Below are 115343 nucleotides of genomic sequence, written 5' to 3'. Positions count from 1 at the left end.
ATCGGCCATGAGCGGAGGCGTCGGCCCCGACTGGCCCGTGAGTGTTTCGACCCGCGCTGTGATCGACCATCCGTCTCCCTTGGCGACGACGGTGTTGCCCGGCCGAAAGCGTTCCTCGCTGAACGTGCCGATCACCTTCGGTGTTCCGGCCATTTCGCGTGCGGACACCATGCTCTCGGCAGTGGACACCGGCAGGAACGGGATGTTGAGGCGGTAGCCACCGGAATTGCGGTACTGCAGAAGCGCGCCGAACTCCTTGTAGGGCCCCACGGTGGATCGGTCGTAGCCGGCGAACCAGGCGGTCTTTCGTGTCGGAGTGGCTCCCGGGCGCAGAGACGGCGACAGCGCGCCGATGTCGTCGGGGCCTGCCGGCATGTCCCAGACGAGCATCCCGTCGGTATGGATGTCCCACACCGCGGGGACCGAAGTGACCTTCCGGCCGGCTTCGATCTCTTGCGGTGACAGGTTGGACTCGGGGATGGTCGCCTGCGCGTTCATCCACTCGCTGGGAACCGCGTCGGCGGTGGGCACGCTGAGGGCCGCGGTGGTGCCGAGGATGCCGGCGGACGCGACGACGGCGGCGATACGGATCAGGGTTCTCTGACGGCGCGGATTCATCGCGGCGCTCCTGACGTGGTCTCGAGTGACATCCCCGCCGGGTCGGCGATGAACCCGGGGAAGGTGCCCGTGGGCATGAGCGAGGTCAATTGGCTGCTGCCTGTTGTCTTGACGTCCACGATCACCGGCATGAGCTTGGAGACATCGATATGACGTCGACCGAAGAAGGTCGAGGTGATCGTTCGGCCGTTCGCGTCGACCTGCTCCAAGGTGAGAAGCCGGGGGAGGAAGCCCGGGATGGCGAGCTGCGCGCCCTTCGGTGCGGGGCGGGTTGTCACCGACACCGACCAGTTGGGACCGGAGGCGGTGAACGTGTGTCCTGATTCCGGGATGCCGGTGAAGTTGCCCTTGATCTTCGGGAACGCCCAGTTCTCCCTGCCGTTGCGGTTCGTCCAGTCGCTGTCGGTGGTGAGGAAAGGGGTGTTCGCGGCGACGGTCGCGCCGCGGTTGTAGGCGATCATTCCGCCCAGTTCGTTGTAGCCTCCGACCGGCGTGCTCTGATAGCGAAGCGCGACACCGAGTTTCGCCAACGGGAGGTTGTTCTGCAGCCCCGGCTGCAAGAGCTTGTTGTCCTCCGGCGTGGGCGGCATGACCCACGCGACGAATCCCTTGGCTATCTCGAGATCCCAGGGTGACGGGATGACCTTCTGCTTCTCGAGAACCTCGGTGTAGGTGCTCGAGAGCTGGGACTCGGGAATGCTGTGCGGGATCTTTGCCCACTGCGGCGTGGAGTGGGTCGAACTCGTTGCCGAGGGACGGTCCGGAGACGGCACGGCCAGTGCCTGTGAAGAGACGGCGGAGGCGGTGAGCGCGATCGATGCTGCGGCGGTCAGGCCGGCGATGGCTCGTCTGCGGAGAACAGATGATCGAGACATGAGATCTTCCTTTCGTGAAAGTTGCGGCGATCGATTCGACGACGCGAGTAGTCGCGTCGAGCCGCGAGGTGAAGTGCTGGCCGACGGCCGATATGGCGCCTCAGGCGCAATCCGAATTCGCTGAATGTCCTTGTGGGACAGCAGACGATTGACTGCGAAGCAAGTATTACCGGGGCTGACAGGCCTACGCCAACCTGAATGAGGGATTGGTGATCGACATCACTGACACGTGTCAATAGGTGGGGAAGCCGACGGAAAGGCCGATGGTCGGCAGTCTGAGCCCATCTGACCTGCGCTTATAGCCCACAGTCGTTGCTGGTCCGCTCGGCGCGACTGGCGATCAAGGTGAACGTGCGGTTACGTGTCACTGAATGTTGGGCTGTGGGGGTGGTGGGAGACTGTTATGGTCTGCATCATCAAACCTGGTGGGAGACGGTCATCTTGGTGATCTCTTGCGGAGAGGTCCGGGCCGCTTGCGCTCAGGGAGTGGGGGGCTTCCCAATGGAGAGTTGTCACGTGTCAGCGAACGCGCTCGTGAAGGTGTGGGCGAAAAGTGCTCGCGCGCTCGTTCGGCTGATCCGCCGTCGGGTATGGGAGGGCTCGTGTGCGGGCTTCGGCCGAATCTTCTTGAGGCACAAGGGAATTGGTCTGTTGATCGATCACGCGGTTGGTTGTGGCGACCGGGGGCGTCGGCCGACCCGCGATCGGGCGGTCCCGTCTGGGCCGTCTCGCATCCATCCGGCTCGGCGTGGGCCACCGCGATCGGTCGTCGGTCTCCCGCTGTGCGAATGTTCTTACGGCGGTCTTGCCCGGAGCGGGCGTCAGGGTTTCGCCGGGAGCGATCGGTTGCCGTCTGATCGGCGCCGAGTGCATGACGAGGTGACGACCTGGAGCCGGTCGTCTCCGGGGCCGCCGGCCCCGCTCACCGGGTGGCGGGCGGCTCGACTCGCCGTGGTTGGACCGGCGGCGGTACCTCGGACATCACGGCTGGTCGGTTCGGGGGTTGGGACCTCGGAAAGTGGGTTCACTGATGCGTGGGAAGTCCGAGGACTCCTCGATGTTGATGCGCGCCTGGACGCTGGGGTTGATCGACACGACCTCGTCGCTGTCCGCGGCGTGGAGCCTGGCGACCTCGGAGGCGAGTGTCTCGGCGTAGGTGTCCAGGTCCGGGCTGATGGTCGTGATGCTCGGCGTGATCAGCCGACCGAGGTTGGTGTACTGCGTGGCGACGAGAGTGACATGCTCGGGAACCGAGATCGACTGGTTCTCGAGCGCATTCAGGAGAGCTATCGCGTAGACGTCGTCGTGGGCGTAGACCGCGGTCGGTAGCGACCCCTCGATTCGCCACTGTCGTACCAGGCTGATGAAGTCGTCGCGGTTGAGCGGGAGGTGATATGTGCGTACCTTGGCTCCCTTCTCGGTCGCGTAGTGCTCGAGCTCGTCGTACTGCTGGAGGATCGGCTCGAGCGGGGTGTCGTGGGCGGGTCTGATCAGTGCGATGTCCCGGTGATTGAGGTCTGTGACGATGTGCTTGGCGGCCAGCAACCCGACATCGGAGCGCACCCGCATCGTCGACGCCCAGCCGACTTCGGCATCCGAGGCGATCATGACCTGGCGGACCCCCTGGGCTCGCAGCGCATCGGCCATGCGCTCGTTGACCCGGGACAGAATCGAGAGCAGCATCCACGGGCGGTGTTCCGTCCAGCGGCGAACGATCTCATCGGTATCGGCCTCGAGTTCGCGAACACGTTCGAATCTCAGTCCTCGCGCTTCCAACGCCCGTTGGAGCCGCACCGCGAACCGGTCGATGGGGTTGCTCTGGTCGAGCCCCGGATCGGTCATGACGATCAGGTGCGACTGCTTTCCCCGAAGGTTGGCCGCGTATCGATTCGGGACATAGGAAAGTGCGCGGGCGCTTGCGAGCACCCGAGCGCGGGTCGCCTCGCTGATGGCCGTGTCGTTGTTGTTGAGCACCATCGAGACGGTCGTCCGTGATACTCCTGCGTGCCGCGCGACGTCTGCGCTCGTCACACCTTTGCCCGTTCGTGACACGTTTACTTTCCTATCGCAATGTTCAGTGATGAGGTGGCGACGACGGAGGTCGAGAACGAGTGACCTCGCGCGCTCAGCGCTCTGCGGCTTGAACCGGTCGAACCTGGTCAGTTGGTCCAACTGTAGCGGTGAGCCGGAACGAGCAGGGGGAGGCCGAGCGGTGTCGGTCTCGGGATCGGGGGCTGGTGACTCGAGTCACCAGCATGTGAAGAAGCGTAGCCGGAGGCCACGGACTTACGCATCCAGCTCAGGAGTTGCCGTCGAGTGAGCGCTTGACGTCGTTGAGCACCAGCCACGCGGCCGCCAGGCCGGACGAGTCGTACCAGATCTGGTCGTTGACGGCGAGGACGCGCTTCCACATCGAGGCGCCCAGGTTCAGCCACTCGTCGCTGAGGAGAACCTTCTCGGCGTGTCTCTGGCCTTCCTCGCCTTCCCAGCTCACATAGATGAGGTCGCCCTCTGCGTCGCGGAAGTCCTCCGAGTCGACGGGGAAGGAGTCGGGCACCCGCTGCGCGGCCGGCCGCTGGACGCCGATCTCGGCAAGGATCTGCCCGGCGAAGGTGTCGGTGCCGGCGATGGTCTCCGAGTCCGGGCCGAACCGGACCAGCGACACCTGCGTGTGGGAGGCGTCCATCCGCCTGCCGGTCTTGTGGGCCTCGGTCGAGAACTCGGCGAGTCGTGCGCGTCCCGCCTCGCTGCGACCGACCGCGTCGGCCACCGCCTGGAACTGCTCCTGCCATGTCCCGTCCGGGATCGTGACCGCGCGCACCGCCCCGAACGGCCTCGCCGACGACGTGGTCTGCGGGGTGGTCAGGACGAGATCGGCATCGGCCTCCGAGACCGCGGCGGCGTCGGGCGTGGTCCCGATCGTCGGCACCGCGTTCAACTGGGGGCCGAGATAAGCGGGAACGGAGCCCGGCGCGGCCGTCACCGCGACCGCCTTGTCGCCGATGCCGAGGGCGCAGAGCGCATCGAGCAGCGTCGGATCGGTCACCACGATGCGGGTGACGTCGGAGGCGCCGGGGTCGGCGGCGGTGGGGGCCAGGCAGGTCTTCGCGTAGTCGCGGTCGGCCGAGACGATGTTGACCTCGGCCACCCGTGTGACGGTGGTGGAGATGGGGGAGCCGTCGGGCGTGGTCAACGGCTCGTCGCCGGAACATCCCGCCGACGCCGCGATGACCACACCGAGAAGAGCTGCCGCACAGATCGCGCGCTTCCGCATACTCCTACCCCTGCTCTGCACCCGCCCAACCTAGCACCGGCCACATCGCGCCGGGCGTAGGCTTTCCCCGGTGGCCGCGCGACCGTCGGCCACCCATCCCGGAGGGGTGCCGGAGCCCATTGGCGCGTCGCGGGGAAATGGCTTTGAGCACGGTCGATGTGGTCGCCCGGGTCGGAAATACGACAGATCGTAGGACCCGGTCGGCCCGGGCGTCGGGAAGGGTTTAGGATCAGTACCCAGCGCTCGGTTTGTTCATGTGCCGACCGGCGTCCGAAGGGGTTCGGCGTCGAGCTCGGGCAAGAGGAGGATCTGTGACCGCGGTAGACCAACCCACCACGCAAGTGGCTCCAGTGCGTCCATTCCCGGAGCGCTATCAGCCCAAGGGTTCGTTCATCTACAAGCTGCTGACCACGACCGATCACAAGCTGATCGGCATGATGTACATCTCTGCGTGCTTTGCGTTCTTCCTGATCGGCGGCCTCATGGCGCTGCTGATGCGTGGCGAGCTCGCACACCCGGGCATGCAGTTCCTGTCCACGGAGCAGTTCAACCAGCTCTTCACGATGCACGGCACCGTGATGCTGCTGATGTACGCCACCCCGATCGTCATCGGCTTCGCCAACTTCGTGCTGCCGCTGCAGATCGGCTCGCCTGACGTCGCCTTCCCGCGCCTCAACGCGCTGGGCTTCTGGCTCTTCGTCTTCGGCTCCACCGTTGCCCTCGCCGGCTTCATCACCCCGGGTGGTGCCGCCGACTTCGGTTGGACCGCCTACACGCCGCTGACCGACGCGGTCCACAGCCCCGGCCTCGGCGCCGACCTGTGGATCATGGGCCTGGGTGTGTCCGGTCTGGGCACCATCCTCGGTGCGGTCAACATGATCACCACCGTGATCTGCCTGCGTGCCCCCGGCATGACGATGTTCCGCATGCCGATCTTCACCTGGAACATCCTGGTGACCAGCGTCCTGATCCTGCTGATCTTCCCGCTGCTGACCGCCGCCCTGCTGGGCCTCGAGGTCGACCGCCAGTTCGGCGCCCACCTGTACGACCCCGCCAACGGCGGCGTCATCCTGTGGCAGCACCTGTTCTGGTTCTTCGGACACCCCGAGGTGTATGTCATCGCGCTGCCGTTCTTCGGCATCGTCTCGGAGGTCTTCCCGGTCTTCTCGCGTAAGCCGATCTTCGGTTACTCGGGTCTGATCTACGCCACCCTCGCCATCGCCGCCCTGTCGGCCGCGGTGTGGGCGCACCACATGTACGTCACCGGCGCCGTCCTGCTGCCGTTCTTCTCCTTCATGACGTTCCTGATCGCGGTGCCCACCGGCGTGAAGTTCTTCAACTGGATCGGCACGATGTGGCGAGGACACATCACGTTCGAGTCGCCGATGCTGTTCGCCGTCGGCTTCATCGTGACCTTCCTCTTCGGTGGTCTGACCGGCGTCCTGCTCGCGAGCCCGCCGCTGGACTTCCACCTGTCCGACAGCTACTTCGTGGTCGCCCACTTCCACTACGTGCTCTTCGGCACCATCGTGTTCGCCACCTACTCGGGCATCTACTTCTGGTTCCCGAAGATGACCGGACGCATGCTCGACGAGCGCCTGGGCAAGATCCACTTCTGGCTGACCTTCATCGGCTTCCACATGACCTTCCTGGTCCAGCACTGGCTGGGCAACGAGGGCATGCCGCGCCGCTACGCCGACTACCTGCCGTCGGATGGCTTCACCACCCTGAACACCATCTCAACCGTCGGTGCGTTCATCCTCGGCCTGTCGACCCTGCCGTTCCTGTGGAACGTCTTCCGCAGCTACCGCTACGGCGAGGTCGTGACCGTCGACGATCCGTGGGGCTTCGGCAACTCGCTGGAGTGGGCCACCTCGTGCCCGCCGCCGCGTCACAACTTCACCGAGCTGCCCCGCATCCGTTCGGAGCGTCCGGCCTTCGAGCTGCACTACCCGCACATGATCGAGCGGATGCGTGCCGAGGCCCACGTCGGTCTGGGCCACAGCGCGGGCCACGACCGTCAGCTCGAGGAAGCTCGTCGCGAGCCGTTCACCGTCGGGTCGCACGAGGGGTCGCCGGATGCCGATCCGCGCTGACCGGTGAGCAACGACTCAACAGGCACTACCGGCACGACTGTTCTCTTCACGGTCACCGGACCCGACCGGCCAGGGGTCACCTCCGTTCTCATGGGGGCCCTGGCCGGTCAGGCCGTTGCACTGCTGGACGTCGAACAGGTCGTGATCCGGGGCCAGCTGACACTCGGCGTGCTGGTGTCCGCCACCGGTGATCCCGAAGCACTTCAGGACGTCGTCGAGCAGGCGATGGCCTCGATCGGCTTCGACGTCCGCGTCGAGATCGGCGCCGATCCGGAGAGCCGGCCGCCGTCGTCGCACGCGGTCGTGATGCTCGGCAGCCCGGTCACCGCGACCGCGTTCAGCGCGGTCGCCGGCGAACTGGCGTCGCAGGGCGGCAACATCGACTCCATCCGCGGCATCGCCGACTACCCGTTGACGGGTCTCGAGCTGATGGTGAGCGTGGCGGGCCGGGGCGGGGTCGCCGCCGATGCCGCGCTCCGCAAGGGTCTCGCCGAGGTCGCCGCCAAGCACTCGGTCGACATCGCCGTCGAGCGGGGCGGTCTGGCCCGCCGGGCCAAGCGCCTCATCGTCTTCGACGTCGACTCCACGCTCATCCAGGGCGAGGTCATCGAGATGCTGGCCGCCAAGGCCGGTCGCGAGGCCGAGGTCGCCGCGGTCACCGAACGCGCCATGCGCGGAGAACTCGACTTCGAGCAGTCGCTGCACGAGCGAGTCGCGGCCCTGGCCGGGCTCGACGCGAGCGTCATCGACGAGGTCGCGGAGTCGCTGCAGCTCACCCCCGGTGCTCGCACGACGATCCGCACGCTGCATCGTCTCGGATTCCACTGCGGTCTCGTGTCCGGCGGATTCCGCCAGGTGATCGACGGCCTCGCGCACGAACTCGAACTCGACTTCGTGCGGGCCAACACCCTCGAGATCGTCGACGGAAAGCTCACCGGCCGCGTGATCGGGGAGGTCGTCGACCGGATGGGCAAGGCGCGTGCGCTGCGCACGTTCGCCGACCAGGTCGGCGTGCCGATGGAACAGACCATCGCGGTCGGTGACGGTGCCAACGACATCGACATGCTCAGCGTCGCCGGGCTCGGCATCGCGTTCAACGCCAAACCCGCGCTGCGGGAGGTCGCCGACGCGACCCTCAACCATCCGTTCCTCGACGCCGTGCTGTTCATCCTCGGGGTGTCGCGCGACGAGATCGAGGCAGCGGACGCTGCCGACGGCGTCCTCCGTCGCGTCCCGCTGGGCTGAGACGAGCAACCATGTACCGGCAGTCGCAGGGCGGCTGCCGGTATGTCTTTGTGGTGACCGATGCCGAGAAGCAGGGGTGACGTATGAGCGACGATCTGACACCACCGACCGTCGAATCGCAGTTGGCAGGATCCGACGACACCGCGCGGGAGAGTGGTGCGGCGGTGCCGGCCTCTCCGGAGGCGATCGTCGCCAACCACCGGCGCCTCGTCGGGTACGTCGGCGGCGGTGAGGATCCGGAGGATCCCGCGGCCGTCCTCGCGATGCCGATGGTGCTGCGTATCGAGAAGAACGATCCGCCCGACCGCACCGACCTGCTGACCGCCGCCGCGCGAGCCGTCGCCCTGCTGTGCCTCGACGACCGGGCGGCCGGCGACGGACCCTGGGCAACTGCGATGGACGACTGGTGCAACGCGCGCATCCGCAAGATCGCCCGGCGGGCTCGAGGGGCGCAATGGGCTGCCGCACAAGAGGTGTGGGGCGTGACCGCGTCGGAGGGCAGCGCCCAGGCGCGCGCCTTCGTGCCCGGTCGGGTCGGCGATCTCGACCGCCGGATCAAGAAGCTGCAGATCGGCGGCACCGAGGTCGAGGGTGAGCTGCCGACCGATCCGCCGGCGGGTGGCGTCGTGCTGTGGACCAATCCCGAACTCGACATGACGGTCGGCAAGCTCGCCGCGCAGGTCGGGCACGCCGCGATGCTCGCGGTGAAGCTGCTCACTCCGGAGGAGACGGTGCGGTGGCGGATCGCCGGGTGTCCACTGGCCGTTCGCGAGGCGACCCCGGACCGGTGGCGAGGACTGCTCGCCGCCGACGCCGCGGGACATGCGGTCGCGGTGCGCGACGCCGGGTTCACCGAGATCGCGCCGGGTTCGGTGACTGTCATCGCACAGGTGGCCCGGACCTGAGATCATCGGCGGAAACGGTCGGACCGCGCGACAGGGGACAGATGAGCGACGAAACGCTGCCGGACTGGGTGAGAAACCTCGATCTGCAACCCCATCCCGAGGGCGGGTGGTTCCGGGAGACCTGGCGGAGCACGACGACGATCCCGCAGTCGGCCCTGCCCGCGGGATACCCCGGCGATCGCGCCGCCGGCACCGCGATCTACTTCGTGCTGATGCCAGGACAGCAGTCCGCATGGCACACCGTCCGCAGCTCGGAGATCTGGTTGTACCACCGCGGCGCGCCCGTCCGGTTGGACCTGGGCGGGGACGGAGACGTCCCCGGCGAGCCGGAGCCGATCCTCGTCGGCCCCGACACCGACGCCGGGCAGCAACCGCAGGCCCTGGTCCCGCCCGGGGTGTGGCAGCGCGCCACGGCTCTCGGCGACGAGCCTTCGCTCGTCAGCTGCGTCGTGGTGCCCGGATTCGACTTCGAGGACTTCCGACTCGAGCCCTAGACGCTCAATTGCCCACGGCCACCGGTGACTTCGCCGGTGCGAGGTGCTCGAAGGTGCCCAGCCACACGTCGCGGCTCGGCGCCACCGAGGCGACGATCAGCTCGTCGGCGTCGGCGTGGTCGGCGAACCAGCCGAGGTAGTCGCGAACCTCCTGCGGGGTGCCGATCCCGGCGTAGCGCAGCATCTCGTCGACCTGCCGGCCCTGCGGCGTGGAGAGGATGGCGTCGGCCTCCTCGTCGGTGAACTTTCGTCCGCCACGCCCGAACAGCAACGAGACGCGCTGCCGTTTCGCGATGAGCAGTTGCTCCCTCGCGACCTCGGCGTCCTCGTGGGCGATCGCGCCGACCCCGGCGATCACGTACGGCTCCGACAGGTGTTCCGATGGTCGGAACTCGCGGCGGTACAGCCGGACCGCGTCGAGCAGCGCCTGCGGTGCGAAGTGCGAGGCGAAAGCGTAGGGGAGACCGAGGGCTGCGGCGAGCTGTGCGCCGAACAGCGACGACCCGAGGATGTAGATCGGCACGTGCGTCCCGGCGCCGGGCGTGGCCCGCACGCCCTCGATGCGGGACTCGTCGCCGAGGAACGCCTGGAGCTCGAGGACGTCGTGCGGGAAACGGTCGGCCGACGCGACGGTCCGCCGGAGTGCGGCGAACGTCTGCTGGTCGGTGCCCGGCGCCCGGCCGAGGCCGAGGTCGATGCGCCCGGGGTGCAGCTCGGCAAGGGTGCCGTACTGCTCGGCGATGGTCAGCGGGGAATGGTTCGGCAGCATCACGCCGCCCGCACCGAGACGGATGGTCGAGGTGTGTGCGGCGATGTGCGCGATCAGCACCGCGGGCGCCGACGAGGCGATCGTCGACATGTTGTGGTGCTCGGCGTACCAGATCCGCTTGTACCCCCACTTCTCCGCGTGCTGTGCGAGATCGACACTGGCGGCGAAGCTTTGCGCGACGGTTTCGTCGCGGCCGACGTAGGCGAGGTCGAGGATCGAGAGAGGTACTTGTCGAGACGTCACGTCTCCGGTCAACCGTCGGGGAGTGGCCGACTATTCCCGGAACGCTGCAGAGGAGGCGTGGCCCACATGTCCCGACACGGGAGGCGTAGACAAACGAAGCCCGGTCGGTGAGGCAGGATAGGGGGCGTGATCGAATCCGACCCCGACCTCTTGATCGACTTCCGCGACGTCGCGATCGTCCGTGGTGGAAAAACCCTCGTGGGCCCCCTGTCCTGGCAGGTCGAGCTGGACGAACGCTGGGTCATCATCGGACCCAACGGCGCCGGCAAGACGACGCTTCTGCGTCTCGCGGGTGCGGAGATCCACCCCACGTCGGGAACCGCCTACGTCCTGAACGAGAAGCTCGGCCGGATCGAGATCCGCGAGCTCGCCACCCGCATCGGCGTCGCGAGCCCCGCCCTCGTGGACCGCGTGCCCGACGACGAGATCGTCAGCGACGTCGTCATCTCGGCCGGCTACGCCGTGCTGGGCCGCTGGCGCGAGAAGTACGACGAGATGGACCGGGCACAGGCGGTCGAGTCGCTGGAGTCGATGGGCGCCGAGCATCTCGCCGACCGCACCTTCGGCACGTTGTCGGAGGGCGAGCGCAAGCGTGTCGTCATCGCCCGCGCCCTGATGACCGACCCCGAACTGCTGCTGCTCGACGAGCCGGCCGCGGGCCTCGACCTCGGCGGCCGCGAGGAACTCGTCGACCGTCTCTCCACCCTTGCCGCCGACCCCGACGCCCCTGCGATCGTGCTGATCACCCATCATGTGGAGGAGATCCCGGAGGGATTCACGCACGCGCTGATCCTGTCCGAGGGCGGGGTGGTCGCGCAGGGCCTCCTCGAGGAGGTGCTCACGAGCGAGAACCTCACCGAGGCCTTCCGGCAGCAGATCGTCCTCGACAAGGTCGACGGCCGGTACTTCGCTCGACGCCGTCGCCGCGCGGGCGGTCATCGTCGAGCAGGAGGTAACTGATGACTTCGACCGATCCGGCCACCGAGGCGGTGTCCGCGCCCGCGCCGCTGCGTGACGCCGCGACCGTCGTGCTGGTCCGGGACTCCGCCGACGGCATCGAGGTGTTCCTGCAGCGTCGCGTGAAGCAGATGGCCTTCGCCGGCGGCATGACCGTCTTCCCGGGTGGCGGCGTCGACAAGCGCGATGTCGGAGCCCACGTGGCCTGGACCGGTCCCGACGCGCAGTGGTGGGCTGAGCGGTTCAACGCGGAGGCCGAACTCGCCCAGGCGCTCGTGTGCGCGGCGGTGCGCGAGACCTTCGAGGAGTGCGGCGTCCTGCTCGCGACCACCGCCGACGGCGCGTTCGCCGACCCCGGCACCCTGGCCGACGAGCGGAAGCGGCTCGTGGAGAAGTCGCTGTCGTTCGCCGAGTTCCTCACCTCGAGGGGTCTCACGCTGCGCGCCGACCTGCTCAGCCCGCTCGCGCACTGGATCACCCCGGTCAACGAGAAGCGCCGCTACGACACGCGCTTCTTCCTCGCCGCGATGCCCGAGGGGCAGCACGCCGACGCCGAGACCAGCGAGGCGGAGGTCGCCGACTGGATCGCCGCGTCGAAGGCACTCGAGTTGTGGTCGTCGGGAAAGCACTTCCTGCTCCCGCCCACCTGGGCGCAGCTGAGTTACGTGAGCGGCTTCGACACGGTCGAGCAGTTGCTCGCCGCCGAGCGGTCGATCTCTCCGATCCTGCCCGACATCACGCCGGGCGCGGGACTGCAGGGGCTGAGCTTCCCGGGCTCTGACGACTACTTCCGCACCCTCGGCGACCAGAAGCCGCCGGAGATCACCCTCTGAGCCGGTAGCCGGTCACCGATCGAGGTCGGCGACCTCGTCCTCGGCCTCCTCGGCGATGTCGTCCCGGTCGGCCCATTCGAGCAGCGTGTCGATCCGGTGCTCGATGTCGTCGATCTCCTCGTGCAGGTCGCCGAGTTCGGCGAAGCGCGCGGGCACGGTGGCGATGGTGAAGTCGTCGGGTTCGATGTCGTCGATCTCCTCCCAGCGCACCGGGGTGGACACCGTCGCGCGCTGGTTGCCGCGCACCGAGTAGGCCGCCGCCATCGTGTGGTCGCGGGTGTTCTGGTTGTAGTCGACGAACACCGCCGCGGGGTCGCGGTCCTTGCGCCACCACGTCGTCGTCACGTCCTTCGGGGCGCGGCGTTCCACCTCGTGCGCGAACGCGAGCGCGGCGCGTCGGACCTGCGGGAACCCCCACTCGGGCGCGATGCGGACGTAGACGTGCATGCCGCGTCCGCCGGATGTCTTCGGGAAGCCGCGCATGCCCAGCTCGTCGAGCACCTCATGGACCACGTGCGCGACCCGGCGGATGCGCGCGAAGTCGCAGTCGGGCATCGGGTCGAGGTCGATGCGCCATTCGTCGGGTGACTCGGGATCTGAGCGCCGCGAGTTCCAGGGGTGGAACTCGACGGTCGACATCTGCACGGCCCAGATCACCGACGCGAGCTCGGTGACGCACAGTTCGTCGGCGGTGCGCCCGTACCGCGGGAAATAGATCTCGGTGGTCTCCAGCCAGTCGGGTGCGCCCGCGGGGACTCGTTTCTGGTGCACCTTGTTGCCGCTGACGCCCTTGGGGAAGCGATGCAGCATGCAGGGGCGGTCCCGCAGGGCGCGGACGATGCCGTCACCCACCGACAGGTAGTACTCCGCGAGGTCGAGTTTGGTCTCGCCGCGCTCGGTGAAATAGACGCGATCGGGACTCGTCAACCGGATGGTGCGCCCGCCGACCTCGAGTTCGACGGGTTCACCTGCGGAAGCCTCGTCCTTCGCCATGAGGCCACTGTAGGTCGGACCGGCGCCCGGCGGGGCTTGTCCGGGCTGGCCGCACCACCCCGACTTACCAGACGGTAGCCTTCGAGAATGCCTGAGTTCGTGACCCTCGAGACGTCCGACGCCCATCCCGGCGTGGGGACCATCCTCATCTCGCGGCCGCCGATGAACGCGCTGAGCCGTCAGGTGCAGGCCGAACTGCGTGCCGCTGCCGAGGAGGCCTCGGTGCGCGACGACATCAAGGCCGTCGTCGTCTACGGCGGCCCGAAGGTGCTGGCCGCCGGCGCCGACATCAAGGAGATGAACGACCTCTCCTACGCGGAGATGAGCAAGGTCGCCGGTCGCCTGCAGCGCGACCTCGGCGTCATCTCCGAGATCCCGAAGCCGACGGTCGCGGCGATCACCGGCTATGCACTCGGCGGCGGCCTCGAGGTCGCGCTCGGCGCCGACCGGCGCATCGCCGGCGACAACGCCAAGCTCGGCGTGCCCGAGGTGCTGCTCGGCGTGATCCCCGGCGGAGGCGGCACGCAGCGCCTGGCGCGACTCATCGGTCCGTCGAAGGCCAAGGACCTCATCTTCACCGGCCGGTTCGTCGACGCGGAGGAAGCCCTGCAGATCGGGCTCGTCGACGAGGTCGTCGCGCCCGACGAGGTGTACAACGCCGCACTCGCCTGGGCCGGACAGTTCGCAAACGCCGCCACGGTGGCCATCGCCGCCGCCAAGAAGGCCGTCGACCAGGGGCTCGGCGTCGATCTCGACACCGGTCTCAAGATCGAGGAACAGCTTTTCGCCGCGTTGTTCTCCACCGAGGACCGGGCCATCGGCATGAGGTCGTTCGTGGAGAACGGCCCCGGCAAGGCGGAGTTCATCGGGCGCTGAGCCCCGATCCGAGTGCCGCCGGTCACCAGACCTTCACCCCAGAAATCACACACGCGACAGGAAAACGATCATGACCACCGACTCCAATCCGGGTATCGATCCGGCGCCGAACCCGCACGCCACCGAGGAGCAGGTCCAGGCCGCGCTCAAGGACACCAAGCTCGCCCAGGTGCTCTACCACGACTGGGAGGCGGAGACCTATGACGAGAAGTGGTCCATCAGCTTCGACGAACGCTGCATCGAGTACGCGCGCGGACGGTTCGACGCCGTCGCCGCCGACGATGAGCTGCCGTACGAGCGTGCGATGGAACTCGGTTGCGGCACCGGCTTCTTCCTGCTGAACCTCATGCAGTCCGGCGTGGCCGAGAAGGGCTCGGTCACCGACCTGTCGCCGGGCATGGTGAAGGTCGCGCTGCGCAACGCCGAGAACCTGGGCCTCGACGTCGACGGCCGCGTCGCCGACGCCGAGAAGATCCCTTACGACGACAACACCTTCGATCTCGTCGTCGGACATGCCGTGCTGCACCACATCCCGGACGTCGAACTGGCGCTGCGTGAGGTGCTTCGCGTGCTGAAGCCGGGTGGCCGGTTCATCTTCGCCGGCGAGCCGTCGACCATCGGCGACTTCTACGCCCGCTGGATGAGCCGTGCGACGTGGGCGATCACCACCAACGTCACCAGGTTCGGCCCGCTGCAGAGCTGGCGGCGCCCGCAGGAGGAGCTCGACGAGTCCTCGCGTGCGGCCGCGCTCGAGGCCGTCGTCGACATCCACACCTTCGATCCGGACGAGCTCGCCGGCATCGCCCGCTCCGCCGGAGCCGCCAAGGTCTCCACCGCCACCGAGGAACTCGCCGCCGCGATGCTCGGCTGGCCGGTCCGCACCTTCGAGGCCGCGGTCCCGCCGGAGAAGCTGGGCTGGGGCTGGGCGCGTTTCGCCTTCGGCGGTTGGAAGCGCCTGACCTGGCTCGACGAGAACGTGCTGCGCAAGATCGTGCCGCCGAAGTTCTTCTACAACGTCGTGGTGAGCGGCTACAAGCCCGAGTGATCGCGATCGGTAGAAGTCAGCGGGTCATAGCGCCGACGACTTCTACAGAATCGCGCGCCGGTAGCCTGCTGGATCATGAGCTACTCCTTCACCCTCGACGACGTCGCGTTCCTACGGTCGCGGCACGGCGAGAAGGCGTTGGAGATGGTCTCGGCCCTCGCGCTGACCCCGGCGTCGATGCTCGCCGACATCACAGAGGCGCGTAGCCGTTACGCACCGCACGACGCCGCGCTCATCGAGACGGTCCGATGCCGGCGTCGTGCCGCCGGCAAGCTTCGCGAGTCCGGCGACATGCTGTTCACCGATGACGCCCTCCAGCAGGCGACGGCGTCGGCGGTCTCGGCTCACCGGGCAGCCGAGATCGCCGCGCGCTTCGACGGCGCGGTGGTCCACGACGTGACCTGCTCGATCGGTGCGGAGTTGCGAGAACTCGTGCGGGTCAGCGGCATTCGAGGAGTGATCGGCAGCGACATCGACCGGGTCAGGTTGGCGATGGCCCGTCACAACGTTCCTGGCGCCACGCTCCTGGTGGCCGACGCGCTCACCCCGACCTCGACGGCCGACGTCCTGCTCGCCGATCCTGCACGACGCTCCGACGCCGGACGCGTCTTCCGTCTCGACCAGCTGACCCCGCCGCTGCTCGAGCTCCTCACCACGTACGCGGGTCGCGTGCTGATCGTGAAGTGCGCACCGGGTCTCGATCACCAGTTGCTGCGCAACAGACACGGATTCGACGGCGAGGTTCAGCTCACCTCGCTCGACGGCGGGGTTCGAGAGGCGTGCCTGTGGTCGGGTCCCGGGATCGAGCCGGGCCGGCGCGCGACGGTGCTGCGGACTCGACCGGACGGATCGGTGTCGACCTTCGAGATCACCGACCGCGAGGACGACGATGTGCCGGCGGGCGAACCTGGGGAGTGGATCGTCGATCCCGACGGCGCGGTCGTCCGCGCGGGACTGGTGCGTCACTACGCCCACCGCTTCGGCTTGTGGCAACTCGATCCTCAGATCGCCTACCTGACGGGTGATTCGGTGCCTGAAGGGGCCCGCGGCTTCCGCGTCATCGAGCAGACCGGCACCTCCGAGAAGGTGCTCCGCAAGACACTCGCCGCCCACGACGCGGGATCGCTCGAGATTCTGGTGCGGGGGCTCGACGTCGATCCTGATTATCTGCGAAAGAAGTTGAAGACCAAGGGATCTCGTCCCCTGTCGCTGGTGTTGACCCGCCTCGGACGCAAGGGCGTGGCATTCATCTGCGAGCCGGGGGTGCGCTTCTGATCCGGCCGGGATTGTAAACGTGAACTTGACACTCGGACACTTGTAAACCTAGTCTTTACAAGTGTCCGAGGTAGAAGAGACAGCCCGCGAGATAGAGCGATACGCGCACAGTGTGGCCGGTGGCCCCGGTGTCCAGCCGGGCGAGCCGGGAGCACGACAAGCTGCGCTGGCGAGGGTGTACGACGCGCTCGAACTGAGTCGTCGTGCCGAGGAGTTGCTCAGTGCGACGGCCCGCGCCGCCCGCGACTACGGGTGCACCTGGCAGGAGATCGGCGACGTCGTCGGCGTGACCAGGCAGGCCGCGTTCCAACGCTTCGGCAAACCCATCGATCCCAGAACAGGAGCACCCATGCAGAAGACGACGATCGCACACGCCGACGTGATGGCCCTCGACCTGCTCGAGAAGATCACCACGGGGGAGTGGGCTCAAGCGTGCGCCCGGTTCGACGAGACGATGTCGGCGGCCCTGTCGGAGTCGGCACTCGCCGACGCGTGGGCGTCGGTGGTGGCGCTGCACGGTGAACTCGAAAGCACCGGAACGCCGTTCGTGCGCGGCCACGGCCTGCACACGGTCGTCGACGTCCCGTTCGAGCAGGAGGCCGGCGAGATGGTCTTCCGCGTCGCCTTCGACGCCGACGGGCGCATCGCCGGTCTGTTCTTCCTCAACCCCGACGCGGCCGGCAGGGAACTCTGAGCGACCGACGAAAAATGCGGGCTGGGTGCCGATTTCCGGCACTCCGCCCGCATTCTGTGTTCGGTGCCCTATTCCAGGTTCTTCTTGCTGTCGAAGAAGTAGACCTCGCCGGCATTGGTCGCAGTGGCGATCTGACCCCAGTACGAGACCGCGACACCGGTGGCGAATCCGGACGAATTGGGCAGCGGCAGGGTCCGTTTCGTCGAACCGTCCTCGGTGGACACCTCCACCAGCGACAGCGTCTCCTCGTCCTGGTCGCGCACGACGGTCCAGGCGGTGTTTTGCTGGGTCAGCGTCGACAGGCTCGCGGTCGCGAGGTCGTCGCGCTGCCACAGCTGCTCGGCGCGGTCGCCGGCGTCACGGAGCAGACGCAGTGGCGCACCGACCCGGCCGGCGGGGATGATCAAACCGCTCGGTGAGACGGTCATGGTCGCGAAACCGGGGTCGCCGAGGTCGTGGGTCCACTTGGTCGAACCGTTCTCGGCGTCGAGAGCCACGAGCTTGCCGTTGCGGGAGAACGCGTACAGCGTCGTGCCGTCGATCGACAGTGTGGGCGTACCGATCACGCCCGACGGGATCTCGGCCTTCCAGGCCGGTCGGACCTCGCGTTGACCACCGACCGCGCTGTACTTCATGGCGCGGATCTGCGACGTCTGGGCGTCCTGCGGGAAGAAGTTGAGGTAGAAGCGTTCCCGAGCGGTGTCGACCGCTGCGGGGGCGGGGATCGCGCACTTCGGTCCGCCGCGGACGCAGTCGTCGAAGCCGAGCAGCGGCTGCTCGGGATCGGCGTCCTCGCGCAACTTGACCTCGGGGGCGACGAGCTCATTGCGCTGGGTGTCGATCAGCAGGATCTGGCCCTGCGTCGACACCACCAGCACGACGTTCGGGGCGGCGAACTTCGCCGACAGCGGCACGCCGATCACCCCGGCACGCCACCGGATGGCGCCGCCGGCGTTGAAGGCGAGGAAGGTGGTCTCCTCACCGAGGTACGGCTGGTCGTACTGGTCGACGAGCATCGCGTTCATCTCGACGCCGGCCCGCATGTCCTTGCAGAAGTTCTTGCGTCCCGACCGGCCGTCGAGCACCAGGACGTTACAGCCCTCGGGAGCGTTGGACGTCACGCCGACGTTGCCCTTGCCGGAGATGGTCAGGGGCGCGGTCACCGGGCCCCCTGTGGGGCGGGTCCAGCTGAGGGTGAGGTCGTCGGGGACGTCGGCATAGGCGAAGTTGCCGTTGCCGGGGACGCCGCCGTAGCTGGGCCACCCGATGCTCGGGATGGATCGCACGTCGATGTGCCCGTCGGAGCAGGCGGCCAGCCCCAGTGAGCACACGGCCGTGACGGCCACGAACAGGCGGGTCAGCGCGGATCGGCGGTGTCGCGACACCTGCCGTCGTGCCAAGGCCATCGGCGCTCCTCATCGATCGTTCGTCACCGGCACGAGACGTGCCAGCAGTGAGCCTATCGTGTGCGAAAAACCGGTCGTTTAGGGTTTGTCCCATGACCACGATGTGGAACGCCTCGTACCGGTCCCGCCGACGCGCGGGCCGTCGCCGCGACCCCGAGCAGGCACGATTCCTGACCCTGGACTCGCTGCGCTGGGTGAAACGCAACAAGGCGTACACGCCCTGGTACCTGGTGCGTTACTACCGGCTCGCGAAGTTCCGGCTGGCCAACCCGCACATCGTTCTCAAGGGGATGGTGTTCCTCGGGCGCAACGTGGAGATCCACTGCACCCCGGAACTCGCGCGCATGGAGATCGGTCGCTGGGTCCACATCGGCGACGGCAACTCCATCCGCTGCCACGAGGGCAGCCTCAGGATCGGCGACAAGACCGTCTTCGGCTGCAACAACGTGGTCAACGCCTACCTCGACATCGAGATCGGCGGGTCGACGCTCGTCGCCGACTGGTGCTACATCTGCGACTTCGACCACAAGATGGACGACGTCAACCTGCCCATCAAGGACCAGGGCATCGTGAAGGGCCCGGTCCGCATCGGCCCCGACACCTGGGTCGCCGCCAAGGTGTCGGTGCTGCGCAACACCATCGTGGGCCGCGGATGCGTCCTCGGCTCGCACGCGGTGGTCAAGGGCGAGATCCCGGACTACTCGATCGCCGTCGGCGCCCCGGCGCGCGCGGTCAAGAACCGCATGGAGGAGTGGAACAAGAACGCCGCCGAGCGTGCCGAGCTCGAGCGTGCGCTCGCCGACATCGAGCGCAAGAAGGCCGCGGCTGGGAAGGCCGCGAACAAGGCGGCGGGAGGCCACGCCGAGTAGAGCGGTCGGACTGAAGTCGCCCGCGACCTCGGTCGGGATCTGCGACCTCGATCGATGTCGCGCGATCGGATCGAGGTTGCGTGCGAGTCTGCTTCGGCCCGTGGGGATCGGTCGCGGACGACGGAAGCCGGCCGAGACGGACCCGCTGATCGAGCCGCGCCGGGTCGTGTGCGGTCAGGACTCGCCGGGCTCTTCGGCGGTCGGTACCTCTTCGGTGTCCTTCGCCTCCTCGGTGGCCTCGGGCGTCGATTCCGACGTCTCCATGTTCTTGGCGGAGCGCTGTTTCTCGGTGGTCTCCGCGACCTGCACGGTCTCGGTCCAGCGCGAGCCGACCTTCTTCACCAGCGTCACCGTGCCGTCGGGCTCGGTGATCTCCAGCGTCGACGTCTCGGGTAGCCAGCGGATGTCGCTGCTGGACGAGAACCGGCCCTCGTACTCGGGCTTGCCGGTCTCGGCACTACGGATCGTCACCTCGCCGCCCGACTTGTAATAGGCGTAATCGCCGGAGTCGGACAGCTTTCCGCCGGATGGGAGGTCCACCTTCGTCGAGGCGGGGGTCGACGAGTCGTCTGTGGACTTGTCCTCCTGTGCGGACTTGCTCGCTGGAGTCGACTCGTCGGGTTCGGCGGACTTGCTGATGGAGGACTCGTCGGGTTCGGCGGACTCTGACGGTTTGGCTTCGGTGGATTCCGAGGATTCGGTAGTCGCTGACTCCGGCGTGGCGAGACGTGCTCCGATCGGAGGAGTTCCGCATCTGATGCCCAGCGGCAATTCGAGGCCGGCAGTCTTGCGGATCCACACGTCTCTGTACGTCGTGGATTCGAAGTTCCCGATCATGTTGGTCATCCGGAGCCTGATCGAGGTGCCGCTGCCGAAGAGATCCAACAAGGACAGAAGAGCGGAGAGCAGGCCCTCGGCGACCACGTAGGTCTCGGTGCCGCTGGTCTTGGTGGCAGGCACGTACTGTTCGTCGATGTCGGGTTCATCGGGGGCTCTGAACATGTATCCCGTGTAGACGGGTGAGGCCGGCCAACTCAGCTGGACGGAAGAAAACAAGATCAGGAGCGAAGTGTTACTGCAGTTGAGAACAGTCGGACCGTTCGGAACCCCGGCACTCACCGTGCCGGTGGCGGTGGCTGTCGTGGCTGCGTGTGCCTCGCCGGCGCCGTGAACACTGCCGACGCCCATCACGACGACGGTGGCCGCGGCCGTGCCGGCCAGAATGCGTTGCCCTCCCGGTGAGTTGCGCCAGCCACGCTTGGGGGCGAAGGCAACCCCGAGTAGGAGCACGAGTGTCAGGGCCTGAAGTGCGAGCGTGTAGGGATTCTTGAGCCACGCAGCCACGTAACCGAGCAGAGGGATCGAGCCCACGATGCGCTGCACCTCGGTCACGGTGTAAGGCTGTCGATCCGTGGTGTCGTTCGCGTCGCCGCGGAGACGAAGGGTCACCGAGTTACCGGTGGGTTCAGAGACTGATTCGACGCGGTGGGTGACGCGGACGCCGTCTTGGCGGACGACGCTGACCACATCGCCCTCGTGGACAGACGCGGCCGGAACAGTGCGACTCAAGCCCAGCGAACCGGTGGGAATGGTGGGCGCCATCGATCCGGTCTCGAAGATCATCGGACGGAGGCCGAGACTCAGGGCGAGCACTGCCGCGACCACGCAGAGCGTGCCCAGCCCGGCACCGATGGTGAGGAGGCGGTCGCCGCGAGTGCGTGTGACCGGAGCGGAATGCTCGACGGTAGGGAACTCGTTCTGCGCGGAGTAGACCATCAGGCCGCCGTCGCGTCGAAGGTGAACTTGACCGTCTTACCGGTGTTGCCGGCCAGTGTTCCGGGCGCGGACATGGGCAGGGTCAGCTGCAGGCACAACGCCTCCACACCGCTCGTTGCGGCCAAGGGACCCCGACTCGTGGCGAAAGCCGCGTCGGCACCTGTGATCGAAACACCATCGGCGACCAGTCCAGTACCTGCCGTGCATGTCGAACCGCTGACTGACCCCCCGGCAGTGACTTTCAGCTGCATTGCCTGCCCCAACGCGTCGCTGCTGGAGACCCTTGCGTTGTATCGGATTGCCACTGAACCGACGTTCTGAACGTTGACCACAGCGGCGGTGGTGCTGCCTGGCAGGAGCGAACCGGGAAATGTAAACGTGTAGGCGTCGGTGCCGTTCACCCTGAGTTCGATGTTGGCGGTGGTGAAGGTGCCGGAGGTGGTTGCGGCGGTGGTGGACCATAGGGCCGTCGTGCCGAGCGTCCCTGTGGTCAGCAGGATTCCGCAGCTGAGCAGCGCACGCACCCGGCGTGACACGTTGGGGGACCAGTGAATCCGTCTCATGCGGTCGCCTCGGGCTCGGGCTCGGGTTCGGGCTGGGGCTCGGGTTCCGGATCGTCGGAATCGTCGTCGTTCTTGCCGTCGCGATAGTCGGCGACGAACTGCCATGCGCCGTAGACGAACAACGCGCCGGCGAGGCCGAAGATGATCTTGGTGCGGCGCTCGCTGGTCAGCCAGTTGTTGACCCAGCCGATGTAGGGCACGGAGTACCACAGCGTGCCGCGCACTTGAACGGGGCGGACGGGTTCGTCGTCGGGGGCGCCATTGTTGTCACCTTGGGTGATGAGCCGCGTCTCGCCCTCGTCGTCCTCGGTCACCTCGATGACTCGGTGGGTGACGACATCCGGTGAGCCTGAGCGAATCTGATAGGTGATGACATCGTTCACCCGGATCTCTTCTGTCGGCTCCGGTTTCACGACGATGAGTGTTCCCGGCGGATAGTTCGGCTTCATCGACCCGGTCAGCACCGTATAGGTCTGTGCGCCGGCGATCTTGGGGATGAGGATGGTCACGCACAGGAGCGCGAACGCGCCGATCAGGAGCGCCCAGGAGACAATCTGCCAGACATAGTGCAGGGGGCCGCGTCTCTCGTCGGCGTCGCCTGCGCTCTCGTTGTCAGGTGACCCGATGCCTGCCGGCCTGGTGCCTGGCGACTCGGTAGCCGTCGACTGCGTGCCGGCAGACTGGGAGTAGGCAGTTCCGGCGACTGCCGGCTCGACTCTTTCCAACTCGATGGTGGGTTGATCGTCGACAGTCGCTTCTGGCACCTGCGAGTCCTCGCTCATGGTCGGTCCTGCTGAGCGTCGAAGTTGAAGGTGATGGAGAAGGTTGCCGGCTGTGTTCCGGTCACAGAAACGAACTCGGCTCGGATGCACCACGCGGTCGAGGCGCCCGCTGCAAGCGGAATCTCCACGCCGTCGATGTCGGAAACGCCAGTGAGGGTCCCGGTCGCGGTGAAGGCGCCGCTCAGCGGGACATTACTGGCGGGGCATGTTGTTGATTGGCTCCCCGACAGTTTGATCGACACCGACGCACCGGGCGTCGACACCACCGGTCCGGCGGAAGCCAGCCGGAACTTGAGGGGGGTGTCAGATGGTCTGTGTAAGTCCGGTGCTCATCAGTGAGAGGAAGATCTATGAGCATGGCGTTAGACGACAAGCAGCAGGGCCACGACGACGAGCAGTTGCCTGAACTGGCCGAGCCGCGCTCGACCGCGGAAGTCGCCGAGGCATTACAGGCCTCGGGCATGGTCGATGAGCTGCTCGCCCAGATCGATACCGGCCAGGTCCAGATCACCGGCGAAGGCGGGTTGATCCCAGGTCTGATCAAACTGGCCCTCGAACGCGGTCTGAAGGCCGAGCTGACCGATCACCTCGGCTATGCCAAGGGCGATCCGGCCGGGCGGGAGTTGCCCAACGCCCGTAACGGGTCGAGTCCGAAAACGGTGGCCTCGGAGGCCGGGCCGGTCGAGCTGAACATTCCTCGTGACCGTGACGGCACGTTCACCCCGCGGCTGGTCCCGAAGGGCTCGCGCCGCCTCGGCGGCCTCGACGACATCATCATCTCGCTGTATGCCGGCGGCATGACGTTGCGCGACATTCAACACCATTTGGCCTCCACGATCGGCACCGATCTCTCGCACGAGACGATCTCGAAGATCTGCGACGAGGTCCTCGACGCGGTCGATGAATGGCAGAACCGGCCGCTGGAGCCGTTGTATCCCGTCATCTACCTTGACGCCCTGGTAGTGAAGGTCAAAGACGGCGCCCATGTCCGAAATAAGCACGCCCACATTGCTATTGGCGTCGATATGGCCGGCGTCAAGCATGTGCTGGGAATCTGGATACAGGCCGAGGAAGGCGCCAAGTTCTGGGCCGGGGTGTGTGCGAATCTGGCCAACCGCGGCGTCAAGGACGTGCTGATCGTGTGCTGTGACGGGCTCACCGGATTCCCCGAAGCGATCGAGGCGACTTGGCCGCTGGCCACGGTGCAAACCTGTGTGGTGCATCTGATCCGCAACTCGATGCGGTTCGTGAACTACAAAGACCGCAAAGACGTCGCTCGGGCGATTAAACCGATCTACACCGCCCTCGATGCCGAGACCGCCCGCCGCGAGTGGGAAGCCTTCCGCGACTCGGAACTAGGCGCCAAATATCCGAGTGCGGCAATGGCTTTCGACCGAGCCTGGGATCGGTTCATCCCCTTCCTGGCATTCCCGCCCGAGCTGCGCAAAGTCATCTACACCACCAACTCGATCGAGTCGCTGAACTACCAGCTCCGCAAGGTCATCAAGAACCGCGGACATTTCCCCAACGACATCGCGGTCCGCAAACTGCTGTGGCTGGCCATCTGCGACATCGAAGACAAACGAGCCGCTCAACGCCTCAAAGAACGCGGGACCAGGCGGTCACAGCCCCGTAAGGCCCTCGGACGACTGGTCGAGGGACAGGTCGTCACCAACTGGAAGCAGGCCCTCGGACAGCTCGCTCTGGCCTACCCCGACCGGATCGAACCGCACCTCGGCTAAACCCACCGACCACAAGAAAATCAGGAGTCACGTTCTTACACAAACATCTTGACAAGCTCAACTTGAGCGGTGTCGAACCGGTGTTGGCGATGTTCAGGACAGCCTGGGACGACTGGCCGGGAACCATGTTGGTTCCGTTCAGCGCTGGAAAAGTGAACGACGAACCACCACCGGAACCCGGTGCGAGACCGATGGTTCCGGTGGTGATATTGCTGCCGGAGGTGTCCGCCTGCTTGGTCCACAGCGCCAGGGTGGTTTGTACAGATCCGAAGAGCAGCACCACCACCCCGATCGCGAGAGCTGCAAAGAGGACGCCCCGTCGCTTGAGGGCTGCGGGCATGAATTCTTCGCGGTTACGGACGGACTTGGTTCAGTTCGATCTTCATGCCGCTGACATTGATCGTCCCGTTCGTGAAGTCCGTATTCGGAGTTGCCGACGAGAAAGCGACAGTCACGGTGACGGGGAGGACCTGGCCGTTCGAGACCGTCACGGGCGTATTGGGCGTGCCACCGCCCACCACCGTCGTAGTGGTGACATATGTCGTTGTCGGCGTGGTGGATCCGGTGCCGATCCCGATGACCGACAACTCGGCCTTCATGTTCTTTCCCGTGGCCGTCACGGTGCAGTTCGCGTTGTACTCCCAGGTGTCGCCCGGCACCATCAGGTCGGTGGCGGGGTTGATCGCCACCTCTGGGACGTCGCCGGATACGTCGGTCCAGGCGCCCGCAGGGCAGTCGAGAAAGAAGTTTCCCGCGGTGATCGAACCCCCGGCAACGTCCTCCTGGTCACTCCACAACGCATACGACCCCAACCCACCCAGCAGCAGAATTGCACCAGCGCCGACAGCAACTGCGCCTTTGGCCTTCCGATTCATGTCACGCACCCTTCCAGGAACAACCACTCCCCAGCAGTACGCGATGGGGAACCTACGTGACGTTAGCGAATTTGTTCAAGAATGGTTAGTGAAAGCAAAGACAAAATTGGGACAAGTGGCATGGGTGTTACGGAAGTGAATCTGGAATGTCACGATTCGACCGGATTGCCCGGATCGCGTTCCGGAAGGGGGCGTAAAGGGATATCAGGGCGTCCGACGGGGTGCCGCACACGACGCTTTGCGGCCAGATAAACCGCAGCCGTTCTTTCTGCGACCTCGGCCCAAGAGAATTCCTCGGTCAATCGTGCCCGAGCGCGAATCGCGCGCTGGGCTGCCGCATCGGGGTCCGAAAGCGTTGCGCGGACGGCCGCGGTGAGACCCGCGACGTCGGCGGGCTCGAACGTGAGCCCGGTGTCCGGCTCCTGCACGGCCTCGCCGAGACCGCCTGCGGTGGACACCACCAGCGGGATGCCGGTGGCGGCGGCCTCGAGTGCGACGATGCCGAACGGCTCGTAACGGCTGGGCAGCACGATCGCATCACAGCGGTGCATCAGCGCCACCAGGTCCTCGTGGCCCACGGCGCCGAGGAAATTCACCGCCTTCGCGACGCGATGTTTGCGAGCCAGATCCAGCAGCCAGTCCCGCTGGGTGCCGTCGCCGGCGATCGTCAGCGTGGTGCCCGGGTGGCTGCGCCGGATGCGGGGGAGCGCGGCCAACAGGTCCTGCACGCCCTTCTCGTATTCCAGCCGACCGGCGAACAACAGTTCCGCCGGGCCGCTCGTCCGCGGGCGCGGCGCGAACGGCCATGTGCGGACGTCGATTCCGTTGTGGATCACGGTGATGTCGCCGGCGTCGTAGCCGAACAGGCGGTTCACCTCGTCGCGCATCGACGCCGAACATGTGATGAGAGAGTCGGATTCGGTGGCCAGCCACCACTCGACCGAGTGCACCTGGCGGTTCGTCGGGCCGCTGACCCAGCCGCTGTGCCGGCCTGCCTCGGTGGCGTGGATGGTGGAAACCAATGGCACGTCGAAGAATTCGGCGAGCGCGATCGACGGGTGCGCAACCAGCCAGTCGTGGGCGTGCACCACGTCGGGGGTCCAGCTCCGCTCACCGGCCAGGAGTCGCAGCCCCGCGCGGATGAACGAGTGGCCCATCGCGAGCGTCCACGCCATCATGTCCTGCCCGAAGTCGAACTCCGGCGGGTCCTCGGCGACCGCGATCACGCGCACACCCTCGACCATCGCATCGACGGTGGGGTGGGTGAGGGCGTCGGTGCCGGAGGGACGACGCGTCAGGACCACCACCTCGTGTCCGGCGGCGGCCAGTTCCGTGGCGAGGTGATGGACGTGCCGGCCGAGGCCGCCGACGACCACGGGTGGGTACTCCCACGACACGAGCAGAATCTTCATCACATGCCCCCCTCGGCGCCGTGCCCCTTCGCGCGAGGTTCCGCCGTCATGATCGCGTAAAGGCGACGTGCGTCGAGCGCGGGGAAGAGATTGTCGGCGCGCGCCCAGTTCCGCGCCAGTTCCTCGGCGACCGCGTCCCGACCCCGCAGCGCGGCGTCGCAGATCTCCCGGGTGGCGTGTGCATGCGTGTGCGCACGCGAGACCGCATACTCCGCAGCGGTGTCCTTCGACACCATGAACGGCCAGTCCGACGAGACCGTCAACAGCGTCTCCCGCACGATCTGGTCGGCGACCCGATTCCGCTGACCGCGATCGCTGAGCAACTTCGCGACGGCGTCGAGCGCCGTCTCGGTGACCTCGGCGTTCAGGGTCACCAGGTGCTCCACCTGGGGGCCGTTCCACACCCGCCAGTCCTTGCCGGAACCCCACGACGACGCGGGCAGGTCGACCGGTTCGCCGACGAGTCCGGCTCGCGTCGCCCCGGCCAGGGTCCCGACCTTCACCCCGACCTCGCGCAGCCGTCGCAGCACCCGTTCCAGCCACACCGGACCCTCGTGCCACCAGTGGCCGAAGAGCTCGGTGTCGAAAGCGGCCACCACCAACGCATCTCGGCCGATGCGCGCCGATTCGTCGATGAGCCGCTGCCGGACGTGACCGATGAAGTCCTCGACGTGCCGGTCGATCACCGCGTCGACGCGCGACGGGTCGTACGGCTTCTTCTGGTCGCCGGGCACCGACCGCCCGGTCACCCGGAAACGCTTCAGGCCGGTTTCGTGGTCGTAGGTATGGAAGTCGCGGTACGCGGCGTGGCCCGGGTAGCCCGACTTCGGCGACCAGACGCGATAGCTGACGGTCAGGTCGCGCCCATAGGCGATGACGCCGCTGTCGCCGACGGGCCGGCCGAGCGCGGTGTCGCCGTGCAGCGTCGGGCCGTCGACCATGAAATGGCCGACTCCGGCGCGTGCATACTCGGCCTCCATGCCCGGGTCGAAGGCGCACTCGGGTGCCCAGATGCCGGCCGGGTCGAATCCCCACCGCGCCCGCGCGTCGGCGAGTCCCTCGGTGAGCGAGAACATCCGCAGCCGGGGATCGAGGAGCGGGGCGAACGGATGCGCGAGCGGCCCGCCGAGGATCTCGACGACCCCGCTCGACGCCACCCGCCGGATCAGCGGGGAGGCCCCGTGACGCCACTTGGTCTCGAAGGTCTCCAGCGCGCGCTGGGCGGCGAGGTATTCGCGACTCCCGGCCTCGGCGCGGTCGGGGTCGGACGAGACGGCGGCCTCGGTCGCCCGTAGCTGCCAGTCGGCGAGCCATTCGTACATCGACGCCGCGCAGTGCGGGTCGTCGAGCTGTGCGGCCAGCACCGGGGTGATGCCGAGGGACAACTGATCGGTGAACCCGTCGTCGGCCAGTCGCTCGAGCATGTCGAACAGCGGCAGGTACGACGCCGCCCACGACTGATACAGCCATTCCTCGCCGACCGGCCAGCGACCGTGATTGGCAAGCCACGGCAGATGGGAATGAAGGACAAAGGTGAACTGTCCCGGAACCGAAGAGCTGGTGTTCGTCACGACATCAATCCCGGGTGGCGACGGCGAACAGATCGAGCGACGCGTCGATGTCGCGTTCGCGCGCGTCGACGACGTCGAAATCCTCGGCGACGACGCCGGCCACGTCGTCGACCAGACCGTCCGGCCACGGTTCGCCGGCAAGGGCCCGCGCGATCTGGGCGTCGATCAGCGATCCGCCCCACTTCTCGTCGAGCGCCTGCAGTCGCGGGCCGTGGTGGACGCCGAGCATCGCGTCCAGCGTGAACCCGCCCTCGACGATCAGCTCGGTCAGCTCGGCCGCGTTGAGCTCACGCGTGTGGAACGGGTTGAGCGGGGTGTCGCGCCCGGGGGAGAAGGTGATCCGGTTGGGCGTGGAGATCAGCAGGCGGCCGCCCGGCCGCAGCACCCGACGGCACTCGTCGATGAACTTCGCCTGATCCCACAGGTGCTCGATGACCTGAAAATTGACCACCATGTCGACCGACCCGTCGGCGAGCGGCAGGTCGACGAGATTGCCCTGATGAACGATCAGCCCCGGGTAGCGGCGCCGGGTGTGCTCGACCGCGGCCGCGTCGTAGTCGACGCAGACCACCGACGACGCCCCGGCGTCGGCGATCATCACCGCCCCGTATCCCTCGCCGGACCCGGCCTCCAGCACATCGCGGCCGGCGCAGCGGTCCAGGATGTGGAGGTAGGCGATCTCATGGCGGCGGAACCAGTAGTTCTCCGCGGGAATGCCCGGAACGGTGCGTTCACCGGTCAGCGCGAGCTGCTGGTCGGTGTCGAGTGCCTCGAGGCCGGCGGCGCCGGCAGGGGCCGGTGTGCCGGGGGCCGGAGAGCCGAGGTCTGCGTCAGTCATCTGCACGAGCGTAGGGCATCGCCAACCGCCCCTCGCCCGGTCCCGTCGCACGTGACCGACCAAGCGAACGGTCGGGAGCGGTGCCGGGACGGGTGCGACGCCCGCGTGAGCCCCATTGTGTGAGGTAGTCGATCTTTGGGGAGCGGATGCGACCCGCTAAAGTGGTGGAGACCCATGGCCTTACCCGCCGGTAAGTTGCCGAACCCGACGCAGGAGGTCGACGTAGACCCATGACAAATATTGTCGTACTGATCAAGCAGGTTCCCGACACCTGGTCCGAGCGCAAGCTCCGGGATGATGACTACACGCTCGATCGTGAGGCCGCCGACGCCGTCCTGGACGAGATCAACGAGCGTGCCGTCGAGGAGGCGCTGAAGATCAAGGAGGCCGACGGCGGTGAGGTCACCATCCTGACGGCCGGTCCGGAGCGGGCCACCGACGCCATCCGCAAGGCCCTGTCGATGGGCGCGGACAAGGCCATCCACATCAAGGACGACCTCCTGCACGGCTCGGACGCGGTCCAGACCGCCTACGTCCTGGCCCGCGCACTCGGCACCGTCGAGGGCGTCGAGCTCGTCATCGCCGGCAACGAGGCCACCGACGGTCGCGTCGGCGCGATCCCGGCCATGATCGCCGAGTACCTCGAGCTGCCGCACCTGACCCACCTGCGCAAGCTGACCCTCGAGGGCGACACCCTCAAGGGTGAGCGCGAGACCGACGAGGGCATCTTCCACGTCGAGGCGTCGCTGCCGGCGATCGTCAGCGTGAACGAGAAGATCAACGAGCCGCGCTTCCCGTCCTTCAAGGGCATCATGGCCGCCAAGAAGAAGGAAGTTCAGGTCGTCTCGCTGGCCGAGATCGACGTCGAGCCGAGCGATGTGGGCCTGGAGAACGCGGGCAGCGTCGTCAACTCCTCGACCCCGAAGCCGCCGAAGACCGCGGGCGAGCGCGTCACCGACGAAGGCGACGGCGGCACCAAGGTCGCCGAGTTCCTGGTCGGCCAGAAGATCATCTGATTCTTCTCGACAGACCAACCGGCGAACCCAAGACCCTCAGGAGAAAACCAAAATGGCAGAAGTACTCGTGCTCGTGGAGCAGGACGCCGAAGGCGCCCTGAAGAAGGTCACCAGCGAGCTCATCACCGCCGCCCGCGCTCTCGGTACCCCGTCGGCTGTCGTCGTCGGCAAGCCCGGCTCGGCTGACGGCATCATCGACGGTCTCAAGGAGGCCGGCGCCGAGAAGATCTACGTCGCCGAGTCCGACGACGTGCCCAACTACCTGATCGACCCGCAGGTCAACGTCCTGTCGTCGATCGCCGAAGACGTCTCGCCGGCCGGCATCCTGGTCGCCGCGACCGCCGACGGCAAGGAGATCGCCGGTCGCCTGGCCGTGCGTCTGGGCTCGGGTGTCCTCGCCGACGTCGTCGACGTCAAGGAAGGCGGCGTGGGCATCCACTCGATCTTCGGTGGCGCGTTCACCGTCGAGGCCCAGGCCAAGGGCGACACCCCGATCTTCTCGGTCCGCCCCGGTGGCGTCGAGGCCGCTCCGCAGGCCGGTGCCGGCGAGCGCGTCGACGTCGAGGTCCCGGCGGTGTCGGAGAGCGCCGTCAAGATCACCAAGGTCGAGCCGAACGTCGGCGGTGACCGTCCGGAACTCACCGAGGCGTCGATCGTCGTCTCCGGTGGTCGCGGTGTGGGCAGCGCCGAGAAGTTCTCGGTCGTCGAGGAGCTCGCCGACGCGCTCGGCGCAGCCGTCGGCGCCTCGCGTGCCGCGGTCGACTCGGGCTACTACCCGGGCCAGTTCCAGGTCGGCCAGACCGGCAAGACCGTGTCGCCGCAGCTGTACATCGCCCTCGGCATCTCGGGCGCGATCCAGCACCGCGCCGGCATGCAGACCTCGAAGACCATCGTCGCCGTCAACAAGGACGAAGAGGCGCCGATCTTCGAGATCGCCGACTACGGCGTCGTGGGCGACCTGTTCAACGTCGCCCCGCAGCTGACCGAGGAGATCAAGAAGCGCAAGTGATCTCACCGATCGCCTGACCTTCTGGTCGACTGACTCCACGACGGCCCCCGACGTTCGCGTCGGGGGCCGTCGCGCATCTCGGGACGCGCACGCCCGGCAAGTGACATCGACTGTTCTCTGATATAGGTTCTCAGTCGTGAGCGGTCGCGCGGGCGGCCGTCGCCGATCACCGGTTCAGCCGTATGCCGAAGGAGCCCGACGATGACGTCCACCTTGTCCCGAGAAGCGGCGCGCGCCAAATTCTTCGAACTCAAGGAGGTCGACGGCCTCGTCGACGACGCGGTGCTCGACACGGTGTGGGCGGGCCTGGCCACCCTGCGCCCCGAAGAGATGCTCGGCCGGTGGAAGGGCGGCGAGTTCAACACGGGCCACGCGATCAACGGGGCACTGGCCAAGGCGAAGTGGTTCGGCAAGACCTTCACCTCGCGCAGCGACGTGCAGCCCCTGGTCTGCCGTGACGAGGACGGCAACCTGTTCTCCAACGTCAAGCTCGGCAAGGGCGAGGCCAGTCTGTGGGCGATCGAGTTCCGCGGCGAGGTGACGGCATCGATGGTCTACGACGGCCAACCGGTCATCGACCACTTCAAGCGCGTCGACGACACCACCGTCATGGGCATCATGAACGGCAAGGGTGGCGTCATCGACGGTCGTCACCTGTACTTCTACCTCGAACGCGTCTGATCTCACCCGCACCGCGCGGAATTTGTCGGCGCCGTCGGCGCGTCTATCCTTGCTAGCGATGCCCTTGTCAACCCGAGCGCCGCGCGCGTCCGTCTACCTCGACCACGCCGCTTCGACGCAGATGCTGCCCGAAGCCGTCGAGGCGATGACCGCTGTCTTCGCCGACCCGGGTAACGCCTCGTCGCTGCACGGGTCCGGGCGCGCGGCACGACGCCGGCTCGAGGAGGCGCGCGAGGCCATCGCGGCCGCGGTCGGCGCGCGCCCGTCGGAGGTCATCTTCACCGGCGGCGGCACCGAGTCGGACAACCTCGCCATCAAGGGCATCTATTGGGCGCGCCGTCGCGCCGATGCCAGGCGACGCCGCATCATCGTCTCCGCGGTCGAGCACCACGCCGTCCTCGACCCGGCGCAGTGGCTCGCGTCCGACGACGACGCCGAGCTCGTGGTGCTGCCGGTCGACGCCGAGGGCGTCGTGTCGCCGGCGGATCTGCGCGCCGAGCTCGAGGCACACGCCGACGAGACCGCGCTCATCTCGGTGATGTGGGCCAACAACGAGGTCGGCTCGATGCAGCCGATCCACGAGATCGCCGCACTGGGAGCTGAATTCGGTGTCCCGGTGCACTCCGACGCGATCCAGGCCGTCGGACACGTGCCCGTCGACTTCGCGGCGAGTGGCTTGTCCGCCTTGAGCATCGCCGCCCACAAGTTCGGCGGGCCGCAGGGAGTGGGGGCGCTCTTGCTGGGCCGCGACGTGCCGTGCGTGCCGCTGCAGCACGGCGGGGGACACGAGCGCGACGTGCGTTCGGGTACCCAGTTCGTGGCCGGGGCCGTCGGCATGGCCACCGCGCTCACCTGGTGCGTCGAGAACATGGACGCCAACACCGCCCGCGTGCGTGAGCTGGCGTCGAGGCTGACCGACGTCCTGCTGGGCGTCGAGGGCACGGTGCGCAACGGCGCCGCCGCCGACGCGCGACTGCCGGGCAACGTGCACGTGTCCTTCGCCGGATGCGAGGGCGACTCGTTGCTGATGCTCCTCGACGCCAAGGGCATCGAGTGTTCCACCGGGTCCGCGTGCACCGCGGGTGTCGCCCAGGCCAGCCACGTGCTGATCGCCATGGGCCTCGGCATGGCCGACGCCCGCTCGTCGCTGCGGTTCTCGCTCTCCCACACCACCACCGACGCCGACATCGACGCGGTGGCCCAGGTCATCGACGAGGTCGTCGATCGCGCACGCGCAGCGGGCCTCGTCTCCGCACCCGGCGGGAAGGTTTCGTGATGCGCGTACTGGCAGCGATGAGCGGCGGCGTCGACTCGGCGGTTGCGGCCGCCCGTGCGGTCGACGCCGGCCACGAGGTCGTGGGCGTCCACCTCGCCCTGTCCACCGCGCCCGGGGCGCTACGGACGGGTTCGCGCGGCTGCTGCTCGCGAGAAGACGCCGACGACGCCCGCCGCGCCGCCGACGTGCTCGGAATCCCGTTCTACGTCTGGGATTTCGCGGACCGTTTCAAAGACGACGTCATCGACGAGTTCGTCGAGGCCTATGCCGCCGGGCAAACGCCGAACCCGTGCCTGACCTGCAACGAGAAGATCAAGTTCGCCGCGCTCGCCGACAAGGCGATCGCCCTCGGCTTCGATGCGCTGGCGACCGGACACTATGCGCGACTGGAGAACGGCGAACTACGCCGTGCCGTCGACTCCGACAAGGACCAGTCGTACGTCCTCGCCGTGCTGACGAAGGATCAGTTGGCGCGGGCGATGTTCCCGGTCGGGGACACCCCCAAGAGCGAGATCAGGGCGGAGGCCGCCCGCCGCGGCCTCGCCGTCGCCGACAAGCCCGACTCGCACGACATCTGTTTCATCCCCAGCGGCGACACGCGCGCCTTCCTCGGCGCCCGGATCGGCGTCCGGCCCGGTGCGGTCGTCGACGCCTCCTCCGGTGAGCGTCTCGCCGAACACGACGGCGTCCACGGCTTCACCATCGGCCAGCGCAAGGGCCTCGGCATCGAGGCGCCGGCCGCGGACGGCAAGCCGCGCTATGTCACCGACATCGACCCGGAGAGCGGCACTGTGACCGTCGGCACCGCAGCCGACCTGCAGGTGTGGGGCATCACGGCCACCCGCGCGGTCTGGACGTCGGGGGAGGCCCCCGATGCGCCGTTCGAGGCCGTCGTCCAGGTCCGGGCGCACGGCGGACTCGCGCCGGTGACCGCCACCCCGACCACCGTCGACGGCGAGCCCGCGATCGACATCGTCCTGCACGAACCGCTGACCGGTGTGGCCAAGGGCCAGGCAGCGGTCCTCTATCTGCTGGACGCCGAGCGCGGCGACCAGGTCGTAGGGTGCGGACGCATCGCGGCCACCTCGTCGCAGCCGACCGTCGCAGCGGCTCGGTGACCACACCGGCACTGCCCACCGGGCTCGGCACCGGTGTCGGGTCGATGCCCGGCACCGACCCGCGTGCGGCCTCGTCGATCGTCAACGGCGAGCTCGATCTCGCCCATCTCGTCGAGCTGCCCGGCAGGGGCGTCGGCGCCGATCTCATCGGTCGGATGGCGGCGCTGCTCGTCGACCTGCCGATGGACACCGCGACCTGGGGATACCGCCTCGCGCAACGTGACTCACTGCTCACCCGACGCGCCGCCGACTACCTCAAAGAGGATCTCGACGTCGTCGAAGAGCTATGGGAGAACGCCGGATTCGTGGGAACAGGGCGTGCGTTCAAGGTCCAGGTGGCCGGCCCCTTCACGACGTCGGCGATGGTCGAATTGCCCAACGGTCACCGCGTGCTGCGCGATCCCGGTGCGGTCCGGGACATCGTCGCGTCCGCGGCCGAGGGAATCGCCCACCACGTCGGCGAGATCCGCCGACGCCTCGGCGCCGAGGTCGTCGTCCAGATCGACGAGCCGATGATCGGCCAGGTGATCGACGGCACGGTCCGCCCGCTCACCAGGTTCGACCCGATCCGCGCGATCCCGGCGATCGAGGTGGCGCGTGCCCTCGGTGAACTCGTCGAGCACGTGGGCGCACCGGTGATCCTGCACGACTGCAACAAGCCCCGCTGGGACCTCCTCGAACACCTGAAGACGGTGGCGTACTCGATCGACGTCACCGCGCCGACCGCCGCGGACCTCGACGGCATCGGCATGCTCATAGACCGCGGTGGAGTCCTGGTGGCGGGATGCATTCCGTCGACCGAGCCGGCACGTCCGGTGCGCGCCGAGACCATCGCCACCGACCTCGCAGCGATCACCGATCGCATCGGCCTGAACCGAAAGGTGCTGGCGGACAACATCATCGTCACACCCACGTGCGGTCTCGCCGGTGCCTCACAGCGGTGGGCCAAGACCGCGTTGTCCATCTCTGCCGAGGCCGGGCAGTTGCTGTCGGGAGATCCCACCGCGCTGTGAGTCGCGGTGATCTCGTCGGACGATTCTCTGACCGACGAACGTCTCCATGGCGCGTGCGACGTCATCCTGCATCGGCGACATCCATGAACGTCGTTGATCCCCAGCGATGTCGCGGGCGACTGCGTTTCCGTCGAAGCCGGTCGACATCCCCGACGGCGCCTCAGTTCGGGTAGGCGTGGTCGAGTAGTGCGGCGTAGAGCGCGAGTTCGGCCGGTGTGGCGTGTTGCAGGTCGGTGTAGTGGAACCGTGGTGGGTGTGGCGGATCGTCGGGCGGCCCGGGTTCGGGTTGTCCGTGTTGGTCGGGTGCCCTGCGCTGGTCGGGCTTGTCAGGTGTGGGGTGGATGTTGTTGCGGGTCTCGGTGAGGATGTGTCGGAATCGGTGGCCGATGTCGGGTTTTCGGTTGATCCGTGGGCGTCGGGGTGGTGTGCCGGGTGCGGTGTTGAGTTGCCAGGTGCAGCGCCCGGCGTCGGGTCCGCTGCCGATCATGCGGGTGGTGTAGTCGCCGGGGCGGTTGCCGATCATGTGGTGATGGCGGGTGCAGGCTGGGGCGAGGTTGTCGATGTCGGTGCCACCACCGTCACCCCAGTCGGTATGGGCGTGGTGCATCTCCGCACGCGTTGCGGGCACATCGCAACCGGGCGCGGAGCAGCTGTCGCCGCCGGGACGGGCGAAGGACGCCAGGCGTTGTTCCATCGACGCCAGGCGTGTGCCGCGTCCGAGATACAGCGGTGCGGCGGTGGCATCGACGAAGATCGCCAGCCACGGTTGCACTGTGGCGCCTGTCCTGATCAGGTCTTCGATGTCGATGAGGGTGCCATCGGCGGTGGCCGCCAGCCCGGCCGCACGCTGCAGATCTGCCAGGTCGGCTTTGACGATCAGCTGGATGGGCAACCCGCGATGAGTCTTGCCGAGCAACCCGTCGTCGAACACCGCTTGCAGCAGTGCGTTGAGGGCGTCGTGGTTGAGTTGTGCCGGGGTACGCAGATCCCGTTCGGCAGCGGCTTCCAGCCGCTCGGGGTCGGCGTCCTGGATCGCCCCGGTCGGTGAGTCGGGGTCGTCGGGGTTGTTCATCCCGGGGCGCGCCCACACATCCAAGAACGTCGCCAGGCGTGCGCGGAGTTCTGGGGTGAGGGTGGCGGTGAGTTTCGATGTGCCATCAGCGCGTTGCCGGTTGATCCAGAGCTTGCGGCGTCGTCTGCGGTCCTCGAGGTCGGTCAAGACCCCGTCGGGGTCGAGGTGTGCCAGCAGGCGGGCGCCGGCACGCTCGATCTCCGGTGGTGTCATCCAGGTGGCGTACTCGGCCATCGTGCGTTCGGCAGCAGCCGTCACGTCATGGGCTATTGCGGCGGGGATCTGATCGAGCACGTCCATCACCGCGTGCACGTGATCGGGACCGACGCGTCCGTCGGCGAATGCTGCAGCCAGGGTAGGCAGTTCGGGTTGGAGGGGTTGGCCGGTGAGGTCGGTGAACGTCGCGATGGCCTGCACGCGGGTCCGACGCCGGCCCGGCCGGGTCATCCGCAGCACATCGTGCATGTAGGCCAGGATGTTGCGCCGGCCGGTCTTGCGCGGAAGGTTGCGGGTTTCGACCTCCACCAGCTGTTGGTCGCCGGCGGCTGTCACTCGCGCTACGACGCGCTCGGTTTCGGCGGCCACATACTCGACCTGCGCATCCGACAACGCCGACAGATCCGCCTGCAGCAGTTGTGTGGCAAGTCGATGCATCTCGTCGACGATCGCCACTGCGTCAAGGGATGTGGCGACTGCCGGCTCGGTCACGATGAGCACCCCCCAGAAACCCGGATCGAATGTATGTTCGACCATACCTGCAGATCCTGTTTCGCGGCGTGTTTCTCCACAGGACGTGTCCGGGGATGAAAGCTTTTGTGGCTCAAGTTGATGTGGTGCCGGTGCACCATGTCTTCCATGGCGGGCGGCTCTTGTCCGATCCTGCGAGGCCTGTGCCGAACGGCTGCGCATCCGTGCTGCACCGAACTATTCTGCGGGTGTGCCGCATCCGATCATGTTCGACGACGCCGACCCGAAGCTGGTCCGCGTGCGCGAGATCGCGCTCGCGCTGCCCGACACCACCGAGGTCGTCGCGCACGGGCGTCCGACGTTCCGGTGCGGCAAGATGTTCGCCGAGTACGGCGGCGGACTCAAGGGCGGCAAGGTCCGGTACGACCAGTCGGTCCTGTTCATCCCCGACGAGTCCGAGCGGCCCGCGCTGGTCCAGGACCCGCGGTTCTACGTGCCGGCCTACTACGGGCCATACGGCTGGCTCGGTCTGATCCTCGACGACGACACCGACTGGGGAGAGGTGGCCGAACTCATCGACGCCAGCTACCGGCACGTCGCGCCGAAGCGGTCGGTGGCCAAACTCGACGGCTGACTGTCCGACGATCACCGTCGGACCACTCCGATACCCTCGGAACGTGGCAGAAACAACGGAGTCGGGGGCGGCGGAGTCGGCGTCGGGGGCCACCGAGCAGTCGGGGGCCGAGGCCGAGCTGCGCGAGGAATGGGCCGCCCTCGCCGACGAGATCCGCGAGCATCAGTTCCGCTACTACGTCAAGGACGCGCCGATCATCAGCGACGGCGAGTTCGACGCGCTCCTGCGTCGACTACAGGACCTCGAGGAGAAGCATCCCGAGCTCGCGACGCCCGACTCGCCGACAAAACTCGTCGGCGGCGGGTTCTCGACCGCGTTCTCGCCCGTCGATCACCTCGAACGGATGATGTCGCTCGACAACGTCTTCGACTACGACGAGATGACCGCATGGGTCGAGCGCGTCCAGGCCGACGCCGGGACCAACCCGGAATTCCTCTGCGAACTCAAGATCGACGGCGTCGCGTTGTCGCTCGTGTACCGCAACGGCGTGCTCGAACGCGGTGTCACCCGCGGCGACGGCCGCACGGGCGAGGACGTGACCCTCAACGCGCGCACCATTGAGGACATCCCGCACCGACTCGCAGCATCCGACGAGTACCCGATCCCGGACGTGCTGGAGGTGCGGGGTGAGGTCTTCTTCCGGGTGGAGGACTTCGAGGCGTTGAACGCATCGCTGGTCGCGGACGGCAAGCCGCCCTTCGCCAACCCGCGCAACTCGGCCGCGGGCTCGCTCCGGCAGAAGAACCCTCAGGTCACGGCCCGCCGCAAGCTGCGGATGATCTGCCACGGCATCGGCCACACCGAGGGCTGGCGACCGGCCTCGCTGCACGATGCCTACCTGGCGCTCGGGGCCTGGGGGCTGCCGGTCTCCACGCACACCAGCAAGGCGTCGGGCGTAGAGGAGATCCTCGACAAGATCACCTACTGGGGCGAACACCGCCACGACGTCGAACACGAGATCGACGGCATCGTGGTCAAGGTCGACGACTTCACCATTCAGCGCCGCCTCGGCGCGACGTCGCGGGCGCCGCGCTGGGCGATCGCCTACAAGTACCCGCCGGAGGAGGCCACGACCAAGCTGCGCGACATCCAGGTCGGCGTCGGCCGCACCGGTCGCGTCACCCCGTTCGCGGTCCTCGAGCCCGTGCTGGTCGCCGGTTCCACCGTGTCGCGCGCGACGCTCCACAACGCCTCGGAGGTCAAGCGCAAGGGCGTGCTCATCGGTGACACCGTGACCATCCGCAAGGCCGGCGACGTGATCCCCGAGGTGCTCGGACCCGTCGTCGACCTGCGTGACGGCAGCGAGGTCGAGTTCCAGATGCCCGAGCGCTGTCCGGAATGCGGCACCCCTCTGCGGCCGGAGAAGGAATCCGACGTCGACCTGCGGTGCCCCAACCAGGAGAGCTGCCCGGCTCAGCTGCGGGAGCGGCTGTTCCACCTGGCCGGGCGTGGCTCCTTCGACATCGAGGCCCTCGGGTACGAGGCCGCCACCGCGTTGCTGGGCGCCGGCGTGATCCGCAACGAGGGCGACCTCTTCTCGATCACCGCCGACGACCTCGCCAAGACGGAACTGTTCACCACCAATTCCGGCAACCTGTCGGCCAACGGCAAGCGACTGCTCGCGAATCTGGACAAGGCCAAGAAGATGCCGCTGTGGCGGGTGCTGGTGGGCCTGTCGATCCGGCACGTCGGTCCCACGGCTGCTCGTGCGCTGGCCACCGAATTCGGTTCGTTGGAGGCCATCGAGAACGCCGACGTCGAGCGGCTGGCCGCGGTCGAGGGCATCGGCATGACGCTCGCCCAGTCGATCCACGACTGGTTCACCGTCGACTGGCACCGCGAGATCATCGAGAAGTGGCGCGCCGCAGGCGTTTCCATGGAAGACGAACGCGACGAGTCGATCGAGCGGACCCTGGAGGGCAAGACGATCGTCGTGACGGGCTCGCTGGTCGACTTCTCCCGCGACGGCGCCAAGGAGGCCATCCTGCAGCGGGGCGGGAAGGCGTCGGGTTCGGTGTCGAAGAAGACCGACTACGTCGTCGTCGGCGACTCTCCCGGCAGCAAAGCCGCCAAGGCCGAGCAGTTGGGTGTGCCGATCCTCGACGAGGACGGGTTCAAACGCCTACTGGAGACCGGCAGCCCCGAGTAGACAGCCGGTCAGACGGGTCGCGACCCGGACGGCCCGGGATTGTCCAGGCCGGGTCGCCGGGCGCTCAACTGTTGAGCGCCTTGTCGAACGCGCGATACGCCCGCGGGTCGAACAGGACGAAGCGGATCTCGGTGAGCGAGGTCTCCGCAGAGCGGACCGCGTCCAGCGCCTTGCGCGCGCCGTCATCCATCGGCCAGCCGTACACACCGGTCGAGATCGCCGGGAACGCGATGGTGCGCGCGCCCAACTCCTCTGCCACGCGCAGGGATTCGCGATAACAGGAGATGAGGTACTCGGAGCGGTCCTCGTCGTAGGAGTGGACCGGTCCGACGGTGTGGATCACCCACCGTGCGTCGAGATCCCCGGCGGTCGTGGCCACCGCCTCACCGACGGGTAGGCCGCGCCGGTAACGACCGGCCCGCAGTTGCTTGCACTCGGCGAGGATCGCCGGTCCGCCGCGACGATGTATCGCGCCGTCGACGCCACCGCCGCCGAGCAGCGTCGAGTTCGCGGCGTTGACGATCGCGTCGACGGACTGGAGGGTGATGTCTCCCTGCACGAGCGTGATGGAGGTCATGTCTCCATCATGACCCCGGGTGTCTGGGGATAGGGTGCGCTACGGCTCAGAGGGTGACGCGTCGGCTCAGAATGTGACGCTACGCGTCGGCTCAGAACGTGACGCTACGCGTCGGCTCAGAACGTGACGCTACGCGTCGGCGCGCAGCACGGTGCTGACGATGCCCGCGAGATAGCCGAGCCGGGCGACCTCCGACGGACGGAAGTCCGGGCCGCCGATACGACCGAGCAGGACCGCCTTCTCGTTGGAGCCGACGGGTGCGGCCGCGAGGCGGGTGTCCATCTCCTTCCACGCGTCGGGCACCCAGTCGCCCTCGGCGTCGAGCTGCGCTGCGCGCTCCAGCGGCAGCCAATCCGCGCGCGTCAGCGGGGTCTCGGGCGCTCCCGACGACCCGAACAGCTGCAGCACGCCGCCGCTGGCACGGGTGATGACCATCGCCCACGACACCCGCAGCACCCGGGGTGCGTTGTCGACCAGCACCTGCAGGCGCTCGTTGCGCGGTGCGGTGGCGACCTGGTCGACCAGTTCGAGCTCGCGGTGCGTGTCGAGCACGCCGGAGTAGGGGCGGATCGAGTCGACGCGGACCCCGTTGACCTTCTCCGCCGCGGTGATCAGGCTGTCGGGAAGAGCGCCGGGGGCCATTTCCACGACCAGATCGTCGACGGCGTAACCATCGCCCCGCTCGACCACTTCGAGCGACAGGATGTCGGCGCCGACCGAACCGAGCTGGACGGCGAGGACGCCGAGACTGCCGGGACGGTCCTCGAGGTAGACGCGCAGGAGGTAAGACACGTCAGCCATTCTCGCACCCGCGGCGGTCGACCGCGCAGCGCCCGTGGATGCGGCCGGTGTGCCCGGCGTCGACGGCGCGTCGTCGCGGGTCGGCATCCGCAACCGGTGGCTGGGGTGAGCCTGATCGGCGCGTTCCCATAGGCTGGAGTGGCACATCTGCGCGCTCCGGCGTCGCGATGGGCGTTCATGGCCGAGCAAGTGAAGGTGAGAAAGGACGCTGACGGTGGCTGGCGAACCGAAGTCCATATCGCGTGAAGAGGTCGCGCACCTGGCGCGACTGTCGCGACTGGCGCTGAGCGAGGACGAACTCGATGTCTACGCCAAGCAGCTGGACTCCATCCTGACTCACGTGGCGTCGGTCTCGGAGGTGGCGGCCGACGACGTCCCCGGAACCGCGCACCCCGCCGAACTCGCCAACGTGCTGCGTCCCGACGTCGTCACGCCCGGTCTGACCACCGAGGCCGCGCTGTCCGGTGCGCCGGCCGTCGAGCAGGACCGTTTCGCCGTTCCGCAGATCCTGGGAGAAGAGCAGTGAGTGTCGATTCGAGTGCCGCCGCGCCGCGTCCGGACGGTGACCTGATCGGTCTGTCCGCCGCCGAGCTCGCCGCCAAGATCGCCGCCCGCGAGGTCAGCTCGGTGGAGGTCACCCAGGCCCATCTCGACCGCATCTCCGAGGTCGACGACGAGATCGGCGCGTTCCTGCACGTCAGCGGTGCCGAGGCGCTCGTCGCGGCCAAGGCCGCCGACGACGCGATCGCAGCAGGCGAGGCGCCTTCGGCGCTCGCCGGCGTCCCGATCGCGCTCAAGGACGTCTTCACCACCACCGACGCGCCCACCACGTGTGGCTCCAAGATCCTCGAGGGCTGGGTGCCGCCGTACGACGCGACGGTCACCGAGAAGCTCCGCGCGGCGGGCATCCCGATCCTGGGCAAGACCAACATGGACGAGTTCGCCATGGGCAGCTCGACCGAGAACTCCGCCTACCAGCTGACCCGGAACCCGTGGGACCCCACCCGGATCCCGGGTGGTTCGGGCGGCGGTAGCGCCGCGGCGCTGGCGTCGTTCGAGGCGCCGCTCGCGATCGGCACCGACACCGGCGGCTCGATCCGGCAGCCCGCCGCGGTCACCGCGACCGTCGGCGTGAAGCCCACCTACGGCACCGTCTCCCGGTACGGCCTCGTCGCCTGCGCGTCGTCGCTGGACCAGGGCGGCCCGTGTGCCCGCACGGTCCTCGACACCGCGTTGCTGCACGAGGTCATCGCCGGACACGACCCGCGCGATTCGACCTCGATCGACGCCCCGGTGCCCGACGTGGTCGCCGCCGCTCGCGAGGGCGCGCAGCAGGACCTCAAGGGCGTCCGTATCGGCGTCGTCAAGGAACTGCAGGGCGAGGGCTACCAGGCCGGTGTCCTCGAGTCGTTCCACGACGCCGTCGAACTCCTGAAGGAGCGTGGCGCGGAGGTCGTCGAGGTCAGCTGCAAGCACTTCACCTATGCGCTCGGCGCCTACTACCTGATCCTGCCGTCGGAGGTGTCGAGCAACCTCGCCCGCTTCGACGCGATGCGGTACGGCCTGCGCGTCGGCGACGACGGCACGCACTCGGCCGACGAGGTCATGGCACTGTCCCGCGAGGCCGGATTCGGCCCGGAGGTCAAGCGCCGCATCATGATCGGCACGTACGCCCTGTCGTCGGGCTACTACGACGCGTACTACGGCCAGGCGCAGAAGGTGCGCACGCTGATCGCGCGCGACTTCGCCGCGGCCTTCGAGAGCGTCGACGTCCTGATCTCTCCGACCACGCCGACCACCGCGTTCAAGATCGGCGAGAAGGTCGACGACCCGCTGGCCATGTACCTGTTCGACCTGTGCACCCTGCCGGTGAACCTGGCGGGCATCGGCTCGATGTCGGTGCCGTCGGGGCTGTCGAAGGACGACGGCATGCCGGTCGGCCTGCAGATCATGGCCCCGGCGTTGGCCGACGACCGCCTGTACCGCGTCGGTGCGGCGTACGAGGCGGCGCGCGGCCCGATCGTCTAGGCCACAGGCTCACCCCTTCTGGACAGATCCACCACCCGACGAGGTGGTGGATCTGTCCATTTCTGCTGGGTTTGCGGCTACCCGACCTGCTCCACCCCGTACCGGTGTCCGACGCCGGGCGGTCCGTCGAGCGCGGACAGCAGGTCGACGCTGGTCTGCAGAAAACTCACCACCGGCAGCCACGGCGCCTCCGGCACCCGCGGTCCGTCGAGCACGGTGTCGCGGGGTCGACCTGCCGGGTGCCAGAGCGCGCTTGCCGACCAGCGGACCACCGGGTCGCTGCGATTGGCCAGAACCTTTCGCGGGGATCGTGATACGGCCTCGACCGTCCCGGCCGGCGGTGCGGTGAGCACGGTCTCCGACAGCAGCGTCGGATGGTGGTCCTCGAGCCAGACACGTGCGGCGTCGGCTCCGACCGCGCCCAGGCTCTGGCCGTAGAGCACGAGCCGTGGATGGTGCCCGGGGTGCGCGGAGACGGCCTGGGCGAGATGCCTGACGACGGCGATCGCAGACTCCGCGGCCGCCGTCCGGTCGGAGACGAAGGCCTGCCACGACGGCACGTCGGAATAGGGGAGGGACAGCACCCGGATGTCGTGACCGAAACGGCGGGTGAATCCCTCGACGGCAGTCGAGTCGACCCATCCGGAGCCGGTGGGGACCGCGACGACCACCGTGTCCGCAGACACGCCGCCCGCGTCGACCCATCGGTGGACCAGATCGGCTGCCGCATCGTCGAACCCGCCGGATGCCAGGTCGCCTCGCAGCACGCCATCCGAGGTGGTGACGGACCCGACGGCGGCTCCGCCGTCATGCGCCTCGGCCTGTGCGGGGGCGAGGAGTCCGGCGGTCAATGCGGCCGCCGAGGCGGCGACCACCGCTGTGGTGCGTGGGGTCAGCGCGATCGCCGCGACCGCGGCCGCCGGGGCCACGGTGATTCCGGCCCACCACCATACGTCGACCGGCGGCGCCCCGACCGCTGCGCGGACCACCGTCTGCCACCAGACCGCGACCCCGGCACCGAACGCGGCGGTCAGGGTGCCGGCACCCACGGCGATCCGTCGGGCCTGGGCGTCGGGTTCACGAGTGGACCTCCGTGACAACAGCGTTCCGACGATCGCGCCGGTCGCGGCGAGCGCCGTCGTCAACAGGGTCATGGTCACGGCGCCGCGCGGCAGGGTGCCCGGGTAGAGCGCGATCAGATAGCCGGCGAGTGCGCACACGACGAATGCGGGCGTGGGTAGGCGGGTCATGAGTTCTCCTGTGTGAGGGACGAATCGGTGAACAGGCGCTCGACGGTGGTGCTCACCAGCCGGGGAATCGTCTCCCCGGCGACCGGAGGGCCTCCGAACTGGCGCCAGGTGTTCCAGGCGAGTCCGATCCGGGCCGCCTGCGCCGCCGCGTGGCAGGCGGGGTCGGTGCACGACCGGTGCATCCGGTCGATCAGCATGCGGTCGAGAGAGAGGCGCGCCCAGGCGTCGAGCGGATGTCCCGTCCGGGCGGCCGCGCGCAGCACGTCGTACCCGAGATCGTGTGTCCGGCAGAGCGGCGTGAACCGATCGGGCAGCGGGACGGGGGACGAGCAGTCGCCGTCGGGGTTGATCGGGAACCCGTCCTCGACCAGCGGCGTGTACCCCATCGAGGGCTCGAACGAGGCGGGCAGGACCTCGAGCGCGTGTGCCGGGTTCGGGCCGATCATCGTGAGGACGACCTGCGCATACGGATTCCCGGCATCACGCGGGGACGGACCGGCCGTGCCGTCCGGGCCGAGGTCGCCGGCGACGGCCTGTGCCGTCGACATCCACTGTCCGACGACGATCACGAACAGGGTGGCGGCGGCGATCGCTGCGCGCATCGGGAAGCCGATCCGATGGGAGCGGCGGCGGAACCCCAGGCGAGAAGGATTGTCCGAAGCCGGTTTCCGTGGTGGATGCGAATCGGGGTGTGGCGTGGTCATGGACCATGACGCTAGGAATGCGAAGCGCTCTGCCACATCGCTCCGCGGAGCCGAACGCGGTCACCGCCGGGGTGGATGTTCGTGCCGGGCGACCACTACCTCAGGACGAGCGCATTCCCTCCTGAGTATGAGGACTCGGGGCGCCCACCCGCCTAGGGTGAGGGCATGATCGGTCTTCGCAAGCATCTGCGGGCGGCGGGCGGCGAGTTCGTCGATTGGGTGTCGAGTGCGCCGGTCGCCCAGGACCCCGCGGTGCGCGCCTACTTCTCGCGCCGGATCAACTGGTTCTTCTTGTTCGTCGCCCTGGTCATGTACGCGATCTCCTGGCCGACACTGCAGTTGACGCACCCCATGCCCGCGTTCCTGTTGCCGCTCGTCTCGGCGTTCGCGGCCCTGCCGATCGCTCTCGCGTGGTCGGCGCCGCTGGCGGGGTGGGCGATCTCGGTGGTGTCGGCACAGGTCATCGGCCTCATCGTGCCGACGAGCGACGGCTGGGAGCTGACGATCCAGGTCACGCACTTCATCGAGCTGCTCGTCCTCACCTTCATGATGATGCTGCGCAGTCCGCTGCGATGGATACCCGTGGTGTGGCTCGCCACCTCACTCGTGGTCGCCTATGCGGTGCACCCGGCGTGGATCATCGGCATATCGGTGATGGCCGTCGTCGTGCCACTGCTGCGGGGGCTCATGGCGTCGCGGCGCCAGCTCGCCGAGCGCACCAAGGAGACCGAGGCGGCGGAGGCGGAATCCGCGGTCCTCCAGGAACGCGCGCGGATCGCTCGAGATCTACACGACGTGGTGGCCCACCGGATGTCCATGGTCGTCGTCATGTCGCAGACCGCGCGTTACCGTATTCCCGACGTCTCTGCCGCCGCGGCAGAGGAATTCGACGCCATCGCCGATGCAGCGCGCACCTCTCTCGACGAGGTGCGGCAGTTGCTGGGGGTGCTGCGGGTCGAGGGTGCCGAACCGAATGCGTCCCCGAATCCGCGCCTGGCCGATATCGACTCGCTCGTCGCCGAGACCCGCAGGGCCGGTTCCGATGTCAGGCTCACGCGGGAGGTCGACGACGAGGCGGTCGGCGAATCCGCGGCCCTCGTGGTCTATCGGATCGTGCAGGAATCCCTGGCCAACGCCACTCGGCATGCGCCGGGGAGCAGCACCGAGGTGACCGTCGTTCCGGGGCCGGAGGGGATTGTCGAGGTGTCGGTGGTGAATTCGGCGCCGACGGCCGCCCCGTTGGGCATCGGCGGCAACGGCGTCGGCATACCCGGCATGCTCGAGCGTGCCCAGGCTGTCGGCGGTTCATTGGTGGCCTCGCCGACCGTCGACGGCGGTTTCGCGGTACGTGCCCGCATCCCGACGACCCCGCCGCGGGAGGCCGCGGTCGTTGCGCAGGCACCGGTTCCGGATCGTCACGACTCCGCCGCCGATGACGAACGGTAACCTGACGTACGTGCCGACCAACCCGGATCCGCAGCGCCGCCACGGCGAGAGCGGGCCGATCACCGTTGTCGTCGCCGACGATCAGGCGATGGTCCGCCAGGGGTTCTCGGCGCTGCTCGCCGCGCAACCCGAACTGTCCGTCCTCGGCGACGCCGCCGACGGCGTGGAAGCCGTGGAAGTGTGCCGGCGCGCACGCCCGGACGTCGTGCTCATGGACGTCCGCATGCCGCGCAAGGACGGTCTCTGGGCGGCAGAGCAGATCCTCTCCGCCGGGTGGGAGCCCCCGACGAAGGTGCTGATGCTCACCACCTTCGACATCGACGACTACGTCTTCGAGGCGCTGCGCATCGGCGCGTCGGGATTCCTGCTCAAGGATGCGCCCGCCGACGAACTCATCCGCGCGGTGAAGGTGGTCGCGGCCGGCGAGGCCCTGCTCGCGCCGTCGATCACCCGCCGCCTCATCGACGAGGTGACATCCCGGCGGCGCCGGCCCAAGAAGAGCCCCGCACTCGAGCACCTCACCCCGCGCGAACGCGAGGTGCTCGAGCTCGTCGCCGACGGCAAGTCCAACGCCGAGATCGGCGCGGATCTCTACGTCACCGAGCAGACGGTGAAGACCCACGTCAGCAGTCTTCTCGGCAAACTGCGTCTCCGAGACCGCGCCCAGGCCGTGGTCTTCGCCTATGAGAACGGCCTCAAGTGAGATCGTGACGAGTTGCCGAGCCGTGCCCGTTTCGGTCCTCGAGCGATTGACCAGGGAATATAGTCGACTGCACGGTGCGAACCGGACATACCTCCCGGCACCGTGACCGCCGACGGCCCAAGGGAGAGGAGTGCGCTGATGACCGTTCGCCCGCCGGAAAAGGACTTCACCGACGCGAACCTGAAGGTCGGCCCACCGAAGACATGGGCGGTCGGACTGCCGGCCATCGAACACGCGATGCTGCCGGCGCTCGGCGAGCTCGATCCCGAACGCACCGCGAAGGTCGCCTTCTCCATCAACCACAAGGCCGGATTCGACTGTCCGAGTTGCGCGTGGGCCAACCCGGACCGGTCCAAGCCGCTCGAGTTCTGTGAGAACGGCATGAAGTCGGTGGTGTGGGAATCCGCCCCGGCGACGATCCCCACCGAGTTCTGGCAGCGGCATTCGCTGGCCGACCTGGCCGAGAAGTCCGAGTACTGGCTCGGTCTGCAGGGGCGCGTCGTCGAGCCGGTGTACAAGGCGCCGGACTCCGACCATTACGTTCCGATCGGCTGGGACGAGGCCCTCGACCTCGTGGCCGACAAGCTCAGGTCGCTCGACGACCCCGATCAGGCCGTCTTCTACACCTCCGGCCGGATCACCAACGAGCCCGCGTTCCTGTACCAGCTGTTCGCCCGGGCCTACGGCACCAACAACCTGCCGGACTGCTCCAACATGTGCCATGAGGCCACCGGCGCCGGCATGACCGCAGCGATCGGGGTGGGGAAGTCGACCGTGCACTACGACGACTTCGCCAAGGCGGATCTGGTGATGGTGATGGGGCAGAACCCCGGCACCAACCATCCGCGCATGCTCAACGCGCTTCAGGACTGCAAGGTCAACGGCGGCAAGATGATCGGCGTCAACGTGCTACCCGAGGCATCGCTGCTGCGATACAAGAACCCGCAGAAGCCGATCGGCCTCATCGGCGACGGCATCGCGATGTCGGACCAGTTCCTGCACATCAGGATCGGCGGGGACATGCACCTGATCCAGGCGATCGCCAAGCGGGTGCTGCTGGCCGAACAGCTCGATCCCGGAAACGTTCTCGACTGGGACTTCATCAACACCTACTGCGAGGGTTTCGAGGAGTACCGGGATCACATCCTCGCGCTCGACGACGACGAAGTGCTCGATGCGACCGGCCTGACCGCCGAGGAGATCGACACCGCCGCACGGCATTACCTCGACTCCGACGCGACGATCATCACCTGGGCCCTGGGCCCTGGGCATCACGCAGCACCGCAAGGCGGTGGGCACCATCGCGGAGATCATGAATCTCCTCATGCTGAAGGGCAACATCGGCAAGCCCGGTGCGGGAGCGTCCCCGATCCGCGGGCACTCCAACGTCCAGGGCGACCGCACGATGGGCGTCTGGGAGCAGATGCCGCAGCCGTTCCTGGACCGGCTGGGCGAGGAGTTCTCCTTCACGCCTCCGACAGAGCACGGGCTCGACTCGGTCGACGCGATGAACGCCATGGAGCGCGGCGACATCAGGTTCTTCATGTCGATGGCCGGCAACCTGCAGGCGGCGATCAGCGACTCCAACCGCGCCGACTCCGGGATCGGGAACGTCGACCTCACCGTCTCGGTGACGACGAAGCTCAACCGCTCCCACGCCGTGACCGGCAAGGCGTCGTTGCTGCTCCCGGCGCTCGGTCGCACCGAGTACGACGTCCAGAAGTCCGGTCGCCAGTTCACCACCGTCGAGGACACCGTGTGCTTCATCAACGAGTCCCGCGGCGAGCTCCCACCGATCTCGGACGGAGTGCGGTCGGATGTGTGGATCCTCTGCGAACTCGACAAGCGACTCCTGGGTGACACGCAGATCCCGTGGCAGGAGTTCCAGGACGACTACGACACCATCCGCGACCGGATCGCCCGGGTGATCCCCGGCTTCGAGAACTTCAACGGGCGGCTGCGCACGGGCCGTCGGGGCTTCCTGCTCGCCCACCCGCCGCGGGATTCGCGGACCTTCCCGACACCGACGGGCAAGGCGCGGTTCACCGTGCACACCCCCGAGCACATCACGTGCCCGCCGGGGCGACTCATCCTGCAGACGTTGCGCTCGCACGATCAGCACAACACGACCATGTACGGCCTCGACGACCGCTACCGCGGCATCAGCCAGGGACGGTTCGTCGTCTTCGTCAACCCGGACGACCTGGCCGAGCTCGGTCTCGCCGACGGCGACACGGTGGACGTGTTCAGCGAGTGGCCGGACTCCCCGGACCGGGTGCTCCGCGGCTACCGGGCGGTCTCGTACCCGACGAAGAAGGGTTGCGCGGCGTTGTACTTCCCGGAGGGCAACGCCCTGATCCCGCGAGAGTCGGTGGCCGAGGGGTGCAACACGCCCACCTCCAAGCAGGTGATCGTCCGCCTGGAGCGTTCGGACGAGCGGGCGGCGACCGGACGTCCGGTCACCGTCTGATTCCCGCGTCTCCCGCACCGCCGACGCGCGATGTTCCTCCGCGCTCGGCGTCGCGCGCAGCCGGGCACTAGATTGGGTGAGATCGTCGACAAGGGAGGGTCACACCACATGGCCAAGAGGTTCGGCATTCTCACATCCGGCGGTGACTGCCCCGGCCTGAACGCGGTGATCCGCGGTGCGGTGCTCAAGGGCGAAACCGTCTACGGTCACGAGTTCGTCGGCTTCAAGGACGGTTGGGCGGGTCTCGTCTACGGGGACATCATGGAGCTCAACCGTTCCACGGTGCGCGGCCTGTCACATCAGGGCGGAACCATCCTCGGCACGAGTCGCTTCGGGCCGTATACCGAGCCCGACGGGGGAGCGGACAACATCAAGAAGGTCCTCGAGAACCTCGGCATCGACGGGGTCATCGCGATCGGCGGTGAGGGCACCGCGTCGGCGTCGAAGCGTCTGTTCGAGGACGGCATCGACATCGTCGGCGTCCCCAAGACCATCGACAACGACATCGACGCCACCGACTACACCTTCGGCTTCAACACCGCGGTAGAGATCGCCACCGAGGCCATCGACCGATTGCGCACGACCGGCAACTCGCATAAGCGGTGCATGGTGCTCGAGGTGATGGGACGCCACGCCGGCTGGATCGCCCTGCACTCGGGTATCGCCGGCGGTGCCCACGTCATCCTGATCCCCGAGCAACCGGAGAGCCTGGACCAGATCTGCGCCTGGGTGACCAGCGTCAAGAACCGCGGCCGTTCGCCGATGGTCGTGGTGGCCGAGGGCTTCAAGCTCCCCGACATGAGCGAGGCCTACTCGACCAAGGGGCTCGACGGCTTCAATCGTCCGCGACTGGGCGGCATCGGCGAGGTCCTCGCCCCGCTGATCGAGGAGCGGACCGGCATCGAGACGCGGGCCACCGTCCTCGGCCACATCCAGCGCGGCGGCGTGCCGTCGGCCTACGACCGCGTGCTGGCCACCCGCATGGGCATGGCCACCGCCGACCTCGTCGCAGAGAAGGGCTGGGGCCAGATGGTCGCCCTGCACGGCACCGAGATCCGCCGCATCACCTTCGACGAGGCGCTCGGCAGGCTCAAGACCGTCCCGCCGGAGCAGTACAAGGAGATCCGGGTCATCTTCGGCTGACCGTCGAGTTCCCCGGACCCGAGACGCCGGGGGACCCGGCGGGGTGGGCGTCCTCCACCCCTGCCGGGTCCGGTCGGTTGGTCTGGTGTTCTCGCGTCAGCCGGCCTGGTAGGGCTGCACCGGGGCGGCGGGCTCCGGCTCGCGCGGGATGACGATCCACAGCGCCAGGTACAGCAGCACCTGGGGGCCGGGGAGCAGCAGCGACAGCACGAACAGCACGCGGACCAGCGTGGCGTCCCAGCCGAAGCGTGCGGCGATGCCGCCGCAGACCCCGCCGAGCCAGGCGTCGGTGCGCGAACGCATCAGACGGGGGCCGGTGTAGGAGGGTTGTGCTGTGGTCATCGATGGTCTCCTCGGTCGGTGGGATTCTCGTCTTCGACGGTAGGCCGCAGACCTGCCGGGGGACATCCGTGATCACCCTGATCGTTCCCCTGGGATTTCGGCGCATAAACTGACAGCCATGACTTCCGCCGCAGCCGATCTGTTGGAGTACGACGAGGTCATCGCCGCTTTCGATCCGGTGATGGGCCTCGAGGTGCACGTCGAGCTGGGTACCGCGACCAAGATGTTCTGCGGATGCCCGACCGATTTCGGTGCCGATCCCAACACCCAGGTGTGCCCGGTGTGCATCGGCCTGCCCGGATCGCTGCCGGTCGCCAACGCCAAGGCCGTGGAATCGGCCATCCGCATCGGACTGGCGCTGAACTGCTCGATCCGTCCGTCGAGCGTGTTCGCCCGGAAGAACTACTTCTACCCGGACCAGCCGAAGAACTACCAGATCTCGCAGTACGACGAGCCGATCGCCTACGACGGCTACCTCGACGTCCCGCTGTCCGACGGCACCACGTGGCGCGTCGAGATCGAACGCGCGCACATGGAGGAGGACACCGGCAAGTCGCTGCACATCGGCGGCGCCACCGGTCGCATCCACGGCGCGAGCCACTCGCTGCTCGACTACAACCGCGCCGGCGTGCCGCTGGTCGAGATCGTCACCAAACCGATCGTCGGCGCCGGCGAACGCGCCCCCGAGGTCGCCCGTGCCTATGTGACGGCCCTGCGCGACCTGCTCAAGGCGCTCGGCGTGTCCGACGTCCGCATGGACCAGGGTTCGCTGCGCTGCGACGCGAACGTGTCGCTGATGCCCAAGGGCACGAGCGAGTTCGGCACCCGCACCGAGACCAAGAACGTCAACTCGCTGAAGAGCGTCGAGGTGGCCGTCCGCTACGAGATGTGCCGGCAGGCCGCGATCCTGCAGGCCGGTGGCGAGATCGTCCAGGAGACCCGGCACTTCCACGAGACCGACGGCACCACCTCGGCCGGTCGTCGCAAGGAGACCGCCGAGGACTACCGCTACTTCCCGGAGCCCGACCTGCCTCCGGTGCAGCCCGATCCCGCCTGGATCGAAGAGCTGCGGGCCACCATGCCGGAACTCCCGTGGGTGCGTCGTGCGCGCATCCAGGAGGAGTGGGGCGTGTCCGACGAGGTCATGCGCGACCTGGTCAACGTCGGCGCTGTCGAGCTGATCATCGCCACCGTCGACGCCGGCGCCTCGGCCGAGGCCGCCCGCGGCTGGTGGGTCTCGTTCCTTGCGCAGCAGGCCAATTCGCGCGGAGTCGAGCTCGCCGACCTGCCCATCACGCCGGCTCAGGTCGCCGAGATCATCGGCTTCGTCGACGAGGGCAAGCTGACCACCAAGCTGGCCCAGCAGGTCGCGACCGCCGTCCTCGACGGCGAGGGCGAGCCCGCGCAGATCGTCGCCGATCGTGGACTCGAGGTCGTGCGCGACGACTCGGCCCTGCAGAAGGCCGTCGACGAGGCGCTCGCCGCCAACCCCGACATCGCCGAGAAGATCCGCGGCGGCAAGGTGCAGGCCGCCGGCAAGATCGTCGGCGACGTCATGAAGGCGACCCGCGGCCAGGCCGACCCGGCGCGCGTGAAGGAGCTCGTGCTCCAGGCCTGCTCCTGATTCCACGGGATCGCCCAGCGCCCACACACCGACAAGGCCCGATCCCCGTACGCGGGGATCGGGCCTTGTTCCGTTGTTCGCAGTCGTCGTTCTCAGTCGTCGGACGAGGCGCTGCCGCCGGAAGTGCCACCGCCAGAGGCGCTGCCGCCGGTGCTGGTGTCGCCGCCGGTTGCGGCGGTGCTGCCGCTCGAGGCGCCGTCACCGCCGCCGGTCGTGGAACCGGTGGAGCCGCTTGCGCTTTCGCCGCTGCCGCTCGAGGCGCCGTCACCGCCGCCGGTCGTGGAACCGGTGGAGCCGCTTGCGCTTTCGCCGCTGCCGGTCACACCACTGCTGGTCGGGCCGCCGCCCGTCGAGCCGCCTGCTCCCTCGCCGTGGGTGTACGTCGACCCGCTCTGGGCCGGTGCCAGGGTCGGCACGGGTGGCGCCGGATCGTCGTTGCGGTGCTTCCCGACGTAGGAGGTCTCGTCCAGCGCGTGCCGGCCGGTGGCATGCGATGTCGTGGACGCCGAGCCGGAGTTGCCGACCGCACCCGCGATCTCGCCCGTGGCCTCGGCGAGGGACGTGGAGGCGGACCGCACAGCGTTCGAGCCCGAGTTGACGAGGTTCGTCGCCGCGTCGGCCAGGGCTTTCGAGATCTGCGAGGCCGTCGGGGTGACGTGCTCGGTGTACAGCGGGCTGAGGAACGCCTCGATCCGGCGCACCACCTCGATCGGGGCGGGCAGGTCGAGGTCGGAGAGGAACCCGGGCAGTTCCGCCTCGGAGAGGAACTCCGGCACCTCGATGCCCAGCGCGGCGAACACGAGCGCCGGATCGAGGGAGACCAGCGAGTTGGCGCCGCCGAACAGGCTGCCCAGCTGACCCAGGTCGAGGAGCGCCGGGTCCAGCTCGCCGAGGTCGACTCCGGCCAGCGAGAGGTCGGCGTCCGGGGGAGTGGTGCCGAGCTGGAATCCGGGGAGTCCGATGCCGAAGAACGACGGACCGCTGTAGCCGATCCCGTACGGACCGACGTTGAGCGAGCCCAGCGAGTACACCACCGGCAGGGTGACCCCGTCGGCCACCTTCAGCAGCCTGACGGTCACGCCGGAGTTGATCAGCATCCCGTCCGGTCCGATGTAGTACGACTGCAGCAGCGAGGTCTTGTCGAGTCCGACACCCAACTCGGGGATCGCGAAGCCCGACGAGCGCGAACCCAGGACCGACTGCACCGACTGCGCGCCGTTGGTGACGATGCCGGGGGAGAACTTGCCGCCGGCCGTGAACAACTGTCCCGGCGAGGTGATCCCGCCGGCCATGATCGGCACGGTCAGGACTTGGTCCGGCCGGCCCTCGCCGCCGGGGATGATCACCTGTGTCAGGCCGACGAGCGAGCCCGCCGAGCCGTCCAGCGGGAGCGAGTAGGCGCTGCCGATCTCGCGCGTGATGATCGACAGTCCCTGGAAGTCGAAGTCGTCGAAGTGCGAAAGCGCTTTGGCTAGGTCTGAATTCGGGTCGTAGGCGATCTCGTAGACCGTGGCACCCGATGCGTCCTTCTCCGCGTCCCACGTTCGGCTGTAGCAAATGCCTGAAGCCTTGCGGGTGCACCGCTCGCTGCCTTTCGCGACCTCCAGCGGTTGGAGCGGACCGTACGCTTGTAGGACGGTGTCCTTGAGGCCGGCCGCGGTGAGCGGGTCCATCGTGAGTCGGTTCTGGGTGATCCAGTTGCTGCCACTGACGCCGAGCGCCGGCCAATCCACCGTTCCGGTCCACGAATCGGTTGTCTTGCTGCCGCTGCCGACGCCGGCCAGCGAGCTGAGGAACTTGGTGGGATCGATGAGGTCTGCTTGTTGCTTGATCGGCCGTCCGTTCCAGGCCTTCTCGGCCAGGGCTTTCGCGTTGGCCGCGATGATGGGGCCGTTGGCCACCGTGAGGTCGGCCCCCGCCGACGCCGCCGGACCGGTGATGTTCGCCAGGCCGAAGAGCGGGTCGACGAGTTGCAGTCCGAGATAGGCCTGCTGGATCAGCGCGTTGCCCTGGTCGAGCGCTCCCAGGATCGAGTTGCCTCCGACGCCGGGCACGTGACTCGTGTCGGGCACCGCCACCAGCATGCCGGTCGCTTCGGAGACGACCTCGAGGATGGTCAGGGGCTCACTGGTCGAGTTCTTCGAGCTCGTGACCGCGGGCACCCATCCCTCGGGCAGCACCGACTTCAGCGGGGCGAGCAGGGCGATCTGCGTGCGCCCGAGGTTGTCGGTGATGGTGATGATGTTGTCGGTCGCCGCATAGCCGTTCTCGGCGATCTGGCCGGCGTTGAGCTCGGCACCCATGGCCGGCGCGGCGACGCCGGTGCCGATCGCGAGCACTGCACCGAGTGCGGCGGCCGCCTTCGTCAGTTTCTTGGACGAGCGTGCCTGTGCGCGCGCCGCCGCCCGGCGACTCGCCCGGTTTCCTTGCGGGGATGTCAAGTTGATCTCCTGGTAATCGCTTGGGGTGCAAGCGATCGTAAGGGGAGATCGTCGTCAGGGCCTCATCAGAAGGCCCCGGTTTCGCGAAGTTCGTCCGTTTGGACGAATGTCTGATTTCGTCTCTTTGACCTCAGGGTGAACGGAGCGTCACGGCTGAGCTTGCCCCACTCAGGTCCGGTCGTTCCCGCCACCCTGCGGCAGGAAACGGAAGATGCGGTCGTCGGTGGGCTTGGGATCGCCGACCTGCCGGTTTACGGTCGCGACCTGAAGAACTCCGTTGGGCAGTGCGGTCATTCGGCCCAGGGCCCCGTATCGCCGGTCGAGGACCACGGCAGGGGCGGTGACGGTGGGGTCCTCACGGGTCGGTTCCCGGATCCCCTCGATGCGCTGGGTGCGCGTGGTCGACACGAAGATGCTCCCGTTGGCGACGCCGCACCCGGCGATCTGCGGCTTGTCCGGCCACGTCCACAGGACCTTGGGCCCGCCTTCCTCGAGAACCTGGACGCGGTCCTCGGTGGCCTTCTGATCGGCCACGTAGATGGTTCCGTTCTCGTTGGGGCACAACGCCACCGACGATCCGAAGCCGTCGGCCAGGATGCGCGGGCGGGGGTTGGCGCCCGAGGTGAACGAGGTGATTGCCAGCACCTTGCCGGCCAGAGACGAGGGGTTGTCGGCCGCGGCAGGATCGCCCGCATCGCCGGTGGCCACGATGAGTTCGGTGGGCGTCCGGAAGAACATCGACCCCATGTTCCCGGTGGCGCCCTTGGGGATTCCGGTCAGGATGGGTTTCGGGACGTCGTCGGGTGCGAGTCGGACGACGCGGTTGTCCGACGGAGTGGTGATCAATGCGTAGATCAGCCGATCCTGAGAATAGGTGGGGGAAAAGGCGAAATCGATGAGTCCGCCGTCGCCGGAGGCGTCCACCGGGGCCTGCGCCAGGACCCGCTCGGGTCCGTAACGCTTCGTGGTGATGATCTTTCCGGTGGTCCGCTCGGCGACCACGGTCACCTCGCCCTGATCGTCGCCGGGCATCAACCCGCCGGTCGATGCGAGACAGGTGGCGATCACCGCCGGGTCCGGGTCGACACAGGGGCCGGACGGTGGCGGCTGGGTCTCGCGCGGCGTGGCCGGCGGGGGAGTGGGCTCCGCCTGACCGCTCGGCCGGCTGTTGGGGGTGAAGGCGCCGGCCTCCCGCTGACGGTCCTGCTCGGTGAAGTTCGCGCATCCTCCCACCGCGAGCGTGATCACCGCCAGGATCGTCACCAGCATTCGGCCGCTCGGCCGCCCCTTCCACATGAGGTCCACAGTAATGGTGTGCCGACTCACCCCGCCGGGGTGCGGTGAGCGCGCACCTCGAGCGCCTAGAGTCGGGCTTGTGAGCGAACGCGACACGCCGAACGACGGGGAGCCCGACTCGGCCGCCCCCGCATTCAGCCCGTACGACGAACCGACCGGCCAGATCCCGGTCCAGGGGCGGACGCCGTCACAGGACCCGGCGGACCGGGACTCCTTCTTCGACCGGCACGCACGACGCCCGGCGTCGTACTCGAGGGTCGACGAACTCGACGACATCGATCCCGACGACGTCGAGACGCGCCGCATCGACCCGCCCACCCCGGCGCCCGCGGACCCGGAGTCCTCGGACCCCGCTCTTTCCGGGTCCGGCCACGCGAGGCCTGATCGTCCCGGGGCGGATGCTCCGGTGTCCGGATCGTCCCGGCGGGAACCGGGCTCGCCCGCCGTACCTGCACCGGAACCCGCGCACGAACCCGGTGTCGAGCCGACCGTCGCGTTCGCGAAGAGCCCTTCCGAGCCCGCAGGGGTCCCGGCCGACGACGCGCTGACCACCCCGGAACCGGAGCTGCCGCCGGTCGGGACCGCTCGTTATCCGTTCCTCGACGACGAGGACGACAACCTCACGGGCACCGACACCGCCGTGCTCGACGACGATGAGCCCGGTTCACGCAGGGGCCTTTTCGGACGGCGCCGCCGGGATGCGGCCGTCGACGAGCACGAGACCCCGATGGGTGTCGCCGACGAGGAACTCGAGGATGCGGTCGCCAAGGCCCGACGCGGCACCCTCGACCTCGGCCTGCTGGTCCTGCGTGTCGGCCTCGGTGTCGTCGTCGGAGCCCATGGCCTGCAGAAACTCTTCGGTCTGTGGAACGGGCCGCGGTTGTCCGGATTCGAGCAGATGCTCGTCGACGGCGGATTCAACGCCGACTACGCGCAGGCCCTCGCCATCGTGGGCGCGCTGTCGGAGACGGTGGGCGGCCTGATGGTCATCCTCGGTCTCCTCACGCCGATCGGTGCCTCGGCCATCCTGGGCACGATGCTCGTCGCCGCGGCCTACCGTGTCTCGGCCGCGGGCGGTTTCGAGTTCTTCGCGTCGGCGCAGGGCGTCGAGTACGAGTTGTTCCTCGCGGTTGCCGCGGCGGCGGTGATCCTGACCGGCCCCGGCCTGTACTCCCTGGACTATCCGCGCGGGTGGGCCCGCCGACCGTTCATCGGGTCCTTCGTGTGGCTGATCGTCGGCGTCGCCGCGGCGGCCGCGGTCTGGATCCTCGCGAACGGGACCAACCCCCTCGGCTGATCGCGCCCCTGCGCAAGAAATGCGGGCCGGGCGTCGCCCAAGGCGACACCCGGCCCGCATTCTGCGTTCTGCTGTTCCCTGCTCGGGCCTCAGTCGACCTTGCGCACCGCGCCCTTGTCGGCCGAGGTGGCCATCTTGGCGTAGGCCCGCAGCGCCTGGGTGACCGGACGCTGGCGGTCCTTGGGCTGCCACGGACGCTCGGAGGCCTCCATCTTCGCGCGGCGGTCGGCGAGCACCTCGTCGTCGACGAGGACCTCGAGGCGACGGGTCTTGACGTCGATCAGGATGGGGTCGCCGTCCTCGACGAGCCCGATCGCTCCGCCCGATGCCGCCTCCGGCGACATGTGGCCGACCGACAGGCCCGACGAGCCGCCCGAGAATCGGCCGTCGGTGATGAGCGCGCACTTCTTGCCCATGCCGGTGCCCTTCATGAAGGCGGTCGGGTGCAGCATCTCCTGCATGCCCGGGCCACCGGCGGGGCCCTCGTAGCGGACGACGAGCACCTCGCCGGCCTGGATGGTCTTCGACAGGATGACCTGGACGGCCTCCTCCTGGCTCTCCACCACACGGGCCGGGCCCTCGAAGTGCCACAGGTCCTCGTCGATGCCGGCGGTCTTCAGCACGGCGCCGTCGGGCGCGAGGTTGCCGCGCAGCACGCACAGGCCGCCCTCGGTGGTGTAGGCGTGCTCGATGTCGCGGATGCAGCCCCCGGCCGCGTCGGTGTCGAGCGAGCTCCACCGGTTGTTCGTCGAGAACGGCTCGGTGGTGCGGACTCCGCCCGGCGCCGCGTGGAACAGCTCGAAGGCCTCGTCGACGGCCTTGCCGCCGCGGATGTCCCAGTCGTCGAGGAACTTCGCCAGGGACGGGGAGTGCACGGTCGTGGTGGTCTCGTCGAGCAGGCCTGCGCGGCGCAGCTCGCCGAGGATGGCCGGGATGCCGCCGGCGCGGTGCACGTCCTCCATGTGGTAGTCGGAGTTCGGCGAGACCTTCGACAGGCACGGGACCTTGCGGCTGATCTCGTCGATGGTCGACAGGTCGAATCCCTCGACCTCGCCCTCCTGGGCGGCGGCGAGGATGTGCAGCACGGTGTTGGTCGATCCGCCCATCGCGACGTCGAGCGCCATCGCGTTGCGGAAGGCGGACGCGGAGGCGATGCTGCGCGGCAGGACCGACGCGTCGTCGTCCTGGTACCAGCGCTTGGCGGCCTCGACCACGACCTTGCCGGCGCGCTGGAACAGCGCACGACGGGCCTCGTGGGTGGCCAGCGTCGAGCCGTTGCCCGGCAGGGCCAGGCCCAGCGCCTCGGTGAGGCAGTTCATCGAATTCGCGGTGAACATGCCCGAGCACGAGCCACAGGTCGGGCAGGCGGACCGCTCGACCTCGCTCAGGCCCTCCTCGTCGACGTCGGAGTTCGCCGAGGCCGAGATCGCGGTGATCAGGTCGGTCGGGGCATGGGCGACGCCGTCGACGACGACGGCCTTGCCGGCCTCCATCGGCCCGCCCGACACGAAGACCGTCGGGATGTTCAGGCGCAACGCGGCATTGAGCATGCCGGGGGTGATCTTGTCGCAGTTGGAGATGCACACCAGCGCGTCGGCGGTGTGCGCGTTCACCATGTACTCGACCGAGTCGGCGATGATCTCGCGCGACGGCAGCGAGTAGAGCATGCCGCCGTGACCCATCGCGATGCCGTCGTCGACGGCGATGGTGTGGAACTCACGCGGCACGCCGCCGGCGGCGCGGACCGCGTCGGCGACGATCTCGCCGACGTCCTTGAGGTGCACATGCCCCGGCACGAACTGGGTGTAGGAGTTCGCGATCGCGACGATCGGCTTGCCGAAATCGTCGTCGGTCATACCGGTGGCGCGCCACAGCGAACGGGCTCCGGCGGCTTCGCGGCCGACGGTGGTGGTGCGTGACCTCAGGGCTGGCATCGTGTCCTCATATCGATCGTCGGGTCTGGCTGAGTCGCCTCGGCCGCAAGGCCGTTCGGGACGGCCGGCCGGGGCTCGACGGGCGGGACCATCCAGGGTGCGGTCTGCCGTCGGGACTCCTGGCGCAACGCCGCCGACCCAGGGGTTGGTCCCACACGGGCTGTGAGCCTGGGAAGGGGGATGCAACGGCTGCGCACGCTGAGGGTGGGCGTGACGCGTCGCTGAGAGTCCAGGCTACTCCGCTGTGACATGCGGAAACAAAACCAATTGCCGATCACTGGACCGGTGACGGCGCCGGTCAGATCCCCAGGACGGCCTTGGCGATCGAGAAGTAGATGATCAGGCCGGTGGCGTCGCAGAACGTGGAGATGAACGGGGTGGAGAAGACCGCGGGGTCGACGTGGAGCGCCTTCGCGACGAGCGGCATGACACCGCCGACGGTCGCGGCCATGGTGCAGATCGACACGATGGTCAGTCCGATCACCGCGCCGATGGACATCTCGTAGACCAGTGCGGCCACGCCGAATCCGACGACGCCGAGCAGCGATCCCATCGTCAGGCCGACGCGCATCTCCTTGACCGCCACCCGCAGCACGTCGCGGGTCGCCACGTCGTCGGTGGCGAGTGCGCGCGTCACGGTCGTGGCCGCCTGCGAGCCGGTGTTGCCGCCGATGCCGGTGAGCAGCGGGATGAACAGCGCCAGGGCCACCTTCTGTTCCAGGGTCCCCTCGAAGATCTCGAGCACGTTGACGGTCAGGATCGCCGACACGGCCAGGATGAACAGCCACACGATCCGGGCCCGTGTGATCGACAGGATCGAGGCGTACAGGTACGGCTCGCGCAGCGGCTCCCGCGCACCCGCGCGCGCCTCGTCGGTGTCACGCGCCTGCTCCACGACGGCCACCGCGTCGTCGATCGTCAGCACGCCCACGAGGCGATGGTCGCGGTCGACGACGGGCATGGCGAGGATGCCGCGGTCGAGGCAGCGCTGGGCCGTGGCCTCGGCGTGGTCGTCGACGACGGCGTACATCGGTTTGCTCATCATGGCCGCGATCGGCTCGTCGGGGTCCGCGAGCAGCAGGTCGCGCAGGCTGACCACGCCGCAGAGCACCCGCGAGTCGTCGATGACCGGGACCGTGTAGATGGTCTCGGCGGCGTGGCCGCGTTCCTTGACGCGCGCCAGTGCGGCCGAGGCGCTCTCGTCGCGGCGGGCGTGGACGACCTCGGGGCTCATCCGGCGGCCGACGGAGCCTCGCGGATACCCGAGCACGACGGCGGTGGCGTCGCGCTCCTCGGGCGTCAGTTGCTGCACCAGCGCGCGGGCCACGCCGGCGGGGAGTTCGTCGAGCAGCTCCGCACGGTCGTCGGGGTCCAGGTTGTCGAAGGCGGCTGCCACCTCGACCGTGCCCAGGTCCTCGATCAGTCGGTGCTGCGAGTTCGGCGACAGGTCGTCGAAGACCTCGACCGCGAGATCCTTCGGCAGCAGCCGGAACGCGACACCTCGCGGCTTGTGGGGAAGCCGGTCCAGGAGAGCCGCGATCTCACCGGGCGGGAGTGCCGACAGCGCCGACGCGGCGACACCGAGGTCGCCGTCGGAGATCAGTTCGTCCAGCTCGTTCGGTTCGATCGTCGCGTAGGTCACGGTATCGACAGTAGCGGCTGGCGTGACGGTCAAACCCTTTCCGGCAGTGTCGTTTCTGTGCCATCAGGGCTGGGTCCTCGGCCGGCCGCGGCCGTGGGCCGGTCGTGGGCGTGTCCGCCGCGCGATCAGCTGTCGCGCTCGGCGGCGGCCTCGAACGGGTCGGGGATGCGTCCCTTGCTGACCACGTTCAGGGCGGGGAGATCGCGAAAGCCGATGGCGGGCAATCGGACCCGCTTGCCGTTGGTCAGCACGGCGCGGACCGGACTCCAGCGCGGGAACTGCAGGCCCGCGATGTCGGACCAGGGGATCTCGGTGGTCGACAGTCCGCCGACCGCGGTCAGGCCGTCCTCGTTCACGACGGTGCGCAGCCGGCGGATCCAGAGGTAGAGCGCGACCGGGACCACGAACCCGAAGGCGAACCACAGCGAGGCGCCCATCAGCAGGATCACCATCAGCGCGACCATCGGCACGGTGAAGTAGGCGACCCGGTTGATGCGGAAGACCACCGGGTAGGTGAACTCGGCGGAGTCGTCGTCGGGTGTCGAGGTGGGGTCACTGGAGTCGGTCGGCACGCGGCCCATTGTGCCAACAGGCGTCGGTCGGGGCGGGTCTCGGGTCGGCCCGGGAGGCCGGGACGGTCCGGCGATGCCGTCTCGTGAGACGTGGGTCACCACCAGTGGGTTCCCACGATGTGGGACTGCACTGTCCGGAGTTTGACTCTGTGCTACGCGCAGTCCTACCGTGATCTCGTGATGACGAACGGGATTCTCGTAGTACTCGGCTGGCGCGTCGCCTGACCGGTCACTTCGCAGACCCCGAAACGGCAACGACGCGCCACCCTCGAACAGCTGTAGCTGTCGGGGGTTTTTTCATGTCAGGCCACATCACACACAGATGAACACACAAACTAGATGAGGATCGTGCAGTGAGCGCACCAACAGCACGCAACGACGCCGGCCGTACCGAGCCGTCGCGTAACGCCGGACTGCGTACGCAGTCTCCCGCGGCGGGCAACCTCCGTGCGGTAGGCCAGCACACCGTGGCGCCCGAACGCGTCAGCGGCGCACAGTCGGTGGTCCGGTCGCTCGAGGAGCTCGGTGTCGAGGTCGTCTTCGGTATTCCGGGCGGTGCGGTGCTGCCGGTGTACGACCCGCTGCTCGATTCCAAGAAGGTCCGCCACGTCCTGGTCCGTCACGAGCAGGGCGCCGGCCACGCCGCGACCGGCTACGCGCAGGTCGCCGGCCGCGCGGGCGTCATGATGGCGACCTCCGGCCCGGGCGCCACCAACCTGGTCACCCCGCTGGCCGACGCCCAGATGGACTCGGTCCCGGTCGTCGCGATCACCGGCCAGGTCGGTCGGCAGCTGATCGGCACCGACGCCTTCCAGGAAGCCGACATCGCCGGCATCACCATGCCGATCACCAAGCACAACTTCCTGGTGACCCGCGCGATCGACATCCCCAAGGTCATCGCCGAGGCGTTCCACATCGCCGAGAGCGGCCGTCCCGGCGCTGTCCTGGTCGACATCCCCAAGGACATCCTGCAGAGCCAGACCACCTTCTCCTGGCCGCCGCAGATCGACCTGCCCGGCTACCGGCCGGTGACCAAGCCGCACGGCAAGCAGGTGCGCGAGGCCGCGCGCCTCATCAACGCCTCGAAGCGTCCGGTGCTCTACGTCGGCGGCGGCGTCATCAAGGCCAACGCCGCCGAGGAGCTGCGTGAGCTCGCCGAACTGACCGGCATCCCCGTCGTCACCACCCTGATGGCGCGCGGTGCGTTCCCCGACAGCCACCAGCAGCACATGGGCATGCCGGGCATGCACGGCACCGTCGGCGCCGTCGCGGCCCTGCAGCGCAGCGACCTGCTGGTCACCCTGGGCGCCCGGTTCGACGACCGCGTGACCGGCGACCTCTCGTCGTTCGCGCCCGAGGCGAAGGTCATCCACGCCGACATCGACCCGGCCGAGATCGGCAAGAACCGCCCGGTCGACGTCCCGATCGTGGGCGACTGCAAGGCGGTCATCGCCGAGCTGATCGAGACCCTGCGCGACGAGCGCGCCACCACCGGCGCCACCCCCGACCTGTCGGAGTGGTGGGAGTACCTCGACGGCATCCGCAAGACCTACCCGCTGAGCTACGACCGCCAGAGCGACGGCTCGATGTCGCCGCAGTTCGTGATCCAGGCACTCGGCAAGGCCGCCGGGCCGGACGCGATCTACTGTGCGGGCGTCGGCCAGCACCAGATGTGGGCTGCGCAGTTCATCAGCTACGAGAAGCCGCGCACCTGGCTCAACTCGGGTGGCCTGGGCACGATGGGTTATGCCGTGCCCGCCGCGATGGGCGCGAAGGCCGCCGCACCGGAGGCCGAGGTCTGGGCCATCGACGGCGACGGCTGCTTCCAGATGACCAACCAGGAGCTGGCCACCTGCGCCATCGAGGGCATCCCGATCAAGGTCGCCCTGATCAACAACGGCAACCTCGGCATGGTCCGCCAGTGGCAGACGCTGTTCTACGACCAGCGGTACTCCAACACCGACCTCGCCACCCACTCGCGGATGATCCCGGACTTCGTGAAGCTGGCCGAGGCGCTGGGCTGCGTCGCCTTCCGCGTGGAGCGTGAGGAGGACGTCGACGACGTCATCGCGCAGGCGCGGGCCATCAACGACCGCCCGGTCGTCATCGATTTCATCGTCGGCAAGGACGCCCAGGTGTGGCCGATGGTCGCCGCGGGCACCGGTAACGACCAGATCATGGCGGCCCGCGACATCCGGCCGCTGTTCGACGACGACGAGGCCGCCTCCGATCCCGTCGACATCCACGAGACCATGACCAAGCCCGATGCAGCGGCGCCGAATTCGGCTGCGGCGGAGAAGGACCAGAAGTGAGCACCACCCACACCCTCAGCGTCCTGGTGGAGGACCGGCCGGGCGTCCTGGCCCGTGTCTCCGGGCTGTTCTCGCGGCGCGGCTTCAACATCGAGTCGCTGGCCGTCGGACCGACCGAGCTCAAGGGCATCTCGCGGATGACGATCATGGTCTCCGTCGAGGACTTCCCGCTCGAGCAGGTCACCAAGCAGCTGAACAAGCTGATCAACGTGATCAAGATCGTCGAGCAGGATCCGGCCAACTCGGTGTCCCGCGAGCTGATGCTGGTCAAGGTGCGCGCGGACTCGTCGGTGCGCACCGAGGTCATCGAGGTGGTGAACCTCTTCCGCGCCAAGGTCATCGACGTGTCGCCGGAGTCGCTCACCATCGAGGCGACCGGTACGTCGGAGAAGCTCGAGGCCCTGCTGCGGATGCTCGATCCGTACGGCATCCGCGAGATCGCCCAATCCGGTGCCGTGGCACTGGGTCGCGGACCGAAGAGCATGTCGGCCAATCGCTGACCGTTAGACTCCGCTGGAAACAGCGACAAGAGAATTAGAAGTCTCTCGGCGGCAGATCGCACGGCGAGGGGCGCCACAAATCGAAGGGAAACAAAGTGGCCATCGAACTGTTCTACGACGACGACGCAGACCTGTCGATCATCCAGGGTCGCAAGGTCGCGGTGATCGGTTACGGCAGCCAGGGCCATGCGCATTCGCTGTCGCTGCGTGACTCCGGCGTCGACGTCGTCATCGGTCTTCGCGAGGGCTCGAAGTCGCGTGCCAAGGCAGAGGAGCAGGGCCTGAAGGTCCTCACCGCAGCAGAGGCGGCCGCCTGGGCCGACGTCATCATGGTGCTCGCCCCCGACACCTCGCAGGCCCAGATCTTCACCGAGGACATCGAGCCGAACCTGAAGGACGGCGACGCGCTGTTCTTTGGCCACGGCCTCAACATCCACTTCGGCCTGATCAAGCCGCCGGCCAATGTCACCGTCGGCATGGTCGCCCCGAAGGGCCCGGGCCACCTGGTCCGTCGCCAGTTCGTCGACGGCAAGGGCGTCCCGGCGCTCATCGCCATCGACCAGGACCCGAAGGGCGAGGGCCAGGCCCTGGCGCTGAGCTATGCCAGCGCGATCGGCGCCGGCCGCGCCGGGATCATCAAGACCACCTTCAAGGAGGAGACCGAGACCGACCTGTTCGGTGAGCAGGCCGTTCTCTGCGGTGGCACCGAGGAGCTGGTGAAGGCCGGCTTCGAGGTCATGGTCGAGGCCGGTTACGCACCGGAGATGGCCTACTTCGAGGTGCTGCACGAGCTCAAGCTGATCGTCGACCTCATGTACGAGGGCGGCATCGCGCGCATGAACTACTCGGTCTCCGACACCGCCGAGTTCGGCGGCTACATCTCGGGCCCGCGCGTGATCGACGCCGACACCAAGGAGCGCATGCGCGGCATCCTGAAGGACATCCAGGACGGCACCTTCGTCAAGCGCCTCGTCGCCAACGTCGAGGGCGGCAACAAGGAGCTCGAGGCCCTGCGCAAGAAGAACGCCGAGCACCCGATCGAGGTCACCGGCAAGAAGCTGCGCGACCTGATGAGCTGGGTCGACCGCCCCATCACCGAGACCGCCTGAGTCCGAACGACCCTCACGATCGGCCCCTGGGATTCGTTCCCGGGGGCCGATCGGCTTTCTCGCCCGTTGCGTCGCGCCCGGGTCCGTGGTGGGTGGTCTGTGCTGGCGGCGGCAGCGATTGTCGTCACGTCCGGAATGCTCGGACAGAAGAGGCCCGCCGAAATGGCGGGTCGTGTCGAGACCGCGGTCGTCGTGGAGGTGGATCGCCCGGTGGTCCGCCACGACCGGCGCGAAAAGAACGACGCCCCGGGTGTGTACCCGGGGCGTCGTCGAGGAGTCCTGTCAGCGGTCAGTAGACGCGGAAGCCGCCGTAGGCCGGCAGCGAGGCGACGCGGTCGAGGATCGGCTTGATGTTCGTGCCGGTCTCCGGGCCGAAGCAGCCGACGAAGTAGTAGGCGTTGACCATGCCGACGAGGCGGTCGCCGACGACGACCGGGCTACCGGAGTCGCCTTCGATCACGCACAGCTGGCTGAGGTGGACGCCGCCGTCGGAGAACCAGGCGATGCCACAGGTGTTGCCGGTGGTGCGGCCCTCCTTGCACGCGATGGTGGGGAAGGCCAGCGGACGGGTGTCGATGCCGCGGATGGTCACGCCGCGAACGGTGCGCAGCGGCACCACGCGCGACTCGTCCAACTCGATGATGGCCATGTCGAGGTCGGGAGTGGAGTAGGTGATGACGCCGGCCTGCCCGCGGTCCTGGAAGGTCTCCGAGTAGACCTTCTGGCCCCGGTTGCCGCAGTGGCCCGCGGTGATGCCGATCAGCTTGCCGGTCTTGGAGCGGCCGATGGTGGTCAGGGTGCACGCCGCTGCGGAGTTGCCGCCCTTGAGGACCAGAATTCCCGAACCGCCCCCGAGGTAAATCTTCGCCGGCGCCGCGACCGCGGCACCTGCACCCCAGCCGGCCAGCACCGTCGCAGCCAGTATGGCCAACAGTGCTGTCAGCTTCTTCGTCATCCGTTCTCCACTTCTCATTCTTCGCAACCGAACCGCCTGCCGAGTGCGTCGGACAGGCGGTCAAAGCACACCGTACCGACCGCGCCGGGCGATTGCCTCCGGCTGAACCGACCCGGGCACGCATTGCAACACTTCCGTGATGCACGTCGTTGCGGCTCGTAATGCCGATCACACTCTACCCAGCCGTGGGGACAGCGCCCCAAAATTGAGGTAGACCGCCTGATCGGAGCCGATTTGGGGGCTCTAAGCTGTGACATGGAGAGTCCGCGACCCTCCGACCTGACCTTTGGTGTCATCGCACCTGCCCCGACTCTGGAGATAAGACTGTGAGCTCTGCTGGCCGCCCGGTTGTACTCATCGCCGACAAACTGGCGCCGTCCACCGTGGAAGCACTCGGTGACGGCGTGGAGGTGCGGTGGGTCGACGGCCCGGACCGCCCCAAGCTGCTCGAGGCCGTCGTCGACGCCGACGCGCTCCTCGTGCGTTCCGCGACGACCGTCGACGCCGAGGTTCTCGACGCCGGCAAGAAGCTGAAGATCATCGCCCGCGCCGGAGTCGGACTCGACAACGTCGACGTCCCGGCCGCCACCGAGCGCGGCGTCATGGTCGTCAACGCCCCGACCTCCAACATCCACTCCGCGGCCGAGCACGCGATCGCCCTGCTGATGGCGACTGCGCGCCAGATCCCGGCCGCCGACGCCACCCTGCGTGAGCACACCTGGAAGCGCTCGTCGTTCAACGGCGTCGAGATCTTCGACAAGACCGTGGGCGTCGTGGGCCTCGGCCGCATCGGTCAGCTGGTCGCCGCCCGCCTGGCCGCGTTCGAGACCCACATCATCGCCTACGACCCCTACGTGTCGCCGGCCCGCGCCGCGCAGCTCGGCATCGAGCTGGTGAGCCTGGACGAGCTCCTCGAGCGCGCTGACTTCATCACCATCCACCTGCCGAAGACCCCGGAGACCGAGGGCCTGATCGGTGCCGAGCAGCTCGCCCGTACCAAGAAGGGCGTCGTCATCGTCAACGCCGCCCGCGGCGGCCTGGTCGTCGAGCAGGCGCTCGCCGACGCCATCAAGTCGGGTCAGGTCCGCGCCGCGGGTCTCGATGTCTTCTCCACCGAGCCCTGCACCGACTCGCCGCTGTTCGAGCTGCCCGAGGTCGTCGTCACGCCGCACCTGGGCGCCTCCACCGCCGAGGCCCAGGACCGCGCCGGCACCGACGTCGCCAAGAGCGTGCGCCTGGCGCTGGCCGGCCACTTCGTGCCCGACGCCGTCAACATCACCGGCGGCGCGGTCGACGAAGAGGTCGCCCCGTGGCTCGAGGTCGCCCGCAAGGCAGGCGTCCTCGTCGGCGCCATCAGCAAGGAGCCGCCGACCTCGATCGTCGTCGACGTCCGTGGCGAGCTGGCGGCCAAGAACGTCGAGGTGCTCGGCCTCTCGGCACTGCGCGGTCTGTTCTCCGCGGTGCTCGACGAGCCGGTCACCTTCGTCAACGCTCCGGCCGTCGCCGAGAGCCGCGGTGTGACCAGCGAGGTCACCACCGCACCGGAGAGCCCGAACCACCGCAGCGTCGTCGACGTGAAGGCCGTCTTCGCCGACGGGTCCGTCCACAACGTCTCCGGCACCCTGACCGAGCCGCGCCTGGTCGAGAAGATCGTGAACATCAACGGCCGCAACTTCGACCTGCGCGCCGAGGGTCACAACCTCATCGTCAGCTACGCCGACCGCCCGGGCTCGCTCGGCAAGATCGGCACCATCCTGGGCGATGCCGGCGTGGACATCCTCGCCGCCGGCCTCTCGCAGGATGCGGAGGGCGACGGCGCGACCATGATGCTGCGCATCAGCAGCGCGCTGACCGACGATGTCGTCGAGACCATCTCGCAGGCGGTGGGCGCCACCCTGATCGTTCAGGTGGACCTGTCGTGAAACTCGCAGTCATCGCCGGCGACGGCATCGGTCCCGAGGTCATCGGGGAGGCGCTCGGCGTCCTCGAAACCGTGGTCCCGTCGCTGACCACCACCGAATTCGACCTCGGCGCGCGCCGGTACCACCGCAACGGCGAGCTGCTCACCGAGGGCGACCTCGATTCGCTCCGCGAGCACGATGCGATCCTGCTCGGCGCCATCGGCGATCCGTCGGTGCCGCCGGGCATCCTCGAGCGCGGTCTGCTGCTCACGATGCGGTTCGCCCTCGACCACCACGTGAACCTGCGCCCGTCGCGCCGGTTCCCAGGTGTGGCCTCGCCGCTCGCCGGTGATCCGGAGATCGACTTCGTCGTCGTCCGTGAGGGCACCGAGGGGCCCTACACCGGTAACGGCGGGTCGATCCGCGTCGGCACCCCGCACGAGGTCGCCACCGAGGTCAGCGTCAACACCCGCTTCGGGGTGGAGCGCGTGGTGCGCAACGCCTTCGAGCGCGCGCAGAAGCGCCGCAAGAAGCTGACCCTGGTCCACAAGACCAATGTGCTCGGCTTCGCCGGGTCGCTGTGGAGCCGGACCGTCGAGGAGGTCGGCAAGGAGTTCCCCGACGTCACCACCGACTACTGCCACGTGGACGCGGCGACCATCTACCTGGTCACCGACCCCGGTCGCTTCGACGTGATCGTCACCGACAACCTGTTCGGCGACATCATCACCGACATCGCGGCGGCGGTCAGCGGCGGCATCGGACTCGCGGCGTCGGGCAACATCGACGCCACCGGGACGAACCCGTCGATGTTCGAGCCGGTCCACGGCTCCGCGCCCGACATCGCCGGCCAGAACAAGGCCGACCCGACGGCGGCGATCCTGTCGGCGGCACTGCTTCTCGAGCACCTCGGCGAGAGCGACGCCGCGGCGCGCATCGAGAAGGCTGTCGCCGACGATCTCGCCGAGCGCACCGGTCCGGTGAAGACCACCGAGGTCGGCGCGCGCATTCGCGAACGCCTCGGCTGAGTCGCCCTCAGACCGCGAACACCGACGAACCCCACAGGCCGGACCCGGTCTGTGGGGTTCGTCGGTTCGAGCGCCTCAGACGTCGTCTGGTGAAGGGACGCCGGGTGATTCGACGCGTGACGGCGCCTCCTCGGGGACCAGGGGAGCGGCGACCAGCGGTGCCAACGCCGTCAGCGCGAAGGCCGCCGGGAACCCGACCGCGGCGATCAGTCCTCCGAGTACCGGCGTGGTCGCGGCGGTCACCAGGTACTGCCCGGTGTTCTGCACCGCAAGCCCACGCCCGCTCCAGGCCGGCCCGGCGAACTCGGCGATCGCGGTGAACGCCAATCCGTTGTCGGCCACCGAGATCACGCTCGCCACCGCCATCAGGGCGGGCGCGACCGGACTGTCGAACCAGTCGGCCACGGCCAGCGCGCACATGGAGGCGACGCCCGCGACCGCGATCACGCGGATCGGGCGCATGCGCGACAGCCATGCGTCCGACCACCGGCCCGCGGCGATCCGGCCGAGGGCGCCGACGACCTGGGTGACCGTGATCAGGACGCCCGCCCCCTGAGGGGACCAGTGGTGCGCCACGATCAGCCAGGTCGGCGCGAACGTCCACAGCATCGACTGCGGGATCACCAGGAGCATGCTGACGCCGTGGACGCGGGCCAGAAAGGAGTTGCCCCGGTAGGGGTTCGGCGCGTGCATCGGAGTGGAACCGGCTTCCCGCGACGCCGTCCGGCGGGGTGGGTCGGTGATCCCGACGGTCACCGCCAGCAGGCCGGCGGCGGTCACGATCGCCGGGATGGCGAGGGCGGCAGCGGGTCCGTGGTCGGCCGCGATCGCAGGCATGGTCAAGGCGCACACGCCGATCCCCAGCGGCTGGGCCATCTGGCGAATGCCCATCGCCGTCCCGCGCCGGTGAGCGGGGAACCATCCCACCACGATTCGCCCGCTGGCTCCGTTGGCGGCGCCGGAACCGAGCCCGCCCACGAACAACGCGGCGCCGACCACCATGTAGGAGGAGTCGGAGTGGGCGGCGACCGCGGCTGCGGCCGCGCCCGCGAGCGAGATCGACAGCGAGACCATCAGGACCAGCCGTTCCCCGAAGCGGTCCAACAGGATTCCCCACGGGATGGTCGCGATCATCAGGCCGATCGTGGGCACCGCGGCCAGCGACGACGCCTGCGGCAGTGAGAGTCCGGCGTCGGTGTGCAGCGAGGGGATGAGGTAGGCGACGCCGCTGACGACACAGGTGGTCGTGAGCGCGGCGAGCAGCGAGCACCCGAGGATGACCCACCGTCTGGTGTCGGAGATGACAACGGCGTCATCCATCGGACTCACCTCTCTCCACCGTTTCGGGACGCGGCTGGCGTCTCAATATATGGAACACTGAGTTCACATTGTAGAACCCGTGGCGATCGCGGCCAACTCGGCTCCCCGTGGGCCGGATCGCCTCGTGCGCTAGGGTCGGACCATGCGTTTAGGTCGAATTGCGAGTCCCGACGGGGTGGCATTCGTGTCGGTCGAGGGCGAGGGCTCCGACGCCGTCGTGAAGGAGATCGCCGAACATCCCTTCGGCACCCCGACGTTCACCGGTCGCTCCTGGAAGCTGGCCGACGTCCGCGTGCTGGCCCCGATCCTCGCCAGCAAGGTGATCTGCGTCGGCAAGAACTACGCGGCCCACGCGGCGGAGATGGGCGGGGAGGCGCCGGAGGATCCGGTGATCTTCATCAAGCCGAACACCTCGATCATCGGCCCCGAGGTCCCGATCGTCCGGCCGCCGTCGTCGGAGCGCGTCGACTACGAGGGCGAGCTCGCGGTGGTCATCGGCCGCCCCTGTAAGGACGTCAAGGCTGCGCAGGCCAAGGATGTCATCCTCGGCTACACCGTCGCCAACGACGTGACCGCGCGCGACCAGCAGAAGATCGACGGCCAGTGGACGCGCGCCAAGGGCTATGACACCTTCTGCCCGCTCGGCCCGTGGATCGAGACGACCCTCGATCCCTCCGACGTCGAACTGGTCACCGAACTCGACGGCGAGGTGAAGCAGCGCACGCGAACGTCGTTGATGCTCCACGACGTCGGTGAGATCGTGGAGTGGATCTCTCGGGTGATGACGCTCCTCCCCGGTGACGTCATCCTCACGGGTACCCCCGAAGGCGTGGGACCCATGGTTGCCGGGCAACGCGTTTCGGTGACCGTCGAAGGTATCGGCACGCTCTCCAACCCGGTGGTGGACAAGCAATGACAGCTCCGAGCACAGCTCGCGTCAACGGAATCGACATCTCCTACAGCGTTTCGGGCAGCGGCCCGCTGGTCGTCATGGTGATGGGCACCGGCAGTCCCGGGCGGGTGTGGAAGGCGCATCAGGAACCCGCGCTGGTGAAGGCGGGCTACACCGTCGTCACCTTCGACAACCGCGGGATCGCGCCGTCGTCGGAATGCCCGGAGGGCTTCACGCTCGACGACATGGTCAACGACACCGCCGGCCTGATCGAGCATCTCGGCCGCGGCCCGGCGATCGTCATCGGCACCTCGCTGGGCGCCCGGATCACCCAGGAACTGGCGCTGGCGCGTCCCGATGTGGTCAAGGCCGCCGTGCTCGTCGCCACCTACGGCCGCAGCACGCCTCTGCAGCAGGCGATCTCGGCCGGCGAGCGCGCACTCTACGACAACAACATCAAGCTGCCGCGCGAGTACGAGGCCGCGATCACCGCTCATCTCAACCTGTCGCCGCACACGCTGGACGACGACCGCGCCGCGCGCGACTGGCTCGACATCATCAGCTTCTCGCCGCAGACGGTGACCCCCGGGGTGCGGGCGCAGCTCGAGCTGCACAACAACGAGCTCGACCGCCTCGCGGCCTACAAGGGAATCACGCGCCCGACGCTGGTCGTCGGGTTCGCCGACGACCGCACCCTGCCGCCGAAGCTGGCGCGCGAGGTCGCCGACGTGATCCCGGGCGCCGAGTACGTGCAGATCGAACGCGCCGGGCATTTCGGATATCTCGAGCGTCCCGACGAGGTGAACCGGGTTCTCGTCGAGTTCTGCGGACGCCACCGGGCCTGAACGCGCTGGTCCGGCCCGAAAGCGGTTTCGATACGCTGAGGGTCATGACCAGTAGTGATGTGCGTGTCCGTTTCTGTCCGTCCCCGACCGGTACACCCCACGTGGGAATGGTTCGGACCGCGCTGTTCAACTTCGCCCAGGCCCGTCACGACGGCGGCACGTTCGTCTTCCGCATCGAGGACACCGACGCCCAGCGTGACAGCGAGGAGAGCTACCAAGCGATCCTCGAATCCCTGCGCTGGCTGGGACTCGACTGGGACGAGGGCCCCGAGGTGGGCGGCCCCTACGGCCCGTACCGGCAGTCCGAGCGTCGCGAGATCCACACCGACGTCGTGCAGAAGCTGCTCGACGCGGGGGAGGCGTATGAGGCGTTCTCCACGCCCGAGGAGGTCGAGGCCCGGCACAAGGCGGCCGGTCGCGATCCCAAGCTCGGTTACGACAACTTCGATCGCGACCTCACCGAGGAGCAGAAGGCCGCCTACCGTGCCGAGGGGCGCAAACCGGTTGTGCGCCTGCGGATGCCGGATCACGACATCACCTGGAACGACCTCGTCCGCGGCGAGACGACCATCAAGGCCGGCACTGTTCCCGACTTCGCGCTCACGCGTGCCTCGGGCGACCCGCTCTACACCTTGGTGAACCCGGTCGACGACGCCATGATGAAGATCACCCACGTGCTGCGTGGTGAGGATCTCCTCTCCTCGACGCCGCGCCAGATCGCGCTCTACGAGGCGCTCATCCGCATCGGCGTGGCCGACCGCGTCCCCGAGTTCGGTCATCTGCCGTTCGTGATGGGGGAGGGCAATAAGAAGCTCTCCAAGCGCGATCCGCAGTCGAACCTCTTCCATCATCGCGACCGCGGCTTCATCCCCGAGGGCCTGCTGAACTACCTGGCGCTCCTCGGCTGGGGCTACTCGAAGGACACCGACGTCTTCACCCTCGACGAGATGATCGCGGCTTTCGATGTGCGACAGGTGAATTCGAACCCCGCACGCTTCGATCAGAAGAAGGCCGACGCGATCAACGCCGAGCACATCCGCCGGCTGGCGCCCGGTGACTTCACCGCCCGGCTGAAGGCCTTCCTGATCGGGCACGGGCACCTCGCCGAGCCGGTCGACGACGCGACGTTCGCCGCGCTCGCCGAACTCGTGCAGACGCGGATCACCGTCCTCGGTGACGCCTGGGACCTCATCAAGTTCGTCTACGTCTCCGATGACGAGTTCACCATCGACGAGAAGGCCGCGAGCAAGAATCTCGGCGCGGACTCGGTGGCGGTTCTCGATGCCGCCATCGCCGCCGTGGAGCCGCTGGGCTGGTGGGCGACCACCGAACTGCAGGACGCCCTGACCAAGGCGCTGGTGGACGATCTGGGCCTCAAACCGCGCAAGGCGTTCGGTCCGGTGCGGGTGGCGGTCACCGGTTCGCAGGTGAGCCCGCCGCTGTTCGAGTCGATGGAGATCTTGGGGCGCGACAAGAGCCTCGCACGCCTGCGCGCAGCCCGCGAGATCGCCGAAAAATAGCCTCTGAGCTGCACGTTTGTGGACTTCCGGGAACCCTTTGCTAAAGTCTTTCTCGGCGCTTTTCCCGGCAGGGAGAAGCAAGTCCATGGGGTATGGTGTAATTGGCAACACAGCTGATTCTGGTTCAGCCATTCTAGGTTCGAGTCCTGGTACCCCAGCGAACTGAAGAAGGTCGAGTCTCTCGGATTCGACCGCTGGAAGTTCCTTGGCCCCGTCGTCTAGCGGCCTAGGACGCCGCCCTCTCAAGGCGGTAGCGCGGGTTCGAATCCCGTCGGGGCTACAGAGGCTCCCTTCTCCTGCTCAAGCAGGGGTAGGGAGTTTTTCACTGCGAAGTGATCTCTCGTGATCGGGTCCGTCCCAGGATTCGGTCGCACCGGAAGTTCCCTGGCCCCGTCGTCTAGCGGCCTAGGACGCCGCCCTCTCAAGGCGGTAGCGCGGGTTCGAATCCCGTCGGGGCTACAGATCGACTCCCTCCTCCTGCGGCGCAGGGGAGGGAGTTTTCGTTTCGGCACGACGCGGCGGTGCGGGGCACGCGGATGGCCCCCGGCGCACAGAGAACATCGCCCGTGTGGCGATGATCACTCACCACACGGGCGGCGGTTCACTCGTGCACCGGCGGCGCCGGGTCAGTCCGCGTGGAGGAACTGTGCGGTGCTGCCCATCGGCTCCATCTTGTCCATGCCGAGCTTGCGGTGGTCCCACGAACGCGTGCGGGTGGGGATGAAGCGGACGGCCACGCGCTTGTTCATCATCTGCTCGACGAAGGGCCGCGATTCCTCCGTGTAGGGGGCGGTGTAGCGCTCCCAGACGCTGATCCCGACCTTCAGGCAGGAGTCGGGGTCGTCGAGGATCTCGGCCGTGCCCTCGAAGGACACGCCGCGCAGCGAGTCGTAGGTGTCGCCGTCCTCGATCATGATGGTGCAGCGGTTGTCGCGGCGGAGGTTGACCGCCTTCTGCGACTTCGCCTTGGTCTCGAACCAGATCTCGCCGTCCACGAGTCCGTACCACATCGCGACGAGGTGGATGTTCCCGTTCGGGCCGAAGGTGGCGAGGGTGGCGGTACGGCTGCGCGCGACGAATTCGGTGATCTCGTCGTCGGTCATGACGATCTGGCTGCGTTGGTTCACTCCCATGTGATGAAGCTATCCGACGCGCCGTCGATGTGACGAGATGCCCATGCCCGGGTCCGGTGTCGGGACGCGACGCGCGCGGGTGGTGACTCAGGGACGGGAGGCCTGCAGGCGCTTGTGGATCGCGTCGGCGGCCGCGAGGAGGTCGGCGGCCCAGCGTGCCCCGGGGCGCCGGCCCATGCGGTCGATGGGGCCGGAGACCGAGATCGCGGCCACCACGTCGCCGTTGGCGTCGCGGACCGGCGCGGACACGCTGGCGACCCCCGCCGCGCGTTCGCCGGCACTCTGCGCCCACCCGCGGCGCCGGATCTCCTGGAGCGTGCGTTCGCTGAAGACGCTGTCGTGCAACAGGGCGCGCTGGGTGGCCGGGTCGGCCCATGCGAGGAGCACCTTCGCCGCCGAACCCGCGCTCATCGGGAAGCGGGTGCCGACCGGGACCGTGTCGCGCAGGCCGGTCGGCGGCTCCATCGCGGCGACGCAGACGCGTTCGGCGCCTTCGCGCCGGTAGACCTGAACCGATTCGCCGGTGATGTCGCGCAGCCGCGGCAGGACCATCAGGGCGGCCTCGGTGACCGGATCGTGGGCGGATGCGGCGAGTTCGCCCAGGGCGGGACCGGGCTGCCAACGGCCGCCGGAATCGCGGGTCAGGAATCGATGGGTCTCCAGGCCGACCGCGAGACGATGTGCCGTGGCGCGGGGGAGCCCGGTGCGGTCGCACAGCTCCGAGAGATTGCAGGGTGCCTCTGCGATGGCGCGTAGAACGGCCACGGATTTGTCGAGGACGCCGATTCCGCTGCTGACCTCCGATGCGGTATCCTTTCCCATAGGACGATACTAGCTGTCCAAATAGTGAGATGCACGTTTTCCTCCGGGGAACGTGCACCGTCCGCCGAACCCGAGAAGATATCGAGTGCAGCCATGAGCAACAGCCCAGCCAAGCCGCTTACTCTTGCCGAGAAGGTCTGGCGCGACCACGTTGTCGTGCCCGGCGACGCCGATGCGTCCGGGACCCGCAATCCCGACCTCATCTACATCGACCTCCACCTCGTGCACGAGGTCACCAGCCCCCAGGCCTTCGAGGGCCTGCGACTGGCCGGGCGTCAGGTGCGTCGGCCCGATCTGACGATCGCCACCGAGGACCACAACGTCCCGACCATCGACATCGACAAGCCGATCGCCGACCCGATCTCGCGTACCCAGGTCGAGACCCTCCGGAAGAACTGCGAGGAGTTCGGGATCCGGCTGCACCCCATGGGTGACACCGAGCAGGGGATCGTCCACGTCGTCGGCCCGCAGCTGGGCCTGACCCAGCCCGGCATGACCGTCGTGTGCGGCGACAGCCACACCTCCACCCATGGCGCGTTCGGCGCCCTCGCCATGGGCATCGGCACCAGCGAGGTGGAGCACGTCCTCGCCACGCAGACGCTGTCGCTGCGGCCCTTCAAGACCATGGCGATCAACGTCGACGGCGAACTGCCGCCCGGGGTCACCGGCAAGGACCTGATCCTCGCCATCATCGCGAAGATCGGCACCGGCGGCGGCCAGGGCTACGTCCTGGAATACCGCGGCGAGGCCATCCGCAAGCTGTCGATGGAAGCGCGGATGACGGTGTGCAACATGTCGATCGAGGCCGGTGCCCGCGCCGGCATGATCGCTCCCGACGAGGTCACCTACGAGTTCCTGAAGGGACGCCCGCACGCGCCGAAGGGTGCCGAATGGGATGCGGCCGTTGCGTATTGGGAGAGCCTCAAGACCGACGAGGGCGCCGAGTTCGACGCCGAGGTGCACATCGACGCGAGCGAGCTGACCCCGTTCGTCACCTGGGGCACCAACCCGGGCCAGGGCGCGCCGCTGGGGTCGGTCGTCCCGAGTCCCGAGGACTTCGGCGACGAGGTCGCCCGTCTCGCCGCCGCCAAGGCGCTGGAGTACATGGACCTGACGCCGGGCACACCGCTGCGCGAGGTCGAGGTCGACACGGTGTTCGTCGGCTCGTGCACCAACGGCCGCATCGAGGACCTGCGTGCCGTCGCCGACGTCCTCAAGGGCCGCAAGGTCGCCGACGGCGTGCGGATGCTGATCGTCCCCGGCTCCATGAAGGTCCGGGCGCAGGCGGAGGAGGAGGGCCTCGGCGAGATCTTCGTGAACGCCGGCGCCGAATGGCGTCAGGCCGGATGCTCGATGTGCCTGGGCATGAACCCGGACCAGCTGTCGCCGGGCGAGCGCTGCGCCTCCACCTCCAACCGCAACTTCGAGGGGCGCCAGGGCAAGGGCGGCCGCACCCACCTGGTGTCGCCGGCTGTGGCCGCCGCGACCGCCGTCCGCGGCACGCTGGCCGCACCGGCCGATCTCGATTGAGTCACCGCCAGACCACTTTCCAGACACTCTTCTACAACAGGGGCTAACGAACATGGAGCCGTTCACCGAACACACGGGCATCGGCGTCCCGCTGCGCCGCAGCAACGTCGACACCGATCAGATCATCCCGGCGGTCTACCTGAAGCGGGTGAGCCGCACCGGCTTTGAGGACGGTCTGTTCGCCGGCTGGCGGACCGACCCGGAGTTCATCCTCAACAAGGAGCCGTGGAACCGCGGCTCGGTCCTGGTGGCCGGACCCGACTTCGGCACCGGTTCCTCCCGCGAGCACGCCGTGTGGGCGCTGTCCGATTTCGGGTTCCGCGTGGTGATCTCGTCGCGCTTCGCCGACATCTTCCGCGGGAACGCCGGCAAGGCCGGTCTGCTGGCCGCCCAGGTCGAGCAGTCCGACGTCGAGCTGCTGTGGAAGCGGCTCGAGGAAAATCCCGGGATGGAACTCACGGTGAGCCTGGTCGACAAGGCCGTGACCGCCGGAGACCTCGTGGTGCCGTTCGCAATTGATGACTACACGCGGTGGCGCCTGCTGGAGGGCCTCGACGACATCGGTCTGACGTTGCGGCAGGTAGACGCGATTTCTGCCTACGAGGCGGCCCGGCCGTCGTTCAAGCCGAGGACCCTCGCCGACTGACCGTCGACGAGGAGGGTCGACCGCGAGACGGTCGTGTCCCGCCCGGGTCGGAGACCCTGTGAGCTACCATGCGATTTCGCAACACGTCGTCCTAATTGGCGTGGAAGATGGACGTTTTCGAATTCGACGTTTACCGTGTTGTGGTAGCTGGCCGAAAATCGGCCAGATCAGCTTGCGGAGGTACTCATGAACAAGGCGGAGCTCATCGATGAGCTGACCAAAAAGCTCGACGCGGATCGCAAGACTGCGACAGAAGCCGTCGAGCACGTCGTCGACACGATCGTCCGCGCGGTCAACCGCGGCGAGAGCGTGACGATCACCGGCTTCGGCGTCTTCGAGAAGCGAAAGCGCGCGCCGCGCGTCGCCCGCAACCCGCGCACCGGCGAGACCGTGAAGGTTCGTGCCACTTCGGTTCCCGCCTTCCGCCCGGGCGCACAGTTCAAGGCGATCGTCGCCGGCAAGCAGAAGCTGTCGGCCACCGGTCCCGCCGTGAAGCGCGGCAGCGGAACCGCCACGACCGCGGCCAAGAAGACCACCGCCAAGAAGACCGCGGCGAAGAAGACCACCGCCAAGAAGACCGCGGCGAAGAAGGCGGCTCCGGCGAAGAAGACCACCGCAGCGAAGAAGACCACGGCGGCCAAGAAGACCACCGCAGCGAAGAAGACCACGGCGGCCAAGAAGACCACCGCGGCCAAGAAGACCACCGCAGCGAAGAAGACCACCGCGGCCAAGAAGACCACCGCCAAGAAGGCGGCCCCGGCGAAGAAGACCACCGCCAAGAAGGCCCCGGCCAAGAAGACCGCGGCCAAGAAGACCACTCGCCGCTGAGTTGTCGCGCGGACCGCACGCATCACCGGCCCGGTAGGGCACACAGAAGAACCCCTGGCGTCTTCCCCGCCGGGGGTTCTTCTGTGTCAGGGGTCGTGTTGTCGTAAGGGGCGCGTTGTCCCACCGATTGTGTTGGGTCGGGAGACAACTCAGTCATGCGGCAGGGGACCGGCGATGTGGTCGGCCGCGACGAGCCGTCCGCGGTCCAGGGAACAGACCCACACGCTGCCCTTGCGGTTGGCCGCCTCGGGCAGGTCGAGGCCGTCCTCGTCGGCCCACCACCGCATCAGCGGAGGGATCACCTTGCCCTGGCTGCAGACCGCGACGACATCCGGACGTGCGGCGAGCTCACGGATTCGGCGCTGCGCGGCCGCCGGATCGGCGCGGTAGGCCTCCTCGGACAGGGTCGGTTCGCTGACGCACTCGACGCCGAGCTCTGCGCGCAAGGGGTCGAGCGTCTGCTCGCAGCGCACCCGGTCGGCGGCGTGGACCCGCTCGGCGCCGAATGCGGTCAGCAGCGGCACCAGTGCCTCGGCCTGCCGACGGCCCAGCGCATCGAGCGGTCGCCGGCGGTCGTCGCCGTCCCAGTCGGCACGGCGCCCGGCCTTCGCGTGGCGCACCAGGAGCAGGGTGTGCAGATCCGCGGGCAGTCGCGCGAACTCCCGCAGGATCTGCCGGTCGAGTTCGTAGGTCAGTGTGGCATCGGCCTTCTCGACCGTCAGCCAGCGCAGCTCGTCGACCTCGTCGTCGGCGGCGAACGTGCCGTCGCCGCCGCGGGCGGCCCAGTACCGGACGTGCTTGCGTCCGGAGTCCAGGTCGTAGTGCACGTCGCCGAGGTGTCGTCCGAGCACGATGTGTTGACCGGTCTCCTCGGCGATCTCGCGGACCGCGGTGTCGACCAGGGTCTCGCCGGGTTCGCCCTTGCCCTTGGGGATCGTCCAGTCGTCGTAGCGCGGGCGGTGGACGACGGCGATCTCCACGTCGGCGGCCGCGGTCGATCCCGAGGGGCCCGGTCGCCAGACGACGGCCCCGGCGGCCCAGACGTCGGCTCTCTTCTTGTGCTTCTTCGTCATCGCAGCCTGGTCTCGGGTCGGGTGGCCGGACCGGACGACAACCGGACGCCGGTCACGAATGGATCTCCGACCGACGACGATTGCGCCGCATCATCTGGCGCTGGTGGTCGCGCACCTCCTCGCCCGCCGCGGGCGAGGCGACCCAGCTGCCGTCGGAATGCAGCACCCAGCAACGCGTCCGGGGATCGAGTGCCGAATCGAAGATGTCGCCGAGTTCGCCTGCGAGGCGGGAGTCGCGGACGTGCACCATCACCTCGACGCGCCGGTCGAGGTTGCGGTGCATCATGTCCGCGCTGCCGATCCAGTATTCGTTCTGGGCGCCGAAATGCAGGATGCGGGAATGCTCGAGGAACTGGCCCAGGATCGACCGCACGTGGATGTTGTCGCTCACACCCTCCATCCCGGGGCGCAACGCGCAGATGCCGCGGACGACGATGTCCACCGGCACCCCGCTCTGCGAGGCGCGGTAGAGCGCGTCGATCACCTGCTCGTCGACGAGCGCATTCGCCTTGAGCTGCACGCGTGCGCGCTTGTCTCCCGCACGGAACAACTCGATCTCGCGGTGGATGCGCTTGATGATGCCCGTCCGGATGCCCTGCGGGGCAACGAGGATGTTGCGGTACTCCTTCTTGCGGGAGTAGCCGGTGAGGGTGTTGAACAGGTCGGTGAGATCGGCGCCGATGTCCGGCGCGGCGGTCAGCAGGCCCACGTCCTCGTAGAGTCGCGCCGTCTTCGGGTTGTAGTTGCCGGTGCCGATGTGGCAGTACCGCTTGATCGTCGAACCCTCGCGCCGCACCACCAGGGCGGTCTTGCAGTGGGTCTTGAGTCCGACGAGGCCGTAGACGACGTGGACGCCGGCCTGTTCCAGTTTGCGGGCCCACTTGATGTTCGCCTGCTCGTCGAACCGCGCCTTGATCTCCACGAGCGCCACGACCTGCTTGCCTGCCTCCGCGGCGTCGATGAGGGCGTTGACGATCGGGGAGTCGCCCGAGGTGCGGTACAGCGTCTGCTTGATGGCCAGCACCTGCGGGTCGGCGGCGGCCTGCTCGATGAACCGCTGCACGCTCGTGGAGAACGAGTCGTAGGGGTGGTGGACGAGGACGTCGCCCTCGCGCAGCGTGGAGAACACGCTCTTGGGGGTCTCGCGCTCGCCGAACGCAGGATGGGTCGCCGGGACGAACGGGCGGTCCTTCAGGAGCGGACGGTCGAGATCGTAGAGCTCGAAAAGCGAGGACAGGTCGAGCAGGCCGGGGACCTGGATGACATCGGCGGGATTCACGTCGAGCTCGCGCAGCAGCAGCTCGAGCATGTGCTCGCTCATGTCGTCGGCGACCTCGAGGCGCACCGGGGAACCGAAGCGGCGGCGCGCGAGTTCGCGTTCGAGCGCCTGCAACAGGTCCTCGTCCCGGTCCTCCTCGACCTCGAAATCCGCGTTACGGGTCACCCGGAACACGTGGTGCTCGACGATTTCCATACCGGGGAACAGCGTTCCCAGGTTGGCCGCGATGAGGTACTCCATCGGCAGGAACACCGCGCGCTTGGGATTCGCATCGCCCGAGGGTGCCAGCTTGTCCACCCGGATGAAGCGATTCACGTTGTCCGGGACCTTGACCCGCGCGAAGTGCTCGCCGCTCTCGTTCACGTCGCGGACGGTGACCGCGAGATTCAGTGACAGGCCGCTGATGTAGGGGAAGGGGTGAGCCGGGTCCACAGCGAGTGGGGTCAGGACCGGGAACACCTCGTCCTGGAAGTAGTCGACCATGCGAGCGCGTTGATCGTCGGTGAGCTCCGCCCACGAGACGACGTGGATGTCGTTGTCGGCCAGAGCCGGTCGTACCGAGTCGAGGAAGACACGGGCGTGACGGTCGGCGATGGTCTGGGTGCGCCCGGCGATGCGCATCAACTGCTCGCGCGGGGACAGGCCGTCGGCGGATCGCACGGACAGCCCGGTCTCGTCGCGCCGTTTGAGTCCGGCGACGCGCACCATGAAGAACTCGTCGAGGTTGGAGGCGAAGATCGCCAGGAACTTCGCGCGCTCGAGGAGCGGCAGCGAGGTGTCCTCGGCGAGTGCGAGCACGCGCGAATTGAAGTCGAGCCAACTCAGTTCCCGATTGAGATACCGGTCCTCGGGCAGGTCGGCGGACTCGTCCGGGATGAGTGTCGCGGCGGGCGGCGCGTTCGGGATGGGCGTCGTCGTCACCGAGGCTGTGGTCGTGGAGGTGTCATCAGCAGGGCTCACCGTTCAATGATGACCCATCTGAACAGCGCTGTGGTGTCTCGTGCCACACAGCGTCGGGGTCGGCGGTGTTCAGATGTCGCGCAGGGCCCGGGTGGTGTGCGGACCCAGTCCCAGCTGCCGCGCCGTGGCGAGATCGGTTGCGGTGTCGACGTCGGTGCGCAGATCCAGCCACCGCCGGTGCGCCGGATCGAGTTCGACGGCCCCGACCTCGCGGTGCGCCGACGCCGAACCGGGCCCGAATCTCGGTGCGGCCTCGACCGGATCGCCCGGGGCCACCGCCCCGTGCAGCAGCACCGTGCCGGTGCCGTCGCGATCGGTCACGAAGCTCGGCGCGTCGGAAGGGGTCTCGGCCAGCACCTCTCGGAACGAGGTGCTCGTCGCCGCCGGGAGGTCGGCCTGCACGAACAGCAGCCGCCCCGAGTCCGGCCACGTCCGGCGTACCCACCGTGCGCCGTGACCGAAGGCGGTGTTGAGTCCCGATTCCGAACCGGCGCGCGGCGACGCCGATTCCGGGAGACCGCGGGTCCCGGACCTGCGGGCCGCGGCGAGCACCTCCGCGTCGGGGCTCACCACGACGATCCGGGTGACACCGGCGCCCCGGAGGGCCTCGACGGTGTCGAGGAACATCGCCAGGACGAGCGAGCCGCGCACCCCCGGCCGATCGGTTGCGCGCGAATCCCACAGCGTCGCGGCGAGCCGCGACTTGGCCTGTCGCAGACTCTTCACCGCGAGCACCGCAGCGACCGTCGCGCCGTCGGCGGGGACACCGCCGGCGGCGGCGGGGTCGACGCTCGTGTCGACGGCGCTGCGCTCCATGCAGACCATCATGGTCCACCGGGGAACAGGAGGGGGCATTCCGGGTCGGTCGTCGGCGGCGGAGCATTAGGGTGGCAGGTGATCGATCGGTCCGGACAGACGGACCCGGGCAGGAGGAGTACTGGTGCGCGCTGCGGTCATGGGAGCCGGTTCCTGGGGAACGGCGGTGGCGAAGGTCCTCGTCGACGCGGGCACCGAGACGGTCATCTGGGCCCGGCGGCCCGAACTGGCCGAGGCCATCAACTCGCGGCACGTCAACCCCGACTACCTCCCCGACATCGGGCTGCCCGAGGCGCTGACCGCGACGAGTTCGCCGGAGGAGGCGCTGACCGGCGCCGACATCGTGGTGTGCGGGGTGCCCTCGCAGTCCTTGCGCGGCAACCTCGCCCAGTGGACGCCCCACATCGGCTCCGACACGTCGCTGGTGTCGCTGGCCAAGGGCATCGAGACCGGCACGCTGCTACGCATGAGCGAGGTCATCGGAGAGGTGACCGGCGTGCCGCAGGAGCGGATCGCCGTGCTCACCGGTCCCAACCTGGCGCGCGAGGTCGCCGAGGGCCAGCCCGCGGCCACGGTCATCGCGTGCGTCGACGAGTCGCGTGCGGTGACGCTCCAGGGTGCCTTCAACACCGGGTACTTCCGGCCGTACACCAACACCGATGTCGTGGGCTGCGAGATCGGCGGCTCGGCCAAGAACGTGATCGCGCTGGCGTGCGGGATCGCGAGCGGTGTGGGCTTCGGCCAGAACACCCTGGCCACCATCATCACCCGCGGGCTCGCCGAGACCATCCGGCTCGGCCTGGCCCTCGGCGCCCACGTGGAGACCTTCGCCGGACTGGCCGGGGTGGGCGACCTGGTGGCGACGTGCTCGTCGCCGTTGTCGCGCAACCGGACCTTCGGCGCCCGCCTCGGAGAGGGCGCGAGCATGGCCGAAGCGCAGGCGGCCACCAACGGCCAGGTCGCCGAGGGCGTGAAGTCGTGCACCTCGGTGCGTGCTCTCGCCGAGAAGCATCAGGTGCCGATGCCGTTGACGGATGCGGTCCACCGCGTGTGCCACGATGGCCAGTCGGTGGAGGAGGCCATCAGCTCACTGCTCGGCCGCAGCACCAAACCGGAGATCTACCGGGGCTGACCGCCCGCCTCGAGCGGTCCCGGAGGGCCGGCGTCAGCGGCCGAGATCGAGCGGGCCACGGGCCAGCGTCTCGTCGATGACGCCGGAGATGTCGGTGATCGGGGCGTTGCCGGCGGTCGACGGAACCCAAAGCGCCACATAGGGGCGATGGTCGACGGCGACGTAGGCCTGACCGGAGCCCTCCACGGTGTCGGTGATGAACCACTGCACGCCCCGATGCCCGGAAGCCTGGACCAGCTGGAGCCGGCTGTCGGGTGCGAGTTCGGCCGGGCGGGCCACGCCGCATCTCAAAAGGATGTCGTCGCCCGATCCCTGCGCGGGCCACGACGCGCGGTTCTCGGAGATCTCCTTTGCTCCGTAGCCCTCGAAGGTCTCCGGCGCCTTCTCCAGCAGCGCGGCGCACTCCTTCGACGCGGTCTCCTCCGCCGTGTACGACTCGACGGGGTTGGTCGGGTCCGAGCGCAGCGCGGCGTACGCGATGAATCCGGCGATGACCATGACCGGGATGGCGACGAGCGTCGCGATGAGCGCGGGACTCAGCCGGGGCTCGGATCCGTGACGCCCGTCCCCGGACGCGGTGTCGGCCGAGCCGCTCCCGGACCCGTCGCTGCCGGTCTTGTCGCTGCCGGGCTCCTGCGGGGTGTCATCCGAACCTGCTGACGTCACGTCACCACAGTAGGAGAACCGCCGAGAACCCCGGGCGCCGGGACGGCTCTCGGTGACGGTGAGGCCTCGCCTACGTGGCGGACGTCACCACGGAGCAGGTCAGGGTCCGGGTGATCCCGGCCACTTTCTGGATCTGGGGAACGACGTTCTGGGTGAGGTCGGTGGCGTCGGCGGCGTCGACCCGGACGATCACGTCGTACGGTCCGCTGACCTCTTCGGACGAGGCGACCCCTGAGATCTCCGCGATCGTCGCCGCAGCGAGCGCGGCCCTCCCGACCTCGGTCTGGATCAGTATGTATGCCTGAACCACGGATTTCCTCTCCGTCTGTGCGCCCTTGTCGACCCCGGCCCGCGGAGCCGGCAGAGGGTGCTCGGCGGCGAACCCCGTTCGCCCGATTCCCGACACCCCGGTGCCCAATACACTGTGGCTCACATTGTCACCGACAACCCGGTTCGCGCGCGACTCAAAGGGGACTCGACCAGAGTGGGACTCGACCAGTGACCTCCGACGACGCCGGGGGCGGCCCGGGCGGCATCGACCGCTGCGCACCGGTGGGACGCATCGGCGAGCGGGCGGTGATCTCCGCCCTCACCGCCGCGGCAACGGCCGCCGGCCCGGCCGACGACATCGTGATCGGGTCGGGTGACGACGCGGCCGTCCTCGACATCGGCGGGTCGACGGTGATCAGCACCGACACCGTCGTGGAGGGCCGGCATTTCCGTTTCGACTGGTCCACTCCCCGGCAGGTCGGGGCGCGGGCGGTGATCCAGAGCGCTGCCGACGTCGCGGCGATGGGCGGGCGCACCACCGGACTCGTGATATCCATCGCGTGCCCGCCCGAGACCCCCGTCGGCGTCGTCCTCGACCTCAACGACGGAGTCGTCGACGCCGCGCACGGGCTCGGCGCGCGGGTCCTCGGCGGCGATCTCGTCGCCGCCGCCGAGGTGGTCGTCAGCGTGACCGCGGTCGGTGCCCTCGAGGGGAGGCGTCCGGTGTCGCTCGGCGGTGCCCGCAGCGGCGACGTCCTCGCGGTGAGCGGTCCGCTGGGAGCGAGCGCCGCGGGCCTGGCCGTGCTGTCCGATGCCGAGAGCGGCCCGGAGTCCTGGCCGGACGTCGTTGCCCTGCACCGTGTTCCGTCTCCTGACCTGACCCAGGGGCCCATCGCCGCGGCGGCCGGCGCGCACGCGATGACCGACATCTCCGACGGACTCGTCGAAGAACTGATCACGATGTCGCGGGCGGCGGGCCTGGCGATGGAGGTGCGCGTCGACGCGATCCCGAGGCGCGGCGACCTCGACGCCGTGGCGGACGAACTCGGCGCGGACGTCGGCGAATGGGTGCTCACCGGTGGCGAGGACCACCATCTGCTCGCGGCTTTCGAGCCCGCGTCGGTACCCGCGGGCTGGACCGTCATCGGCTCGGTCCGCGAGGCCGGAGGACCGGTGCCCGAGGTGTGGGTGGACGGACGACGCGTCGGCGGTCCCGACGGTCCCGACCTGCACGGCTGGCAGTCCTTCTCCCAACCGCGCCGATAGCGGGACAACTCCTGCGATTTCGCTTCCTGAGGAGGCCCCCTCGGCCACACTCTGGCCATGGCATCGCCCAGGGATGTCGGCGGCGACGCGGAGATCGCCCCGACACTGCTCGCAACGGTCGTCAACCCGGCCGGACTGATCCTCGCCAAGATGGTGCCCGGCGGACGGGCCGAGGCCTTCGCCTCCGCCGGTCTCGGCGCCGGGCCCTCGTGGCACGCATTCGCGATCGACGCGACCGGTGTCGCGTTCAGCACCTCCTCGACGGGCGTGGTCGGGGACCAGCGTCTGCGCATCGTCCCCGATGCCCGCGCCCGCCTGGACCACGACCTGTCCTGGACGCCCGCCGAGTTCCACGAGCTGACCGGCGAACCGTCGTCGTTGTGCCCGCGCGGCACGCTGCGACGCGTCGTGGCCGAACTCGCCGCCGACGACCTGGAGGCGTCGGTGGGACACGAGATCGAGTTCGTGCTCGTCGCGCCCGACGGAGCTGCACTCCCGGCACACGATTGGACGCCCTACGGCGCCGCCGGCCTCCTGGAGCAGGAGGATTTCGTCCGGGACTTGATCGCCGACCTCGGCACGGCCGGTGTCGAGGTGGAGCAGGTCCATCCCGAGCACGCGCGCCTGCAGTTCGAGGTGTCGCTGGCGCCCGCCGATCCGGTGACCGCAGCCGACCGGCTGGTGCTCGCCCGGATCGTCATCGGCCGGGTGGCGCGCAGACACGGTGTGCGTGCGGCCCTTTCACCGAAGCCGTTCGCCGACGAAGCGGGGTGCGGTGCGCACCAGCACATCTCGCTGAGGAGGGGCGGTGCCCCGCTGTTCTCGGACGGTTCGGGCGCCGCCGGCATGACCGCCGACGGGGAGCACGCGGTGGCGGGCATCCTCGAGGCCCTGCCGGAACTCCAGGGAGTGCTGTGCGGCTCGGTGGTCTCGTGCCTGCGCACGCGCCCGGGACAGTGGGCAGGCGCATACGCGTGCTGGGGTGTCGAGAACCGGGAGGCCGCGGTCCGCCTGGTCCGGGCGGAGACCGCCGGGGGAGCGGGCCGCGATGCGAACATCGAGGTGAAGGCCGTCGACCCGTCGGCCAACGTCTACCTCGCGACGGCCGCCGTGCTGGGTGCGGCCGCCCGTGGCATCGCCCGGCGTGCCGAACTGCCGCCGGAGGTCGCCGTCGATCCGGTCGAGTGTCCGCCCGAGCGGCGCGGCGCCCGGCTCGCCTCCGATCAGCGGACGATCGTCGATCGACTCGATTCGTCGGAGGCGTTGCGCGAGATCCTGGGCGATGAGATCGTCGACGCCGTGGTCGCGGTCCGGCGATACGAGGTCACCCGCTTCCCGGACCACACCCCGGAGTTCATCGCCGAACGCTTCCGGTTGGCCTGGACCGTGTGACGGCCCACGCCGGATGAGCGGTGCCGGTCTGGTTAGAGTCTGCGTATGGCGATCTACGCACTCGACGACCGTGTGCCCACCCTGGGGGCCGACACCTATGTCCATCCCGATGCGGTGGTGATCGGCAACGTCACCCTCGGCGACGGGGTCTCGGTCTGGCCCGGCGCGGTGCTCCGCGGCGACTACGGCACCATCACCATCGGCGAGCGGTCCAACATCCAGGACGGCACCGTCATCCACTGCACCGTCTTCGAGCCCACGGTCATCGGCGCCCGCTGCGTCGTCGGCCACAACGCCCACATCGAGGGGGCGACCATCGGCGACGACTGCCTCATCGCCTCCGGGTCGGTGGTGCTCAACGGCTCGACGATCGGCTCGGGCGCGATCGTCGGCGCCGGGGCGGTCGTGCCGTTCAAGTTCGATCTCCCGCCCCGCCGCATGGCCCTCGGCGTCCCGGCGAAGATCCGCGAGAACTACGAGGTCCCGGAAGGGCACACCGAACTCAACTGCGACATGTACTTCCAGAACGCCCGGCACTATCGCGACGCATTGCGTCGGATCGACTGAGCGCCCGAACGATTGACCGACGGACCGACTGAAGGGGAGCCGACTCCAGTGACGACCGCGCAGCCCAGACCGCTCTCCGAGATCATCGACCCCGGCTGGGCCGAGGCCCTCGCGCCCGTCGAGCCGATCATCACCGAGATGGGCCAGTTCCTGCGGGCCGAACTCGCGGCCGGGCGCCGTTATCTGCCGGCCGGGCCGCACATCCTGCGTGCCTTCACCAGGCCGATCGACGACGTGCGGGTGCTGATCGTCGGCCAGGATCCGTACCCGACGCCGGGACATGCTGTCGGACTGAGCTTCTCGGTTGCACCCGAGGTGCGTCCCATCCCCCGGTCGCTGGCCAACATCTTCACCGAGTACTGCTCGGATCTCGGGTATCCGATGCCGAGCACCGGCGACCTCACCCCGTGGGCCGACAACGGCGTGCTGCTGTTGAACAGGGTCCTGACCGTGGCGCCCGGTGAGCCCGGTTCCCACCGCGGGAAGGGCTGGGAAGAGGTGACCGAGTGCGCGATCAAGGCGCTCGCCGCACGTGACGAACCTCTCGTCGCGATCCTGTGGGGGCGCGACGCCGCCGGGCTGGAGAAGTGGCTGCCCGACGTCCCGACGATCGTCTCCCCGCATCCGTCGCCGTTGTCGGCCTCCCGCGGGTTCTTCGGGTCTCGGCCCTTCAGCCGCGCCAACGAGGAACTGCTCGACCTCGGCGCCGATCCGGTGGACTGGCGGCTGCCCTAGATGCCGAACACACGACCGCCCGCTTCCGACGGAAGCGGGCGGTCGTGTGTGGTCGACGAGTTCAGCGAGTCCTGCCGAACTCCGGCGCCCGCTTGCCGACGAACGCGTCGACACCCTCGATGCCCTCGGGACGCCCCGACCGCTCGGAGATGGACCGTCCCTCGAGGGCGAGGTGCTCGACCAGCGAGGTCTCCGACGCCAGCGACAGCAGGCGCTTGGCGCCGGAGTCGGCCGAGCGGGGGCCGGCGGCGATCGCCTCGGCGTTGGCGCGGGCGACCGATTCGATCTCGTCGTCGGCGACGATCTCGGAAAGGATGCCCCAGTTCAGCGCCTCGTCGGCGGAGACGACCCGGTCGGTCAGGATGATCTGGCGGGCGCGGGCCGCGCCGACGGCCCGGGGAAGGGTCCACGTGAGGCCGCCGTCGGGGGTGAGGCCGATCCCGCGATAGGCCGGGCGCAGCTTGGTGCCGCTGCCGCCGATGGCGACGTCGGCGTGCAGGACCAGCGACATGCCGGCGCCGGCCGCCCATCCCTTCGCGGCGACGACGACGGGAACCTCCGCCTCGTACAGGGCCGCGACGAAGTCGTGGAAGTTGTCGGCGATGAGCCGGAGGTAGGTGGGGCGGTCGTCGGCCGCGGCGAACGCGCGCACGTTTCCGCCTGCGCAGAAGTTCTTGCCCAGGCCCACCAGGAGAACCGCGCCCACGTCGCGCTGCCCGCGGGCCACCTCGCGCAGGGCCTGCGTGCCCGCCGCGATGGCGTCGTCGTCGAGCGAGTTGCCGGCGCCTGCGGCCGAGACGGCGAGGGTGAGGACGCCGTTGGACTCGGTGACGAATTCGGGCGAATCGGACTGTGCGGTTGCGGGGGATGGTGTGGAGGTCATGGGACGAAACATTAACCCGCTCACACCAAAGACCCGACGCTGGGGGAGCTCACGCTCACCCGGCGTCGGGTCTTCAGAAGCCTTCGAACCTCACATCACCCACGAGGGGTGAGGGGAGATCAGACAGCTGCGTGCTTGCCGGCCTTCAGGCAGGAGGTGCAGACGTTCTTGCGCTTGCGGTTGCCCGGGGCGACCTCGACGCGAACGGACTGGATGTTCGGGTTCCAGCGGCGGTTGGTGCGGCGGTGCGAGTGAGACACCGACTTGCCGAAGCCCGGGCCCTTGCCGCAGATATCGCAGACGGCAGCCATCGTCGAACTCCCTTGATAGATGAATATGGTCTCGTGGTCAGCCTCTCGGGTAACGGCACCACCCGATGGTGTGCGCGTTGACCGAAAGGCAACCCTGCAAGGATAACCAGCCCGGGTGTGTGTGGCCAAATCCGGCCCGGACCGCCCGGCCGGCGACCCACGCCCGGTCGTCGTCGGTCCGACGGGGCGTCGGCGGGGCCGAGTAACCTGAGACACAATCTCCTCCGAGCCCGCCCCGTCGCCGAGTATGGCAGAGCGAGAAAGAGTCACCGAGTGATCGCCCGCACCATCAATCCCCAGCTGCTGCGCGACTGGGCCCATGTCTGCGTCGAGCAGCTCGAGGCGTTGCGGGGTGAGATCAACGATCTCAACGTGTTCCCGATCCCGGACTCCGACACCGGCAGCAACATGCTGTTCACCATGCGGGCGGCGGCCGAGGCGGCGGCCGCCCTCCCCGAGGACGCGGGCCTGTTGGACGTCGCTCGCGCCATGGCCGACGGCGCGGTGTCGCAGGCCCGCGGCAACTCCGGCATCATCCTGTCGCAGATCCTCGTCGGGCTGGCCGATGGCGCCGAGATCCTCGGCAACGCCGAGTCGGCGAGCTTCGGCGAGCTCGCGAGCCTGGGGTTGCGGCTGGGGTCGCTCGCCGCGACCCGCGCGGTCAGCGAGCCCCGCGAGGGGACGGTCCTCACGCTGGTCCGGGTTGCCGCGGAGTCGGCGGCCGCGCACGAGGAGGATTCGCCCGCCGACCTCGTCCGCGCCATCGCCGACGACTGCGCCGACGCGCTGGAGCACACCCCGGAACAGTTGTCGGTACTGGCGTCGGCGGGCGTCGTCGACGCCGGCGGTCGGGGGTTCCTGGCCATCGTCGACGCGATGGTGCAGGTGGTCACCGGGGTCGCGAACCGGCGTCGTCGGTACCGGGGCATCCTCACCGACAGCGAGACCCTCGGGCACGGCATCGACGACCCGTGCGCAGACAGCAGCGACCAGGACTTCGAGGTGATGTACCTGCTCGACGGGGCGGCCGCCGAGCAGATCGCCGAACTGCGGGAGAGACTCGACGATCTCGGCGACGCCGTCGTCATCGTCGGCGACAGTTCCAGCGGTGAGGGCGAGCGCTTCTCCGTGCACGTGCACACCTGCGAGCCCGGTGCCGCGGTGGAGGCCGGGGCCGGGCTGGGCCGGCTGTCCGACATCCGGATCAGCTGCTTCGCCCTCGACGCCATTCGCGCCCAGTCGGATTCGAACGAGCCGCCGCCCCGGCACAAGCGCGCGGTCGTCGCCGTGGCCTACGGCGACGGCGCGGCCGAGCTCTTCGCCGAGGCCGGCGCCACCGTGCTGCGCGGCGACAACGGGCTCACCGCACAGCAACTCGGCACCGCGATCCGCGATACCGACAGCGCACACGTCGTGGTGATGGCGAACGGCGCGTTGAGTTCCCAGGATCTGGTCACGGTCACCACCGAGGTGCGGTCGTCGCAGCGGTCGGTGCTGATGCTGCCGACCGCGTCGATGACCCAGTGCCTGGCCGCGCTCGCGGTGCACGACCCCAGCGAGGTGCCCGATGTCGACGCCTACGCGATGGCCGAGGCGGCCGCCGGGGCGCGGTGGGGGTCGCTGCAGCGGGCGACCACCAAGATGATGACGTTGGCCGGGATGTGCGAGGTCGGCGACGTGCTCGGCCTCATCGGCGACGACGTGCTCGTCGTCGCGCCGGATCAGACCTCGGCGAGCACGGCGCTCATCGACCTCATGCTCGCGACCGGCGGCGAGCTGGTGACGATCCTCGCCGGGATCGACGTCGACGCGGCCGCACTCGAGGCCGTCGGCGAGCAGATGCGGCGGAGTCATCCCGGCATCGAGCTCGCCGTCTACCGCACCGGACAACGCACCGATCTCCTGCAGGTGGGTGTGGAGTGATCGAGGCGGCACTGTCGGATGCGCTGTCGGAGGTCCTCGGCCCCAAGCCTGCCGAGAAGCTCGAGACGCTCGGTGTGTCGACCGTCGGGGAGCTGTTGCGCTACACCCCGCGCAGATATGTCCGTCGCGGACGCGCGTCGGACCACACCCGGCCGGAACCGGGGGAGTGGCTGACGATCGTCGGGCGCATCACCAGGTCGGATCTGATCCAGATGCGCAGCAGGCGCGGGCAGTTCCTCAAGGTGACGGTCACCGACGACCACGAGGTCTACGAGGCGAGCTTCTTCAACCCCCGCTTCATCAAGAACCAGTTGCGCCCGGGTGCGCGGGTGATGATGGCCGGGACGGTCAAGTACTTCCGCGATCAGATCCAACTGTCGCATCCGGAATGGATGATCCTTCCCGACGGCGAGCCCGAGGTCGAACACGTCGTCGGCTCCAAGATGCTCACCGAGATCTATGCGGTCGAGGAGGAGATCGGCCGCGAACACGGCGGGCATCCGCTGGCCGCCATGTTCGACCGCGACATCCTGCCGCTGTACCCGGCCACCAAGCAGGTGCAGACCTGGGAGATCCTCGGCGCGGTGCGCCGGGTTCTCGACCACTGTCCGCCCATCCCGGACGCGCTCACCGAACAGCAGCGTGTGGAGCGCGGACTCATCAGCACCGACGAGGCGATCCGCAAGATCCACCTCCCGGAGACCGAGGACGACGTCAAGGTCGCCTCGTACCGGCTGAAATTCGATGAGGCGCTGGCGATCCAGACGGTCCTCGCGCAGCGGCGGATCGCCGGCCGCGCCGACGCCGCGCCGCCGTGCCCGCACGTTCCGGGCGGCCTCGAGGACAAGCTGCGCGAGCGACTGCCGTTCCAGCTCACCGAGGGACAGCTCACCGTGGGCGAGGAACTCGGTGAGGATCTCGCCCGCGCACAACCGATGTCGCGACTCCTGCAGGGCGAGGTCGGCTCCGGCAAGACCCTCGTGTCGCTGCTCGCGATGCTGCGGGTCGTCGACAACGGCCATCAATGCGCGATCCTCGCGCCCACGGAGGTCCTTGCCGCCCAGCATCACCGGACGATGAAGAAGATGCTCGGCGATCTCGCCGAAGGGGGAGAGCTGACCGCGGCCGAGGGCGCCACGCGCATCGCCCTGCTCACCGGGTCGATGAAGACCAAGGGGCGGCGCGAGACACTCCTCGACGTGGTGACCGGCAACGCCGGGATCGTCGTCGGCACGCACGCATTGCTCGAGGAGAAGGTCGAGTTCTTCGACCTCGGCCTCGTCGTCGTCGACGAGCAGCACCGGTTCGGCGTCGAGCAACGGGATGTGTTGCGCAGCAGGGGACGCGACGGACGGGTGCCGCACTTCCTGGTGATGACCGCGACCCCGATCCCGCGCACGGTCGCGATGACGGCTTTCGGCGACCTCGAGACCTCGGTGTTGCGTGAGCTGCCCCGCGGCCGCCAGCCGATCATGACGTCGGTGGTGCCGATGTCCCGCCAGAACTGGGTGGACCGCGTGTGGTCGCGGGCCAACGAGGAGATCGACGCCGGCCGCCAGGTCTACGTCGTGTGTTCGCGCATCGGCGACGACGATCCGGAGCCGCAGTCGGGGCCGGAGGAGGAGAAGGGTCCCAAGACCAGGTCGGTGATCGAGCAGTACGAGGCGCTGGTCTCGGGGCCGTTCGCGCACCGGCGGGTGGAGATGCTGCACGGTCGGATGGCGCCGGACGAGAAGAACGCCATCATGGACGCCTTCGGGCGCGGCGAGGTCGACGTGCTGGTGTCCACCACCGTGATCGAGGTCGGTGTCGACGTCCCGAACGCGACCACGATGGTCATCGTCGACGCAGACCGGTTCGGCGTGAGCCAGCTGCATCAGCTCCGCGGTCGCGTCGGTCGTGGGCGGCATGCGGGACTGTGTCTGCTGATGACCAACGCCAAGGACGTCTCGCAGTCGATGCAGCGACTGCGGGCGGTTGCCGCGTCCAACGACGGCTTCGAGCTCGCCCGCGTCGACCTCGAACAGCGACGCGAGGGCGACCTGCTCGGGTCGTTGCAGTCCGGGCAGAACTCGTCATTGAGGTTCCTGTCACTGCTGGAGGACGTCGAGATCATCGAGGACGCGCGTGGGCTGGCCGAGGAAGTGGTGAGCGAGGATCTCACGCTGCTCGATCATTCCCCGCTGGCCGACCTGGTCGACGGGATCCTGGTGCCGCACAAGATCAAGTACCTGGACAAGTCGTAGGTCGCGGCGGGGCGTGACCGTCGGCGCGGTTCCGTCGTACCGGTCGTTCCCGGGAATCCGTTGAGCGGGAGGCCTTTCGGCCACCGGTGGACCCCATTCCGCGAATTGCGGAACCGAAGCGGGCCGGTCGGCGTCCAACTCCCATGACCCGCCGCAACGCCCGTCGAGCACATCGGCTGCGCGAGCTGTGCACGCGTGCGCGGTGGTCGGTCCGGGCCGGCTCGTCGGCCCCGGGGCTCACGCCGAAGCAGTGGGCGCTGCTGGTCTTCGCGGTGTTCACGTCAATCGTCGTGGCGATCGGCAGCGGCGGGTTCTGGGCGCACCCCGACGCCGATCCGCACGTGCTCTCGATGGCGCGGGAGGCGCTGTCGCGGCTGGACTCGTTGCCCGTGGTCGCGCAGCGTCCGGAACGGGACGACTACGACCGTGCGGCGTTCGGGGCTGCGTGGACCGATGAGGTGTCGGTCGCCGGCGGAGGAAACGGCTGCGACACCCGCAACGACATCCTCGCCCGAGACCTCCAGGACATCCGCGCCGGACCGATCCCGAGCTGTCCCCGGGCGGTGCTCGGCGGCGAGTTCCGGAGTCCGTACAGCGGTGAGTTCGTCGTGTTCAGCAGGGAACGCGCGGCGTCGGCGGTGCAGATCGACCACATCGTGCCGCTGGCCTACGCATGGGACATGGGGGCGTGGTCGTGGGGGATGGCGCGGCGCGTCGACTTCGCCAACGACCCCGCGAACCTCGTCGCGGTCGACGGGAGGTCGAACCAGGACAAGGGTGATTCCGAACCGGCGCGCTGGCTGCCGCGCGCACGTGGTTTCCGGTGCCAGTACGCGATCCAGTTCGTGATGGTCAGTCTCGCTTACGGGCTCTCGGTCGACGCGAGGTCGCGGGACGCGCTCGCAGAGGCATTGGCGTGTGGATGAGGATCGGCCGCCTCGCCCACGGACGCGTTGTGCAGCAGGTTGAGTCCGACCACGCCGACGAGGATCAGGAAGATGCAACCCATCCGCGCCCACCCGGCTGGTTCGTGGAGGAACAGCATGCCGTAGAGCGAGGTGCCGACCGCACCGATGCCGACCCACACCGCGTAGGTGGTGCCCAGCGGTATCGATCGGATCGCGTAGGCGACACCGGCCATGCTGGCGACGACCCCGACTGCGAAGATCGCGGTCGGCCACGGACGCGTGAAGGTCTCGGACTTCTCGAGCGCCGCCATGTAGACGATCTCGATCAGGCCCGCGGCCACCAGCACCAACCACGCCACGTCGCGCACACCTCTCACATCTCTCGAAGCCGACCTGCGTTCTCGTGACGAAACCCTAAGCCGGGACGGTCAGATGCGCAGGGCGAGAAGATACGGGGCCTCAGGGGACAGGTGGGAGGAGGTCGGTGCGCGCCGAGGTGTGGCGGCGCGCACCGCACGGTCATTGTGGATCGATCAGGCGCGCGACGATCCCGCTGGCGCCCACCCAGAACGACAGCGCCCCCACGCCGGCGAGAACGAGACTGCCGAGCAGCCGCCACGTGGCCGACCAGGTGAGTGTCTCGAAGGCGATGGCCGGCAGGAACGCCGCGGCGGCGAAGAGCATCGCGCAGCCGCCGACGAAGGCGAGAACCCGGGCGGCCGCGGATGTCGTGAAACGTCGGAACCAGGCGAGTGCGGCGCTCGAGGGCGCCGACTGCAGAACATGAGCCCCCTCGAGGGCATGCGTCAGCAACGTCATCGAATCTTCTCCCCGATAGACACGACAGCCATTCACCCCGTGTCGGAGTGCAGACGCAATTCACGATAGCAAATCTTCGCGCTCGTCACGCGCGGCGGATCGGGCTGACGGGGCACTCGGCAATATACCCCAGGGGGTATATTGAAGTATCTCGAACAGACGACGAAAGGACAGGCGGCGTGTGTCGACCCGTGACCTGCAAGACCTGTGGAAAGACGACGTGGTCGGGCTGCGGCCGTCACGTCGACGCCATCAAGAGCCAGGTCCCCGCGTCGAGGTGGTGTGACGGGCACCCGCGGGCCTCGGGTCGGCGGTCGAAGTGGTGGTCTCGGGCCTGAGCGGACCGGATATCTCCTTGGGGGCGGACTCGGCTCGGCGCTACTCTTGACACCGGCACTTTTCCCGCGGCGGGCACGCCGCGGCGACCACCCGCGAAGTCGAGGATGTTGATGAGCGCACCCACCGCAGAGCCTTCTGTCGCTGCCGGCGACACCGATGTCGAGAAGGCCGTCCTCGGCCTGGCCAAGGCCGCCAAGGCCGCGTCCCGCACGCTGGGCGGCCTGACCACCGCGGACAAGAACGAGGTGCTGCTCGCCGCAGCCGACGCTCTCGAGGCCGCCTCGGAGTCGATCCTCGCGGCCAACGCCGACGACATCGCGCGCGCCGAGGCGGCGGGCACCGAGGCCAGCCTCCTCGACCGGCTGCGACTGACCCCCGAGCGGGTCGTCGGAATCGCCAACGGTCTGCGCCAGGTCGCCAACCTGCCCGATCCGATCGGTGAGATCACCGCGGGCAAGACCCTCCCGAACGGGCTGCAGCTGCGGCAGGTGCGGGTCCCGCTCGGTGTCGTCGGCATCGTCTACGAGGCCCGCCCCAACGTCACCGTCGACGCGTTCGGCATCGCCTTCAAGTCCGGCAATGCGGTCCTTCTGCGCGGGTCGTCGTCGGCCGCGTCGTCGAATGCCGAGCTCGTCCGCATCCTCCGTGAGACGCTGACGGCCAAGGGCGTCAGCGCTGACGCGGTGTCGCTGCTGCCGAGTGAAGACCGTTCGAGCGTCACCGCTCTCATCCGCGCGCGAGGCCTCGTCGACGTGGTGATCCCGCGTGGCGGTGCCGGGCTGATCGAGGCGGTCGTGTCCAACGCGACCGTCCCCACCATCGAGACCGGCGTCGGCAACTGCCACGTGTACGTGCACGCCCTCGCCGACCTCGACGTCGCGGTGCGAGTGATCCTCAACTCCAAGACCCGTCGCCCGAGTGTCTGCAACACCGCGGAGACCGTCCTCATCGACAAGGCGATCGCCGCCGACGCGCTGCCGCGCATCACCCAGGTACTGCAGTCGCAGGGCGTGGTCATCCACGGCGACGAGCCCGGCATGGAGCCGGCCACCGAGGAGGACTGGGCCAACGAGTACCTGTCGATGGACATCGCGATGAAGGTCGTCGAGGACCTCGATGCCGCGGTCGCCCACATCGACACCTACGGCACCGGGCACACCGAGGCGATCATCACCACCGACCTGTCGGCCGCCGACGAGTTCACCCAGCGGGTCGACGCCGCCGCGGTCATGGTCAACGCCTCCACCGCGTTCACCGACGGCGAGCAGTTCGGCTTCGGCGCCGAGATCGGCATCTCCACCCAGAAGCTGCACGCCCGCGGCCCGATGGGCCTGCCCGAACTGACCTCCACCAAGTGGCTGGTCTGGGGCAACGGCCACGTTCGGCCGGCGTGATGAGCACCCCGCAGCCGGTGGCCGGCCCCGCCGTCGTCCCGTCCTTCGCCTCCGTCGACGAGGTCGTCGCGCGTCTGCGCGAGACCGGTTACCTCGCCGACGACGCCACCGCGACGTCGACCTTCCTCGCCGATCGGCTGGGCAAGCCGCTGCTCGTCGAAGGGCCGGCGGGCGTCGGCAAGACCGAGCTGGCCAAGGCGATCGCCGCGGCCACCGACGCCGAACTCGTCCGCCTGCAGTGCTACGAGGGCATCGACGAGGCGCGCGCACTCTACGAGTGGAACCACGCCAAGCAGATCCTGCACATCCAGGCGACGGGCACCCGCGCCTGGGACGAGGCCAAGGCGGACATCTTCTCCGAGGAGTTCCTGCTGCCCCGTCCGCTGCTGAAGGCGATCTCGCGCGAGGGATCGACCGTGCTGCTCATCGACGAGGTCGACAAGGCCGACGTCGACATGGAGGGCCTGCTGCTCGAGGTGCTCAGCGACTTCGCGATCACCATTCCCGAGATGGGGACCGTTGCGGCGCAGCGTCGCCCGATCGTGCTGCTCACCTCCAACGCGACCCGTGAGCTGTCCGAGGCGCTCAAGCGACGCTGCCTGTACCTCTACATCGACTTCCCCGACGCCGAGCGGGAGAAGGAGATCCTCGCGTCGCGGGTGCCGAATCTGTCGGCGTCGCTGAGCGCGGAACTTGTCCGGATCGTCGGGGTGCTGCGCACGCTGGACATCCGCAAGAAGCCGTCGGTGGCCGAGACCATCGACTGGGCCAACACGCTTCTCGCGCTCGGGGCGGGGGAGCAGGCGGACGCCAAGAAGAGCGGGCTCGACGACGGACTGATCGCCCGCACCCTCGGGGTCGTGCTCAAGCACCGTCCCGACCTGAAGACGGCCCTCAAAGAACTCAAGCTGGGCTGATGACGACGACACCGCTCGTCGACCATCTCACCGACTTCGTCGATGAGCTGCGCCGGCGCGGGATCGTCGTCGGACCCTCTGCGCTGATCGACGCCGCGTCGGCGATGGAGGTCCTCGATCTCCTCGAGCGGCCCCGCCTGCGTGAGGGTCTCGCCACCACGCTCCTCGTCGACCACTCGCACCGACCGGTGTTCGACCGCGTCTTCGACCTCTGGTTCCCGATCGGCGCCGGGATGCGCACCGTCACCGAGGATCTGCCCCGCGACGAGGACGGGAACCTCGACGTCGAGGCGGTCCGCGACGCGCTCGCGGAGATGCTCGCCGACGACACCGCCGCGAACGACGGACGACTCGACCAGGCGATCGCGATGATCGTCGACGAACTCGGCCGCTACGGGAGCACCAAGGGGGAGGCGTTCTCGGCGTATCAGGCCATCTCCGCGGTCAACCCGCAGACGCTCATCGCCAAGATCGCCGCGGCGATGGACAGTGGCGACGGGGACGGCGGCCGGCCGGGCACCGGGGAACTCTATCGGCAGGCGGCCCGTCAGAAGGCGGCCGACCTGCGGGCCGCCATCGAGCGGGAGACGCAGCGTCGCATGGCCGATCGCAACGGCCGCGAGAAGGTCGGGGCGTACGCGGTGCCGCCGCTGCCGGAGAACGTCAACTTCCTGTCTGCCGGCGCGAAGGAGCAGGTCGAGATCCGCAAGACCATCGAGCCGCTGGCCCGTCTGCTCGCGGCGAAGCTCGAGACGCGTCGGCGCCGGGCGCACCGGGGCGCGGTCGACGTCCGGAAGACGTTGCGCGCGTCGATGTCCACCGGTGGGGTCCCGATCGAGCTGAGCCATCGCAAACCGCGCCCGGGGCGGCCCGAGCTGATCATCATCTGCGACGTCAGCGGTTCGGTCGCCGGGTTCAGCCAGTTCACTCTCCGGCTGGTGTACGCCCTGCGGCAACAGTTCTCGAAGGTGCGGGTGTTCGCCTTCGTCGACACCGTCGACGAGGTCACCGACTACTTCGACCACGGCGAGGAGGACTTCGGCGCGGCGATGCACCACATGATCTCCACCGCGCGCATCTCGACCCGCGACGGCCACTCCGACTACGGCAACATGCTGGCCGGATTCGTCAGCGAGTACGGGGAGTCGCTGACCCACCGCGGTGCGCTGCTGATCCTCGGCGACGCCCGGAACAACTACCACGACGCGCACACCGATGCGCTCGCCGAACTCGTCGAACGCGCACGTCACGCGTACTGGCTGAACCCGGAGGCCAAAGAGCACTGGGGGACCGGCGACTCGGCCGCCCCCGACTACGCGGAGGTGATCGACATGTTCGAATGCCGCAACGCCACCCAGCTCGGCACCGTCATCGCCGACCTGCTGCCGGTCTGAGCCCGGCGGCACCGCGTAGACTGACCGTCCATGTCAACCGACCGCCGTCGTGCGCGCCGAATCGGCGTCATGGGTGGCACGTTCGACCCGATCCACAACGGCCACCTCGTGGCTGCGAGCGAGGTCGCCCATCGCTTCGAGCTGGACGAGGTGATCTTCGTGCCGACCGGACGCCCGTGGCAGAAGCTGGGCGAGCACGCGATGGTCAGCCCGCCCGAGGACCGGTACCTGATGACGGTCATCGCGACGGCGTCGAACCCGCAGTTCAGCGTGAGCCGCGTCGACATCGATCGCGAGGGCGACACCTACACCGTCGACACCCTGCGCGACCTGCACAAGCAGCTGCCCGACGCCCAGTTGTACTTCATCACCGGCGCCGATGCGCTGGAGTCGATCCTGTCGTGGCAGGACTGGGAGGAGCTGTTCGACCTCGCCCGGTTCGTCGGCGTCAGCCGGCCCGGTTACAAGCTCGACGCCACGCACCTGGCGAAGCACCTCGAGCAGTTGCCGGCCGACACGCTCACCCTGCTGGAGATCCCGGCGCTGTCGATCTCGTCGACGGAGTGCCGGACGCGGGCGGCCCAGGGACGGCCGGTCTGGTACCTGGTGCCCGACGGCGTCGTGCAGTACATCGCGAAGCGGAAGCTGTATCGTGCGCCTCGGGCGTCGTCCCCGGGGGTCTCCGCGCCGGGAGCGGAGCGAGCGGGCGGTGGGGGTGCCGCGCCGGGAGCGGAGCGAGCGGGCGGTGGGGGTGCCGCGCCGGGAGCGGAGCGAGCGGGCGGTGGGGGTGCCGCGCCGGGAGCGGAGCGAGCGGGCGGTGGGGGTGCCGCGCCGGGAGCGGAGCGAGCGGGCGGTGGGGGGGTGCCGACACCGTCCCGGAGACCGAGAGCATCGAGCGGGCGACGACCCGGAAGTGATATCGAGAGGACTTGAGTGACTGCGTCAGCTGAAGCGGTGGAGATGGCCAAGGTGGCTGCTCTTGCGGCCGCGGACAAGCTCGCCCACGACGTGACGGTGATCGACGTGTCGGAGCAGCTGGTGATCACCGACTGCTTCGTGATCGCGTCGGCGGACAACGAGCGGCAGGTCAACGCGATCGTCGACGAGGTGGAGGACAAGCTGCGCGAGGCCGGTCACAAGCCGTTGCGTCGCGAGGGCACCCGTGAGGGTCGCTGGGCGCTGCTCGACTACGCCGACATCGTGGTGCACATCCAGCACACCGACGAGCGTCGCTTCTATGCGTTGGAGAGTCTGTGGAAGGACTGCCCGACGATCGAGGTGGAAGGCATCTCGTGAGCGGTGGTCCCGACACCCATGACACCGCCGTCGAACGTCTCACCCCGGTGGTGCGTCGCCTGATCCTGTTGCGCCACGGACAGACCGAGTACAACGCGACGAGCCGTATGCAGGGTCAACTCGACACCGATCTCTCCGACCTCGGTGTGCGGCAGGCGCATTCGGCGGCGGTTGCGCTGGCGAAGCGCCGGCCGAAGGCCATCTGGTCGTCGGATCTCAAGCGCGCCCGCGACACCGCGGAGGCGCTGGCGCAGCGCACCGGACTCACAGTGCGAACCGATGTGCGGCTGCGGGAGACCCACCTCGGTGAGTGGCAGGGTATGACCCACCACGAGGTCGATGCGGCGATGCCGGGCGCACGAGTCGTCTGGCGCGATGATGCGACCTGGCCGCCGCCGGGCGGGGAGAGCCGGGTCGATGTCGCCAAGCGGTCGACCCCGCTGGTCGACGAGTTGATCGAGCTGTTCCCCGACTGGGGCGTCGGCGACAACCCCGAGGCGCCGGTGGTCCTGGTGGCCCACGGCGGCGTGATCGCGGCGATGACTGCTGCGCTCCTCGGGTTGCCGGTGGACAACTGGCCGGTGTTCGGCGGCCTGGCGAACACCAGTTGGGTGCAGCTGTCGGGTCACGGTGTGCCCGGCGCCGCCCCGCGCTGGCGCCTCGATGTGTGGAATGCGTCGGCCGAGGACGCCGACCCAGCCGTTCAGTGACGCACGTCGTACGGGCCGGCGGTTCCGGCGAACGCTGCGTGATGGTCCTGTCGGACTCGCTCGCCTATTACGGGCCGACGGGCGGGTTGCCGTCGGACGATCCGCGGATCTGGCCGTCGCTGGTCGGTTCCGATCTGGGGATGCCGGTGCGGCTCTTCGGCCGGATCGGATGGACCAGCCGGGACGTGTGGTGGGCGCTGACCCAGGACCCGAACATCTGGGCCACGGTCCCGCTCGCCGACGTCGTCGTTCTCGCGTTCGGCGGCATGGATTCCCTGCCGTCGCCGTTGCCGACCGCGTTGCGCGAGCAGATCCGCTATGTGCGGCCGAGCCGGCTGCGCCAGCTGGTGCGTGCGGCGTACTCGTGGGTGCAGCCGCGCGGGTCGAGGCTGGGGTGGCCGCTGGCGCTGCCGCCGAAGGTGACGGTGGAGTACCTGGAGAAGATCCGCGGCGCGCTGACCCAGCTGCGGCCGGACCTGTCGATCGTCGTGTGCCTGCCGCCGACGCACGACAGCCCCTACTACGGCCACGTGCACTCCGGGCGGATTCCCACGACGGCCGCGATCGCCCGATGGGCGGACGCGCACGACCTGCCGGTGGTCGACTTCTATCCGGTCACCCGGGACGCGTTCGGCGACCCGGACACCGAGATGAACCCCGACGGCATCCACTGGGGTTTCGAGTGTCACCGGCGGATCGCCGACGAAGTGGTGCCGGTCGTCGAGGCGCTCAGGACCGGCGGGGCCGGGACGCAGGAGGCCAGGGCCGAGTAGGTCCGGGCCCGCAGATGGTCGGCGGATGCTAGCGATCCCCGCAACACCCTGGATTTCAAGAAGTTGCGGGGATCGTGCATTCTGCGGAGTTGAAGGACGAGTTCTTCACGGTGTTGGACCGTGTGGACGGGAACGTGTGCGAGGCTGCTCGCATCGTCGGGATGAGCCGGGACACTGCGTACGGGTGGGTGCGTAAGGCGGGGATGCGTGGTCGCGGCAAGACCGGTACCGGCGGGCACCCGGGTCGCGCCCGATACGACCAACTCCGTGCGAAGGGAGTGAGCCGCCGCGAGGCGGCTGCCCAGATCGGTGTGAACGTCCGCACTGCCCGGGATTGGGATAGGGGAATCCGTAAAGTCGGGAACGCGCGCCTACATCCTGATGGCCGGCGGATCGACTACACCACAGGTGTGACCACCTACCGCGACGCCACTGGCGAACCATCCCTGGCCCAGTTGGAAGCGGTACTGCATCCACGGTTCCTGACCTTGGCCGATCGGGAACAGATTGCTGATCTGCGCCGTGAGGGTCACTCGCTTCGGGAGATCGGCCGGCGGTTAAGGCGGTCGGCCTCGACGATCAAACGCGAGATCGACGCCTATGCGGTCGAGGACGTCTACCGTGCTCACCGAGCGCACCGTGCATGGACCCATTCGCGGTCGCGTCCTAAAGAGTCCAAGCTCGCCCAGCCCGGCCCGCTGCGCGACTACGTCGCCGGCAAGTTGCAGGACCAGTGGTCCCCGGAGCAGGTGTGCCACGCTCTCATGACCGAGTTCCCCGACGATCAGGGCATGCGAGTGAGCACCGAAACCATCTACCAGGCGATCTACGTCCAGGCTCGAGGAGGGCTGCGCCGCGAGGTCGCGACGGCGTTGCGGACCGGGCGGACCCGACGCAAACCTCATCGCAAGGCCGAACAGCGCACCAAGCGGTTCATTGACGACATGGTGATGATCTCCGACCGTCCAGCCGAGGTCGAGGACCGGGCCGTGCCAGGACATTGGGAAGGCGATCTGATCGTCGGCACTCGCAGCGAGTCCGCGATCGTGACCCTGGTTGAACGTTCCACCCGCTACGTCATGCTCGGACACCTCCCGGGCGGGCACACCGCTGAGGAAGTCCGTGACGTGCTGGTACCGCTGATCGGATCACTACCCCAACACCTGCGCGGTTCGCTGACCTGGGACCAGGGATGCGAGATGGCAGCCCACAACCAGTTCACTGTTGCCACCGGAGTACCGGTCTATTTCTGCGACCCGCACTCACCCTGGCAACGCGGATCAAACGAGAACACCAACGGCTTACTGCGCCAATACTTTCCGAAGGGAACCGACTTGAGCGTCTACGGACCCCAGGACCTCGAACTCGTCGCCCAGAAACTCAACCGTCGCCCACGCAAAACGCTCGACTGGAAAGCTCCAGCCGAGCGTCTGCGTGATCTACTGATAGCCGTCTAACCATCAGGTGTTGCGAGGACCCCTTGAATCCGCCGTCCCGGAAGCGGGGTCGTTCGTGGAGAACCGATGTGATGCGGCTGCGTGGAACCGGTTAAGTTAGACGGGTGCCTGTCGTCGTCGTCACAGATTCGTCGTCTCGGCTGCCGGAGTCGGTGGCCGCGCACTACGGGATCCGTCAGGTGCCACTGCACGTGTCGTATGACGACAAGGACTATCGCGAGGGCATCGACCCCATCCCGGAGAACCTGTCCTCGACTCCCGGGGTGACGACGTCGGGCGCCAATCCTGCGGAGCTGACCGAGTACTTCGAATCCGCGCTCGAGGCCAGTGAGGGCGACGGTGTGGTCGCGGTTCATCTGTCCCGGAAACTGTCGGGTACGTGGAGCTCGGCGCGGCTGGCGGCGGAGAGGTTCTCCGGCCAGGTCCGCATCGTCGATTCCCGATCCGTCGGTCTCGCAGTCGGTTTCACCGCCATCGCGGCGGCACAGGCCGCAGCCGCCGGCGCTGACCGCGACCGTGTCTACGAGTCCGCGATCCGTCAGGCCGCCACCGTCGACTCCCTGCTCGCCGTGCAGCAGCTCGACAACCTGCGTCAGAGCGGCCGGATCAGTGCCGCGGGCAAGCTGTTCGGGTCGGCACTGTCGATCAAGCCGATCCTGCACATGGTCGACGGCACGCTGCAGTTGCGGGAGCGCCACCGCACCTACTCCAAGGCGCTGGACAAGATGGTCGACGCCGCGGTCGAGTGCGCCGGCGGGCGGGCGGTCACGGTCGGCATCCAGCATTGCGAGAGTCCGGTCGTCGCCGAGGAGCTCCTCGAGACCCTCCGCGGTCGATTGCGGATGGTCACCTCGGAGCTGGTCGTCGAGCTCGGGCCGATCCTCGGTCCTCATGTCGGCCCGGGAGCGGTGGGCGTCGTCATCGCCTCGCACCTCGATCCGATCGAGGGGATCGAGGCGCGCTGAGGCGTGGGGGACGGCCGTCGTGCTCCTGGCGGCGCTCGTCCGGAGGGCCGAGGACATGGCGCGACGGACATCCCCGGAATCCGAGGTGATGCTGATCATCGCCCGCTGCGATGACGATCCGGAGAAGGAGTTGCCGGCGGGATCGGCGCCAGACGAGCGGACTGCCGGCGAGATCGCCGATCGGATCGGTCCGACCGGGTCGAATGCCGGACCGAGAGATTCACCGTTCGGGACCTGCCGGGGGACGGCGTGACGTCGAGAACGTTGCGCCTCGCGGCGACCGGTTCGAGAGACTGCGGATTGTCCGATGCGTCCCAACGGAATTCACTGCTCCGGACGCGATCTTCGCCGAGCGTCTGAACCCGGTGGCGTCTGTCGTCGACCACGTGCCCGAGCGCGGCTCGCGGATCGGAGTGGACGTGGACGTGCCGGAGTTGCCGGTGCCGTGGGCCGATCCGGTGGCGCTCGACGGCACCCGTCTGCCCGACTGACTCCCGGCTGTTCACAACCCCGCACCGTCCCCAGATATCCCGGGGCCCGCTCCACCGGGCCGGTGCGGGGAGGTTAGCGGGCCTATCGTCGTGCGGCATGAGCGCAGCAGGGCGACCCAACCCACTGGACCGTCTCGGACCGGTCGATATGCCCGTGCGGCCGTGCGACGGAGAATCGGCCAGGGAGCCGGAATCGTCTGAAGGTGTCGGCAACGGCTCGGGCGCAGGGCCGGCCGACGAGGCCGATCACCCGGGCTGGGGGATCGGCGCGATGCCCACCTGGCTGGCACCCGAACCCGGCAGAGAAGACCGGTCGACGCACCACCGGTCGGAGGGTCCGCGGTCGGCGGAGCCGGCACGTGGTGGGTTCGGGCGCCGGCGTAGCCGATTCGACGACGTCCTCGACGCGGATGACGAAGAACGGGAAGGATTCTGGGACGATGAGGACCCGGTGCCCCGTCGGCGGTTCGCGATCGCGCCGCCCGGAGCCCTCGCACTCATCGCGGTCGGGGTGATCGCCTGTGCTGTGGCTGCTTTCGGACTCTTCCGGGGATCGGACCCCGCGCCTGTCGTGGATTTCGGTGCACCCGCGGGTGGTTCGGCCTCGGCGGCACCGGGTGCGACGACGGTTCCGGGTGCCACGACGGAACCGAGCGGCCCGTCCTCGCCGCAACCGGGTACGACGCCGGGCGAGATCGTGGTGAGCGTCGTCGGCCTGGTCAACGACGCCGGCCTCGTGCGGTTGCCGTCCGGCGCGCGGGTCGCCGACGCGATCGAGAAGGCCGGTGGCACGCGTAAGGACGCAGATCTTTTGTCACTCAACCTCGCTCAGGTCCTTCGCGACGGTGATCAGATCCTGGTCGGATATGCGGGCGGTCAAGGCCAGATGTCGTTGAAGAGCGCGGTCGTCGGTGCGTCGGGGAGCAGTGGTGGGTCCACGGAGCCGGCAGGGGCTCCGGACGGCCCCGCGGCGGAGGCGGGTTCGCGGGACGGCGGCGGGAAGGTCAATCTGAACACCGCCACCGAGGCAGAGCTCGACACGCTGCCCGGCATCGGCCCGGTGACCGCGAAGGCGATCATCGACTGGCGGCAGCGCAACGGACGCTTCACCTCTGTCGATCAACTCGCCGAGGTCGACGGCATCGGCGCAGCACGGCTGGCCAAACTGCGCGACCGCGTGACGGTCTGAGCGATGGACTTCCGGCTTCTCGTGCCGGCGGTGGTGGTGTGGGCGTCGACGATATGTGGACTGGTGGCCCCGCTCGGCGTCACCATCGGTCTCGCGGCCGCCTCCGGCACGGTCGCCGTCGTGCTCGGAATCGCCTGTGCGCGTGGTCGAATGCCCTGGGACATCGTCGGTCTCGGGATCATCGCGACAGGTCTCGCGTGCGCGTGCGCGGCGTCGATGGCGATTCGGCAGGACGCGCGGGTCGACCACCCGCTCGCACACCTCTCGGGAAAACAGACCGTCGTGATGACCTTGCGCGGTGACCCGACGCCCACAGGCCCTGCGCGACAGGGACGCATCAGGGTGCGGGTGGACGTCGAGCAGATCGGTCGGTATCCGGTGTCGTCGGCCTCGGCGGAGCTGCGTGGTTCGGCACAGGCGTGGTCGGGGTTGCTCCCCGGACAGCGGGTGACCGCCGTCGTGCGGGTGCGTCCGCCGCCGGATCGCTCGTTGCTCGTCGCGTCACTGACCGCGCAGGCACCGAAGCCGGTCGGCGGGCCTCCCGCGTACCAGCACGCGGCCGGCGCGATTCGGCAGCGCCTGCACCTCGTGGCGGCCCGTGCGTTGGGGCCGGAAGCCGCGGGTCTGCTTCCCGGGCTCGTCCTCGGTGACGAGTCCGGCCTCGACGAGGACCTGCGTGACGATTTCCGCGCGGCGGGGCTCAGTCATCTGACGGCGGTGTCGGGAGCCAACTTCGCGATCGTCTGCGGGGCCGCACTACTGCTCGTCCGGAGCATCGGGGTGGGGCCGCGATCGTCGGCGGTGATCGGCTTGGTGGTGATCGCCGGTTTCACGATGCTGGTGCGACCGACCCCCAGCGTCGTTCGTGCCGCCCTCATGGGCGGGGTCGGGGTCATGGCGTTGTTCGCCTCCCGGCGGGCGCAGTCGTTTCCGGCTCTCGGTGCCGCGGTCATCGGCGGGCTGCTGTGGTGGCCGGAACTGGCCCTGCAGCCCGGCTTCGCGCTGTCGGTGGCGGCGACGTGCGGGATCGTGCTGTGGGCGCCCCGCATCCGGGACCGATTGAGACGCTGGCGATGTCCGGCGGGTCTCGCCGAGGCGGTCGCGATGGCGGTGACCGCCCAGATCGTCACCGCGCCGATCCTGGTGCTGGTGACGGGGCGGATCTCGGTCGTGGGCGTCGTCGCGAACCTGCTCGTCGCCCCGGTGGTCGCGGTCATCAGCGTCCTCGGGACGGTGGCCGCGCTCATCGGCGCGATCGGTCCGCCCGACGGAGTGTGTGCGGGTATCGCCGAGTTGCTCGTCCGAGCCCTCGGCCCGGAACTGTCGTGGATGGTCTGGTGCGCTCGGACCCTCGGTGGAGTCGGGTGGGCGAGTGTGGACGTGCCGTGGCCGGGCTGATTCGGACGCCTGGACCGGGAGGCGCCCCGGAAGACCACCCACGAAGGCTGAGCGGATGACGATATGTCGCCGGCGGCGTGCTGGAGGGTGCATCCCGGCGAGGAAGCGACGGGGACTCTCCCCTCGGTCTCATGTGCGTCGCTGTCCGCCCCATCTGGCACGATGAGCACGTGACCGATCGCCTGCACCTGCTTCTCGGAGACGACGACTTCCTGACCGGCCGGGTGATCTCGAAGGTCGTCGAGGAGACGTCCAGGGAAGCCGGGACCCAGGTCCCGGTGACCCGCGTGCGCGCCGGTGACGTCAGCGAGGGCGAGCTCGCCGAGCTGCTGAGCCCGTCGCTGTTCGCGGAGGAACGCATCGTCGTGGTCGAGGCCGCTGCCGAGGCGGGCAAGGAGCCGGCGGCGCTCATCACCGCTACCGCGAAGTCACTGCCCGACGGGATCACCCTGATGGTGATCCACACCGGCGGCGGTCGCGCGAAGTCGATGGTGGCTGCGCTGAAGAAGGCCGGTGCCGTCGAACACGAGACCGCGACACCGAAGTGGCCGTCGGACCGGATGACCTTCGTCCGCAACGAATTCCGGTCTCTCGGGGTCAAGGCGAGCGCAGACGTCGTCGAACAGGTCGTGGAGTCGGTGGGTTCTGAACTCCGGGAGCTCGCCGCCGCGTGTGCTCAGCTCGTCGCCGACACCGGCGGCAAGGTCACCGTCGAGACGGTGCAGCTCTACTACCAGGGCCGGCCGGAGGTGACCGGCTTCGAGATCGCCGACAAGGCCGTCAACGGGGACCGCGCCGGCGCGTTGGAGGCCCTCGAGTGGGCCATGCACCACGGCGTGCCGCGCGTGCTGCTGGCCGACGCGCTCGCCGAGGCGGTCCACTCGATCGCGCGTGTCCGGCCGATGGGCGGCATCGATCCGTACAGTGCGGCGTCGGAGCTGGGCATGCCCCCGAACCGCGTCAAGAGCGTCCAGGCCAAGGCCAAGGCGTGGGACTCCGAATCGATCGCGCGCGCCATCGGTGTGGTCGCCAAGCTCAACGGCGACGTAAAGGGGCAGGCGGCCGACGCCGACTACGCGCTCGCGCACGCGGTCGCCGCGGTGGCCGAACTGCGGCCGGACGGGCGACGGAGACTGTAGGGGAGCGGCGGGACCGGAGCACGGGCGCCGCGCTGCGTCGTCGCCTGCTCGGCCGGTGGCCGGGTCGGTGAACCCCGGCTCGTCGTCGCAATCACGCCGACCCCACCGACGACGATCACCCCGGCAACCGCGTGGATGCTGCCGGGGTGAACGCGAGTATGAACATGTGACGGCGCGGCGTGCCGTGGTCGGCCCGAGGGCCGAGGGGTGTCAGCCGAGCTTGTTGACCGCGAGCGCGATGGCCGACTTCTTGTTGGCGGCCTGGTTGGCGTGGATGACGCCCTTGCTGGCGGCCTTGTCCAGCTTGCGGCTGGCGAAGCGGCCGAGCTCGATGGCCTTGTCCTTGTCACCGGCGTCGACGGCCTCACGGAAGTGGCGGATCGAGGTACGCAGCTCCGACTTCACCGACTGGTTGCGCTGCCGGTTCTTCTCGTTGGTGCGGTTGCGCTTGATCTGGGACTTGATGTTCGCCACGCGTGTTACCTCTGTCGTTGCTGGTGGATATGTCTGTCTGTTCGGTTCGGGCGGCGCGCCGGCAGACCCGGGCTCACCCGCGCGGCGATCGGCTCGTGAAGCAACTTCACGGCGTCACCGCAACAGCGGACAACATTACCAGCCGGGTTCATCGAGCCCAAAATCCGGCGGGGCGCCCGAGGACGCCGATAAGAATCATCGTGCGCAAAAGTCTAGGCTCGAGACATCATGTCCGTTGTCTATGTACACATCGGTCTGCCCAAGACCGGTACCACGCACCTGCAGGATCGGCTCTGGCGCAACCGCGACCTGGCGTTACAAACGTCGGGTCTGCTGTACCCGGGCAACGTCATCTCCGATCACTTCCACGCCGCGGTCCATCTGCAGCCCGAGCGCTATCTGGACTGGGCCGATCCGGCGTTCGCCGGCGTCTGGCCGACGCTCGTCAAACAGATGAGGGCCTGGCCCCAGACCTCGCTGATCTCGCACGAGCTGTTCTCCACCGCCACGTCCGAGCACATCGAGAAACTCCTCGACGATCTGTCCTTCGCCGACGAGGTGCACGTGATCGCCACGGTGCGCGATCTCGCCCGCCAGCTGCCGTCGGTGTGGCAGGAGAACGTCAAGAACCAGCGTCGCGCGTCGTTTGACGAGTTCGTCGACTCGGTGGCGTTCGCCGCGGAATCCAACGCCGTCGGCGGCGCCGACCCCGATCGGGTGGGTGAACCCGTCGTCGAGGACGAGCCGTTCTGGGAGTTCCAGGACCACGTCGGCATCCTGTCGCGCTGGGCGCGGTTCGTCGGGCCAGAGCGGGTGCACGTCGTGACCGTGCCGCGCACCCGGACGAAGGGCGACGGTCTGTGGGAGCGGTTCCTCGCCGCGATGAACGTCGACCCCGCGCCCCTCACCATCCCGGTGCCCAGCCTGAACAGCTCGCTGTCGGCGGCGCAGGCGGAATTCCTGCGTCACCTCAACCAGCGGCTGCAGCCCGACACCATCGAGTGGCGGCGCTACGAGCGCATCATCAAGGGGCAGGTGATCGGCGAGATCCTCTTCGAGGCCGAATCCGGCCCGCCGCAGGGGCTGAGCGTCAAGCACCGGCAGTGGGCCGCCGGCCTGGCCACGGAGATGGTGGAGGCCATCCGCGACGCGGGCTACGACGTGACCGGCGATCTCGCCGACCTCCGCGTGTCCGCAGACGGGGCCGACGACGACGTGCCGATGCCGACCGACGGCCAGGTCCTCGACGTCGCGCTCGACACCATGGCCGAGATGATCCTCGCCGCTCCGTTGCCGAAGGTCGGGCCGCCGCTGAAGACGCGGGCCGCCAACGTCGTGCGCCGGGTGCGCCGCCGGGCGCTCGCGGTGCGGCGTTCGGCCTGAACGCAACGGTGGGGCAGTGGTGTGTACGACATGTCTGCCGACAATCGTGCCGATTCCGCCGACATGGGGCACCATGACAATTCATGACCCCCGCATCGACAAGCGCGCCCGCCAAGAAGGCGGCGCGTAAGGCCGCATCCGCGAAGACCAGCTCGTCGAGCACATCAGGGAAGTCGACGTCGACGCGCTCGGGTACGGCCAAGGGTGCGGGATCGGGCAGGTCGGCGAAGTCGGGCGCCGACAGTTTCACCGGCAACTTCGCGGGGTACTCAAAAGGCCCTTACGGCAAGGCATATGACGAGATGTTCGACGCGTCGGGCGAGGTCCGCCCGCCGTACCGGGGCATCTACAAGGCCTTCGCCGACGAGGAGCAGTCCGACGTCGTGGAGGCGCGCGTCGAGGCGCTCGGGCGGGCCTACCTCGACCAGGGCGTCACGTTCTCGTTGTCGGGCCAGGAACGTCCGTTCCCGTTGGACATTGTGCCGCGCGTGATTTCGGCCGCCGAGTGGAACAAGCTCGAGGCCGGCATCACCCAGCGCGTGCAGGCGCTCGAGTTGTTCCTCGACGACATCTACGGCGAGCAGGAGATCCTGCGCGACGGGGTGCTGCCCAAACGTCTCGTCCACTCGTGCGAGCACTTCCATCGGCAGGCCGCAAACATCAGGCCGCCCAACGGTGTTCGCATCCACGTCGCCGGCATCGACCTGATCCGCGACGAGAACGGCGACTTCCGGGTGCTCGAGGACAACCTGCGTTCGCCGTCGGGTGTTTCCTACGTCCTCGAGAACCGTCGCGCGATGTCGCGCGTGTTCCCGGACCTGTTCGCCAAGCACCGGGTGCGCGCGGTCGCCGACTACCCGAGTCACCTGCTGCGTGCGCTCCGTGCGTCGGCGGCCTTCAACGAGGCCGACCCGACCGTCGTCGTGCTGACCCCGGGTGTCGCGAACTCGGCGTACTTCGAGCACTCGCTGCTCGCACGCCTGATGGGCGTCGAGCTCGTCGAGGGGCGAGACCTCTTCTGCCGCGACAACGTGGTCTACATGCGGACCACCGAGGGCGAGCAGCGCGTCGACGTCATCTACCGGCGCATCGACGACGACTTCCTCGATCCGCTGCAGTTCCGGCCGGATTCGATGTTCGGCGTCGCCGGCCTGCTGAACGCGGCCCGCGCCGGCAACGTGGTCATCTCCAGCGCCGTCGGCAACGGCGTGGGCGACGACAAGCTCATCTACACCTACGTGCCCGAGATCATCGAGTACTACCTCGGCGAGAAACCGAGCCTGCAGAACGTCGACACCCTGCGCTGCTGGTTGCCCGACGAATGCGAGGAGGTCCTCGACCGCATCGACGAGCTCGTCGTCAAACCCGTCGAGGGATCGGGCGGATACGGGATCGTGTTCGGGCCCGAGTCCACGAAGGCCGAACTCGACGCGCTGGCGCGCAAGGTGCGCAACGACCCGCGCGGATGGATCGCCCAGCCGGTCGTGCAGCTGTCGACGGTGCCCACCAAGGTCGACGACGTGATCCGGCCGCGGCACGTCGACCTGCGACCGTTCGCGGTCAACGACGGCGAGAAGGTGTGGGTTCTGCCCGGCGGCCTCACCCGCGTCGCGTTGCCCGAGGGATCGCTCGTCGTGAACTCCAGCCAGGGCGGCGGCTCCAAAGACACCTGGGTGCTCGCCGGCCGCAGCTCCGCGGCCGAGCGCGAGCTGTCCGGCACCAAGGTGGTCACCTCCAGCGGGGTCGCGGCGGCCCGCCCCGCGGACAGCGCGCCCGATCCGGTTCACACCCAGACCCAGCAGCAACAGCAACAGCAACAGGGCGCCGACGAACACGTACAGGGTGGTGATGCCCGATGATGCTGGCGCGCAACGCCGAATCGCTCTACTGGATCGGCCGCTACGTCGAGCGGGCCGACGACATGGCCCGCATCCTCGACGTCGCGATCCACCAGCTGCTCGAGGACACCACCGTCGACGTCGACCAGCAGGCCCGCCTCGTGATCCAGGTGCTGGGCCTCGTCGCGCCCGACACCGACTCCGAGCTCGACGTCTGGTCGCTCACCGAACGCGTCGCCTATGACGCCGACACCCGGGGGTCGATCGTCGACCTGATCCGCGCGGCGCGTGAAAATGCGCGTGGCGCAAGGGAAGTCACGTCCAGTGAGTTGTGGGAGTGTCTGAACACCACCTACAACGGCCTCGACGCGGCCGAACGCCGGGCGCGCCGCCTGGGCCCGCACGAGTTCCTCTCGTACATCAAGAACCGCGCCGCGATGTTCGCCGGACTCGCCGACGCCACGCTCAGCCACGACGACGGCTACCGGTACCTGCTGCTCGGGCGCTCGGTGGAGCGCGTGGACATGACGATCCGCATGCTGCTGTCGCGCGCGGGCGATCGCACGTCGTCCCCGGCGTGGGTCAACGTGCTGGTCTCCGCGGGCGGGCACGACACCTTCTTGCGCACCTACCGCGGCGTGCTCGACGCGGAGAACATCGTCGAGTTCATGCTCCTCGACCGGCTGTTCCCGCGGTCGATCTTCCACGCGCTCAGCGTCGCCGAACACAATCTCGGCCAGCTCGAGAAGGGGGCGAGCCGCGTCGGTGCCCGTGCGGAGGCGCAACGCCTGCTCGGTCGGGCCCGGAGCTCGCTGGAGTTCCTCGAACCCGGGGAGCTGCTCGACGGCCTGCAGGACCGCCTCGTCGACCTGCAGGACACCTGCCGCGCGGTCAACGAGGCGGTCACCAACCAGTACTTCCATGTGTCGCCGTACGTCGCGTGGGCCGACGCGCGGGTCAGCGATGGCCATGTGATCGAGGAGAGTGAACTGTGAGCTGGCGTCTACGCGTCGTCCATTCCACGGGGTTCGCGTACGACGGCCCGGTGACGTCGTCGTACAACGAGGCCCGACTCACACCGCGCAGTGACGCCCGCCAGAACGTCATCGTCAACCGTGTGGAGACGGTGCCCGCCACGCGTGCCTACCGCTACACCGACTACTGGGGCACCGCGGTCACCGCCTTCGACCTCCACGCGCCGCACGACGAGCTCGAGGTGACGGGCATGTCGGTGGTGGAGACCGAGCCCGGGCCGCGCGTGCCCGAGGACGAGCTGGCCACGTGGGACGACCTCAACAGCGAAGAGGTCAAGGACCGCTACGACGAGATGCTGTCGTACACCGAGTACGTCCCGAGGAACCGGCAGCTCATCGCGGCGGCCAAGCGGGTGGCCAAGGGGCTGACCCCGGAGGAGACGGTCGAGGCGGTCGCCCGGTACGTCCACGAGGAGATGGAGTACGTGCCGGGTACGACCGGCGTGCACACCACCGCCGTCGACGCCTGGAACGAGCGCAAGGGCGTCTGCCAGGACTACGCGCATCTGACGCTGGTGATGCTCCGCGGGCTGGGGATCCCGGCGCGATACGTCTCCGGGTACCTGCACCCGAGGCCCGACGCCAAGATCGACAAGACCGTCCAGGGCCAGAGT

102 protein-coding genes, 3 tRNA genes and 3 pseudogenes (1 of these 108 running past the window's edge) are annotated in these 115343 nt (G+C 68.5%); 68 read left to right on the top strand and 40 right to left on the bottom strand.

The features are described 5' to 3' along the window. From E1P53_RS01330 to E1P53_RS01315, 4 genes are all read right to left on the bottom strand, one after another. On the bottom strand, nucleotides 1-618 hold the 5' portion of the coding sequence (locus E1P53_RS01330; protein ID WP_131733233.1) for an acetoacetate decarboxylase family protein. It extends 243 nt beyond the left edge of the window; 618 of the gene's 861 nt are visible here — the first part of the coding sequence; it begins with the start codon at nucleotides 616-618; its stop codon lies off the left edge, out of view. After that, the gene (locus E1P53_RS01325; protein ID WP_131733232.1) at nucleotides 615-1493 is read right to left on the bottom strand and encodes an acetoacetate decarboxylase family protein; all 879 of its coding nucleotides are present in this window, start codon (nucleotides 1491-1493) and stop codon (nucleotides 615-617) included. Before E1P53_RS01325 ends, E1P53_RS01330 begins: the two co-directional genes overlap by 4 nt. A gap of 981 nt (nucleotides 1494-2474) precedes the next feature. Beyond that, on the bottom strand, nucleotides 2475-3524 hold the full coding sequence (locus E1P53_RS01320) for a LacI family DNA-binding transcriptional regulator (protein ID WP_165484382.1): 1050 nt from the start codon (nucleotides 3522-3524) through the stop codon (nucleotides 2475-2477). A 268-nt stretch (nucleotides 3525-3792) separates the two neighbouring features. Next, nucleotides 3793-4767: an ABC transporter substrate-binding protein gene (locus E1P53_RS01315; RefSeq protein ID WP_131733231.1), complete on the bottom strand. Its 975-nt coding sequence runs from the start codon at nucleotides 4765-4767 to the stop codon at nucleotides 3793-3795. A 311-nt stretch (nucleotides 4768-5078) separates the two neighbouring features. On the opposite strand from E1P53_RS01315, the gene ctaD reads away from it, so the two are divergent. The 4 genes from ctaD to E1P53_RS01295 all read left to right on the top strand — a co-directional run bounded on the left by ctaD (nucleotide 5079) and on the right by E1P53_RS01295 (nucleotide 9507). Further along, nucleotides 5079-6863 carry an aa3-type cytochrome oxidase subunit I gene (ctaD, locus tag E1P53_RS01310; RefSeq protein ID WP_131733230.1) on the top strand — a complete coding sequence of 595 codons (1785 nt, stop codon included), beginning with the start codon at nucleotides 5079-5081 and terminating at the stop codon, nucleotides 6861-6863. Nucleotides 6864-6866: 3 nt separating this feature from the next. Further along, nucleotides 6867-8108: a phosphoserine phosphatase SerB gene (gene serB, locus E1P53_RS01305; protein WP_083900167.1), complete on the top strand. Its 1242-nt coding sequence runs from the start codon at nucleotides 6867-6869 to the stop codon at nucleotides 8106-8108. An 83-nt stretch (nucleotides 8109-8191) separates the two neighbouring features. Continuing rightward, complete coding sequence (locus tag E1P53_RS01300) at nucleotides 8192-9013, top strand: peptidyl-tRNA hydrolase (RefSeq protein WP_244941087.1); 822 nt, start codon at nucleotides 8192-8194, stop codon at nucleotides 9011-9013. A 41-nt stretch (nucleotides 9014-9054) separates the two neighbouring features. After that, nucleotides 9055-9507 (top strand): cupin domain-containing protein, encoded by a 453-nt coding sequence (locus E1P53_RS01295; protein ID WP_131733229.1) that lies wholly within the window; start codon nucleotides 9055-9057, stop codon nucleotides 9505-9507. Nucleotides 9508-9511: 4 nt separating this feature from the next. Here E1P53_RS01295 and E1P53_RS01290 read toward each other — a convergent pair whose 3' ends face one another. Beyond that, entirely contained in the window at nucleotides 9512-10519 is a 1008-nt protein-coding gene (locus E1P53_RS01290; RefSeq protein ID WP_131733228.1) for an LLM class flavin-dependent oxidoreductase, read from the bottom strand. A gap of 126 nt (nucleotides 10520-10645) precedes the next feature. Between E1P53_RS01290 and E1P53_RS01285 the strand changes: the two genes are divergently transcribed. Then, nucleotides 10646-11479, top strand: coding sequence for an ABC transporter ATP-binding protein (locus tag E1P53_RS01285; protein WP_131733227.1), 834 nt, complete (start codon nucleotides 10646-10648; stop codon nucleotides 11477-11479). After that, a complete protein-coding gene (locus E1P53_RS01280) occupies nucleotides 11479-12309 on the top strand; it encodes an NUDIX hydrolase (RefSeq protein ID WP_006898583.1) in 831 nt (276 codons plus the stop codon). Before E1P53_RS01285 ends, E1P53_RS01280 begins: the two co-directional genes overlap by 1 nt. Before the next feature lie 12 nt (nucleotides 12310-12321). Here the strand turns inward: E1P53_RS01280 and ligD are convergent, their stop codons facing one another. Then, the gene (gene ligD / locus E1P53_RS01275; RefSeq protein WP_131733226.1) at nucleotides 12322-13302 is read right to left on the bottom strand and encodes a non-homologous end-joining DNA ligase; all 981 of its coding nucleotides are present in this window, start codon (nucleotides 13300-13302) and stop codon (nucleotides 12322-12324) included. An 87-nt stretch (nucleotides 13303-13389) separates the two neighbouring features. Between ligD and E1P53_RS01270 the strand changes: the two genes are divergently transcribed. The 4 genes from E1P53_RS01270 to E1P53_RS01255 all read left to right on the top strand — a co-directional run bounded on the left by E1P53_RS01270 (nucleotide 13390) and on the right by E1P53_RS01255 (nucleotide 17192). Then, on the top strand, nucleotides 13390-14178 hold the full coding sequence (locus E1P53_RS01270) for an enoyl-CoA hydratase-related protein (RefSeq protein ID WP_006898581.1): 789 nt from the start codon (nucleotides 13390-13392) through the stop codon (nucleotides 14176-14178). A 70-nt stretch (nucleotides 14179-14248) separates the two neighbouring features. Beyond that, nucleotides 14249-15223: a class I SAM-dependent methyltransferase gene (locus E1P53_RS01265; RefSeq protein WP_131733225.1), complete on the top strand. Its 975-nt coding sequence runs from the start codon at nucleotides 14249-14251 to the stop codon at nucleotides 15221-15223. A 75-nt stretch (nucleotides 15224-15298) separates the two neighbouring features. Further along, nucleotides 15299-16498, top strand: coding sequence for a class I SAM-dependent methyltransferase (locus E1P53_RS01260; protein ID WP_131733224.1), 1200 nt, complete (start codon nucleotides 15299-15301; stop codon nucleotides 16496-16498). A gap of 61 nt (nucleotides 16499-16559) precedes the next feature. Beyond that, nucleotides 16560-17192 (top strand): DUF3887 domain-containing protein, encoded by a 633-nt coding sequence (locus E1P53_RS01255; RefSeq protein WP_006898578.1) that lies wholly within the window; start codon nucleotides 16560-16562, stop codon nucleotides 17190-17192. Nucleotides 17193-17260: 68 nt separating this feature from the next. On the opposite strand, the gene E1P53_RS01250 is transcribed toward E1P53_RS01255, so the two are convergent. Continuing rightward, a complete protein-coding gene (locus E1P53_RS01250; protein ID WP_131733223.1) occupies nucleotides 17261-18598 on the bottom strand; it encodes an outer membrane protein assembly factor BamB family protein in 1338 nt (445 codons plus the stop codon). A gap of 92 nt (nucleotides 18599-18690) precedes the next feature. On the opposite strand from E1P53_RS01250, the gene E1P53_RS01245 reads away from it, so the two are divergent. After that, nucleotides 18691-19467: an acyltransferase gene (locus E1P53_RS01245; protein ID WP_131733222.1), complete on the top strand. Its 777-nt coding sequence runs from the start codon at nucleotides 18691-18693 to the stop codon at nucleotides 19465-19467. 174 nt (nucleotides 19468-19641) lie between these two features. Here the strand turns inward: E1P53_RS01245 and E1P53_RS01240 are convergent, their stop codons facing one another. Genes E1P53_RS01240 through E1P53_RS01225 form a run of 4 tightly spaced genes read right to left on the bottom strand, consistent with a single transcriptional unit; the run spans nucleotide 19642 to nucleotide 22830 of the window. Further along, complete coding sequence (locus tag E1P53_RS01240; protein WP_131733221.1) at nucleotides 19642-21243, bottom strand: peptidase S26; 1602 nt, start codon at nucleotides 21241-21243, stop codon at nucleotides 19642-19644. Next, nucleotides 21243-21767, bottom strand: coding sequence for a hypothetical protein (locus E1P53_RS01235; protein WP_244941085.1), 525 nt, complete (start codon nucleotides 21765-21767; stop codon nucleotides 21243-21245). Before E1P53_RS01235 ends, E1P53_RS01240 begins: the two co-directional genes overlap by 1 nt. A 35-nt stretch (nucleotides 21768-21802) precedes the next feature. Next, entirely contained in the window at nucleotides 21803-22588 is a 786-nt protein-coding gene (locus E1P53_RS01230; RefSeq protein ID WP_131733219.1) for a signal peptidase I, read from the bottom strand. Next, the gene (locus E1P53_RS01225) at nucleotides 22585-22830 is read right to left on the bottom strand and encodes a hypothetical protein (protein WP_244941084.1); all 246 of its coding nucleotides are present in this window, start codon (nucleotides 22828-22830) and stop codon (nucleotides 22585-22587) included. The genes E1P53_RS01230 and E1P53_RS01225 overlap by 4 nt, the downstream gene beginning before the upstream one ends. A gap of 108 nt (nucleotides 22831-22938) precedes the next feature. Between E1P53_RS01225 and E1P53_RS01220 the strand changes: the two genes are divergently transcribed. Next, nucleotides 22939-24330, top strand: a complete 1392-nt coding sequence (locus tag E1P53_RS01220; protein WP_131733218.1) for an IS256 family transposase — start codon at nucleotides 22939-22941, stop codon at nucleotides 24328-24330. Nucleotides 24331-24683: 353 nt separating this feature from the next. Here E1P53_RS01220 and E1P53_RS01210 read toward each other — a convergent pair whose 3' ends face one another. The 4 genes from E1P53_RS01210 to E1P53_RS01195 form a co-directional block, all read right to left on the bottom strand. After that, complete coding sequence (locus tag E1P53_RS01210) at nucleotides 24684-25205, bottom strand: alternate-type signal peptide domain-containing protein (RefSeq protein ID WP_131733217.1); 522 nt, start codon at nucleotides 25203-25205, stop codon at nucleotides 24684-24686. A 149-nt stretch (nucleotides 25206-25354) separates the two neighbouring features. Further along, a complete protein-coding gene (locus tag E1P53_RS01205) occupies nucleotides 25355-26617 on the bottom strand; it encodes a glycosyltransferase family 4 protein (protein WP_131733216.1) in 1263 nt (420 codons plus the stop codon). Beyond that, complete coding sequence (locus E1P53_RS01200) at nucleotides 26617-28188, bottom strand: 1,4-alpha-glucan branching protein domain-containing protein (RefSeq protein WP_131733215.1); 1572 nt, start codon at nucleotides 28186-28188, stop codon at nucleotides 26617-26619. Before E1P53_RS01200 ends, E1P53_RS01205 begins: the two co-directional genes overlap by 1 nt. Before the next feature lie 4 nt (nucleotides 28189-28192). Continuing rightward, entirely contained in the window at nucleotides 28193-29026 is an 834-nt protein-coding gene (locus E1P53_RS01195; RefSeq protein ID WP_131733214.1) for a class I SAM-dependent methyltransferase, read from the bottom strand. Nucleotides 29027-29256: 230 nt separating this feature from the next. Here E1P53_RS01195 and E1P53_RS01190 point away from each other — a divergent pair, with 230 nt between their 5' ends. The 6 genes from E1P53_RS01190 (at nucleotide 29257) to E1P53_RS01165 (ending at nucleotide 35139) form a co-directional block, all read left to right on the top strand. Next, nucleotides 29257-30042: an electron transfer flavoprotein subunit beta/FixA family protein gene (locus tag E1P53_RS01190; protein ID WP_006898567.1), complete on the top strand. Its 786-nt coding sequence runs from the start codon at nucleotides 29257-29259 to the stop codon at nucleotides 30040-30042. Between the two features lie 52 nt (nucleotides 30043-30094). Then, on the top strand, nucleotides 30095-31051 hold the full coding sequence (locus tag E1P53_RS01185; protein ID WP_006898566.1) for an electron transfer flavoprotein subunit alpha/FixB family protein: 957 nt from the start codon (nucleotides 30095-30097) through the stop codon (nucleotides 31049-31051). A gap of 201 nt (nucleotides 31052-31252) precedes the next feature. Beyond that, nucleotides 31253-31732 carry a DUF4334 domain-containing protein gene (locus E1P53_RS01180; protein WP_006898565.1) on the top strand — a complete coding sequence of 160 codons (480 nt, stop codon included), beginning with the start codon at nucleotides 31253-31255 and terminating at the stop codon, nucleotides 31730-31732. A 58-nt stretch (nucleotides 31733-31790) separates the two neighbouring features. Further along, nucleotides 31791-33008 carry a cysteine desulfurase family protein gene (locus E1P53_RS01175; RefSeq protein ID WP_040526167.1) on the top strand — a complete coding sequence of 406 codons (1218 nt, stop codon included), beginning with the start codon at nucleotides 31791-31793 and terminating at the stop codon, nucleotides 33006-33008. Then, complete coding sequence (mnmA, locus tag E1P53_RS01170) at nucleotides 33008-34126, top strand: tRNA 2-thiouridine(34) synthase MnmA (RefSeq protein WP_006898563.1); 1119 nt, start codon at nucleotides 33008-33010, stop codon at nucleotides 34124-34126. The genes E1P53_RS01175 and mnmA overlap by 1 nt, the downstream gene beginning before the upstream one ends. Continuing rightward, nucleotides 34123-35139, top strand: coding sequence for a uroporphyrinogen decarboxylase/cobalamine-independent methonine synthase family protein (locus tag E1P53_RS01165; RefSeq protein WP_131733320.1), 1017 nt, complete (start codon nucleotides 34123-34125; stop codon nucleotides 35137-35139). The genes mnmA and E1P53_RS01165 overlap by 4 nt, the downstream gene beginning before the upstream one ends. A gap of 160 nt (nucleotides 35140-35299) precedes the next feature. Here E1P53_RS01165 and E1P53_RS01160 read toward each other — a convergent pair whose 3' ends face one another. Continuing rightward, nucleotides 35300-36964 (bottom strand): HNH endonuclease signature motif containing protein, encoded by a 1665-nt coding sequence (locus E1P53_RS01160; RefSeq protein WP_371830981.1) that lies wholly within the window; start codon nucleotides 36962-36964, stop codon nucleotides 35300-35302. Nucleotides 36965-37148: 184 nt separating this feature from the next. Between E1P53_RS01160 and E1P53_RS01155 the strand changes: the two genes are divergently transcribed. Both E1P53_RS01155 and ligA read left to right on the top strand, forming a co-directional pair. Beyond that, entirely contained in the window at nucleotides 37149-37532 is a 384-nt protein-coding gene (locus E1P53_RS01155) for an MmcQ/YjbR family DNA-binding protein (RefSeq protein WP_006899879.1), read from the top strand. 43 nt (nucleotides 37533-37575) lie between these two features. Beyond that, nucleotides 37576-39681: an NAD-dependent DNA ligase LigA gene (gene ligA, locus E1P53_RS01150; protein WP_131733213.1), complete on the top strand. Its 2106-nt coding sequence runs from the start codon at nucleotides 37576-37578 to the stop codon at nucleotides 39679-39681. A gap of 64 nt (nucleotides 39682-39745) precedes the next feature. On the opposite strand, the gene E1P53_RS01145 is transcribed toward ligA, so the two are convergent. Together E1P53_RS01145 and E1P53_RS01140 are read right to left on the bottom strand one after the other, a co-directional pair. Further along, nucleotides 39746-40258, bottom strand: a complete 513-nt coding sequence (locus E1P53_RS01145) for an O-acetyl-ADP-ribose deacetylase (RefSeq protein WP_131733212.1) — start codon at nucleotides 40256-40258, stop codon at nucleotides 39746-39748. A gap of 129 nt (nucleotides 40259-40387) precedes the next feature. After that, nucleotides 40388-41059, bottom strand: coding sequence for an ACT domain-containing protein (locus E1P53_RS01140; protein ID WP_109237508.1), 672 nt, complete (start codon nucleotides 41057-41059; stop codon nucleotides 40388-40390). A 214-nt stretch (nucleotides 41060-41273) separates the two neighbouring features. Here E1P53_RS01140 and gatC point away from each other — a divergent pair, with 214 nt between their 5' ends. Both gatC and gatA read left to right on the top strand, forming a co-directional pair. Further along, complete coding sequence (gene gatC, locus E1P53_RS01135; protein WP_006899875.1) at nucleotides 41274-41585, top strand: Asp-tRNA(Asn)/Glu-tRNA(Gln) amidotransferase subunit GatC; 312 nt, start codon at nucleotides 41274-41276, stop codon at nucleotides 41583-41585. Next, a complete protein-coding gene (gene gatA, locus E1P53_RS01130) occupies nucleotides 41582-43087 on the top strand; it encodes an Asp-tRNA(Asn)/Glu-tRNA(Gln) amidotransferase subunit GatA (RefSeq protein ID WP_131733211.1) in 1506 nt (501 codons plus the stop codon). The genes gatC and gatA overlap by 4 nt, the downstream gene beginning before the upstream one ends. A 77-nt stretch (nucleotides 43088-43164) precedes the next feature. Here the strand turns inward: gatA and E1P53_RS01125 are convergent, their stop codons facing one another. Further along, on the bottom strand, nucleotides 43165-44337 hold the full coding sequence (locus tag E1P53_RS01125; protein ID WP_006899873.1) for an alpha/beta-hydrolase family protein: 1173 nt from the start codon (nucleotides 44335-44337) through the stop codon (nucleotides 43165-43167). Beyond that, entirely contained in the window at nucleotides 44334-44939 is a 606-nt protein-coding gene (locus tag E1P53_RS01120) for a hypothetical protein (RefSeq protein WP_006899872.1), read from the bottom strand. Before E1P53_RS01120 ends, E1P53_RS01125 begins: the two co-directional genes overlap by 4 nt. A 267-nt stretch (nucleotides 44940-45206) precedes the next feature. On the opposite strand from E1P53_RS01120, the gene E1P53_RS01115 reads away from it, so the two are divergent. The 4 genes and pseudogenes from E1P53_RS01115 to E1P53_RS01100 all read left to right on the top strand — a co-directional run bounded on the left by E1P53_RS01115 (nucleotide 45207) and on the right by E1P53_RS01100 (nucleotide 50803). Next, complete coding sequence (locus E1P53_RS01115) at nucleotides 45207-46487, top strand: sensor histidine kinase (protein ID WP_131733210.1); 1281 nt, start codon at nucleotides 45207-45209, stop codon at nucleotides 46485-46487. A 10-nt stretch (nucleotides 46488-46497) separates the two neighbouring features. Then, nucleotides 46498-47190, top strand: coding sequence for a response regulator (locus E1P53_RS01110; RefSeq protein WP_040526603.1), 693 nt, complete (start codon nucleotides 46498-46500; stop codon nucleotides 47188-47190). A 138-nt stretch (nucleotides 47191-47328) separates the two neighbouring features. Next, nucleotides 47329-49660: pseudogene (locus tag E1P53_RS01105) on the top strand (FdhF/YdeP family oxidoreductase). 108 nt (nucleotides 49661-49768) lie between these two features. Next, nucleotides 49769-50803, top strand: a complete 1035-nt coding sequence (locus E1P53_RS01100; protein ID WP_131733209.1) for a 6-phosphofructokinase — start codon at nucleotides 49769-49771, stop codon at nucleotides 50801-50803. A 96-nt stretch (nucleotides 50804-50899) separates the two neighbouring features. On the opposite strand, the gene E1P53_RS01095 is transcribed toward E1P53_RS01100, so the two are convergent. Further along, nucleotides 50900-51145, bottom strand: coding sequence for a PspC domain-containing protein (locus tag E1P53_RS01095; protein WP_006899867.1), 246 nt, complete (start codon nucleotides 51143-51145; stop codon nucleotides 50900-50902). Nucleotides 51146-51263: 118 nt separating this feature from the next. Between E1P53_RS01095 and gatB the strand changes: the two genes are divergently transcribed. Next, nucleotides 51264-52769 (top strand): Asp-tRNA(Asn)/Glu-tRNA(Gln) amidotransferase subunit GatB, encoded by a 1506-nt coding sequence (gatB, locus tag E1P53_RS01090; RefSeq protein ID WP_006899866.1) that lies wholly within the window; start codon nucleotides 51264-51266, stop codon nucleotides 52767-52769. 92 nt (nucleotides 52770-52861) lie between these two features. Here the strand turns inward: gatB and E1P53_RS01085 are convergent, their stop codons facing one another. Both E1P53_RS01085 and E1P53_RS01080 read right to left on the bottom strand, forming a co-directional pair. Beyond that, nucleotides 52862-55210, bottom strand: coding sequence for a hypothetical protein (locus E1P53_RS01085; protein WP_131733208.1), 2349 nt, complete (start codon nucleotides 55208-55210; stop codon nucleotides 52862-52864). Nucleotides 55211-55378: 168 nt separating this feature from the next. Then, nucleotides 55379-56479: a PQQ-dependent sugar dehydrogenase gene (locus E1P53_RS01080; RefSeq protein ID WP_131733317.1), complete on the bottom strand. Its 1101-nt coding sequence runs from the start codon at nucleotides 56477-56479 to the stop codon at nucleotides 55379-55381. A 106-nt stretch (nucleotides 56480-56585) separates the two neighbouring features. Between E1P53_RS01080 and E1P53_RS01075 the strand changes: the two genes are divergently transcribed. Beyond that, nucleotides 56586-57803 (top strand): DoxX family protein, encoded by a 1218-nt coding sequence (locus tag E1P53_RS01075; RefSeq protein WP_006899863.1) that lies wholly within the window; start codon nucleotides 56586-56588, stop codon nucleotides 57801-57803. A gap of 89 nt (nucleotides 57804-57892) precedes the next feature. Here the strand turns inward: E1P53_RS01075 and ilvD are convergent, their stop codons facing one another. The 3 genes from ilvD to E1P53_RS01060 form a co-directional block, all read right to left on the bottom strand. Continuing rightward, the gene (gene ilvD, locus E1P53_RS01070) at nucleotides 57893-59737 is read right to left on the bottom strand and encodes a dihydroxy-acid dehydratase (RefSeq protein WP_006899862.1); all 1845 of its coding nucleotides are present in this window, start codon (nucleotides 59735-59737) and stop codon (nucleotides 57893-57895) included. Between the two features lie 298 nt (nucleotides 59738-60035). Next, a complete protein-coding gene (gene mgtE / locus E1P53_RS01065; RefSeq protein WP_040526591.1) occupies nucleotides 60036-61379 on the bottom strand; it encodes a magnesium transporter in 1344 nt (447 codons plus the stop codon). 125 nt (nucleotides 61380-61504) lie between these two features. Continuing rightward, nucleotides 61505-61951 (bottom strand): PH domain-containing protein, encoded by a 447-nt coding sequence (locus tag E1P53_RS01060; protein ID WP_109237507.1) that lies wholly within the window; start codon nucleotides 61949-61951, stop codon nucleotides 61505-61507. A 353-nt stretch (nucleotides 61952-62304) separates the two neighbouring features. On the opposite strand from E1P53_RS01060, the gene E1P53_RS01055 reads away from it, so the two are divergent. The 3 genes from E1P53_RS01055 to ilvC all read left to right on the top strand — a co-directional run bounded on the left by E1P53_RS01055 (nucleotide 62305) and on the right by ilvC (nucleotide 65872). Continuing rightward, the gene (locus E1P53_RS01055; RefSeq protein WP_131733207.1) at nucleotides 62305-64263 is read left to right on the top strand and encodes an acetolactate synthase large subunit; all 1959 of its coding nucleotides are present in this window, start codon (nucleotides 62305-62307) and stop codon (nucleotides 64261-64263) included. Next, nucleotides 64260-64763, top strand: a complete 504-nt coding sequence (ilvN, locus tag E1P53_RS01050) for an acetolactate synthase small subunit (protein WP_006899858.1) — start codon at nucleotides 64260-64262, stop codon at nucleotides 64761-64763. Before E1P53_RS01055 ends, ilvN begins: the two co-directional genes overlap by 4 nt. A gap of 95 nt (nucleotides 64764-64858) precedes the next feature. Further along, nucleotides 64859-65872, top strand: a complete 1014-nt coding sequence (ilvC, locus tag E1P53_RS01045) for a ketol-acid reductoisomerase (protein WP_006899857.1) — start codon at nucleotides 64859-64861, stop codon at nucleotides 65870-65872. 289 nt (nucleotides 65873-66161) lie between these two features. On the opposite strand, the gene E1P53_RS01040 is transcribed toward ilvC, so the two are convergent. Continuing rightward, nucleotides 66162-66827 (bottom strand): chymotrypsin family serine protease, encoded by a 666-nt coding sequence (locus tag E1P53_RS01040; RefSeq protein ID WP_006899856.1) that lies wholly within the window; start codon nucleotides 66825-66827, stop codon nucleotides 66162-66164. 326 nt (nucleotides 66828-67153) lie between these two features. On the opposite strand from E1P53_RS01040, the gene serA reads away from it, so the two are divergent. Next, a complete protein-coding gene (gene serA, locus E1P53_RS01035) occupies nucleotides 67154-68749 on the top strand; it encodes a phosphoglycerate dehydrogenase (protein ID WP_006899855.1) in 1596 nt (531 codons plus the stop codon). Beyond that, nucleotides 68746-69756, top strand: coding sequence for a 3-isopropylmalate dehydrogenase (locus E1P53_RS01030; RefSeq protein WP_006899854.1), 1011 nt, complete (start codon nucleotides 68746-68748; stop codon nucleotides 69754-69756). Before serA ends, E1P53_RS01030 begins: the two co-directional genes overlap by 4 nt. A 75-nt stretch (nucleotides 69757-69831) precedes the next feature. On the opposite strand, the gene E1P53_RS01025 is transcribed toward E1P53_RS01030, so the two are convergent. Then, the gene (locus E1P53_RS01025; RefSeq protein WP_131733206.1) at nucleotides 69832-71076 is read right to left on the bottom strand and encodes an MFS transporter; all 1245 of its coding nucleotides are present in this window, start codon (nucleotides 71074-71076) and stop codon (nucleotides 69832-69834) included. 142 nt (nucleotides 71077-71218) lie between these two features. On the opposite strand from E1P53_RS01025, the gene E1P53_RS01020 reads away from it, so the two are divergent. The 6 genes from E1P53_RS01020 (at nucleotide 71219) to E1P53_RS00995 (ending at nucleotide 74792) form a co-directional block, all read left to right on the top strand. Then, entirely contained in the window at nucleotides 71219-71992 is a 774-nt protein-coding gene (locus tag E1P53_RS01020; RefSeq protein ID WP_006899852.1) for a fumarylacetoacetate hydrolase family protein, read from the top strand. After that, nucleotides 71989-72813 carry an alpha/beta fold hydrolase gene (locus E1P53_RS01015; RefSeq protein ID WP_006899851.1) on the top strand — a complete coding sequence of 275 codons (825 nt, stop codon included), beginning with the start codon at nucleotides 71989-71991 and terminating at the stop codon, nucleotides 72811-72813. The genes E1P53_RS01020 and E1P53_RS01015 overlap by 4 nt, the downstream gene beginning before the upstream one ends. A 44-nt stretch (nucleotides 72814-72857) precedes the next feature. Continuing rightward, nucleotides 72858-74333, top strand: a complete 1476-nt coding sequence (gltX, locus tag E1P53_RS01010) for a glutamate--tRNA ligase (protein WP_131733205.1) — start codon at nucleotides 72858-72860, stop codon at nucleotides 74331-74333. An 86-nt stretch (nucleotides 74334-74419) separates the two neighbouring features. After that, nucleotides 74420-74491: transfer RNA gene (locus E1P53_RS01005), tRNA-Gln, on the top strand. Between the two features lie 49 nt (nucleotides 74492-74540). Further along, a tRNA-Glu gene (locus E1P53_RS01000) sits at nucleotides 74541-74613 on the top strand. A 106-nt stretch (nucleotides 74614-74719) separates the two neighbouring features. Next, nucleotides 74720-74792, top strand: a tRNA-Glu gene (locus E1P53_RS00995). A 167-nt stretch (nucleotides 74793-74959) separates the two neighbouring features. On the opposite strand, the gene E1P53_RS00990 is transcribed toward E1P53_RS00995, so the two are convergent. Next, complete coding sequence (locus E1P53_RS00990; protein WP_006899849.1) at nucleotides 74960-75466, bottom strand: PPOX class F420-dependent oxidoreductase; 507 nt, start codon at nucleotides 75464-75466, stop codon at nucleotides 74960-74962. Between the two features lie 87 nt (nucleotides 75467-75553). Beyond that, entirely contained in the window at nucleotides 75554-76288 is a 735-nt protein-coding gene (locus E1P53_RS00985) for an IclR family transcriptional regulator (protein ID WP_109237349.1), read from the bottom strand. A gap of 93 nt (nucleotides 76289-76381) precedes the next feature. Here E1P53_RS00985 and leuC point away from each other — a divergent pair, with 93 nt between their 5' ends. The 3 genes from leuC (at nucleotide 76382) to E1P53_RS00970 (ending at nucleotide 79292) form a co-directional block, all read left to right on the top strand. Then, nucleotides 76382-77818, top strand: a complete 1437-nt coding sequence (gene leuC / locus E1P53_RS00980) for a 3-isopropylmalate dehydratase large subunit (protein ID WP_006899847.1) — start codon at nucleotides 76382-76384, stop codon at nucleotides 77816-77818. A gap of 52 nt (nucleotides 77819-77870) precedes the next feature. Continuing rightward, nucleotides 77871-78464: a 3-isopropylmalate dehydratase small subunit gene (leuD, locus tag E1P53_RS00975; RefSeq protein ID WP_006899846.1), complete on the top strand. Its 594-nt coding sequence runs from the start codon at nucleotides 77871-77873 to the stop codon at nucleotides 78462-78464. A gap of 186 nt (nucleotides 78465-78650) precedes the next feature. Continuing rightward, nucleotides 78651-79292: an HU family DNA-binding protein gene (locus tag E1P53_RS00970; protein ID WP_131733204.1), complete on the top strand. Its 642-nt coding sequence runs from the start codon at nucleotides 78651-78653 to the stop codon at nucleotides 79290-79292. 149 nt (nucleotides 79293-79441) lie between these two features. Here E1P53_RS00970 and E1P53_RS00965 read toward each other — a convergent pair whose 3' ends face one another. The 3 genes from E1P53_RS00965 to cofC all read right to left on the bottom strand — a co-directional run bounded on the left by E1P53_RS00965 (nucleotide 79442) and on the right by cofC (nucleotide 83420). Next, nucleotides 79442-80365, bottom strand: coding sequence for an NUDIX hydrolase (locus tag E1P53_RS00965; protein WP_006899844.1), 924 nt, complete (start codon nucleotides 80363-80365; stop codon nucleotides 79442-79444). Nucleotides 80366-80417: 52 nt separating this feature from the next. Next, a complete protein-coding gene (locus E1P53_RS00960) occupies nucleotides 80418-82604 on the bottom strand; it encodes an RNA degradosome polyphosphate kinase (protein WP_006899843.1) in 2187 nt (728 codons plus the stop codon). Between the two features lie 69 nt (nucleotides 82605-82673). After that, nucleotides 82674-83420: a 2-phospho-L-lactate guanylyltransferase gene (gene cofC / locus E1P53_RS00955; RefSeq protein WP_006899842.1), complete on the bottom strand. Its 747-nt coding sequence runs from the start codon at nucleotides 83418-83420 to the stop codon at nucleotides 82674-82676. A gap of 124 nt (nucleotides 83421-83544) precedes the next feature. Between cofC and E1P53_RS00950 the strand changes: the two genes are divergently transcribed. Beyond that, a complete protein-coding gene (locus tag E1P53_RS00950) occupies nucleotides 83545-84552 on the top strand; it encodes an NAD(P)H-dependent glycerol-3-phosphate dehydrogenase (protein ID WP_006899841.1) in 1008 nt (335 codons plus the stop codon). A 33-nt stretch (nucleotides 84553-84585) separates the two neighbouring features. Here the strand turns inward: E1P53_RS00950 and E1P53_RS00945 are convergent, their stop codons facing one another. Further along, nucleotides 84586-85218 carry a DUF3515 domain-containing protein gene (locus E1P53_RS00945; protein WP_006899840.1) on the bottom strand — a complete coding sequence of 211 codons (633 nt, stop codon included), beginning with the start codon at nucleotides 85216-85218 and terminating at the stop codon, nucleotides 84586-84588. Nucleotides 85219-85288: 70 nt separating this feature from the next. Next, the gene (locus E1P53_RS00940) at nucleotides 85289-85528 is read right to left on the bottom strand and encodes an Lrp/AsnC ligand binding domain-containing protein (RefSeq protein WP_006899839.1); all 240 of its coding nucleotides are present in this window, start codon (nucleotides 85526-85528) and stop codon (nucleotides 85289-85291) included. A 188-nt stretch (nucleotides 85529-85716) separates the two neighbouring features. Between E1P53_RS00940 and E1P53_RS00935 the strand changes: the two genes are divergently transcribed. From E1P53_RS00935 to E1P53_RS00920, 4 genes are read left to right on the top strand one after another with little or no spacing between them, the layout of a single operon-like run. Beyond that, entirely contained in the window at nucleotides 85717-86754 is a 1038-nt protein-coding gene (locus E1P53_RS00935; protein ID WP_006899838.1) for a thiamine-phosphate kinase, read from the top strand. Nucleotides 86755-86811: 57 nt separating this feature from the next. Then, nucleotides 86812-88146 (top strand): type I glutamate--ammonia ligase, encoded by a 1335-nt coding sequence (locus tag E1P53_RS00930; RefSeq protein WP_131733203.1) that lies wholly within the window; start codon nucleotides 86812-86814, stop codon nucleotides 88144-88146. A 45-nt stretch (nucleotides 88147-88191) separates the two neighbouring features. Further along, a complete protein-coding gene (locus E1P53_RS00925; protein WP_006899836.1) occupies nucleotides 88192-88713 on the top strand; it encodes a gamma carbonic anhydrase family protein in 522 nt (173 codons plus the stop codon). Nucleotides 88714-88761: 48 nt separating this feature from the next. Continuing rightward, nucleotides 88762-89448 (top strand): uracil-DNA glycosylase, encoded by a 687-nt coding sequence (locus tag E1P53_RS00920; RefSeq protein WP_006899835.1) that lies wholly within the window; start codon nucleotides 88762-88764, stop codon nucleotides 89446-89448. Between the two features lie 61 nt (nucleotides 89449-89509). Here the strand turns inward: E1P53_RS00920 and E1P53_RS00915 are convergent, their stop codons facing one another. Together E1P53_RS00915 and rpmB are read right to left on the bottom strand one after the other, a co-directional pair. After that, nucleotides 89510-90331, bottom strand: a complete 822-nt coding sequence (locus tag E1P53_RS00915) for an enoyl-CoA hydratase/isomerase family protein (protein ID WP_109237340.1) — start codon at nucleotides 90329-90331, stop codon at nucleotides 89510-89512. A 119-nt stretch (nucleotides 90332-90450) separates the two neighbouring features. After that, nucleotides 90451-90642 (bottom strand): 50S ribosomal protein L28, encoded by a 192-nt coding sequence (gene rpmB, locus E1P53_RS00910; protein WP_006899833.1) that lies wholly within the window; start codon nucleotides 90640-90642, stop codon nucleotides 90451-90453. 273 nt (nucleotides 90643-90915) lie between these two features. Between rpmB and fakA the strand changes: the two genes are divergently transcribed. The 3 genes from fakA (at nucleotide 90916) to E1P53_RS00895 (ending at nucleotide 95737) form a co-directional block, all read left to right on the top strand. Then, nucleotides 90916-92565 (top strand): fatty acid kinase ATP-binding subunit FakA, encoded by a 1650-nt coding sequence (fakA, locus tag E1P53_RS00905; protein WP_006899832.1) that lies wholly within the window; start codon nucleotides 90916-90918, stop codon nucleotides 92563-92565. Beyond that, the gene (gene recG / locus E1P53_RS00900; protein ID WP_006899831.1) at nucleotides 92562-94811 is read left to right on the top strand and encodes an ATP-dependent DNA helicase RecG; all 2250 of its coding nucleotides are present in this window, start codon (nucleotides 92562-92564) and stop codon (nucleotides 94809-94811) included. Before fakA ends, recG begins: the two co-directional genes overlap by 4 nt. Nucleotides 94812-94954: 143 nt before the next feature. After that, nucleotides 94955-95737 (top strand): HNH endonuclease family protein, encoded by a 783-nt coding sequence (locus E1P53_RS00895; protein ID WP_131733202.1) that lies wholly within the window; start codon nucleotides 94955-94957, stop codon nucleotides 95735-95737. A gap of 8 nt (nucleotides 95738-95745) precedes the next feature. Here E1P53_RS00895 and E1P53_RS00890 read toward each other — a convergent pair. Then, nucleotides 95746-96078, bottom strand: a pseudogene (locus E1P53_RS00890) (DMT family transporter); the annotation flags it as partial. Between the two features lie 160 nt (nucleotides 96079-96238). Then, nucleotides 96239-96538, bottom strand: coding sequence for a hypothetical protein (locus E1P53_RS00885; protein ID WP_006899828.1), 300 nt, complete (start codon nucleotides 96536-96538; stop codon nucleotides 96239-96241). Between E1P53_RS00885 and E1P53_RS21185 the strand changes: the two genes are divergently transcribed. From E1P53_RS21185 to holA, 14 genes and pseudogenes are all read left to right on the top strand, one after another. Next, a complete protein-coding gene (locus E1P53_RS21185; protein ID WP_512745583.1) occupies nucleotides 96472-96876 on the top strand; it encodes a DUF8730 family Cys-rich protein in 405 nt (134 codons plus the stop codon). The genes E1P53_RS00885 and E1P53_RS21185 overlap by 67 nt on opposite strands. 111 nt (nucleotides 96877-96987) lie before the next feature. Next, a complete protein-coding gene (locus E1P53_RS00880) occupies nucleotides 96988-98271 on the top strand; it encodes a glutamate-5-semialdehyde dehydrogenase (RefSeq protein WP_131733200.1) in 1284 nt (427 codons plus the stop codon). Further along, complete coding sequence (locus E1P53_RS00875; RefSeq protein WP_006899826.1) at nucleotides 98271-99188, top strand: AAA family ATPase; 918 nt, start codon at nucleotides 98271-98273, stop codon at nucleotides 99186-99188. Before E1P53_RS00880 ends, E1P53_RS00875 begins: the two co-directional genes overlap by 1 nt. After that, nucleotides 99188-100582 (top strand): vWA domain-containing protein, encoded by a 1395-nt coding sequence (locus tag E1P53_RS00870; RefSeq protein ID WP_006899825.1) that lies wholly within the window; start codon nucleotides 99188-99190, stop codon nucleotides 100580-100582. Before E1P53_RS00875 ends, E1P53_RS00870 begins: the two co-directional genes overlap by 1 nt. Nucleotides 100583-100612: 30 nt before the next feature. Beyond that, nucleotides 100613-101347, top strand: a pseudogene (gene nadD / locus E1P53_RS00865) (nicotinate-nucleotide adenylyltransferase); the annotation flags it as partial. A gap of 168 nt (nucleotides 101348-101515) precedes the next feature. Continuing rightward, nucleotides 101516-101878, top strand: coding sequence for a ribosome silencing factor (rsfS, locus tag E1P53_RS00860; RefSeq protein WP_006899823.1), 363 nt, complete (start codon nucleotides 101516-101518; stop codon nucleotides 101876-101878). After that, nucleotides 101875-102588 (top strand): histidine phosphatase family protein, encoded by a 714-nt coding sequence (locus E1P53_RS00855; protein WP_006899822.1) that lies wholly within the window; start codon nucleotides 101875-101877, stop codon nucleotides 102586-102588. Before rsfS ends, E1P53_RS00855 begins: the two co-directional genes overlap by 4 nt. 41 nt (nucleotides 102589-102629) lie before the next feature. Then, entirely contained in the window at nucleotides 102630-103361 is a 732-nt protein-coding gene (octT, locus tag E1P53_RS00850; RefSeq protein WP_083900210.1) for a diglucosylglycerate octanoyltransferase, read from the top strand. A 278-nt stretch (nucleotides 103362-103639) separates the two neighbouring features. Continuing rightward, a complete protein-coding gene (locus tag E1P53_RS00845; protein ID WP_131733316.1) occupies nucleotides 103640-104818 on the top strand; it encodes an IS30 family transposase in 1179 nt (392 codons plus the stop codon). Nucleotides 104819-104922: 104 nt separating this feature from the next. After that, nucleotides 104923-105783, top strand: coding sequence for a DegV family protein (locus E1P53_RS00840; protein WP_006899820.1), 861 nt, complete (start codon nucleotides 104923-104925; stop codon nucleotides 105781-105783). Between the two features lie 365 nt (nucleotides 105784-106148). Next, complete coding sequence (locus E1P53_RS20915; protein ID WP_255218595.1) at nucleotides 106149-106274, top strand: hypothetical protein; 126 nt, start codon at nucleotides 106149-106151, stop codon at nucleotides 106272-106274. A 148-nt stretch (nucleotides 106275-106422) separates the two neighbouring features. Further along, complete coding sequence (locus tag E1P53_RS00835; RefSeq protein WP_131733315.1) at nucleotides 106423-107463, top strand: ComEA family DNA-binding protein; 1041 nt, start codon at nucleotides 106423-106425, stop codon at nucleotides 107461-107463. 3 nt (nucleotides 107464-107466) lie between these two features. Continuing rightward, nucleotides 107467-108861, top strand: a complete 1395-nt coding sequence (locus E1P53_RS00830) for a ComEC/Rec2 family competence protein (protein ID WP_131733198.1) — start codon at nucleotides 107467-107469, stop codon at nucleotides 108859-108861. A 170-nt stretch (nucleotides 108862-109031) separates the two neighbouring features. Further along, nucleotides 109032-110000: a DNA polymerase III subunit delta gene (gene holA / locus E1P53_RS00825; protein WP_006899816.1), complete on the top strand. Its 969-nt coding sequence runs from the start codon at nucleotides 109032-109034 to the stop codon at nucleotides 109998-110000. A gap of 210 nt (nucleotides 110001-110210) precedes the next feature. Here holA and rpsT read toward each other — a convergent pair whose 3' ends face one another. Then, nucleotides 110211-110474 (bottom strand): 30S ribosomal protein S20, encoded by a 264-nt coding sequence (gene rpsT / locus E1P53_RS00820; protein ID WP_006899815.1) that lies wholly within the window; start codon nucleotides 110472-110474, stop codon nucleotides 110211-110213. 228 nt (nucleotides 110475-110702) lie between these two features. Between rpsT and E1P53_RS00815 the strand changes: the two genes are divergently transcribed. The 4 genes from E1P53_RS00815 to E1P53_RS00800 form a co-directional block, all read left to right on the top strand. Next, complete coding sequence (locus E1P53_RS00815) at nucleotides 110703-111857, top strand: sulfotransferase family protein (protein WP_131733197.1); 1155 nt, start codon at nucleotides 110703-110705, stop codon at nucleotides 111855-111857. Nucleotides 111858-111940: 83 nt separating this feature from the next. Then, on the top strand, nucleotides 111941-113716 hold the full coding sequence (locus tag E1P53_RS00810) for a circularly permuted type 2 ATP-grasp protein (protein ID WP_131733196.1): 1776 nt from the start codon (nucleotides 111941-111943) through the stop codon (nucleotides 113714-113716). Further along, nucleotides 113713-114690, top strand: coding sequence for an alpha-E domain-containing protein (locus tag E1P53_RS00805; RefSeq protein WP_131733195.1), 978 nt, complete (start codon nucleotides 113713-113715; stop codon nucleotides 114688-114690). The genes E1P53_RS00810 and E1P53_RS00805 overlap by 4 nt, the downstream gene beginning before the upstream one ends. Next, nucleotides 114687-115343: transglutaminase family protein (locus tag E1P53_RS00800; RefSeq protein ID WP_131733194.1), on the top strand; the 657-nt coding region annotated here is incomplete at its 3' end. The genes E1P53_RS00805 and E1P53_RS00800, both read left to right, overlap by 4 nt.

Origin of the sequence: Gordonia paraffinivorans, from assembly GCF_900683595.1 — a bacterium.
GTDB classification, from domain to species: domain Bacteria; phylum Actinomycetota; class Actinomycetes; order Mycobacteriales; family Mycobacteriaceae; genus Gordonia; species Gordonia paraffinivorans.
This window is presented reverse-complemented; position numbering and strand designations above follow the sequence as displayed.

Excerpts from the sequence above, each read along its gene's own strand:
- E1P53_RS01325 (WP_131733232.1), bottom strand. The coding sequence starts at position 1,493 with ATGTCTCGATCATCTGTTCTCCGCAGACGAGCCATCGCCGGCCTGACC.
- E1P53_RS01315 (WP_131733231.1), bottom strand. The coding sequence starts at position 4,767 with ATGCGGAAGCGCGCGATCTGTGCGGCAGCTCTTCTCGGTGTGGTCATC.
- E1P53_RS01300 (WP_244941087.1), top strand. The coding sequence starts at position 8,192 with ATGAGCGACGATCTGACACCACCGACCGTCGAATCGCAGTTGGCAGGA.
- E1P53_RS01295 (WP_131733229.1), top strand. The coding sequence starts at position 9,055 with ATGAGCGACGAAACGCTGCCGGACTGGGTGAGAAACCTCGATCTGCAA.
- E1P53_RS01280 (WP_006898583.1), top strand. The coding sequence starts at position 11,479 with ATGACTTCGACCGATCCGGCCACCGAGGCGGTGTCCGCGCCCGCGCCG.
- ligD (WP_131733226.1), bottom strand. The coding sequence starts at position 13,302 with ATGGCGAAGGACGAGGCTTCCGCAGGTGAACCCGTCGAACTCGAGGTC.
- E1P53_RS01270 (WP_006898581.1), top strand. The coding sequence starts at position 13,390 with ATGCCTGAGTTCGTGACCCTCGAGACGTCCGACGCCCATCCCGGCGTG.
- E1P53_RS01265 (WP_131733225.1), top strand. The coding sequence starts at position 14,249 with ATGACCACCGACTCCAATCCGGGTATCGATCCGGCGCCGAACCCGCAC.
- E1P53_RS01260 (WP_131733224.1), top strand. The coding sequence starts at position 15,299 with ATGAGCTACTCCTTCACCCTCGACGACGTCGCGTTCCTACGGTCGCGG.
- E1P53_RS01250 (WP_131733223.1), bottom strand. The coding sequence starts at position 18,598 with ATGGCCTTGGCACGACGGCAGGTGTCGCGACACCGCCGATCCGCGCTG.
- E1P53_RS01245 (WP_131733222.1), top strand. The coding sequence starts at position 18,691 with ATGACCACGATGTGGAACGCCTCGTACCGGTCCCGCCGACGCGCGGGC.
- E1P53_RS01240 (WP_131733221.1), bottom strand. The coding sequence starts at position 21,243 with ATGGTCTACTCCGCGCAGAACGAGTTCCCTACCGTCGAGCATTCCGCT.
- E1P53_RS01230 (WP_131733219.1), bottom strand. The coding sequence starts at position 22,588 with ATGAGCGAGGACTCGCAGGTGCCAGAAGCGACTGTCGACGATCAACCC.
- E1P53_RS01220 (WP_131733218.1), top strand. The coding sequence starts at position 22,939 with ATGAGCATGGCGTTAGACGACAAGCAGCAGGGCCACGACGACGAGCAG.
- E1P53_RS01210 (WP_131733217.1), bottom strand. The coding sequence starts at position 25,205 with ATGAATCGGAAGGCCAAAGGCGCAGTTGCTGTCGGCGCTGGTGCAATT.
- E1P53_RS01205 (WP_131733216.1), bottom strand. The coding sequence starts at position 26,617 with ATGAAGATTCTGCTCGTGTCGTGGGAGTACCCACCCGTGGTCGTCGGC.
- E1P53_RS01195 (WP_131733214.1), bottom strand. The coding sequence starts at position 29,026 with ATGACTGACGCAGACCTCGGCTCTCCGGCCCCCGGCACACCGGCCCCT.
- E1P53_RS01190 (WP_006898567.1), top strand. The coding sequence starts at position 29,257 with ATGACAAATATTGTCGTACTGATCAAGCAGGTTCCCGACACCTGGTCC.
- E1P53_RS01185 (WP_006898566.1), top strand. The coding sequence starts at position 30,095 with ATGGCAGAAGTACTCGTGCTCGTGGAGCAGGACGCCGAAGGCGCCCTG.
- E1P53_RS01180 (WP_006898565.1), top strand. The coding sequence starts at position 31,253 with ATGACGTCCACCTTGTCCCGAGAAGCGGCGCGCGCCAAATTCTTCGAA.
- E1P53_RS01175 (WP_040526167.1), top strand. The coding sequence starts at position 31,791 with ATGCCCTTGTCAACCCGAGCGCCGCGCGCGTCCGTCTACCTCGACCAC.
- mnmA (WP_006898563.1), top strand. The coding sequence starts at position 33,008 with ATGCGCGTACTGGCAGCGATGAGCGGCGGCGTCGACTCGGCGGTTGCG.
- E1P53_RS01160 (WP_371830981.1), bottom strand. The coding sequence starts at position 36,964 with ATGGTCGAACATACATTCGATCCGGGTTTCTGGGGGGTGCTCATCGTG.
- E1P53_RS01145 (WP_131733212.1), bottom strand. The coding sequence starts at position 40,258 with ATGACCTCCATCACGCTCGTGCAGGGAGACATCACCCTCCAGTCCGTC.
- E1P53_RS01140 (WP_109237508.1), bottom strand. The coding sequence starts at position 41,059 with ATGGCTGACGTGTCTTACCTCCTGCGCGTCTACCTCGAGGACCGTCCC.
- E1P53_RS01125 (WP_006899873.1), bottom strand. The coding sequence starts at position 44,337 with ATGACCCGCCTACCCACGCCCGCATTCGTCGTGTGCGCACTCGCCGGC.
- E1P53_RS01120 (WP_006899872.1), bottom strand. The coding sequence starts at position 44,939 with ATGCGCGCAGCGATCGCCGCCGCCACCCTGTTCGTGATCGTCGTCGGA.
- E1P53_RS01115 (WP_131733210.1), top strand. The coding sequence starts at position 45,207 with ATGATCGGTCTTCGCAAGCATCTGCGGGCGGCGGGCGGCGAGTTCGTC.
- E1P53_RS01100 (WP_131733209.1), top strand. The coding sequence starts at position 49,769 with ATGGCCAAGAGGTTCGGCATTCTCACATCCGGCGGTGACTGCCCCGGC.
- E1P53_RS01095 (WP_006899867.1), bottom strand. The coding sequence starts at position 51,145 with ATGACCACAGCACAACCCTCCTACACCGGCCCCCGTCTGATGCGTTCG.
- gatB (WP_006899866.1), top strand. The coding sequence starts at position 51,264 with ATGACTTCCGCCGCAGCCGATCTGTTGGAGTACGACGAGGTCATCGCC.
- E1P53_RS01080 (WP_131733317.1), bottom strand. The coding sequence starts at position 56,479 with ATGCTGGTGACGATCCTGGCGGTGATCACGCTCGCGGTGGGAGGATGC.
- ilvD (WP_006899862.1), bottom strand. The coding sequence starts at position 59,737 with ATGCCAGCCCTGAGGTCACGCACCACCACCGTCGGCCGCGAAGCCGCC.
- E1P53_RS01040 (WP_006899856.1), bottom strand. The coding sequence starts at position 66,827 with ATGACGAAGAAGCTGACAGCACTGTTGGCCATACTGGCTGCGACGGTG.
- E1P53_RS01025 (WP_131733206.1), bottom strand. The coding sequence starts at position 71,076 with ATGGATGACGCCGTTGTCATCTCCGACACCAGACGGTGGGTCATCCTC.
- E1P53_RS01020 (WP_006899852.1), top strand. The coding sequence starts at position 71,219 with ATGCGTTTAGGTCGAATTGCGAGTCCCGACGGGGTGGCATTCGTGTCG.
- E1P53_RS01015 (WP_006899851.1), top strand. The coding sequence starts at position 71,989 with ATGACAGCTCCGAGCACAGCTCGCGTCAACGGAATCGACATCTCCTAC.
- gltX (WP_131733205.1), top strand. The coding sequence starts at position 72,858 with ATGACCAGTAGTGATGTGCGTGTCCGTTTCTGTCCGTCCCCGACCGGT.
- E1P53_RS00990 (WP_006899849.1), bottom strand. The coding sequence starts at position 75,466 with ATGGGAGTGAACCAACGCAGCCAGATCGTCATGACCGACGACGAGATC.
- E1P53_RS00985 (WP_109237349.1), bottom strand. The coding sequence starts at position 76,288 with ATGGGAAAGGATACCGCATCGGAGGTCAGCAGCGGAATCGGCGTCCTC.
- leuC (WP_006899847.1), top strand. The coding sequence starts at position 76,382 with ATGAGCAACAGCCCAGCCAAGCCGCTTACTCTTGCCGAGAAGGTCTGG.
- leuD (WP_006899846.1), top strand. The coding sequence starts at position 77,871 with ATGGAGCCGTTCACCGAACACACGGGCATCGGCGTCCCGCTGCGCCGC.
- E1P53_RS00970 (WP_131733204.1), top strand. The coding sequence starts at position 78,651 with ATGAACAAGGCGGAGCTCATCGATGAGCTGACCAAAAAGCTCGACGCG.
- E1P53_RS00965 (WP_006899844.1), bottom strand. The coding sequence starts at position 80,365 with ATGACGAAGAAGCACAAGAAGAGAGCCGACGTCTGGGCCGCCGGGGCC.
- cofC (WP_006899842.1), bottom strand. The coding sequence starts at position 83,420 with ATGGAGCGCAGCGCCGTCGACACGAGCGTCGACCCCGCCGCCGCCGGC.
- E1P53_RS00930 (WP_131733203.1), top strand. The coding sequence starts at position 86,812 with ATGGCATCGCCCAGGGATGTCGGCGGCGACGCGGAGATCGCCCCGACA.
- E1P53_RS00925 (WP_006899836.1), top strand. The coding sequence starts at position 88,192 with ATGGCGATCTACGCACTCGACGACCGTGTGCCCACCCTGGGGGCCGAC.
- E1P53_RS00915 (WP_109237340.1), bottom strand. The coding sequence starts at position 90,331 with ATGACCTCCACACCATCCCCCGCAACCGCACAGTCCGATTCGCCCGAA.
- rpmB (WP_006899833.1), bottom strand. The coding sequence starts at position 90,642 with ATGGCTGCCGTCTGCGATATCTGCGGCAAGGGCCCGGGCTTCGGCAAG.
- E1P53_RS00895 (WP_131733202.1), top strand. The coding sequence starts at position 94,955 with ATGACCCGCCGCAACGCCCGTCGAGCACATCGGCTGCGCGAGCTGTGC.
- E1P53_RS00885 (WP_006899828.1), bottom strand. The coding sequence starts at position 96,538 with ATGACGTTGCTGACGCATGCCCTCGAGGGGGCTCATGTTCTGCAGTCG.
- E1P53_RS00880 (WP_131733200.1), top strand. The coding sequence starts at position 96,988 with ATGAGCGCACCCACCGCAGAGCCTTCTGTCGCTGCCGGCGACACCGAT.
- E1P53_RS00875 (WP_006899826.1), top strand. The coding sequence starts at position 98,271 with ATGAGCACCCCGCAGCCGGTGGCCGGCCCCGCCGTCGTCCCGTCCTTC.
- E1P53_RS00870 (WP_006899825.1), top strand. The coding sequence starts at position 99,188 with ATGACGACGACACCGCTCGTCGACCATCTCACCGACTTCGTCGATGAG.
- octT (WP_083900210.1), top strand. The coding sequence starts at position 102,630 with ATGGTCCTGTCGGACTCGCTCGCCTATTACGGGCCGACGGGCGGGTTG.
- E1P53_RS00835 (WP_131733315.1), top strand. The coding sequence starts at position 106,423 with ATGCCCGTGCGGCCGTGCGACGGAGAATCGGCCAGGGAGCCGGAATCG.
- E1P53_RS00830 (WP_131733198.1), top strand. The coding sequence starts at position 107,467 with ATGGACTTCCGGCTTCTCGTGCCGGCGGTGGTGGTGTGGGCGTCGACG.
- E1P53_RS00815 (WP_131733197.1), top strand. The coding sequence starts at position 110,703 with ATGTCCGTTGTCTATGTACACATCGGTCTGCCCAAGACCGGTACCACG.
- E1P53_RS00810 (WP_131733196.1), top strand. The coding sequence starts at position 111,941 with ATGACCCCCGCATCGACAAGCGCGCCCGCCAAGAAGGCGGCGCGTAAG.
- E1P53_RS00805 (WP_131733195.1), top strand. The coding sequence starts at position 113,713 with ATGATGCTGGCGCGCAACGCCGAATCGCTCTACTGGATCGGCCGCTAC.